This window comes from Burkholderia torrens (assembly GCF_984668525.1).
Genome location: NZ_OZ480213.1, coordinates 570,109 through 685,451 on the forward strand (window position 1 = coordinate 570,109; position 115,343 = coordinate 685,451).

Below are 115,343 nucleotides of genomic sequence, written 5' to 3' on the forward strand. Positions count from 1 at the left end.
AACGAGGTGATGTATATGACCGCAACCGAGTCCCAACCGGATCTGATCCTTCACAACGGAAGGTTCACGACCCTCGACCGCGCCAACCCGACCGCGACGGCGGTGGCGATCGCCGCCGGCCGCTTCGTCGCGGTCGGCGGCGAAGCGGACGTGATGCCACTCGCCGGCCGTGCGACGAAGGTCGTCGACCTCGGGGGCCGCGCCGTGCTGCCGGGCCTGATCGACAACCACTGCCACGTGATTCGCGGTGGCCTGAACTACAACATGGAGCTGCGCTGGGATGGCGTGCCGTCGCTCGCGGTGGCGATGGACATGCTCAGGCGCCAGGTCGCGATCACGCCCGCGCCACAATGGGTGCGCGTGGTCGGCGGCTTCACCGAACACCAGTTCGCCGAGAAGCGCCTGCCGACGATCGAGGAACTCAACGCGGCCGCGCCCGATACGCCGGTGTTCATCCTGCACCTGTACGACCGCGCGCTGCTGAACGCGGCGGCACTGCGGGTGGTCGGCTATACGAAGGACACACCGGAGCCGCCGGGCGGCACGATCCTGCGCGATGCCGCGGGCAACCCGACCGGGCTGCTGCTCGCGAACCCGAACGCGACGATCCTCTACGCGACGCTCGCGAAGGGGCCGAAGCTGCCGTTCGAATACCAGTACAACTCGACGCGCCACTTCATGCGCGAGCTGAACCGGCTCGGCGTGACGGGCGTGATCGATGCGGGTGGCGGTTCGCAGAACTACCCCGACGATTACGAAGTGATCCGCAAGCTGCACGACGCGGGCGAGATGACGATCCGGATCGCGTACAACCTGTTCACGCAGAAGCCGAACGCGGAGAAGGAAGACTTCGTGAACTGGACGAAGAGCGTCAAGTATCACGACGGCACCGACTATTTCCGCAACAACGGCGCGGGCGAGATGCTGGTGTTCTCGGCGGCCGACTTCGAGGACTTCCGCGTCGCCCGCCCGGACCTGCCGGCGCAGATGGAAGACGACCTCGAAGGCGTCGTGCGCGTGCTCGCGCAGAACCGCTGGCCGTGGCGCATGCATGCGACGTACGACGAAACGATCAGCCGCGCGCTCGACGTGTTCGAGAAAGTCAACAAGGACATTCCGCTCGACGGCCTGAACTGGTTCTTCGATCACGCGGAAACGATCACCGAGAAATCGATGGACCGGATCGCCGCGCTGGGCGGCGGCATCGCGGTGCAGCACCGGATGGCGTACCAGGGCGAATACTTCGTCGAGCGCTACGGCGCGCAGGCGGCCGAGGCGACGCCGCCCGTCGCGAAGATGCTCTCGAAGGGCATCAAGGTGTCGGCGGGTACCGACGCGACGCGTGTTGCCTCGTACAACCCGTGGGTGTCGCTCGCGTGGCTCGTGACGGGCAAGACGGTCGGCGGGCTGCGCCTGTATCCGCAACGCAACCTGCTCGATCGCGAGACCGCGCTGCGGATGTGGACCGAATACGTGACGTGGTTCTCGAACGAGGAAGGGAAGAAGGGGCGTATAGCGGTCGGGCAGCTCGCCGACCTGGTGGTCCCGGATCGCGATTTCTTCACCTGTGCGGCGGACGATATCGTCGACACGACCGCGCTGCTGACGGTGGTCGGCGGCAAGATCGTATGGGGCGCGGGGCCGTTCGCGTCGCACGATGCGCCGATTCCGCCCGCGATGCCGGACTGGTCGCCCGTGCGCGAATACGGCGGCTATGGCGGCTGGGGTGCGACGCAACGCAACGGAGCACCGCTGCAGCGCGCGGCGGCTGCCGCGATGTGCGGCTGCGCGAGTGCGTGCAACGTGCATGCGCACGCCCATGCGAGCGCGTGGGGTAGCGCGTTGCCGACGTCGGACGCGAAGGGCTTCTGGGGCGCGTTCGGTTGTTCGTGCTGGGCGATCTGACATGTCGACGACAACCGGCCGGTACAGCCCCGGGTGGATTCGTGTCGTGCTCGCGCAGCCGTGGGTTGGCGTGCTGGTACGGCTTGCGCTGGTTTCCGCCTTTTTGGTCGGAGGCATCAACAAGGCGATGCACTTCGGCGAGGCGATCGCGGAGCAGGCGCATTTCGGCCTGCACCCGGCCGCGCTCTGGGCTGCACTGGCGGTTGTGGTCGAGATCGGCGGTTCCCTGTGCGTGGTATTCCGCCGCTTCACGTGGCTCGGCGCCGGCAGCCTCGGCATGCTGACGTTCGTCGCGATGCTGGTGGCGAACGACTTCTGGAACCAGGCTGGCGTGGCGCGCTTCATGGCGCTCAACAGCTTTTTCGAGCACCTGGGCCTGATTGCCGCGCTCGTCCTCGTCACCATGCTTGGCGATGTTCGAATTGGTGACGGTGACGGTCGCGCCTGATTTTCTCTATACATCGAGGCAGGAAGAAAATTCGATCCTGGGGCACGGTCGCACGACCGCGCCCCGCATGCCCACCTCCGATTGCCGGGGCGCATCGTAGGCCGTCCCGGACTGACCACCATGAGCATGCGGTAGCTGGATCGTCTGAAGGTCGTAGAGATCTCGATCGAGCAGCACTGCCAACTTCTTCTTCAGCCCCGCATTCTCCCGCTCGAATTGCTCGAGCCGCTCGACGTCGGCCGCCGCGAGGCCGCCGGCATGCCGCCGCCAGTTCCGAAAATTCCACGGCAGTTCACCCACGCGCGATCAATCCGTTTGGCGTGCGTTGTCGCGATGCCTTAACGGCAGGGATCGCAACACGTCGACGAAGCGCGACGGATTTAGTGGCCGACGCATCCGTTGTCAATTGACTAGAGCGCCCTGTCTAACCGTCAGCGCAGTTCGATTGAACGTGCTTCACTTCGCCTGCTGGTGCGAAAACGTTCGTTTGTGTTCGTTTTTATTCGTTTTCGGGTGTCGGTGTTCGCCGTGCCAAGCGATCGAGGCAGGTACGGCCGACACCGCACGCGCGACGCTTCAACGTCGAAAACGTCGCCGCATCAGCGATTCTCGCGTCCTCATCCTCAAGCAATTGACACGTACGTAAAAAATGGAGAGCAAGATGAGCAGATCGATACGAGCGAAGACAGCGGCGGCCGTGGTCGCATTCGCGATGAACGCGGCGCCTGCCGCGATTGTTGGAACCTTTTTGTCGCTGGCCGGCGCGCCTGCCGCTTCCGCCGCGACGACCGCGGTCGACGATTATGCGGCGACCAAGTACCCGATCATTCTCGTGCACGGGCTGACCGGCACCGACAAGTATGGCGGCGTCGTCGAGTACTGGTATCACATTCCGGAGGATCTGCAGGCGCACGGCGCGAAGGTCTACGTCGCCAATCTGTCCGGCTACCAGAGCGACGATGGCCCGAACGGGCGCGGCGAGCAATTGCTTGCCTACGTGAAGCAGGTGCTTGCGGCGACGGGCGCACAGAAAGTGAATCTGATCGGCCATAGCCAGGGCGGCTTGTCGTCGCGCTACGTTGCATCCGTTGCGCCGGAGCTGGTCGCATCGGTGACGACGATCAGCACGCCGCACTGGGGCTCGCAATTCGCGGACTTCGTCCAGCAACTGCTGCAGACGGATCCGACCGGCCTGTCGTCGGCCGTCTTCAGCGCGTTCGCGAACGCGCTCGGCACCTTGACGAGCAGCAACTTCAACACGAACCAGGATGCGATTCAGGCGTTGTCGGTGCTGACGACGGCGAAGGCTGCCGCGTACAACCAGAAATTTCCGAGCGCAGGTCTCGGTGCGCCGGGTTCGTGCACGACGGGCGCGTCGACCGAGACGGTCGGCGGCAATACGCACCTGCTTTATTCGTGGGGCGGCACGGCGATCCAGCCGACCACGACGGTGGCCGGCGTGACGGGTGCCGTCGATACGAGCGTGAGCGGGGCTACCGATCCGGCGAACGTGCTCGATCCGTCGACGCTGGCACTGCTCGGCAGCGGTACGGTGATGGTCAATCGCGGCGCCGGTCCGAACGACGGCGTCGTGTCGCAATGCAGCGCACTGTTTGGCCAGGTGCTGGGCACGTATCACTGGAATCACACCGATGCGATCAACCAGATCCTCGGCGTGCTCGGCGCGAATGTGGAGGATCCGGTTGCGGCGATCCGCACGCACGCGAACCGGCTGAAAACCCAGGGCGTGTGATCGATGACAGGTAGCAAGCGCGGTATCGCGCGACGCATCGCGCTTTACGGGGTTGCGGTCGCGGTCGCGGCTGGCACAGCCTGGTATGCGATCGGCGTTCGGAAGACGCGCGACGACGGCATGTCCGGCGTCGCGCGTGCCGAGGCCGTATCGTTCGCGTCGGTGGGCGCGGCGGCCAGCCCCGGGCCCGGTTTCGGCGCAAGCGCGCTGCCTCCGGCACTCGCCGGCTCGACCGCGCCGCGCCTGCCGCTCGACGCGCACGGCCATCTCGAGAAGGTCGTGGCGGTGCGCGGCTTCTTCGATTATTTCCTGACCGCGCAAAACCAGCTGCGCCCCGTGGAACTGGATACACTCGTCGCACGCGCGATTGCCGCGCAGCTCGACGGTACGGTTGCACAACGCGAGGCACTCGACGTCTGGAAGCGCTACCGTGCGTATTTCGCCGAACTTGCGAAGCTGCCGGGCGGCGGCGCCGTGGACAACACGCTCGACCTGCAGGCATTGCAGCTCGTGCTCGCCCAGCGCGCGACGATCGCGAGCCGCACGCTGGGCGACTGGGGCGAGCCGTTCTTCAGCGCCGAGCAGGCGCTGCAGCGTGACGATCTCGCGCGCTTGACGATCATCCGCGATCCGTCGTTGACCGACGACCAGAAGGCGGCACGTCTTGCCGCGCTCGAACAGCAACTGCCGGCCGATCGGCGTGCGGGGCTGGCGCGCCAGAAGGAGCAGAACAACGCGATCGCGCAGATCGACAAGGCACAGAAATCGAACGCGACGCCTGATGAAATGCGCGCGCAGCTCGCGCAAACGCTCGGGCCGGAGGCTGCCGAGCGAGTCGTGAAGATGCAGCAGGCGGACAACGCGTGGCATGCGAAGTACAACGAATATGCGGCGCAGCGCGCGCAGATCGATGCACAGAACGTGTCGGCACAGGATCGCGATGCGCAGATCGCGCAGTTGCGACTGCGCTACTTTCCGGAGCCGGGCGAGGCGCTGCGCGCGGCGTCGCTCGATCGCGGCAGCGCGTCGACGCGCACGCAATAGATCCTGGCGCGATCGAGCGGATCGTCGTGCATCGAGCGATGTCCGCAACGCGTCGTCGATAACGATCGACGGGGCCTGGTTTGCCAGGCTTCAGCGCCGTCGAGATGAGCCTCATCGCAGAACCGTCATGCCGGTCTAGAGCCATCGCTCTGAATCTCCATTGCACCGCCGCATAAAACAGTCGCCAGCCGATGGTGACACGCGGCGCAAATCATATCTCACGCACTCGACACGATTCGACGCGTTCCCCGGATACGCCCGTCCGGCAAGGGACACGGTTGATTTGCCGAGGCCGTTCCACGGCTTGCCGGGAGCGCTTTCGAGCATCCGGTTCGCGATCTGCATTCAAGCGACGAATGTGTGCATCGCAACAATCCATTTCATTCGCGGCAATCGCGGCGGTAAGGTGAACGTACGTTCGAATTTGATCGAGCGAAGCGAATCCACCACTCGGCGATGCCATGAAAACGACTTCCGATCGACCTGCGCAAGCGGCACCCTCGACCTCCGGCGGCACGCCGGAACGCGGCGGCAATGCGCATGCGACGGGCCTGCGCCTGCCGGCCAGGCTGGTGGGCCCGATCGTGCTCGGCACGCTGCTCAATGCGCTGAACTCGTCGATGATCGCGGTCGCGCTCGTCAGCATCCAGCAAGCGTTCAACCCGCAGGGTGTCGCGCACGAACGCATCGACACGATGTGGCTCGTGTCGGGTCTTTATCTCGCGACGGCCGTCGGCCAGCCGACGATGGGACGGCTCGCCGATCGGTTCGGCGCGAAGCGGATCTTCTGCATCGGCCTCGCGATCGTCTTGATCGCGTCCGCGCTCGCGCCGTTCGCGCCGTCGCTCGGGTGGCTGATCGCGTCGCGTGTCGCGCTCGGCATCGGCACGTCCGCCGCGTATCCGGCCGGCATGGCGATGATCCGCACCTGGTCGCAGCGGCACGCGAACGGCGCGACGCCGACGGGCGGCCTCGGCGCGATCTCGGTCGCGGCGCAGGTGGCCGTCGCGTTCGGTCCGCCGCTCGGCGGCGCGCTCGTGCAATTCGCCGGCTGGCGCGCGATCTTCTGGATCAACGTGCCGATCGTGCTGCTGGCCTTCGTGCTGGCGTGGCTGTGGATTCCGGCCGACGTCGTCCGGCGCGCCGCGCAGGACCGCCGCACGCTGCGCGGCACGCTGAACGAACTGGACCTGCCGGGCGTCGCGCTGTTCATCCTGACGCTCGCGAGCCTGCTGCTGTTCCTGCAGTCGGTGACGCGCGAGCCCGACTGGCTGCTGCTCGTCGCGACGCTGGTCCTGTGTCCGGTGCTGGTGCGGCGCGAGCGGCTGGCCGCGTCGCCGCTGATCGACATCCGCATGCTGAGCGACAACCGTGCGCTCACGGGCACCTACCTGCGCTGCGTCGGCACCTACGCGGTGTTCTACGCGATCTTCTATGCGCTGCCGATGTGGTTGCAGGAGGCCAAGCGCCTGTCCGCCGCCGACGCCGGCCTCGCGATGCTGCCGATTGCCGCGGTCGGCACGGTGGCGACGATGTTCGCGACGCGCCTCGCGCACCGTCACGGCTCGCGGCCGGTGCTGATCATCGGCTCCGCGATGCTGTGCGTCGGCAGCGTCGTGATGAGTCTGCTCACCAGTGCGATGCCGGTCTGGTCGATCGTGCTGCTGTCGATCGTGTTCGGCGTGCCGAACGGCTTCAACAATCTCGGCAACCAGGCGGCGCTCTACCAGAGCGCGCCGCACGACCGGATCGGCACGGCCTCGGGGCTGTACCGCACCGCGCAGTATGTCGGCGGCAGCCTGTCGTTTGCGCTCGTCGGGCTGGCGCTCGGCCATCCGGCGAGCGATCGCGGCCTGCGCGAGCTGGCCATCGTCCTGGCGGTCATCAGCGTGCTGCTGCTGCTCAACGCGGCATCGAGCCGGCACCTGGATCCCGCCGCTTCTTCCATCTCCCAACAGAAGTGAGGTTTCCACATGTCCATTCCGACGCTCAATCGCACGGTCGCCCTGGTCGCCATCGATCTGCAGAACGGCATCGTGTCGCTGCCGGTCGTGCCTTACACCGGCGCGCAGGTCGTGGCGAAGACGGTCGAGCTCGCGACCGCGTTCCGCGCGCTGCAGCTTCCCGTCATCTACGTGCACACGAGCTACCAGCCGGACGGCGGCGTTGCGCTGAAGGTCAGGACGGATGCGCCGTCGGCGCCGCCGAATCTCGATCCCGCATGGAGCGCGTTCGCGCCGGCGCTCGGCGTGGGGCCGTCCGACATCGTCGTGACGAAGCACCAGTGGGGCGCGTTCACCGGCACCGATCTCGACGTGCAACTGCGCCGGCGCGGCATCACCGACATCGTGCTGACGGGAATCGCGACCAACATCGGCGTCGAATCGACGGCGCGCCAGGCATACGAGAACAACTACAACGTCGTCGTCGTCAGCGACGCGGTCAGCACGTCGTCCACCGACGCGCAGACCTTCGCGCTGACGCAGATCTTCCCGAAGCTCGGGCAGGTCGCCGCGACGGCCGACGTGGAGGCGGCACTGGAGCAGGCCTATTCGCGCTGAACGAAGCGGTGTGTTCGGCGTGCACCATTCATACAGAGCCATTTAACGAGGCATGACGATGATCAAGACCGATGCATGGGTTCTCTACGCAGGACCGGAACCGAGCAGGAAGCAGGCGCCCGTGGCGGGCGAGCTGCGTCGCGAGACCTTCGAATTCTCCGACCCGGAAGCCGACGAGGTGCTGGTCGAGCCGCTGTACGGATCGTGGGAAGCGAACCTCGACCACGCGCTGTCGCGCAATCCGGTCGACATCTGCCGGCAGCGCCGCGAGGACAAGATCGTGCTCGGCAACGGCGCGCTGGTGCGCATCGTGGAGCGCGGCAGCGGCGTGAAGACGCTGAAGGAGGGCGATATCTGCATGGTGATGCCGTTCGGCAAGCGCGACGAGTACGGGTTCGCCGAACTCGTCTATGCGTACGACGCGCCGGGCACGATCGGCGTGATGGCGCAGCGGACCAAGATGCGCGCCGACAACCTCGTGGCCGTGCCGACGGACAGCCGGCATTCGCTGCTGCAATGGGCGACGTACGGCCGCTACTTCACCGCGTGGGACAACTGGAAGGTGGCGTCGGCGTGCTGGCGCTCGCAACTGCCGGACGTCGATCCGGCCGACTACCTGGTGTTCGGCTGGGGCGGCGGCACGACGCTCGCCGAGCTGCAGCTCGCGAAGCGCGAGGGCTTTCGCGTCGCGATGACGGCGAGCAACGACCGGCGCCTCGAGGAGCTCGCGAAGCTCGGCATCACGCCGGTCGATCGCCGCAAGTTCCAGAATCTCGCGTATGACGACGAGCGCTACAAGACCGATCCCGAGTACCAGGCGAGCTATCGCGAGTCGGAGCGCGTGTTCGCGGAGACGATCGCGGAACTGAGCGGCGGCCGCGGCGTCGCGATCTTCCTCGACAATCTCGGCGGCGCGCTGTACCGCGCGACGATGCGCGTGGTCGGCCGCACCGGCATCGTCACCACGGTCGGCTGGAAGACCGGGATGCGCCTGTGGAACCTGCGCGCGACGGAATGCATCAACCGCCGCCTGCACATCCACACGCATGCGTGGCGCTACGACGACAGCATCACGATCCGCGACTTCCAGGAAACGAGCGGCTGGATCGGCCAGGAGCCGACCGAGATCTTCGATTTCGACGAGGTGCCGAAGCTCGCGTCCGACTACCTGAACGGGAAGATCCAGACGTATTTCCCGATCTACCGGATCAACGCGGTCTGACCGGCAGGTCGCGCGCCGCGCCCGCATCGCAGCATGACGATTAGTCATGCAGACGATATCGGCGCGGCGCGCCGTGCAATTCATCTGACTGGAGAACGGCATGGCCACTGTGGAACTCGGAGACGTCGACGCCGGCGCGGCGTCGGACGCCTCCAAACCGGCGCCGCTCGACGGCATTCGCGTGATCGACGCCGCGACGTTGTTCGCGGGCCCGCTCGCGGCGACGATGCTCGCGGACTACGGCGCCGACGTGATCAAGGTCGAGCATCCGGACGGCGATCCGGCGCGCAAGTATGGCGCGCGCCGCGACGACGTGCCGTTGTGGTGGAAGGTGCTCGCGCGCAACAAGCGGGCGGTCACGCTGAATCTCGGCACGGCCGACGGCCAGCGGATCTTCCGCGAACTGGCGGCGCAGGCCGATGTCGTCGTCGAGAACTTCCGCCCCGGCACGCTCGAGCGCTGGGGGCTCGGCTACGACGTGCTGTCCGCGCTCAATCCGCGGCTCGTGCTCGTGCGGGTGACGGGCTTCGGCCAGTTCGGCCCGTATGCGAGCCGCCCGGGCTTCGGCACGCTGGCCGAGGCGATGAGCGGGCTCGCATCGATCACCGGCGAGGCGGATGGCCCGCCGCTGCTGCCGTCGTTTCCGCTCGCCGACACGATCGCTGGGCTGACCGCCGCGTTCGCGATCATGACGGCGCTGAAAGCGCGCGAGCGCACCGGGCGCGGCCAGGTCGTCGATCTCGCGATCATCGAGACGATGCTCGCCGCGATGGGCGCGCAGGTGGCGAGCTACGACCAGACGGGCCGGGTGCCCGAGCGCACCGGCAATCGTTCGCCGAACAATTCGCCGCGCGGCGTCTACCGCACGTCGGACGGCAAATGGGTCGCGCTGTCGACGTCGGCGCACAGCATCGCGGAGCGCGTGATGCACCTCGTCGGCCGCGCGGACCTGATCGACGAACCCTGGTTCGCGAACGGTGCCGAGCGCGCGGAGCATGCGGACGAGCTGGATGCGGCGGTCGGCGGCTGGATCGGGCAGCGCACGCGCGACGAGGTAATCGCCGAATTCGAGCGCGCGCAGGCGGCGGTCGCGCCGATCTACGACGTCGCCGACGTGCTGCGCGATCCGCAGTACGCGGCGCTCGGCTCGGTCGTGTCGGTGCCCGACGCGGAGCTCGGCGCGTTCCGCACGCACAACGTGCCGTTCCGGCTGTCCGACACACCCGGCGCGATCCGCTGGGGCGGGCCTGCACGCGGCACGCACAACGACGAAGTATTCGGCGCATTGGGACTGGAGCGACGCGAGATCGCCGATTTGACCGAACGAGGCGTTTTATGAAAACCAGCGCAACTTACCGCAGTTATCTATACGTGCCCGCGCACAAGGCGCAGGTGGTCGAGAAGGCGTACGCGAGCGAAGCCGACGCTGTCGTGCTCGACCTCGAGGATGCCGTGCCGGCCAGCCACAAGGCCGAGGCGCGCGAGGCGGCGGCCGCGATTCTCGCGGAAGGCCCGCCGAAGCCGACGTACGTGCGGATCAACCCGATCGGCAGCCCGTGGTGTCGCGACGACGTCGACGCGATCGCGCAACCGGCGCTGCAGGCGCTGCGCCTGCCGAAATGCGACCTGCCGCAGCAGATCCAGGAAGTGGCGGGCTGGCTCGATGCGCTCGGCTGCGATGCGGGCATCCAGATCCTGATCGAGTCGGCGTACGGCGTCGAGACGGCTTACCAGCTCGCGAGCGCATCGCCGCGGCTCGAACGGATCGGGCTCGGCGAGAGCGACCTGCGCGCGGACCTGCAGATCGGCGTCGACAATTTCACGCTCGAGGTGTGCCGTGCGCGCTGCGTGGTCGCGTCGCGCGCGGCAGGGCTGGCCGGGCCGATCCAGACCGTCTATCACACGCTGCCCGATCTCGACGGGCTGAAGGAATCGACGCTGCGCGCGAAATCGATGGGGTTCCTCGGCCGCTTCGCGATCCATCCGTCGCAGCTCCCGGTGATCAACGCGGTGTTCACGCCGTCGGAGGACGAGATCCGCGCGGCCGAGCGCGTGCTCGAGGCGGTCGATGCGGCGGCGGGCAAGGCCTCGGCGTCGTCGGTGTTCGTGCTGCCGGACGGCCGCGTGGTCGCACCGCCGCTGATCGCCAACGCGCGCGTGACGCTCGCGCTCGCGAACAATCTTCGACTCAGTGGGGCACTGGCATGAGCACACCCGAGATGCTTTCTGTTCCGGCCGCGACGCACCGGCCCGCGCCGCCCGACGGGATCGTCGGCGCGCTGGGCCGCTTCGCGGCGGAGGTGCGCGCCGAAGGGCTGGATCGCCGGCTGCGTGTCGAGGCCGCCGCGCGCGTGCTCGACGTGGTCGGCAACAGCCTGATCGCGCATGACGAACCGGTTGCGCAGTCGGTGCTGCAGGTCGCACGGCGCTGGGCCGGCGTCGGGCCGGCGGGCGTGATCGGCGCGCCCGACCGGCTCCCGGCCGCGAGCGCCGCGCTCGTCAACGGCACGCTCGCGCACGCGATGGACTTCGACGATTCGCACATGCTGTCGGTGCTGCATCCGAGCGCGTCGGTGATCCCGGCCGCGCTCGCCGCCGCGCAGGCGAGTGGCGCGTCGGGCGCCGCGCTGCTCGATGCGATCACGGTCGGCACCGAGGTGTGCATCCGGCTCGGCGTCGCCGCTTATAACGAGCGGCTCGGCAATTCGGTGTTCTTCGAGCGCGGCCAACACGCGACGTCGATCTGCGGCACGGTCGGCGCAGCGGCGGCCGCGGCGATGCTGTTCGGGCTCGACGCCGCGCAGATCGCGGCGGCGCTCGGGATCGCCGCGAGCATGGGCGCGGGCCTGCTCGAGGCGAACCGCACCGGCGGCTCGGTGAAGCGCATCCACTGCGGCTGGGCGGCGCACGCGGGCGTGAGCGCGGCGGAACTCGCAGGCGCGGGCGTGACCGCGCCGCCGACCGCGCTGGAAGGCCGCTTCGGCTTCTTCCACGCATGGTGCGGCGAGCTGGCCGACGTCGACGCGGTGCTGCGCAACCTCGGCAACGAGTGGGAGACCAGCCGGATCATCTTCAAGCCGTACCCGTGCAATCACTTCACGCATCCGGGCATCGACGCGGCGTTGCGGTTGAAGGCGGAGGGCGTGACGGCCGACGACGTGGTGTCTGCCGAGCTGCGGGTCGCGGCGTCGACGCTGCGCACGATCGGCGAGCCGGCGGAGCTGAAGGCGAATCCGCCGAACGGGTATGCGGCGGCGTTCTCGGGGCCGTACACGGTCGCGGCGGCGCTGCTCGGCGGCGGCGGGCTCGGCGTCTGGTTCGACGATTTCGACGATGCGCTTGCGCAGGACCCCGCACGGCGCGCGCTTGCCGCGAAGGTGCGTTGCGTCGCCGATCCGTGGTGCGACGAGCGATTCCCGCACTTCCTGCCGGCCGTGCTGCGCGTGGTGCTGCGCGACGGGCAGGTGCGCGAGGCGCGGATCGATTCGAGCAAGGGCACCAATGCGCGGCCGCTGACCGAGGAGGAACTCGTCGCGAAGTTCGTGCTGGCGGCGAGTTCGGTCATCGGCATGCCGCGCGCGCTCGAACTGCGCGACGCGGTGCAGGCGCTCGTCGACGACGCGCCGCTCGACGCGCTCGCGGTGCTGACGTCAGGCGCTGAAGGAGGACACCGATCTTGAATGCACCGCGCTGGAAAAAGCGGCCGCCCGGCTCGAACTGGGGCGATTTCGGTCCCGACGATCAGAAGGGGCGGCTGAACTGGCTGACACCGGACAAGGTCAGGCAGGGCGCAGCCGAGGTTCGGGAAGGGCTGTCGTTCTCGTTGAGCCTGCCGCTCGACGTGCCGCGCGGCGGCGGGCTTAACGCGCGGCGCCGGCCACCCGCGATTATGCCGGCGCTGCTCGGCGACAAGCCGTATTTCGGCTATCGCGCGGACGAGCAGGTTGCGAACGCAACCGACGTGGTTTGCGACGATTCGTTCTGCATGCACTCGCAGTTCTCGACGCAATGGGACGGCCTGTCGCACGTGGGCGGCCTGTTCGACGCGGACGACGACGGCGTGCCTGAAATCGTGTTCTACAACGGGTTCCGGATGGGCGAGCATCTGCGGGTGCCGCAGGAAGGCGACGCGACGGGCGGCGCGCGTGCGCTCGGCATCGAGGTGATGGCGCAGACGGGCGTGCAGGGGCGCGGCGTGCTGATCGACCTGCGGCGCCATTTCGGCGACGCACGCACCAAGGTCGGCTTCGCGCAACTGATGCAGGTGATGGACGCGGACCGCGTGCAGGTCGAACGCGGCGACATCGTCTGCGTTCACACCGGTTTTGCGGATCTGCTGCTGAACGACGACGGCGGATCGCCGGCGACGGTCGCGAGCGCGTGCGTGCTGGACAGCAGCGACGCGCGGCTGCTGCAATGGATCGACGAATCGGGGCTGGCCGCGCTCGTGGCCGACAACCATGCGATCGAGGAACGCCCGCAGCATGCGCAACCGCTCGCGCAGCCGGGCGCACTGATGCCGCTGCACGAGCTGTGCCTGTTCAAGCTCGGCATTCACCTCGGCGAGCTGTGGCACCTGACGCCGCTCGCGAACTGGCTGCATGCGCACCGCCGGAACCGGTTTCTGCTGACCGCGCCGCCGTTGCATATCCGCGGCCTGGTCGGCGCGCCGGTGAATCCTGTCGCGACCGTTTGAGCCTGCGGGCGGCTGCTGTGGGGGCGGCCGCCCGCACTTTTTTTGCAACGCGATCGGGTTGTGGCAATCGGGAATTCAGCCGTCGATTGGCACGGTATCCGGAAGAATCGGCGCCAAACGTTTCAATTAAGTTAAAAACTTAACCAATGTCGTCCGACACCTAAAAATATTGGCAAGTCAAGATTGGACTATTCTTGTGCATTGCACTAAATATCAGGGGATTGCTCCCGTTGCGGAATATCGCAACAGGAGGCGGTGATTAACCTGTTTAGTGGATGGTCGCAAACATGAATTTACGTTCGATCGATCTGAACCTGCTGGTCATACTCGATGCGCTATTGACGGAGAAACAGGTCACACGGGCCGGCCAGAAGGTCGGTCTCACGCAGCCGGCCGTCAGCAACGCGCTGGCGCGGCTGCGGTTCCTGTTCAAGGACGAGATCCTGGCGCGCACCGCGGTCGGCATGGAATTGACGCCGCGCGCGCAGGCGCTGGCCATGCCGATTCGACAAATCATGCAACAAATCGAGGAATTATTTGAATCGGATTATCAATTCAATCCTTTTACGTCCGAGCGCCATTTTACGGTGCGCATGTCGGATCTCACCGAATTGCTTTTACTGCCGGCCCTGTTGCGCTGCATGCGATTGACCAGCCCGAATATCGGTATGGACGTCGTGCACATGAGTGCCGCCAAGACCGCCGACGCGCTCGAATCGGGGCTGCTCGACCTGGCGGTCAGCGCGGGCCTCGAACATTCGGGCACGCTGTCGTCGCAAATCGTGTTTCATGACCGGATGGTCTGCGTGATGAGCCGCAGCCATCCGGATGCCGGCAGGCCGCTGACGCTCGAACGGTTCCTCGCGCTCGACTTCCTCAACGTGACGATCAACCCGGTCGACCACAGCCTGGTCGACAACCTGCTCGCGAACATGAACTGCACGCGGCACATCGCGCTCAACGTGCCGCACTGGCTCGTCGTGCCGAACATGCTGGATGCGCTGCCGTACGCGGTGATCATGTCGGAGCGGCATGCGGTGAGCCTCGACGATGCGCGGCTGGTGATCCGCGAGCTGCCGCTCGCGATGGAGCCCGTCGCGTGGTCGCTGTACTGGCACCGCCGCTACGACGGCAGCAACGCGCACGCGTGGCTGCGCGGGCGCATCGTCGAGGTCGCGGACGCGCTCGAGCGGCCGGGCGTCGCGGCGGAGGCTTAGGGCCTGCTCACGCGGGTCGGCCGACGACGAGCAACGGCGGCAGCGTCGCGACGTCGGGCTGCTCGTCGAGCCGCCACAGGTAATCGAGCGCCGCGCGGATCTGCGTCGGGCTCCAGTGCCGCCGGCAGTTCTTCGCGAACTTCGTGTCGTAGTCGTCGCGCCGCATCGGCCGCGTCGGCGAGCCGGGCAGGTCGTCCACCTGCTTCGCGCAGGTCGTGCCGTCTTCGCACACGGCCGTCACGCGGTTCGGCGCCTGTGCCGGATAGCGGGCAGTCAGCGCCGGGTCCTCGTGTACGGTGATCCGCTCGATCAGCGCGCGCAGCGCCGGATCGTGCAGCGCATCGTGCCGGTAGCTCTCGGTCGTGATGTCGCCGTCGAGCATGGCACGCGCGACGATGTACGGCAGGCTGTGATCGGCGGTTTCGTGGGTCGACGGCGCCCATTTTTCGCGGTCGCGGCCGGCCGTCACGTAGCCGACCGCGGTCGTGTGGATCTCGATGCGCCGGATGCGGCGCAGGTCGCCGACCTGCGCGGCGACGTCGAGCGCTGCCGGGATCGCGGTTTGCGTGAGCCCTTGCGCGGGATAGATCTTCACGAAGCACTTGCCGATCCGGAACGCGCCGCCGCGCCCGCCGAATTCGCGCGTGTCGACGGCGAACGGCCCGGACACCTGCGGAAAGAACCCCGCCATGCCTTCGAAGATCGGCGCGGGGCCGGTCAGCCCGGCTCGGGCGAGCTGCGTCGAGAACACCGCGTTGCGCGCCGCGTCCGCATCGGCGAGCGCCTTCCAGTTCGACAACTGCTGGACGCGCGTCTGGTTCAGCGCGAGATGGCCGTTGATCGACAGGTTCACCGCCTGGACCAATTGCGGCGCCGGCATGCGCATCAGCTTGCCGGCGGCGAGCGCGACGGCGGGCAGGCTATAGCACGTGTGGTCCCAGCCGCGCGGGCTGATCGCGGCGGCATCCATCAGCCGGCACGCGATTTCGTACGCGATCGCGATCGACAGGATCAGGTCGCGGCCGTTCGCATGCTGCGCTTCGGCGACGGCGAGGCACGCGGACATGTTGTCGCTCGGATGACCGGTCTCCTTGCCGGCGTACGCGTCGTTGAAATCGTAGTAGCGCAGCGCGGCGCCGGTCGCGAACGCGGCGAGATCGGCGCTCGTGCGCTGGTTCGTGCCGACGATCGTCGACACGCCGCCCGGCGACGCGAGCGCCGCGTCGCGCGCGATCCGCACCGGGTGTTCGTCGTGCGCGGCGATCGCGCAGCCGAGCGCGTCGATCAGGTGTGCCTTGATCGTTTCGACCGTCGCGGCGTCGAGGTCGCGATACTGCAGCCCGGCCGCGTAGTCGGCGAGCTGTTGCGCGAGATCGGGGCGGTCGGCGGCTGCCGGCAGTGCGCCGGCGCGGACACGGGCGAGCGGCAGCGCGAGTACGGCGCCCGTCAGCGTGGAAAGGAAGTGGCGGCGGTTCATGGTTTGAGGACTCCGAAGGTTCCTGAAAGTGCGGGAGAGGCTGGCTCAGAACAGCTTGCGCAGGCCGAGTGCCGCGCCCGCGCTGCCGGCGCGGTCGGCAGCCAGCGTGTAGTGGAGGAAGTTGTAGTTGTAGTTGTCGAAGTCGAGCGCGGCGCGGCGCGCGTAGCCGCCCGCCAGGTACAGCGTGACGGCTTTCGACAGGAAGTAGTTCAGCTGCAGCGTGACCTGCTGCGGGTTGGCCGGGTGCGGCGCGGGCGTCCGCGCGTTCGGCGGATTCTGCGTGCGGATGTCTTCGTAGTAGAACGCGCCGATCGCCTGCAGGTAAGGGGTGACCGCGTAGCGCACGCCGGCCCACCAGAACGTGTAGCGGGTCACGACCGATGGCGCGTCGACGCCGCTGCGGCCATGCGTGACGCCGGCCAGCAGCTGCGCGCGGTCGACGGACACGATCGCGGCGGCGGCGTAGCGCCGGAAATGCGCGAAGCCGCCCGGCTGCGGCGTGTTGACGTTGTCGAACGCGGCGGCGAACGAGAGGGCACCGCCGGCATAGTCGAAGCCGGCGCCGTAGGCGGCGTTCGACTGGAACGCGCCGGGCGTGCCGCCGAACGAATAGTGCGTTTCGAGTGTCAGCGAGCCGATCTTCGCCAGGTACTTGGCGACGTTGTTCTCGCGGAAGTTGACGCCGACGATCGCGCCGGCCGGCTCGTACAGCGTCGAGTACGCGCCCGTCGGCGAATAGCGCTCCATGACGTCGAACAGCGTCGAATACTGGTGGCCGAGCCGCAGCGTGCCCCAGCGCTCGTGCTGCAGCCCGACCCACGCGGAGCGGTCGAAGCCGCCCGCGCCGGTACCGGAACCGTTGTTCAGGTTGATGCCGCTTTCGAGCCGGAACGCGGCCTGCCAGCCGCCGCCGAGATCCTCGACGCCCTTCAGGCCCCAGCGCGAGCCGCTCTTGCCGCCCGACGCCATCTGCACGAGCGATGCCGACGACTTGTCGCCGGGCGCGGCCTGGTGGGTGAGGAATTCCGTATAGATGTCGGCCACGCCATACAGCGTGATCGTGCTCTGCGCGCAGGCGCCGGCCGATACGAGGCCCAGTCCGCACAATGCGGACATTCGCTTGCCCATGGCTTGTCTCCTTCCAGGGTTTGTATTTATTTGATTGCGGCGTCGCGCCGGTCGAGCGGCGCGGCGGGTGCTGCGGGGCGACGCTATCCGGGCCGGGCGGCGAACCGGCTGCGTCGCGGCGGGACGCACGCGCGTACTGGGCGACGTGCGCCTGCGCAGCGATGAAGCACGGCGATGCAGGGCGCGCGCATCACCGGGGCGTGCCTTCGGCACGCGCCTGCACGGCCGCGTGACGCGCGAGCACGCGCTTCGCGCGGGCGACGCCCGGCGCGTCGACCATCCTGCCGTCGACGCGCAGCGCGCCGCGCCCGTTCGCGCACGCGTCGTCGTAGGCGGCCAGGACCGCGTTCGCGTCGCGCACCGCGGCGTCGTCGGGCCGGAACGCGCGGTTGAGCGCGCCGACCTGCAGCGGATGGATGCAGGTCGCGCCCGCATAGCCGAGCTCCGCGGACGCGCGCGCGATGCGCTCGAACGCGTCGAGATCGTGCAGCTCGTCGAGGCCGCCGATGAGGCCGAGCGGCAGAATGCCGGCCGCGCGCGCGGCGATGATCAGCAGTTGCTTCGGCACGCGCAGCACGTCGGCGCTCGCGCCGCTTTCGCAATTCAGCGCGAAGTCGCCGCCGCCCAGCATCATCGCGACGACGCGCGGCGACGCCCGCGCGATCCGGTCCATCGCCTGGAAAGCGCGCGGTGTTTCGACGATCGCGACGATCCGCGTGCGGCCCGGCGGCGCGCCGCTTTCCGCTTCGAGCGAGGCCAGCAGTTCGTCGATCGCCTCGACGTGCGAGCCGCCGCGCACCTTCGGCAGCACGACGCCGTCCACGCCGGCCCGGACGGCCGCGCGCAGGTCGTGCACCAGCAGGTCGAGCGGACCGTTGGCGCGCACCAGCACGTCGCGACCCGGCGCGCGCAGCGCCGGCACGGCATCGGCCAGCCCGTCGCGGGCGGCTTCCTTGCACGCAGGCGGGACGCTGTCCTCGAGATCGAGGATCAGCGCATCGGCGTCGCTCGCCGCGGCCGAAGCGACGAAACGGGGGACGTGGGCGGGGACGTACAGCAACGAGCGCCAGACGGGTTGAGGCGACGAATTCATCAGTGATCTCTAAAAATAAAAGTCACTTTCATTTTTGTGATGGATGATGGCATTCGTCAAGATTATCGTTAACGCCTAGTTTCCATGGAGATCGCAGGAAGATGAGCGAGCGAAGCTGCGATGATTCATGTTGATGTCATCGATGATCTGCGTATAATGAAAGTGACTTTCATTTTTTTGGGGTGTCGGTCGCCGTAACGCGGCACGACTCCGGCGGCATCGCACGAGGTGGACATGAACAAGGTGGAGACAAGCAATCCCGCAGAGGGCGGCGTGGCCGCGGTCAACCGAGCACTGACCGCGCTGCTGGCGTTCGGCAACGCACCCGGCGGACTGATGCTCGCGCAGGTCAGCGAGGAGACGGGGCTCAACATGAGCACGCTGTTGCGGATGTTCGAGTCGCTCGAGCAGTTCCGCTTCATCAAGCGCCTGCCGGACGGGCGCTACGTGCTGGGGCCCGCCGTGTTCCAGCTCGGGATGATGTATCGCGAGTCGTTCCAGCTGCGCGAGTACGTGATGCCGATCCTGTCGACGTTGTCGGTGCAAACCGGCGAGACGGCCGCGTTCTACGTGCGCGAAGGGGATCAGCGCGTGTGCCTGTTCCGCATCCAGGCGCAGCGCTCGGTGCGCACGCATCTGCGCGAGGGCGACCGCTTTCCGCTCGACGTCGGCGCGGCCGGGCGCGTGCTGCTCGCGTTCAGCGGCACGCGCGGCGGCGACTACGAGAAGACGGCCGAGCAGGGCTACGCGGTGTCGATCGCCGAGCGCGACCCGGAAAGCGCGGCGATCGCGTGCCCGGCGTTCGGCGTCGGCCGCGTGCTGAGCGGCGCGATCTCGCTCGGCGTGCCGCGCTATCGCTTCAACAAGAAGGTGCTGGCCGACTACCTGCCGCGCGTGCAGGCGGCCGCCGCCGAGCTGACGCATGCGCTGGGCGGCGATCTGCCCGCCGCGAGCGCGGCGTTCCGCGCGGCCGATCAGCTCGGCGTGCTGCTCGAGTAGTACCGGCGCGCGGCCGAGCGCGCGCACTTCGAAGTCCGCATCGAACGACACACACCAACCAGGAGACAAGCATGTTCGTTCCCGACCCGCAGGCCGCTCACGCGGCCGGCGCGCGCCGTCGCGCGTCCACCGGCCCGATCCATCCGAAATCGTTCGACGCCGGCGCGCAGGGGCCGCTCGCGGGCGTGCGCGTCGTCGATCTGTCGCGCCTGATGGCGGGCAACATGCTCAGCGTGCAGCTCGCCGATTTCGGCGCGGACGTCGTGAAGGTCGAGAGCGAGCGCGGCGATACGCTGCGCGCGGTCGGCGCGGGCGGGATCAGCACGAACTGGAAGGTGTACGGACGCAACAAGCGCAGCGTGTGCGTCGACCTGCGCGCGCCCGAGGGGATCGACATCGTCCGCCGGCTGGTGCGCGACGCGGACGTGTTCGTCGAGAGCTTCAAGCCCGGCGTCGCCGAGAAGATGGGGCTCGGCCCGGACGACCTGCTCGCGATCCGTCCCGAGCTGGTGATCGCACGGATCTCCGGCTGGGGGCAGACAGGGCCGTACCGTCACAAGCCGGGCTTCGGCACGCTCGCGGAAGGGTACGCGGGGTTCGCGGCGATCAACGGCTTCGCCGATCGCGAGCCGGTGCTGCCGCCGATGTTCCTCGGCGACATGACGGCCGGGCTGTCCGGTGCGATCGCCGTGCTGGTCGCGCTGCATGCGCGCGACGCACACGGTGCGGCGGGGCAAGTGATCGACGTGTCGCTGTTCGAGCCGCTGCTGTCGATCCTCGGGCCGGCCGCCGCGAACTACGTGATGACCGGCGAGATCAAGGCACGCACCGGTAGCCGCTCGTCGAATACCGCGCCGCGCAACGCGTATCGCACACGCGACGGCAAGTGGCTGTGCCTGTCGAGCTCGACGCAGGCGATGGCCGAGCGGCTGTTCCGCGCGATTGGCCGAGCGGACCTGATCGACGATCCGCGCTACGCGACCAACGTGCAGCGCGTGCGGCACGCGGAGGCGCTCGATGCGATCGTCGGCGAATTCATCGCCGCGCGCGATCTCGATGCCAATCTCGCCTTTTTCGAGGAAGCGGGCGTGACGGTGGGGCCGATCCAGGACATCGCGCAGATCGTCGAAGATCACTACGTGATCGAGCGCGAGGCGCTCGTCGAGTTGCCGGACGACGATGTCGGCAGCCTGCCGATGCACAACATCACACCGCGCCTGTCGGCCACGCCCGGTGCATTCCGCCGGCCGGCCCCCGCGCTCGGCGAGAACAATCGCGAGATCCTGCTGCCGCTGCTCGGCGAACGCGAATACGAGCGGCTCGCCGGGCTGGGCGTGATCCGCACGCGCTAGGCGCGCCGTGCGAAGCGGCCGCGAACGACGGCCGCCGCACCCTGGACATTGCATGGAGGAGACACCATGAAGCCACGCTGGACCCATCGCCCGCCCGGCTCGAACTGGGGGGACTTCGGCCCCGACGATCAGAAAGGGCGCTTGAACTGGCTGACGACCGACGCGGTGCTGCGCGGCGTCGCGGAGGTGCGCGAAGGCCGCGTGTTCTCGCTGAGCCTGCCGCTCGACGTGCCGCGCGGCGGCGGGCTGAACGCGCGGCGCCGGCCGCCGGCGATCATGCCGGCGCTGCTCGGCGACAAGCCGTATTTCGGCTATCGCGCGGACGAGCAGGTTGCGAACGCAACCGACGTGGTTTGCGACGATTCGTTCTGCATGCACTCGCAGTTCTCGACGCAGTGGGATGCTCTGTCACACGTCGGCTCGCTGTTCGATCCGGCGGGCGACGGCGAGCGCGCCCGCGTGTTCTACAACGGCTACCGGATGGACGAGCACATCCAGGTGCCCGAAGCGGGGGCGCCGCGCGGCGGTGCGCGCGCGCTCGGCATTGAGGTGATGGCGCAATCCGGCGTGCAGGGGCGCGGCGTGCTGGTCGACCTGCGCCGCCACTTCGGCGACGAGCGGCGCAAGATCGGCTACGCGGAATGGATGGCGGTACTGCGCGAGGACGACGTGGTCGTCGAGCGCGGCGACATCGTATGCGTGCATACCGGCTTCGCCGATCGCCTGCTCGACGCCGACGCGCGCGGCGAGCCCGGCGCGCCGGACGTGTGCTGCGTGCTCGACGGCAACGATCCGCGCCTGCTCGAATGGATCGACGCGTCGGGGCTCGCCGCGCTCGCGGCGGACAACCACGCGATCGAGGAGCGTCCGCGCCATGCGCCGGCGCGCGAGCGGCCCGGTGCGCTGATGCCGCTGCACGAGCTGTGCCTGTTCAAGCTGGGCATTCATCTCGGCGAGCTGTGGCACCTGACGCCGCTCGCCGACTGGCTGCGCGCGCATCGCCGCAACCGCTTCCTGCTGACTGCGCCGCCGCTGCACCTGCGCGGGCTCGTCGGGTCGCCCGTCAATCCGGTCGCCACCGTATGAACGCCGGCGCCGCGCGCACGCGCGCCGGCGCCTGTCCACCGCTTCGCGCGGACCGCGCCGGCGGATCATCGAGGAATCGCCATGTCCCATTCCCATGCGGCGTCGATCGCCGCGCGCATCGACCGCCTGCCCGCGACGGCCAGCATCTGGACGCTCGTGCTGTTCCTGAGCGTCGGCGGTTTTTTCGAGGTCTACGACCTGTTCCAGATGACCTACCTGCCGCCGGGGCTGATCCGCGACGGCATCTTTCACGCTGGCTCGCACGGCGTGCTCGGCATGTCCGACCAGGGCGCGCTCGGCGCGGCGACGTTCGCCGGGCTGTTTGTCGGCGAGATGTTCGTGTCGCGCCTCGCGGATCGCTTCGGACGGCGTGCACTGTTCACCGCCGCGCTGCTGCTCTACACGGCGGCGAGCCTTGCGATGTGTGTGCAGACCCATGCGCTCGGCATTCTCGTGTGCCGCTTCATCGCGGGCTGCGGTATCGGCGCGGAGCTGATCACGATCGGCGCGTTCCTGACCGAGCTGGTGCCGAAAGCAGTGCGCGGCCGTGCGTTCGCGCTGTGCTTCGCGATCGGCTATCTCGCGATGCCGGTGCTTGCGCTGGTGTCGTGGCTATGGGTGCCGCGCGACCCGCTCGGGATGTCCGGGTGGCGCTGGGTCGTGCTGCTCGGCAGCAGCGGCGCAGTCGTCGTCTGGTGGCTGCAGTCGCGGCTGCCGGAGTCGCCGCGCTGGCTAGCCAGCATGGGCCGCGAGGCCGATGCCGAAGCCGTGTTGCGGCGGCTCGAGCAGGCGGTCGAGCGGGAATCCGGCCGGCCGCTGCCCGCGATCCGGATGCCGGCCGTCGCCATGCCGGCCGCGCGGCGCGCGCCGTCGATGTGGGATGCGCGGCACCGCGGCCGCACGGCGATGCTGATCGTGTTCAATGCATTCCTGAGCATCGGCTTCTTCGGCTTCAGCCAGTGGCTGCCGACGCTGCTCGCAGCTCAAGGCGCGACCGTCACGAAGAGCCTCTGGTATGCGTTCGTGATCGCGTTCGCGTATCCGGTGTCGCCGTTCGTCACCGGCCTGCTCGCCGACCGGATCGAGCGCAAGTGGCTGATCGTCGCATCGGCGTTCGGCGTCGCGCTGTTCGGCACCGCGTTCGCGATGTCGGCGCAGGCTCCGTTCGTGATCGCGTTCGGCCTGCTCGTCACGCTGTCCAACACGGTACTCGCGAGCAACGGCACGGCGTACCAGTCGGAAGTGTTTCCGACCGAGATCCGCGGGCGCGCGCTCGGCTTCGTGCATTCGATCGGCCGACTGACGGGAATCGCGAGCAGTTTCATCGTCGCACTGCTGCTCGATCGCGCCGGGGTGTCAGCGGTGTTCGTGCTGATCGGCGGCAGCATGCTGATCGTGATGGTGTCGATAGGTGTGTTCGGGCCGTACACCAACAATCGGGCGCTGGACGAGATCACCGGCCCAAGCGACGATGGTGCAGAGAACGCGGTGGCGCTGAGTAACCCTGACCCAAGAAATTGGCCGGTTCAAAAGTAGGGAGGTTCGGCGTGATGTGTCTGGGCGGACACGCAATCTGAACGTAGAGGGTGGAATGTCATTGGCGTAACCGCAACCATCAATCGTTAGGCAAGGCGCGATGATATCGGGCGACGTACTTCGCCTGAGCGATGACTTTCCCGTGCATCTGATAGGCGACGAGTGCAGGACTCGCCGCTGGCGCCACGTCAATTCTTGCCACGTCCAGGGCCGATGCCGTCACGACATATCGATGCGACGCCCCCTGAGGCGGGCAGGGCCCACCGTATCTGGATTCGCCAAAGTCCGTCAACGTCTCGACAGCGCCTGCCGGCAAGAACTTCGGATTGCCGGAAGCGCCTTTTTCGATCGACGACGCCGAAGGTGGAATATTGACGATCTCCCAGTGGGTCCAGCCGAGCCCGCCGGTCGGCGCATCGCGATCGAAAATCGTCACGACGATGCTCTTCGTGCCGCGCGGAACGTGAGTCCACGAAATGCGCGGCGAAACGTTCTGACCGTGACAGCCAAAGCCTCCGTACACGTGTTCGTTCGTAAAGTGTCCGTGACTGAGGTCATCGACCCTGATTGTGAACGGCGCCGCGCCGGCTGCCGCCGGGATGACCGCCAGTGCCGCTGAAGTGCATAGAAGCGCGGGAAATAAAATCCTCGATCGCATGAGGTGCTCCGTTGAAGGGTAAGCGTTCAGTACAACGGTATCGACCGTATCTTGCAGCGATTCGCCCCGGAAGGCAGATGCGCGAACCACGGTGTTGCCTTCGCTGCAACGTCGTTGGCAGGATGCGCGTGCAAGTGCCTTTGAACGAGCGGCCACAGCGCGGACCAGCGATTACTTATGAAGAAACCGCCGCGAGTCATGTGAATTCGCGGCGGTTCTCCGGCAATCGTCAAGGCTACCTGTACGACGCTGGTCGATAGCCGAGCGTCGATCAGTAGTCCCACTGCACCGGCACGAAACGGAAGCCTTCACCGCTTTTTGCAATGTGACCGATGGAGGGGAACGCGACATGCGCCGCGGCCAGCAGTGAGCCGGTTTCAGCCGCTTCGTCGAGCAGCGCGATGCGCACGTTGATAGCGCCTTCAGGATCATGCTCGAAGCCGTTTTGCCAATCGGGATTGTCGAAGTTGACTTCGAAAATCGCGTCGCCCACGAACGTCAGCTTCTCGCCGTTGGACGCGATGTCGACGACGCAGTGTCCCGGCGTATGACCACCCGTCACGCGGGCCGACACGCCCGCGGCGACTTCCACGGTCTGGTCGAACTGCACGATGTTTTCGCGGTAGAGTTCCACGAACTTTGCAGCAGCCTTGCGCAGCGCGGGAGGTACCGTTTCCGGCATCACCGTCTTGCTGAAGTCGGGGTTTTTCCAGAACTCGATTTCCGTGGCCGACACGTGAATGCGCACGTCGTGGCGCAGCTTGGCCTTGACGCCATTGACGTTCAGTCCGCCGACGTGATCCATGTGCATATGCGTAATCACGATATCGGTGATCGCTGCCAGGTCGATACCGGCCGCTTCCAGGCGCATCACCGATCGACCGGCGCGCGAGAAGTATTCGAATCCGTCACCCACGCCCGAGTCGATCAGGATCAGGCGTTCGCCGCTACGCACAAGCGCGATATTCAGCGCCCAGTCGAACATGTCGCGCTGGAGGAAACGACCATCGAACCATTCGTTGCGGTCAGCTTCGCTCACGTTGGTTGACATGGTGGACGTCGGCAGCGGCAAAACGCCATCGCTGATCAACACGACGTCGACGTCACCCACGCGCACGGCATAGCGGGAAGGCACGAGTTCGCCTGCTCCGTCTTTTCCAAGGTTGGCGGTGACCGGCTTCACATTTCGGATTGTTTCGCTCATCTTCAATAGTCCTATTGATTAAGTGGGGTAAGCCGAACGGCACGGCATGGTCAAAAAGTACGACCTGGGTAGCGCGCGATCGCGACGCATTGCCTCGACCGAAACCGGGGAAGCGGCCCGGCGTTGCCGGGCCTCGACGACGATTGCGTTAATTCACGGGCGTGAGGACCGGCGCCCCCTTGTCCTTGATCAGGAACACGACGAATCTTGCCGGCTTCGTGCTGCTGGCATTTCGGCCGACCGTGTGCAGGTCCTTCGGGCCTTCATGGAACGTATCGCCGGCATGGAGCGTGACTTCCTTACCGCCATTCAGGCCCATCACGATGCTGCCGTCCAGCACATAGACGAATGCGTGCGCGTCGTGACGATGAACGGGATCGACGCTGCCGGGCGGATAATCCACGACGATCATCTCGACCTCCTTGCCCGGATACTCGGGCAATGGCTCCGTGGTCAGCGTTGTAACCGTCGCTTGCGGCGCGGCGGCGGCCGGCTGAACGGGCATCAGCAGCGACAGCGCGAGCGGTGCAAGTGCGAGCATGATGCGTTTCATGTCGTTACTCCAGGTTGGCCTTGTCGAGTCCGAAACTCTTGTCGAACGATCCGGGCACGATGCGGAACGCGACATTCAGGCGGTTCCAGCAGTTGATCGCACCGACGAGGAAGGTCAGATCCGACAGCTCCTTTTCCGAATAGTGGGTGCGCACGCGCTCGTAGAGATCATCCGCCAAGCCATCCGACGGAAGATGCGTCAGGGCTTCGGTCCATGCGAGCGCGGCGCGTTCGCGCGGCGAAAAGAGCGTCGACTCGCGCCAGATCGCGACGTGATGCATGCGCAGTTCGCGCTCGCCGTGGATCCGGGCCATCTTGACGTGCATGTCGACACAGAACGCGCAGCCGTTCAGTTGTGATGCGCGAATCTCGACGAGCTCGCGGACCGGCGCTTCGATCGTCGTCTTCTGAAACAACCCGTCGAGCTCGACGAGTTTCTTGGTGAATTCCGGCGATTGCTGAAAGTAGTTGATGCGTTGCGACATGATCCGTTCTCCTGATTTGTGGAAGTGGGTACTGCCGGCCCTGCGTATCGCGATTGATCGCATGACCCGCTTGGAAGCCATCGTAATCGCGGGTCCCGTGGGCCAGTAGTACCGGGCGCGTGCGCACTCTGTTGTCGCTTCGGCACCAATCGTTCGCCACGCATGCCAGCGAGAAACTGCCCAGTTCCCTATAGTGCGATGATCGTGTGGTCGCACGGATGGTCGGCACGATCTCCGAGCATCGCTTTCAGATCGCGCTCGATCGTGCCGCACAGCGTCGAAATGGGAACGTCGTTCGCACCGCCTTCGAACGGATTCTCGGTGCTTTCGCCGACCTGGTCGAGCGACGTATACATCCACGACACCGCGACGCTGCATGGCACGACCAGCCATACCATGTTGCCGTGCATGAAGCCGTCCACGCCATCGTTCAGACGGTTGAATTCGTTCAGAAGACCGAACGGAAGGGAAAGGCAGAAGAACCGGACGAACAGAGAGCTGACGGTCGCGTACTGTCGTGGATACGGGAAGTTCTTGAAACGCTCCGATCTCGACTGGAGCGCGATGAATTCCCCGATCGTCTTGTGAAGCTCCATATAGAAGCTCGTATTCAGTTGACCGGCCGCGTGAAGCGTCCTGAGCGCACTGCATTGCAAGTTCAGCACGAATGTCGCGATGGACGCAGAAGAGAGCGCCTGTGCCGTCTCGGACGGCGACAGGTATTTCAGCAACACTTCCCCGATGTCCTGTTCCCACTCCGGAACGCGATAGAACCGGCGGTACTCAGCGTTGTAGCGTTTGCTCGTGCTTTCCCAGACCCGAGGGCGACGCAGTTCATATCGCAGCGCGGTCAGCCATCCAAGGTGTCGATCGATCAACGTGCGGGAAATCGCTTCGTCGCCGGCAAAATCGCGCGCGAGCTGGCCCCAGCGTCGGCTCTTCCCCACGATGTCGGTCCAGATTTCCAGCGCGTCCGTTGCGCGGTTGTACGTCTGGACATTCTTGAAGCCGACGATGAACGACGTCGCGGTTCCGAGGAGAACCACGATCGTCAGCGGGATCGACAACCATGTGACGCACAGAAACTTGTACAGAATGACCGGCACAGTCCCGAAGACGAAGAGCGCGTAGATGTTCCAGCGTGTCCATATCAGGAACTCCGACAACTTGTACGATTTTCCGAGATGCATTTCATTTGCCTCATCGAGGACTCGGCGCGTCCCCGAATGCGCGGCGCAGCGGCGCCGCGCGACGGCGCAGCAACGAAGGTCTTCAGCGGACCCGTGCCGCTACCGCCCGATGGGCGTCGCGTCAATCAACGACAGTCACGACATTGACGGTGGCTTGTCTGGCCATCTTTGCGTACGGGCACAGGCGCTCCGCGGCTCGAACCCGTTCTTCCGCGATGTCTTGATCGACGCCGGGCATCCGGACGCGGACGTCGACGAGCAATGCATGGCCGCCGTCCATCGGATCGCGGCCGAACGAAACCCGCACCTCCACGACCGTATCGGCGCATTCCACGCCGGCGCGTTGCTCGAGCAGGTTCAGCGCACCGTGAAAGCACGCGGCGAAGCCCGCCGCGAACAATTGCTCGGGGTTGGTCCCATTGCCGGGGCCGCCCCACTCGGTGGGCAGGCGCAGATCGACGGCGAGGTTCCCGTCGTCCGAGCGCACGACGCCGGATGCGCGGCCGTGTCCCGTCTCGCCACCGGACACGATGACGCTCGTCGTATAGAGCGGCTGGAAATCCCGCCCCCGATACCTGTCGAGGAGGGAGAACGGAGGGGCCTGCAGCTTGTTGTCATTCATCAGTTGCTCCGAGAAACCCCGTCCTTCAGGACGGGGAGGAAAGGCAATCTGTTGACAGGCTGCTTCTTCCACGGGTTAGGATCACCGGCATGATTCTTGTCTATCGCTACCAGGTGAAATCGCTCAACGGACTGCTCAACAAGCAGAGCCGCGCGGTGAACTACGTCTGGAACTTCTGCAACGACACGCAGAAGCACGTGCTCAAGTGGGGCAAGAAGTGGCCGACGGGATTCGACCTGAACGTGCTGACGACGGGGAGCAGCAAGGAACTCGGTATTCACTCCGGCACGGTCAACGCCACGTGCGAGCAATACGCGAAGTCGCGCAGTCAGCGCCGTCGGCCCTACCTGCGCTATCGCGGCAGGAAATCGCTGGGCTGGGTGCCGCTGAAGGGGCGTGACCTGAAGCGCGAGGGTGACGCGTTTCGTTTTGCCGGCAACACCTTCCGCGTGTTTAACGGCCGGCTGTTTCCCGAAGGCAAGATCAAGGACGGGACCAACTTTGCGCAGGATGCACGCGGCAACTGGTTTCTCAACATCGTGATTGAGATGCCCGATGCTCAGGCCCGCCCGATCCGTTCCGGTGTGGGCATCGATCTCGGCCTGAAAAACTTCGCCACACTTTCGACGGGCGAGAAGCTGCCGAACGACCGGTTCGGCCAGCGAGCGGCCGATAAGCTGGCAAAGGCCCAGCGAGCGCGAAAGCACAAGCGACATATCGCGAAGCTGCACGCAAAGATCGCCAATGCCCGAGCCGACTTCCAGCACAAGCTCGCGCTCGATCTGGTGCAGCGTTTCGATTACATCGCGGTTGGCAAAGTGTCGGCCGCAAGACTCGCCAGAACCAGGATGGCGAAGAGCGTCTACGACGCGTCTTGGTCGTCCTTCCGAAACAAGCTCCGCTACAAAGCGATCGCGCACGGAGCCACGTTCGAGGAAGTCGACGAAAGCGGTTCGACCCAGTCCTGTTCGGCGTGCGGGTCGCAAGACAGCACGACGCGGCCGAAAGGTATCGCGGGACTGAGAATAAGAGAGTGGGCCTGCGGTGACTGTGGTGTCGAGCATGATCGAGATACCAACGCTGCGTTGAACATTCTCCGATGCGGACGTGCATCGCCAGGTGTGGGAATCCTCTCCCTTTAGGGAGAGGAGGACGTCAAGATGCGTGCTCGAGTTCAGCGATGCTTCGATTCCCGGCCGTTCATTTGTCGAAGCGTGTTGCAAAGGGGGCTGCACGGCCCGGGCAGATGGCGTCGTCACGAACAGGCGGAGCGAACGATCGTATGCGGAGCGCGACGATCTTCCGGTGCAGCCCGAATCCAGGTTCGTCCATGGAAAAGGGCGTCCCCATGCTAGCGGAGCGCACCGTGCGACGATATGGCCGTCGCGGGTGATTCAATGTTTCCCGTCGGACACCAATCGGAGCCGTGACGCAGGACTGCGGCCCGCGCGTCAGCGGCCGACGCAGGCGCGCAGCGTTGTCGCGTGACGCTGCGCTTCGTCCGCGTCGACGATGTTCGCGAACCCGATGACGAGGCCGCGCGGCGTGAGCTGCGTGTGGCTGTTCGCATACCAGATCGACAGCGGCACGACCGCAAGCCCGGCGTCGCGCGCGCGTGCGGCGACGGCGACGTCGTTGACCGGCCCATCGGGCCCGTCGGTGAATCGCACTGCGAACTGGATGCCGCCCACCGGAAATTCGACGATCAGCCGCTCGCGGAACGCCTGGCGCAACGCATGCACGATCAGCATGCGGCGCTCGCCGTACAGCGCGCGCATGCGCTTCAGATGGCGGGCAAAGTGCCCCTGTTCGATGAAATCGGCCAGCGCCGCCTGCAGGAGCGGCGGCGACCCGGCATTCATGCTGCACGCCACGCGTTCGACGCGCTCCACGGCGCGCTCCGGCACGACCGCGTAGGCGAGCCGCAAACCGGGGTACATCGCCTTGCTGAAGGTACTGCAATAGATCACGCGATCGCGCCGGTCGAGACTCTTCAACGCGGGCAGCGGGCGGCCGAGATAGCGAAACTCGCTGTCGTAGTCGTCCTCGACGATCCACCCCGACATTTTTTCGGCCCAGTCGAGCAGCGCGATGCGGCGGGACAGCGACAGCGTATGCCCGAGCGGGCTCTGATGCGACGGCGTCACCACCGCGAAGCGTGCCTGCGCGTCCAGCTGCATGCCGCGTTCGACGTCGATCCCGTCGGCGTCCACCGGTACGGGGACGAGTTGTACGCCGGTCTCGGACAGGAACCCGCGTGCGAGCAGATAGCCGGGATCCTCGAACCACACGCGCTCGTCCGCCCGTGCGAGGCTGCGCAGTATGAGTTCCAGCGTGGCGCGATAGCCGCCGGTGACGAACACCTGTTCCGGCACGCAGGTGACGCCGCGCGACAGCGTCAGATAAGTGGCGATGTGTTCGCGCAGCGGCCGGTAACCGGCCGGATTCGGGTAGCCGAGCAGTGCGCGTTCGCTGCTGCGCGCGCGCTGCGACACGAGCCGGTGCCAGACCTTGCGCGGAAATGCGTCGAGCGCCGGGAGCCCCGGTTGCAGCGGGCGCGGCTCGCCGCTCAGCGCGACGGCGATCGGCTGCGCCCGGCGTGGCGGCGGCGTGTCGTTCGATCCGGCTGACGCACGTTGCGGGTCGGCGTGTTCGGCGGGGGCGGGCGGCGGCTGCCTCAGCGAGACCGGCAGGGACGGCGAGACGAACGTGCCTGCCGCGCCGCGCATTTGCAGATAGCCCTCGTCGACCAGGACCGTGTAGGCCTGCTCAACCGTGCCGCGCGCCGTATTCAGTTGCGTCGCCAGGCCGCGCAGCGCGGGCACGCGATCGCCGGGGCGCAGATGACCGGCGGCGATCGCGGCCTTGAACCGCTCGCAAATCTGCAGATAGACGGGCAACTGGTGTTGCCGGTCGATTTCGATGGACAGCGGGGGCGTCTGCGCAGACATCACGGCCTCTCGGGTGGCGCGAACAGGACAGGGACAGATGCGGTATGGACCAGTCCGATCGACGATTCTTGGCACTTATGGATAGGACATGATTCTTTCACAATTGCGGCACGCCATGCGACGGTCATGACCGCCTTTCAACGGATCCGGCGCCGTCGCGTACCCCTCGCAGTCCAATGCAATTCATTCGTCGGGAGATTTTGTGATGAAGATCGTTGTCATCGGTGGTTCGGGCCTGATCGGCTCGCGTGTCGTCGCGCTGCTCGGCGAAGCCGGCCACCATGCGCTGGCTGCCTCGCCGCGCACCGGCGTCAATATCATCACCGGCGAAGGCCTGGCCGACGCATTGGCGGGCGCGGATGTCGTCGTGGACGTGGCGAATGCGCCGTCATGGGAGCCCCAGGCGGTGCTGGACTTCTTCCGCACGTCGGCACGCAATCTCGGCAAGGCGGAAGTGGCCGCCGGCGTGCGCCACCATGTCGCGTTGTCGATCGTCGGCTGCGACCGCATGCCGGAGAACGGCTATTTCGCGGCGAAGGTCGCGCAGGAACAGGCGATCGAAGCGGCGGGCGTTCCGTACACCATCGTTCGCGCGACGCAATTCATGGAATTCATCGGCGGCATCGCGGATGCCGGCACGGTAGACGGCACGGTCCGCATCGGAGACGGCCTGTTTCAGCCGATCGCTGCGGAAGACGTGTCGGCGCTCGTCGCGCAGGTCGCGCTCGCCGGGCCGCGGAACGGCACGGTCGAGATTGCGGGCCCGGATCGCGCGCCGTTCGCGGAGATCGTCGCGCGGTATCTGAAATCGGTCGGCGATACGCGTGCGGTGGTGACGGATCGCGACGCCCGTTACTACGGCGGCCGCGTCGAGGAGAAATCGCTGGTGCCGCTCGGGAGCGCGCAACTCGGCCGCATCGGTCTCGACCAGTGGCTCGCAAGAAGCTGATTCGCGTATGTGCAGCGGTTCGCCGGCGCACGCCGGCAACGGGCAATCGGAGTGAGCGACATGTCTGAGGAAGCGGAAATGAATCATTCGGAACCTTCGGAGCACGGCGTTTGTCGCGACCTGACCGGTCGCGCCGATGCGCTGTCCGCGAGCTTCGGTGCGAGCTATGCAGGCATCCTTGCCTTCGTTGCAGTGGCGAGCGAGGGAAGCTTCACCAAGGCTGCCGAACGGCTCGGCGTCGGACGGCCGGCCGTGAGCCGGAATGTCCAGAAGCTCGAAGCGCAGTTAAGTACGCGGCTGTTTCAGCGGACCACGCGCATGACCGAACTGACGAGCGAAGGCCAGCGATTCTTCGAGAACTGCCACCAGGGTGTCGCTCATATCGTCGAGGCCATGAACGACATGCTGGAACTGCGGCAGGGGCCGCCGCGCGGCCTGATCCGTATCAGCTCGGCGGTGGGGTTTGGCCGGAAAATCGTTGCGCCGTTGCTGGAAACGTTTGCGCGGGCGTACCCCGACATCGTCTTCGACCTGCTGCTCGACGACCGGCCGATCGACCTGGTGTCGGAACGGATCGACGTGGCGTTTCGCAATGGCCGCATCGAGGACTCCAGCATCATTGCGCGGCAACTGATTCCGATGCAGATGGCGCTTTGCGCAGCACCATCGTACGTGGCGAGGCACGGGCTCCCGAAGAGTCTGGCGGATCTCGACCGGCACGAGTGCATCAACTTCCGATTTGCGAGCGGCCGCATCTTCGAATGGGAATTCAACGTCGACGGCCGAATGCAAAAGTACTTGCCGACGTCCCGCCTCACGTTCAATGACGCGGATCTGGTGTTGCAGGCGGTTCTACGCGGAGCGGGTATCGCGCAGATGGCGGGCTATCAGATTCGCGACCACCTTGCATCGAACGAACTCGTAGTCGCGCTGGCGAAGTATTTGCCGGAAGATCGCGGCCACTATATCTGCTATCTCAGTCGGCAACATCTGCCGACACGCATTCGTATCTTCGTCGACTTCATGATCGAGCAGATACGCGCACTTGACCTGAACTGCATGACCCGTTTCAATCCGAACCTGGATGTCGCGGATGAATCATCGCCGGCATTGGCTGCTTGAAGGATCCAGGAAGGAAGACGTCGAGGGCGCGCGATTGATCTGTCGAGCATCGGGTACGGGTGAGCCTCGGGCTGACGACATAAACCAGTCCAAGAATTCCGCTGCACCCCCAAAGCGGACATTTCAATCTAGCCACTACAATCAAAAAAATTGATCATCAGCATTATGTCAAATATAAGGCGCCTGGTAGAAATCGACTACCGGGTTTCCTTCCGCCTGAGTCGGGCAACCAGGAAGTAAACGGAAGCAAGCATTCCGCAAGCAGCGTCGGGCAACTCATTGCCATCACCGACAATCAACAGTCAGTTCGCATCGATCATTCCGCCGAAGGAAATTCGCGAACGTCGATCGCATTCAGCGAACGATCGTCCGGCACCAGCAGGTCGATCCGTCGCATGCGCGGATGCGCGAACATGCACGCGCACAGCAGCACGCTCGTCGCGCCCACCGCGACAAACAACAGCGAGACGCCGCCACCCTTGCCGATCCCGAGCCATGCGTTCGCCGCCTGCGCGAACGTCCCGCCCGCCGACAGCGCGGGCTCCAGCACCCGGTCGACGACGAACCCGCCCACCGCGACGACGACCGTCATCGTCGCTATCATCAGCGTGCTGACGAACGACAGCACACTGGCCTTGTTGCGCGCCGGGATCTTGCGCAGCCACAGCGCGCTGGCGCACCCTTCGGCGACGCTGCCCGCCGCCAGCGCGACGAACGCGATCGCGCAGTACGACGACGTGGCCGACACGAGGCCGATCGACAGCATGCAGACCGACAGCACCGCATCCGCGCACACGACGACCAGCATCAGGCGCCGCGGATTCGTCGTCGCGACGAGGAGCGACATGCCGGCGAGCCCGCCTATTGCAGCCGACGTGTAGACGAGCCCGAGCTGCGCGCTCGAATGCGTCGCGAGCACGAGCGGTGCGATCATCATCGTCGCAAGCGAGATCAGCGCGCTCTGGATCATTACATAGCCGAGCAGTCCGAGCATCAGCGGCTCCGCTTCGAAGAAGCGCAACGCGCTCGCGATACCCGCCAATACATCGCGCCGCAGCGGCTGGCCCGCGCGCACCGGCTCGACGGACGCCGTGCCGGGACGCCCCAGCGCCTTGAGCACGCACAGCATCGCCGCGACGCTCGCGACGAAATGGATCGTGAAGACCGCATTCAGGCCGGCGCCGCCCATGATGATCCCGCCTAGCAGCGGCGCGACGAGCGTCGACACGTTCTTGCCGATACCCATCAGGCCGTTCGCGCGCGTCAGCGCGTCGTTCGAGACGATCGAATTGATCGACGCCTGATTGGCAGGTGTCCGAAATGCGCCGACCGCCGACGCGCATGCGTTGAACGCATACAGGTGCACCGGCTGCAGCCGGTCCGCGAACAACAGCGCGAGCAGCAGCAGCGTGAGCAGCGCGAGCGCCGCGTTGGCCGACACGATGATGAGCTTGCGGTCGATCCGATCGGCCAGGCCGCCCGCGAACGGCAGGATCAGCACCGACGGCAGCGTCGCGGCGATCACCGTGTTCGAGAAAGCCGTCACCGAACCGGAATGCTGATAGACCCACACGCCGAGTGCGAACGACATCAGCGCGGCGGCGCATTGCATCGACGATTCGCCCAGCCAGAAAAAAAAGAAACGACGACCCGTCGACATGCATTCCTTCCCGGTTTGAGCGCGATCAAGCCCGCGCGACGCGAACGCGTCGGATTCGGCGTTCGCGCATCTGGCGCGCGAACCGGCCTGCCGGATTAGAACACCGGCGGCGCCCGATGTCTGTCATGGGAATGCATGACGGGCACCGCACGCATTGTCCGGCGTTGGGGGGACAGACGCTCGGGCGGCGCGGTGTTTTAATGCCCGTCACTTGCGAATGGCCGCATCCGCTGCGCGGGTTTCCGGCGCAATCGAACGTCGCAATGTATCGGCATCCGAATAATTTTCGAAAGCGAATCCATCTACGGCGGGCAGCGAGATGAAATACCCCCTCCGGGCGGCACAGCGCAATATTCTGTCGGCGCAACACACCCACGAAGACCATCGGCTCGCGCATATCGGCGCGTCGTCGCGTATCGTCGGGGCACTCGACGCCGATCTCTTCTGGCGCGCGGCCGACTTCGTCGCCCAGCACAGCGCGGCGGTGCGCTCGTCGCTACACGACTGCGACGATGGCCCGCTCCAGATCGTGCACGACGACTCCCGTTTCGCGCGCGAGATGCTCGACTTGCGCGCGCATGCCGATCCGCTGGCCGCCGCGCAGCGCTTCATCGACGACGATTTCGCGAATCGCCCGTTCGCCTCCGACGGACGCGAGATCGCCTGCCGGATGGTGCTGATGCAGGTTGGCGACAACGACCACGTCGCCTATACGAAATTCCATCACGCGTTGTTCGACGGATGGGGCACGTCACTCTTTTACGCCCGCATTTGCGACGCGTACAACCGGATGCGTGCGGGCCAAGCGCCGCAGCCGTGGGACGAGACGAGCGTCGACGCGATGCTCGCCGACGAGCGCGCGTATCTCGCTTCCGACAAGTGCGACGCGTCGCGGCGCTACTGGGCCGAGCGCCTTGCGTCATACGACAGCGAGTATTTTCCGCGCGCGACGTCGCAGTCGAACCGCCGCACGGTGCTCGAGTTGAGCGCGGCCGACACCGCCGCGCTGCACGCATCGTCGGACGCGCAGCGCGCGAGCCCGTTTCATTTCTTCGCGGCGGTTCTGCAGGCGACGCTGTTTCGCGTCGTCGGCGCCCGCGATCTCGCGATCGGCCTGCCGATCCTGAACCGTCGCACCGCGATGGACAAGCAGACGATCGGGCTCTTTCTCGGCTTTTGCGTATTGCGCACGTCGGCGGCGCCCGCCGATACGTTCGCGGCGCTCGTCGCGAGAATCGGCACGCAACTGAAAGCCGATTTCCGCCATCAGCGCTATCCGCTCGACGCGGTGTCGGGCGACCAGGGCCGGCTGCCGTTCGAAGTGAGCCTGTCGTATGAGCGGCACGACTACGATGCGACGTTCGACGGCACGCAGACGACGGTGACGCCGCTGCGCACGCCCGCGCAAAGCTATCCGTTGCGCGTCTATGTGCGCGACTTCAGCGCGCGACGGCCGATCTACGTCGACTTCGACACGAACGATTCATGCTTCGGCGAGCTTGCGCCGCAGACGCTCGTCGATGCGTTCCGGGACGTACTTCGTGAAGCGCTCGACGACGCGAATGCGCGGCTCGTTCCGGCGAAGCCGGCGGGTCGCGATGCGCGGGCGACGTGTGCGACCGCCCTGCCCGTACCGTCGCACGCGAACCTGTGCGATGCGTTCGAACAGATCGCCGCGCAGTATCCGGATGCGATTGCCGTATCGGGCGATGCCGGTTCGCTGACCTATGCCCAGCTCGACGCACGCGCCAATGCGCTCGCATGGACGCTGCGCGATCTCGGCGCAGGCCCCGAGCTGCGCATCGGTCTCGCGTCCGGTCGCGACATTCATTTCGCGATCGGCATGCTTGCCATTCTCAAGACCGGCGCCGCTTACGTGCCGCTCGATTCCGCCTATCCCGACGAGCGCCTTCGTTTCCTCATCGACGACAGCGCGATGATCGCCATCGTCGGCACCCGCGATGAGCTTGAACGCCTGCCGCGTGGCAATCATCTGCCGCGTTGCGTGATCGGCTTTGACGATGACGGCGGTAATCGCACCGCCCCGCCTCGTGCCATCTGCGCTGCGCAAGCGGCCTATGTGATCTATACGTCCGGCTCCACGGGCACGCCCAAGGGCTGCATCGTCACTCACGCGAACGTGCTGCGCCTGTTCGACGTCACGCGCGAACCGTTCTCGTTTGCGGAACACGACGTGTGGAGCGTCTTTCATTCCACCGCCTTCGACTTCTCGGTGTGGGAACTCTGGGGCGCGCTGCTGCACGGCGCGCAAGCCGTCTTCGTGCCCTTCGAGACGAGCCGCGACCCGCTCGCGTTTGCCGATTTCCTGCGCGCGCGTCGCGTATCCGTGCTCAGCCAGACGCCTTCGGCCTTCCGCCTGCTCGACCGGCAGCCCGGCACACTGCCCGCGCTGCGTCTGGTCGTGTTCGGCGGCGAAGCGCTCGAGCCGGCCGCGCTGCGCGACTGGTTCGAGCGCTACGGCGACACACGCCCACGTCTGGTCAACATGTACGGCATCACCGAGACCACCGTTCACGTGACCGCGCGCACGCTGCGGCGCGCCGACGCCGATGCGCCGCTCAGCCCGATCGGCGAGCCGCTGGCCGATCTGTCGCTGCAGCTGCTCGATCGTCACGGCGAGCCGGTGCTCGACGGCGTCGCCGGCGAGATCCACGTCGGCGGCGCCGGCGTTGCGCGCGGCTATCTGAACCGGCCCGGGCTCACCGCCGCGCGCTTCGTCCCCGATCCGGACGGCGCGCCAGGCGCGCGGCGCTATCGTGCGGGCGACCTCGCGCGACGCCGCGCCGACGGCGAGATCGTCTATCTCGGCCGCGCCGACCAGCAGATCAAGATTCGCGGCTTCCGTATCGAGCCCGGCGAAATCGAGGCTGCGCTGCGCGATTACCCGGGCGTACGCGATGCCGCCGTGGTGGCCGACGACGATGCGCACGGCCATGCACGGCTCGTCGCTTATGCGACTCCGGCGAGCGGCGCGCTCGACCCGGTCGCGCTGCGCGCCCACCTCGCCGCGCGCCTGCCGGCTCACATGATTCCCGCGCACGTGGTCGTCCTCGAAGCGCTGCCGCTGACCGTCAACGGCAAGCTCGACCGCCGCGCGCTGCCGCGGCCCGAAGCCGTCGTCGACGACACCCATCGCGAGCCGCCCGCGACACCCACCGAACGCCTGCTCGCCGACATCTGGGCTAGCGTGCTCGGCCGCGAGCCGGCCCGTCACGACAGCTTCTTCGCGCTCGGCGGCGACAGCATCAATTCGCTCGAAGTCGTCACCGAGGCCCGCGCGCGCGGCGTGTACGTGTCGCCCCTTCAGTTGCGCGAATGCCCGACGCTCGCCGCGCTCGCCGAAGCGGTCGATCGCGACCCGCTGCCGCCGGTGGCGGCGTCCGCCGCGCCCGCGCCGTTCGGGCTGCTGTCGGACGCCGACCGCGCGCTGCTGCCCGACGGCCTCGAAGACGCGCTGCCGATGTCCCGCCTGCAGCTCGGTATGCTGTTTCATCGCGAGCGTGACGGTGGCGCGGTGTTTCACGACGTGTTCCGCTATCGCCTGCGGATTCCCGCGTGGGACGAGGCTGCCTGGCGCCGCGCGCTCGCGGCCGTGACACGCGCTCACGCGACGCTGCGCACCGGGTTCGCGCTCGACGGCTTTTCGACGCCGCTGCAGTTGATCCGCCGCGAAGCCGCTCCCGCGCTGCAGGTGTTCGACTGCCGCACGCTGGACGACGCAGCGCAGCGAGTCGAGCTCGACGCGTTCGTCGACGCCGAGCAGCGGCGCGATTTCGACATCGCGCATGGCCCGATGCTGCGGCTGTTCGTCCATCGCGTCGCCGACGACGCGATCCACGTCACACTGAGCTTTCATCACGCGATCGTCGACGGGTGGAGCGTCGCGACGCTGATGACGGAACTCATCGGCCACGCGTGCGGCGGCCCGCGCGCCGAGGCCGCCAGCGATGCACCGGTACTGGCGCTGCACGCGGCCGCCGAGCGCGACGCGCTCGCGGACGATGCGCTGCGCCGCGCGTGGCGCGAACGGCTGGCACGGCAGCCCGCGACGCTGCTCGCCGGCGATGGCGACGCGGGCGGCGACCCGCACGACCCGCGCGATCGGAGCCGGACCGCCGGCCGCCGCACGGTCGAGCGCGTCGTCCGGCGCGTGTCGCAGCCCTTGTCGACGTCGCTCGCCGCGCAGGCCCGCGTGCTCGGCGTCGAACTGCGCCCGTTGCTGCTCGCCGCGCATCTGCGCGCGCTGTCGATGCTGACGGGATCGGACTGCCCCGTGACGGGCTACGTCGTCCACAACCGGCCCGATCACGCGCTCAGCGCGCGGGCGACCGGCCTGTTTCTCAACAGCGTGCCGCTCGGTGCGCGCCTCGCGCCCGGCTCGTGGGCCGGGCTGATCCAGCGGGTCGCCGCTGCCGAGCGCGAGATCGACGCGCTCAAGCGCCTGCCGCTCGCCGCAATCGCCGACGAAGCCGGCGCGGGCCGCCTGTTCGACGTCGCGTTCAACTACATCCACTTCCACGTCTACCGCGACGCGCTCGACCTGCCCGGCGTCGCGGTCGTCGACTTCGACGCGCACGAGGAAACCGACTTCCCGCTGCTCGTGCAGTTCGCGCGCGACCCGGCCGGCGACGGCTTCGACGTGTCGTTGCATTACGACGTCGCGCGGTTCGGTGCGGCGCAGATCGAACGGCACGTCGCGGTGCTCGACGCGGCGCTGCGCGACATCGCGGCCGACGTCGATGCGCCGTGGCTCGCGATGCCGGTCGCCGGCGTGCGCGACTTGCCGGTGACATCGCGTACGCCGGTCGCATCGACGCTCCGGCATGCGAACCTGTGCGATGCGTTCGAGCAGATCGCCGCGCAGTATCCGGATGCGATTGCCGTATCGGGCGACGCCGGTTCGCTGACCTATGCCCAACTCGACGCACGCGCCAATGCGCTCGCATGGACGCTGCGCGATCTCGGCGCAGGCCCCGAGCTGCGCATCGGTCTCGCGTCCGGGCGCGACGTTCATTTCGCGATCGGCATGCTCGCGATTCTCAAGACCGGCGCCGCTTATGTGCCGCTCGACTCCGCCTATCCCGACGAGCGCCTGCGTTTCCTCATCGACGACAGCGCGATGATCGCCATCGTCGGTACTCCCGGTGAACTCGAAAGCCTGCCGCGTGACACTCGTCGGCCGCGTTGCGTGATCGGCTTTGACGATGACGGCGGTAATCGCACCGCCCCGCCCCGCTCTGTCTGCGCCGCGCAAGCCGCCTATGTGATCTATACGTCCGGCTCCACCGGCACGCCCAAGGGCTGCATCGTCACTCACGCGAACGTGCTGCGCCTGTTCGACGTCACGCGCGAGCCGTTCTCGTTTGCGGAACACGACGTGTGGAGCGTCTTTCATTCCACCGCCTTCGACTTCTCGGTGTGGGAACTCTGGGGAGCGCTGCTGCACGGCGCGCAAGCCGTCTTCGTCCCGTTCGAGACGAGCCGCGATCCGCTCGCGTTTGCCGATTTCCTGCGCGCGCGTCGCGTGTCCGTGCTCAGCCAGACGCCTTCGGCCTTCCGCCTGCTCGACCGGCAGCCCGGCACACTGCCCGCGCTGCGTCTGGTCGTGTTCGGCGGCGAAGCGCTCGAGCCCGCCGCGCTGCGCGACTGGTTCGAGCGCTACGGCGACACACGCCCACGTCTCGTCAACATGTACGGCATCACCGAGACGACCGTCCACGTGACCGCGCGCACGCTGCGCCGGGCCGATGCCGATGCACCGCTCAGCCCGATCGGCGCGCCGCTGGCCGATCTGTCGCTGCAGCTGCTCGATCGTCACGGTGAGCCCGTACTCGCCGGCGTTGCCGGCGAGATTCACGTCGGCGGCGCCGGCGTCGCGCGCGGCTATCTGAACCGGCCCGGGCTCACCGCCGCGCGCTTCGTCCCCGATCCGGACGGCGCGCCAGGCGCGCGGCGCTATCGTGCGGGCGACCTCGCGCGACGCCGCGCCGACGGCGAAGTCGTCTATCTCGGCCGCGCCGACCAGCAGATCAAGATTCGCGGCTTCCGTATCGAGCCCGGCGAAATCGAGGCCGCGCTGCGCGATTACGAGGGCGTACGCGATGCCGCCGTGGTGGCCGACGACGATGCGCACGGCCATGCACGGCTCGTCGCTTATGCGACTCCGGCGAGCGGCGCGCTCGACCCGGTCGCGCTGCGCGCTCATCTGGCCGCGCGCCTGCCGGCTCACATGATTCCCGCGCACGTGGTCGTCCTCGAAGCGCTGCCGCTCACCGTCAACGGCAAGCTCGACCGCCGCGCGCTGCCGCGGCCCGAAGCCGTCGCCGACGACACCCATCGCGAGCCGCCCGCGACACCCACCGAACGCCTGCTCGCCGACATCTGGGCTAGCGTGCTCGGCCGCAAACCTGCCCGTCACGACAGCTTCTTCGCGCTCGGTGGCGACAGCATCGCGTCGCTCAAGGCGCTGAACGCGGCGCGTCTCGCGACGGGCCTCGATCTGCCGCTGCAAGGGATGTTCATGCAGCCGACGCTGCACGCGCTCGCCGCGTGGATCGATGCGCTCGCGGCCGACGCGCGCGAAGCGGGCGCTCCGACGCCCACGCCGGTGCGCCGCGCAGCGCGCGTACGGGCGCGCATTTCCGCCGGGCCGGACGGCTCGCACCTCACGACCCTCGACAAAGCCCTTTGAGATGACGCAAACGAACCGCGATCCGCTCGACGTCTTCGTCTTTCCGCAATCGCGCGCGCAACGGCGCCTGTGGATGCTGGCGCAGCTCGACCCGGACTCGACCGCCTACGCGATCCCGCTCGCGCTGCGCATCGTCGGTGCGCTCGACGCCGACGCGCTCGCGCGCAGCCTCGACGCGCTCGTGCGCCGCCACGAAATCCTGCGCACGAGCTACGGCGCGGTCGACGGCCAGCCGATGCAGTTCGTGCATCCGCACGCCCCCCTCGAGCTGGCCCGTGAACCGCTCGCGCGCGACGCGCTGCACGCGCGCCTCGCCGCCGAAGCGGCGACGCCGTTCGACCTGCACCGCCCGCAGATGCTGCGCGCGACGCTGTTCGCGCTCGCACCGGACGAGCACGTGCTGTCGCTGGTGATCCATCACATCGCGTGCGACGGCTGGTCGCTCGACCGGATCGTCGGCGAGCTGGATGCGCAATATGCGTTCGAAACCGGCGTCGCGGCGAGCGCGCCCGACGAGCCCGAGCTTCAGTACGGCGACTACGCGACCTGGGAAGAAGAAGCCGGCGACGCGTTGACCGCCGACGTCGATTTCTGGGCGAGCCGGCTCGCACCGCTCGCGCCGTTGCCGTTCCCGCGCGCGGCCGCACCGGCCGTACCGACCGCTCGGCGCACGGTGCCCGGACGGACGACGCAGCGCCCGCTTGCCACGCTGCACGCCGGGCGTGTCGAGCAATGTGCGCGCGAAGCGGACACGACGCCGTTCGTGGTGCTGCTCGCCGCGTTCGCCGCGCTGCTGCATCGCGCGAGCGGCGCGCCGCGGCTCGCGATCGGCACGCCGGTCGCGAACCGGCTGCGCCCGGAATTCGAGCCGATGATCGGCTTCTTCGCGAATACGCTCGTGCTCGACGTCGACCTGTCGGGCGAGCCCGATTTCGTGACGCTGGTCGCGCGCTGCCGCGGCGTCGTGCTGGAAGCGTTCGCGCATTCGCGCGCGCCGTTCGACGAGGTTGCGCGACGACAGGCGCGCGACGCGGTCGACACCCCGCTGTTCCACGCGCTGTTCGCGCTGCAGAGCGCACCGCTGCGCGCGCCGGCGCTCGGCACGCTGTCGCTCGAGGTCGTGCCCGTGTATCCGGCCGCCGCGAAATTCGACCTGACGATGATGCTGGAGCCGCGTGCGAATGTGCTGCATGCGGCGCTCGAGCATCGCTGCGACGTGCTCGATGCGCCGACCGCCGACGCCTGGCTCGCCAGCTTCGCCGACCTGCTCGACGCGGTGTTGCGCGACCCGCTCGCGCCGATCGCGCGGCTGCCGCTGCCGGGGCTCGCGGCGCCGCAGCCGGCCACAGACGCGCCGACGCCCGACAGCGCGACGGACAGCCGCGCCGACGCGCCGCCCACGCCACCCGCCACCCCGACCGAGCAGACGCTCGCCGAGGTCTGGGCCCGCATCCTGGGCCGCGAGCCAGGCCGCGACGACAGCTTCTTCTCGCTCGGCGGCGACAGCCTGAGCGCGCTGCGCGCGATCGTCGAGGCGCGCGGCAAGGGGCTGCACCTGACGCCGGGCCAGATGCTCGGCGGCGCCAGCCTCCGCGCGCTCGCGGCGGAACTGGATCGCGCACCGCACGCCCACGCGCCGCTGGCCGCACCGCACGCGGCCGGCGAGCCGCCCGCGGATGCCCCGCTGCCGCCGACGCCGATCGTCGCGTGGTTCGCGCAGCTCGGCCTGGCCGAGCCGAATCACTGGGCGCAGACGATCGTCGTCGAGACGACCCGCGCGATCGCGCCGGCGCCGCTGCGCGACGCGTTGCGGCAACTGGCCGCGCGGCACGCGGCGCTGCGCCAGCGCGTGACGCTCGACGCAGGCCGCGCGAGCGTCACCTTCGCGGCGGACGATGGCGACGGCGGCAGGCAGGCCGGAACCGAACACTTTCCGCTGGACGTCTGCACGGCCGCGAACGACGACGACGTGCGCGCGACCGTCGCGTCGCTCGCCGCGCGGCTCGACCTGTGCAACGGCCCGCTCGCGCGCGCCGCGCTGATCCATCGCGACGGCGCGCCGGCGCTGCTCGCGCTCGCCGTGCATCACGTCGCAGTCGACGCGTTCTCGTGGTCGGTGCTGCTGCATCAACTCGCCGCCTCGCTCGTGGGCGACGCGCCGCCGCCGGCTCCGGCCGCGTCGCTCGCGGACTGGCATCGCGCGGCGAGCGCCGCCGCGCTGGCGGCCGACCCTGCGCCGTGGCTCGCGCTCGCCGCAGGCGGTTTCGCGGCGCTGCCTACGCGCGCGCCGGCCCCGGGCCTCGAAGCCGATACGCGGGTCGACACGTGGCGGCTGTCGCCGCGGCAAACCGCGCGCCTGCTCGACGCCGGCCCCGGCGGCCAGCGTTCGCGCACCCAGGCGATCCTGATCGCGTCGCTGTGCGCGGCGCTCGCGCCCGCGCTCGACAGCGAGCGCGTCGCGCTCACGCTCGAACATCACGGCCGGGACGGCGAATACGGCGTCGACGCATCGTCGCTCGTCGGCTGGTTCACTGCGCTCAGCCCGCTCGTGCTCGACGGCTGCCTGCGGGACGACGCGCCGCTCGATCTGCTCGCGCGCGCGGCCCACGCACTCGCCGCGCTCGCGCCGCGCCGCCACGAATACGGTCTCGCGCGCTGGCTCGGCGCCTCGACCGACGCACGGCAACGGCTCGACGCCGCCGGCCTGCCCGAGATCAGCTTCAACTTCCTCGGCGTGATCGGCCGCCCGGCGAACGGCGAATTCGCGTTGCGCCCGGACCTGATCGCCGGCGAGCGCGGCGCGATGAATCGCCGCAGCTTCACGCTCGACGTGGTCGCGAGCGTGATCGACGGCGAGCTGCGGATGGACTGGCGCTATGCGCCGCAGGTGCTCGATCCGCAGCGCGTGCACGACGCGGCGCAGCGCTGGATCGCGCGGCTCGACGCGCTGCTCGATGCGATCGCCGCCGCGCCACGGCTCGCGGCCGACCATCCGCTCGCACGCGTCGAGCAGCGCGAGATGAACGAACTTGCGCCCGAGGTCGCGAACGCGGCGATGCTGGCCAGCCTCACGCCGCTGCAGGAAGGCATGCTGTTCGAGACGAGCGTTCATCGCGACTCGAGCGCCTTCCACGAGCAGATCACGGCGGTCGTCGACGGCCCGCTCGACCTGCCGCGCTTCGCGGCCGCCTGGCAGGCGATGCTCGCGCGGCACGACGCGTTGCGCGCGGGCTTCGTCGCGCGCGCGGGCGGCCGTCCGATCCAGTTCGTCGACGCACGGCCGACGCTGCCCGTCGCATGGCTCGACTGGTCCGACGCCGCCACGCCCGCTGCGCAGGACGCACGGCTCGCGCAATGGCTGCGCGACGACGCCGCGCGGCCGTTCGACCTCGCGCGCCCGCCGCTGATGCGGCTGACGATCGCGACGCTCGGCCCGCAGCGGCATCGCTGGCTGTGGAGCTTCCATCACATCCTGCTCGACGGCTGGTCGATCCCGGTGTTCTTCCGCGAACTGATCGCGATCTATACGGGCCGCGACGCGGCGCTGCCCGCACCCCGCCGGTTCGCCGACCATCTCGCGTGGCTGGCGCTGCGCGCGCCGGGTGCGACGCACGAAGCGTGGCGCGCCCGCCTCGCGGGGCTCGCGCCCGCACGCCTCGCCGCGCCCGCGCGCGGGCCGGCACGCCAGGCGCGCCACGACGTCGCGCTGACGCACGCAGCGAGCGACGCGATCGAGCGACTCGCGCGTGATGCGGGCGTGACGCCGAGCACCGTGTTCGACGCCGCGTGGGCGCTGCTGCTCGCGCGCAGCGGCCTCGGCGCCGACGTCGCGTTCGGCGTCACGTTGTCGGGCCGCTCGAGCGGTGCGCCGGGCGCCGACGCGATGATCGGCCTGTTCATCAACACGCTGCCGCTGCGCGTGACGCTCGCGCCGGCACAGACCGTGCGCGCGCTGCTCGCTCGCGTGCAGCAGGCGCTCGCCGAGCTGCACGCGAGCGAGCACGAGCGCCTGTCCGACATCCTGCGCGCGGCCGGCGCGGACACGAACGAGTTGTTCGATACGCTCGTCGTGTTCGAGAACTATCCGGTCGAAGGCGACTTCGCCGCGCCCGGCGGCCTCGTGTTCGCGCGGCCCGACTATCACGAGCACACGAATTACCCGGTCACGCTCGCGATCATTCCCGGCGAGCGCTTCGCGCTGCGGCTCGAATACGACGCGAACCGCTACCCGGACGCGCAGGCGGCGGCACTCGTCGAACGGCTCGAGCGGCTCGTCGAGCGGTTCGCCGCGATGCCCGACGCGACGCTGGCCGAAGTCGGCGACGAGCCGGCCGCGCGGCCCGACGCCGCGCCCGCCCGGCACGATGGCGCGACGCCCGACGCGCCGCTCGCGCACGCGCTGTTCGAGCGCACCGCCGCGCGCCAGCCGGACGCGCCCGCGCTGATCACGCCGACGGCCACACTGACCTACGCGGCGCTCGCGCAGCGCGCCAGCACCGTCGCCGCGCACCTGCGCCGGCTCGGTGCCGGGCCGGAGACGGTCGTCGGCATGATGCTGCCGCGCGGCGCGAACGCGATCGCCGCGCTGCTCGGCATCCTGAAGGCGGGCGCCGCTTATCTGCCGCTCGATCCGCACTATCCGCCGGCGCGCCTGAGCTACATGCTGCGCGATGCCGGCGCGCGCTTCGTGATCGTCCCGGACGACGCCACGCCGCCCGACGCGGACGGTGTCGTCGCGCTGCGCGTCGCGGGCCTGTTCGAAGCCTCCGGCGACCTGTCGGAAGGAGAAGCTGACGCACCGCCGCCGCCGTCGTCGAGCCTCGCGTACGTGATCTACACGTCCGGCTCGACCGGCGAGCCGAAAGGCGTCGGCGTCACGCACGCGGGTATCGCGAACATGTGCCGCGCGATGCACGCGGGGTTCGCGGTCGACGCCGGGAGCCGCATCTTCCTGTTCCCGCCGCTCACGTTCGACGCGTCGGTCGCGGAGATCTTCACCGCACTGTCGAGCGGCGCCGCACTCATGCTGCCGCCCGAAGGCGCGAAGCAGAGCGGCACGTCGGACGCGCTGCTCGACGCCGCCCGCACGGGCAGCGTCACGCACGTGACCTTGCCGCCGTCGCTCCTCGCGGCGCTCGACGACGCCGCGCTCGCCGGCGTCGAAACGATCGTCGCCGCCGGCGAGGCCGCACCCGCCGGGCTGCTCGCGCGCTGGGCGCGCGGCCGGCGCGTCGTCAATGCGTACGGGCCGAGCGAGGCGACCGTCTGCGCGAGCCTGCACGTCTGCGACGCGTACGAGCCGCTGCCGCCGATCGGTGCTGGCATCGAAGGCGTGCGGACCGTCGTGCTCGACGAATGGCTCGGGGTGGCGCCGATCGGCGTTGCCGGCGAGATCTGCGTCGGCGGCCCCGCGCTTGCGCGCGGCTATCTCGGCCGCGCCGGGCTCACCGCCGCGAGCTTCGTGCCGGACCCGGTGTCGGGCGAGCCCGGCGCTCGCCTGTACCGGACCGGCGATCGCGGCGTCACGCTCGCCGACGGTTCGATCCGCTATCTCGGCCGCGCGGGCGGCCACGTGAAGCTGCGCGGCTACCGGATCGATCCGGATGGCATCGCCGGCGTGCTGCTGCGCGATCCGGCGGTGCGCGAGGCGCTGGTCGACGTGACGGAAACCGGGCGTCGCCCGGAACTGACCGCGTTCGTGATTCCGCGCGACACCGCCGGGTTCGACGCCGACGCGCTGCGCACGCGGGCCGCGCATTCGCTCGCGCCGCACGAAGTGCCGGCGCGCTTCGTCGCCGTGACGGCATGGCCGCTCACGGCGTCGGGCAAGATCGATCGCGCGGTGCTGCGCGATGCGCACGCGCCCGCGCCGCGCACGGCCGATGACGCGGCGGCCGACGCGCCGCGCGACGACGTCGAGCGCTGGGTGCGCGACGCGTTCCGCCAGGTGCTCGGCGTACCCGATGCGCGCGTCGACGACGACTACTTCGTGCTCGGCGGCGACTCGATCCTCGCGTTGCAGGTCGGCGCGACGCTGCTGCGGCACGGTATCCGGGTCGGCGCAGGCGAAGTGCTGGAGCTGCGCACGCCGCGCGCGATCGCCGACCTCTGTCGCGCGCGCGACGCGGCGCAGGCGCCGGTGCGCGCGGCCGAGCCGGAACCCGACGCGGCCGACGTGCCGCTCGCGCCGATCCAGCGCTGGTTCCTCGAACGCGGCGTGGCCGGCATCGACGCGCCGCGACGCTTCACGATCGACGTGCGGCTCGCGCTCGCGGCGCCGCTCGATCCCCACACGCTCGCCCGCGCGCTGGCCGCGCTCGCGCTGCGTCACGACGCGCTGCGGCTGCGCGTCGAACGGGATGCTCACGGCTGGCGGCAGCGCTATGCGCCGCGCGACGGCGCCGCGCTGCTGCCGCTTTCGATCGCGCCCGCCGCGCTCGCCGACGGTGCGGCGCTCGGCGCGTACGCGGCCGCGTTGCAGGCGACGCTCGATCCGGTGCGCGGCCCCGTCGCGCATGCCGCGTACGTGCCACAGGGCCCGAGCGGCGCGCCGGAGTTGATCGTCGTCGCCCACCATCTGGTGATGGACGTCGCGTCGTGGCGCATCCTGCTCGCCGATCTCGACGCATGCCATGGCGCCGTCCGGCGCGGCGAACCGATGCCGCCCGCGCCGCACGCGACGAGCTACCGCCGCTGGAACGACGCGCTCGCCGCGACCGCCGCCGCCCGCGAGACCGAGCGCGGCTTCTGGGAAGCGATGCTGGCCGCGACGTCACGCGACGCCGCCGACACGCTCGGCGCACCGGGCCGCGTCGACGCGCTCGACATCGTGCGGCTCGGGTTCGACGCCGAATTCACCGCCCGGCTGAACGGCCCGCTCAACCGAGTGCGCGACACCCGCACGCACGAGCTGCTGCTGGCCGCGCTCGCACGCGCATGGCACCGCTGGACCGACGGCGCCGCGTTGCAGGTCGACGTCGAAGGCCACGGCCGGCAGGCGCCGGCGGGCATCGACGCCGACGTGTCGCAGACGGTCGGCTGGTTCACCTGCGTCTACCCGCTGCGCGTCGAAGCCGACGACGACTGGGATGCCGCGATCGCTCGCACGAAGGCGCTGCTGCGCGCGGTGCCCGACGGCGGCGTCGGCTTCGGCGTGCTGACGCAGCACGGCGCGCTCGCCGATGCACATCCGCGCGCGGTCAGCTGGAACTATCTCGGCACCGCCGCAGACGGCGGCGCCGGCGCGCTGCCCGAACTCGGCGCACGCATCGTGGCGGATGGCCTGCCGGACGGCCGCGCGCCCGACGACCCGGTGCTGCATCCGCTCGCGATCGACGCGGCGATCGCGGCCGGCGCGCTGTCGATCCGCTTCGCGTACAGCGGTGTGCCGACCGGGGCTGCGGTCACTGCCACGCCGCCCGACATCGAACGCCTCGCCGCGCTGACCGACGACGCGCTGCGCGCACTGTGCGCGCATCTCGCGGCGCAAGCCGCGACGGACCCCGACGCATCGCCTGCTGCGTCGCCGCTTCCGGGCGGCGAGCAGTTGCAGCCTGCCGAACTTGATGCCCTGCTTCTCGACCTCACGGATACAGAATGAGCCAAGCTCAGAACCGCCCCGCCGTTTCCGACCCGCGATCCGTTCCCGCCGTGGAACGCATCATCGGGCTGTCGCCGCTGCAGCGCGGCATGCTGTTTCACGCGCTCGCGGCGCCCGACAGCCCCGCGTATCTCGAGCAGATCGTCTGCCGGCTCGATGGCGATGTCGATCCCGAGCGCTTCCGTGCCGCACTCGCGGCGCTCGTGCGCCGTCACGAGACGCTGCGCAGCGCGTTCGTCACGCGCGGCCAGTCGGAGCCGCGGCAAGTCGTGTTCACCGATGCGACGGTGCCGCTGACCGTCGAGGACTGGCGCGAGCGCCCCGCCGCCGCCCGCGCCGACGCGCTCGCCCGCTTCGCCGACGAACAGCGCCGGCAGGGCTTCCGGCTTAACCGCCCGCCGCTGATGCGGGTCGCGCTGATCCGCGACGACGACGCGCGCTGGACTCTCGTCTGGACCCATCATCACGTGATCATCGACGGCTGGTCGCTGCCGCTCGTGCTGAAGGATTTCTTCGCGCTCTACGCGCATCCGGCGCACGCGGCGCTGCCCGTCACCGCGCGCTTCGCCGATTACGTCGACTGGCTCGGCGCGCAGGATCGCGCACGGGACGTCGACGCGTGGCGCACGCTGCTCGACGGCGCGAGCCTGCCGATGCCGCTCGGCGTCGATCGCGCGGCGCGGCCCGGCGAGGACGGCCGGCGCATGCGCGCGCTGCGCGCCGCGCTGCCCGCGGCCGACGTCGCGCGGCTCGCGGCAGCGGCGCGGGTGACGGCCGGCACCGTGCTGATCGGCGCGTGCGCGTTCGTGCTGAGCCGCCTCGCGCGCGCCGGCGAAGCCGTGTTCGGGCTCGTGCTGTCCGGCCGCACCGCGCCGGTCGACGGCATCCAGCAGATGGTGGGGCTGCTCGCGAACACCGTGCCGTTCCGGGTCGCGGTGCCGGACGCACTGAGCGTCGCCGAGTGGCTCGGCGACGTGCAGCGCGGCCAGCACGGCCTGCTGCGGCTCGCGCATTGCGCGCTGCCCGACGTGCGCGACGCGGCCGGCGTCGCGCCGGACCGGCCGCTGTTCGAATGCCTGGTCGCGGTCGACAACTTCCCGCTGCAGGACGCGCTCGAATCGGCCGACGTCGGCTTCCGGATCTCGGAGGTTCGGCAGGAAGAGCACACGCACCTGCCGCTGACACTGAGCTTCGCGCCTGGGCCGGACAGCATCGGCGTGAAGCTCGGCTTCGACGAGGCGCGCGTCGACGCGCACGCGGCGCAAGGCGTGCTCGACGCGGTGCTGCATGTCGTGCATGCGTTCGTCGAGCACGCGGCGGCGCCGCTGCGCGACGTCGGCCTGCGGCCGCAACGGCCGGCAGCGCCGGCGGTGCCCGTGGCCGCCGAGCGCCAGGCGCCCGCCCTCGGCCGCGGCCTCGCGCAACAGTTTCTCGCGATCGCCGCCGACGCGGGCGAGCGCATCGCCGTCACGCATCCGGGTGGTCACGCTTCCTACGCGCAGCTCGCCGTGCACGCCCGCGCGATCGCCGCGCGGCTGCGCGCGGCCGGTCTCGCGCGCGGCGATCGCGTGGCGCTGCTGCTCGAGCGCGACGCATCGGCCGTCTCGGCGATGCTCGGCGTGCTGCTCGCGGGCGGCTGCTACGTGCCGCTCGACGGCACGCATCCGGACGAACGGCTCGCGTACCTCGTCGCCGACAGCGGCGCGCGCCAGCTGCTCGCCGTGCGTTCGACCGCCGCGCGCGCGCCGCAAGGCTGCGAGCTGCTGCTGATCGACGACGTCGACAGTTGGCCGGCGCCGGCCGCCGACACCGCGTTCGAGCCGGTCGAGCGCGACCAGCCGGCCTACGTGATCTACACGTCCGGCTCGACCGGCCAGCCGAAAGGCGTGCTCGTCAGCCACGACAACGTGAGCCGCCTGTTCGCCGTGACGCGCGCGCACTTCGGCTTCGGTCCGCACGATGCGTGGAGCTGCACGCATTCGTTCGCGTTCGACTTCTCCGTCTGGGAGCTGTGGGGTGCGCTGCTGCACGGCGGACGCGTCGTGATCGCATCGCGGGAGACCGCTCGCGATCCGCGCGCGCTGCTCGCGCTGCTCGACGCCGAGCGCGTGACGATGCTGAGCCAGACGCCGTCGTCGTTCCGGATGCTCGACGCGGCCGATGCCGAGTTGCGGCCCGCGCTCGCGCTGCGCCACGTCGTGTTCGGCGGCGAGGCGCTGCATCCGCGCGACCTCGCCGGCTGGATCGCGCGGCGCGGCGACGCGACGCCGCACCTGAACAACCTGTACGGGATCACCGAGATCACCGTGCATGCGACGCTGCGCACGATGCGCGCGCAGGACGTGGACGCCGATGCGTCGCCGATCGGCGAGCCGCTCGCGGACCTGACGATCCGCGTCGTCGACGCGTGCGGCCACGACGTGCCCGACGGCGCGACGGGCGAGATCCTGGTCGGCGGCGCGGGCGTCGCGCTCGGCTACCTGAACCGGCCGGAACTCACCGCGCAGCGCTTCACGGGCGTCGGCGCGGCGCGCGTCTACCATTCCGGCGATCTCGCGCGGCGCGACGCGCACGGCGAGCTCGTCTACATCGGCCGCGGCGACGATGCGCTCAAGATCCGCGGCCACCGGATCGAGCCGAACGAAGTCCGCGCGGCGCTGCTCGCGCATCCGGGCGTCGCCGACGCGTTCGTCGCGGCCGAGCGCAGCGAAGCGGCGGCCCGGGACGCGCGCCTGTGCGCGTGGTTCGTCGCGCGCCCCGACGTCACGGTCGACGTCGACGCGCTGCGCCGCCATCTCGACGCGCGGCTGCCCGCGCACGAAGTGCCGTCGTTCCTGATCGCGACGCCCGCGTTCGCGCTGACGTCGAACGGCAAGCTCGACCGGCGCGCGCTGCCCGCGCCGGCCCGCGCGGCGGATGCGCACGTCGCGCCGCGCAACGCCGACGAGGAAGCGCTCGCGGCCGTCTGGCGCGAAGCGCTCGGCGTCGACACGGTCGGCGTGCGCGACGACTATTTCGCGCTCGGCGGCGATTCGATCCGCAGTATCCGCGTCGCCGGCCTCGCGCGCGAGCGCGGCTTCGACATCGACATCGCGGACCTGTTCCGGCACCGGACGATCGAGGCGCTGCTGGCCGCGAAGCCGCGCGACGGGCAACACGCGCCCGAGCCGCGCGAAAGCGCGCCGCAGGCCGCGCCGTTCTCGCTGATCGGTGACGACGAGCGCCGCCGCCTGCCGGCGGATATCGAGGATGCGTACCCGCTCGCCCGCCTGCAGGCCGGCATGCTGCACCACGCCGAATCGGGCGACGAACGGGATCTGTACTACGACGCGATGTGCTTCCACGTGCGGGCCCGCATCGACGTCGAGCGCGTTCCCGCGGCGCTCGACACGCTCGTCGCCGCGCATCCGGTGCTGCGCACGCGCTTCCTGCTCGACGATGTCGAGCGGCCGCTGCAGCTCGTCCATGCGCGCGCGACGCCGCGCTGGGATCTCGAGGACCTGAGCGCGCTCGACCCGCTCGAACGCGAACGCCGCTTCACCGGCCTGCTCGAACGGCTGCGCGCCGAGCGCTGCGACCCGCGGCAGCCGTCGGCGCTGCGCATCGTGCTGCAGGCGCTCGGCGGCGACGATTGGCAGATCGGCATCGCGTTCCATCACGCGATCCTCGACGGCTGGAGCGTCGCGCGGCTGCTCGCCGATTTCGCGACGCTGGTCGGCGGTGGCGAGCTCGTCGCGCCGGCCACGCCGTATCGCGAATTCGTGCGGCTGGAGCAAGCCGCGCTCGACGACGCCGAGACGCGCCGCTTCTGGACCGAACGGCTGGCCGGCGCGCCGTCCGCCACGCTGCCGCGCTGGCCGCGTCCGGCGCGCGATCCGCATTCGCCGCGCGCCGGCCGGCACGATCGCGCGCTGCCTGACGCGACCGTCGCCGCGCTGCGCGCGCATGCGGCGCGCCACGGGCTACCGCTCAAGGCGCTGCTGCTGGCGATCCACCTGCAGGTACTGTCGCTCGCGAGCGGTGCGCGCGACGTCGTGACCGGCCTCGTGTCGAACGGCCGCCCGGAGCAGGCCGACGGCGCGGCGATGGTCGGCCTGTTCCTCAACACGCTGCCGTTCCGGCTCGCTGTCGACGCGCGGGACTGGACGGCGCTTGCGCGCGCGGTCGCAGCCGCCGAAGCCGACGTGTTCGCGCATCGCCGCTATCCGATGGCCGCGATCGCGGGCGTACGCGCGCCGCTGCGCACGCCGCTGTTCGACACGTCGTTCAATTTCGTCGATTTCCATGCGTACGACGCGTTGCGAAGCAACGGCGCGCTGACCGTCCTCGAGGCGCGCAGCCACGAGGCGGTCGAGATTCCGTGCGCGACGACGTTTGCGGTCACGCGCACGAACGACGGCGCGCGCGGGATGACGGTGTCGCTGTCCTACGACCGCGATGCGGTCTCCGACGCGCAGGCGGCATGGCTTGCGGATGGCTACGTGCAGGCCGCCGCGCATTTCGCGGCGCGGCCGGACGATGCCGGCATGCGCTTCGCCGCGGCCGACGACGCCGTGCTGCGCGCGTCGCGCAGCGAGCCGGCCGACGTGCCGGCGGGCGACCTGCTCGCACGCGTGCGCGCCGCCGCACACGCGCATCCGCGGCGCTGCGCGGTGCGCGGCGTCGACGATGAACTCGACTTCGCCGCGCTCGACGCCGCGTCGGACGCGCTCGCCGCGCGCCTGATCGGGCGCGGCATCGGCGCGGACACGGTCGTCGCGATCGCGCTCGCGCCGGGCGACGTGCGGCTCGCGGTCGCGCTCGTCGGCGTACTGAAGGCGGGCGGCGCATATTGCCTGCTCGACGTCGGACGCCTGCCGGCCGCGCGGTTGCAGATGACGCTCGACGATGCGCGGCCCGTGCTCGTCGTCGCGACCGAAGCGACGGCCGCGCAGTTGCCGGCGTCGCGCGCCGACCTGCTGCTGCTCGACGACTTCCGCGCCGATGCCGCGCTGGCCGGCGCCGCGCCGATCGTGTGCGACGTGCCCGACACCGCGCTCGCGTACCTCGTCTTCACGTCGGGCTCGACCGGACGGCCGAAGCCGATCGCCGTGTCGCGCGGCGCGCTCGCGAACCACATGCACTGGATGGCGCACCGCTTCCCGCTCGACGCCACGGACGTCGTGCTGCAGAAAACGCCGGTGAGCTTCGACGCGTCGGTGTGGGAATTCTGGGCGCCGCTCGCGAGCGGCGCGACGCTCGCGCTCGCGCCCGCCGACGCGTCGCGCGACGTGAACGCGCTGGCCGACGCGGCCGAGCGCAGCGGCGCGACGGTCGTGCAGCTCGTGCCGAGCCTGCTCGACGTGATCCTCGACGATCCGGCCGCGCTCGCCCGGCTGCGGCGCGTGACGCGCGTGTTCGTCGGCGGCGAGGCGCTGCGCGGCGCGACGGCCGAACGCTTCCGGCATGCATGGCGCGCGCAGTTGGTCAACCTGTACGGCCCGGCCGAGACGACCATCGACGCGACGAGCTGTGTCGTCGTCGAGCGGGACGGCGCAACGGACGCGGCCGAGCTCGCGTCGCCGTCGCTCGGCACGCCGATCGACAACGTCGACGTGTTCCTCCTCGACGCGCGGATGGAGCCCGTGCCGGTGGGCGTCGCGGGCGAGATCTGGATCGGCGGCGCGGGGCTCGCGCGCGGCTATCACGGCCGCCCCGGCGAAACCGCACGGCGGTTCCGGCCCGACCCGCTGCCAGGCTCGACCGGCGGCCGCCTCTACCGTACCGGCGACCTCGCACGCCGCCTGCCCGATGGCCGGCTCGACTATCTCGGCCGCGGCGATCACCAGCTGAAGCTGCGCGGCTGGCGTGTCGAGCCGGGCGAGATCGAAAGCCTGCTCGCGACGCACCCGGCCGTGCGGCGCTGCGCGGTGCTGCCGCGCGCGATGCCGGACGGCAGCGTGCGGCTCGTCGCGTGGATCGAACCGCACGCCGGTGCCGCCGGTAGCGCCGGTGATATCGCGCCGGTCGACTACCGGCGCTTCCTCGGCGAGCGGCTGCCCGCGTCGCTCGTGCCGGGCGCGTTCGTCGAGACGGCCGACTGGCCGCTGCTGCCGAACGGCAAGACCGACCGCAACGGTTTTCCGTCCGTCGATGCGGCGGGCGATCCCGCCGGCCTCGCCGCGCCGTCGCGCGCGCCTGCCACGCCGGTCGAGCGGATGCTCGCGGACATCTGGCGCGAGCTGCTGCCCGGCGGCGGCGCGATCGGCGTCGACGACGACTTCCTCGCGCTCGGCGGCGACTCGATCGTCAGCCTGCAGGTGAGCGCGCGCGCCCGCCAGCGCGGCTGGCAGGTCTCGCCGCGCGACGTGTTCGAGCACCCGACGATCGCCGCGCTCGCGCGCATCGCGGTGCGGGCCGGCGCCGAGACCGAGGCCGCCACGCAACCGGGCCCGGTGCCGCTCACGCCCGCGCAGGCGCGCTTCTTCGCGCTGCGCCAGCCGGCACCCGCGCACTGGAACCAGGCGCTGATGCTCGACGTGCCGGGCGAACTCGCCGACGACGCCGTGCGCGATGCGCTCGCCGCCGTCGTCGCCGCGCACGACGTGTTCCGCGTGCGCTTCACGATCGGCGACGCGGGTGTCACGCAGGAACTGCTGGCCGACACGGCGGCGCCCGATGCATGGTTCCGCACCGCGCGCGTGCCGGCCGACGGCGCGACCGACGCGCTCGCCGCGCTGGCCCGCGACGCCCAGCGCAGCCTCGACCTCGCCGCGCCGCCGCTGTTCCGTGCGCTCCACGTGCGCGGCTTCGCCGACGGCTCCGCGCGCCTCCTGCTCGTGATGCACCACCTGATCGTCGACGGCGTGTCGTGGCGCGTGCTGACGAGCGACCTGCACGACGCGCTGCACGCGCGACCGGTCGCCGCGCCGCCGTCCGGCTTCGTCGCCTGGGCGCGCGCGCAGGCGTCGATCGCGCTCGACGACGCCGAGCGGCGCTACTGGCGCGACGCCGCGTCGCGCGTCGCGCGTGCGGGACGGCTCGCGCCGGCCGGCGCGGCGCGCTACGCGGACCTGCGCACCGTCGAACACGCGCTCGACGCCGACGCGACGACGCGCCTGCTGCAGCACGCCGCGACGCGGCTGCACGCCAGCGCGCAGGAACTCCTGCTCGCCGCGCTCGCGACGGCGCTCGCCGGCGCGGCCCGTGCGGACAGCATCGGCGTGACGGTCGAGCACCACGGCCGCGGCGACGGCTCGGACGCGGCGCTCGTGCGCGCGCTCGGCTGGTTCACGACGCTCTACCCGCTCGCGATCGAGCGGCTCGACGCGCCGTCGCCGCTCGCGCGCCTGCGCGCGGCGAAGGACGCGCTGCGCGCGGTGCCCGCGCATGGCCGCGGCTACGGACGGCTGCGCGACGCGGCCGGGCCGGACGATCCGCTCGCGACGTGCGCGTTGCCCGACGTCTGCTTCAACTATCTCGGCCAGACCGACGGCGCGCTGCCGAGCGCGTCGCGCATCCGGCTCGCCGACGAAGACGGCGGCCCGATCGCCGCCGACGACAACGATCGCGGCTTCGCGCTCGACGTGGTGTCGTTCGTCGCGAGCGGCCGGCTCGTCGTGCGCTGGAACTACGACGCGCGGCGCTTCGACGACGACACGGCGCGCGCCATGGCCGATCGTGCGCAGGCCGAACTGCACGCGCTGCTCGCCGCAAGCGACGCGCGCCCGGCTGCGGCGCCGAGCGATTTCCCGCTCGCGAGCGTGCCGGCGGATGCGCTGCCGGCGCTGCTCGACGCCGAGCCGCCCGTCGTCGACATCTGGAGCCTGACGTCGACCCAGCAGGGGATGCTGTATCACGCGCGCGCCGCCGACGCGGCGGCGGGCGTCTACCTGGAGCAGATCGTCGCGGCGGTCGACGGCGAGTGCGACCCGGCGCGCCTCGCACGCGCGTGGTCGCACGTCTATGCGCGGCACGACGCGCTGCGCGTGAGCTTCGCGTGGCGCGATCTCGACGAGCCGGTGCAGCGCGTGCACGCGCCGCAGCCGCTCGCGCTCGACATCCGCGAGATCGGCGCGCATGACGATCCCGAGCAGGCGCTCGCCGCGTTCCTCGCCGAGGATCGCGCCCGCGGCGTCGATCTCGCGCGGCCACCGCTGATGCGCGTCACGCTGCTGCGCCGCGACGGCGCGCCGTGGCGTCTCGTGTGGACCCATCATCACGCGCTGCTCGACGGCTGGTCGATGGCGATCCTGCTCGGCGAAGTCGCGCACTGCTATGCGGCGGCCGCGGCCGGCCGCGCGCCGTTGCTGCCCGCCGCGCCGTCGTACGGACGTTTCGTCGCCGCGCGGCGGCGCGCGCAGCAGGACCTGCGCGACGCCGAGGCATTCTGGCACGCGACGCTCGGCCCGCGCCACACCCCGCTCGATCTCGGCCTCGCGCCCGCCGCCACCGGCGCGGCCGCGCACGCCACGCCGCCGGGCGCGGTGCGCCGCCGGCTGTCGCCCGCGCTGACGGCCGCGCTGAACGCCGTCGCCGCGCGCGAGCGCGTGACGCTCAACACCGTGATCGAGGGCGCGTATGCGCTGCTGCTGTCGCGCCTTGCGCGCACCCGCGACGTGACGTTCGGCGTCACGTTCGCCGGGCGCGGCGCCGACGTGCCCGACGTCGAGCGCATGGTCGGCGCGCTGATCTCGACGCTGCCCGTGCGCGTCGACTGCCGTCCCGCGCTGCCCGTCGGCACGTTCCTGCGCCGGCTGTTCGCCGCTCAGTCGGCGGTGGCGCGGCACGAGCACTGCAGCCTCGTCGACGTCCAGCGATGGAGTGGCGCGAGCGCGCAGCAGCCGTTGTTCGACAGCGTGTTCGTCTACGAGAACTATCCGCTCGACCGCGATGCAGGCGCACACGCACACGCGGGCGGCCTGCGCATCGGCGCGATCGAAGCGAACGAGGCGTCGAACTATCCGCTGATGCTGTACGTGAAGCCGAACGCGGACGGTCTCGTCATCGACGCCGTGCACGACACGGCGCGGCTGCCCGCCGCGCGCGCGAACGCACTGGTCGACGCGCTCGTCGAGCTGGCCGCCGGCATCGCGGATGGGCGCGGCGATACGATCGGCGCGCTCGCCGCTCACGTATCCGAAGTCGCGCCGGTCGCGGCTGCAACGCACGCCGACGCCCACGCCAATGCCAACGCAGACGCGCTGATCGACCTGTTCGCCGACGCACTCGACGCCGCGCCGGCCAGCGAGGTTCGCGGCCCGGACCGCATGGTTAGTCGCGCCGCACTGTTCGCCGAGGCGGGTGCGCTTGCCGAACGGCTTGCGGCGGCCGGCGCCGGTCCCGGCGCGACGGTCGCCGTGTGCCTGCCGCGCGGGGTCGATCTGCTCGCCGCACTGGTCGGCACGCTGCTCGCCGGCGCCGCCTACGTGCCGATCGATCCGCTGCTGCCCGCCGAGCGGCACGCGATGATGCTCGCCGATGCGAAACCGGTCGCGATCGTCGCGCGTCCGGACGCCGGCTTCGATCAAGCAGGCGTGCCGGTCATCGCGCCGTCGGGCGCCGGCGCGCCGGTGACGCACGGCGTCGCGACGGCCGCCCACGCCGCACTCACCCGCGCGCCGCGCCTGCATCCGGACGCGCTCGCGTACACGATCTTCACGTCGGGCAGCACGGGCCGCCCGAAAGGCGTCGACGTGCGCCGCGGCGGCCTCGCCAACCTGCTGCGCAGCTTCGCCGCGCGCTTCCCGCTCGGCGCGGACGATGTGCTGACGAGCGTGACGACCGTGTCGTTCGACATCGCGGCGCTGGAACTCTTCCTGCCGCTCGTGACCCGCGCGCACCTCGCGATCGCGTCCGCCGAGACGGCCGCGAACGGCGTGGCGCTCGCGCGCGCGCTCGCCGAGCAGCGGACCACCGTGCTGCAGGCGACGCCGCTGACGTGGCGCCTGCTGCTGTCCGCCGACTGGCGTCCGCAGCCGGGCTTCCACGCATGGTGCGGCGGCGAGGCGCTGCCGGCCGATCTGGCCGGCGCATTGCTCGCGCGCGGCGTCGCGCTCTTGAACGTGTACGGGCCGACCGAGACGACGATCTGGTCGGCGGCGCAACCGGTCGCCGACGCGGCCACGGCCGCCCGCATCGGCGGCGCGCTCGACGCGACGCGGTTGCGCGTCGTCGATGCGGACGGCCACGAAACGCCGCCCGGCGTGGTCGGAGAGCTGACGATCGCGGGCGCGGGCCTCGCGCAGGGCTATACACGCGCGCCGGGCCGCACCGCGCGCAGCTTCCGCCCCGATCCGCTGTCGCCCGAACCCGGTGCCCGCCTGTACGCGACGGGCGACCTCGCGGTGCGCGGCGAGGACGGCACGCTGCTGCTGCTCGGCCGCGCGGACGACCAGGTGAAGATCAACGGCTACCGGATCGAGCTCGGCGACGTCGAAGCCCACCTGCGCGCGCTCGACAACGTCGCCGATGCGGCCGCGACGGTGCGGCGCGGGCTCGACGGCCGCGCGTGGGGGCTCGAGGCGCATCTGGTGCTGCGCGACCGGGCGCTGCCGTTCGACGACGCGCCGCTGCGCGACGCGCTGGCCCGCCGGCTGCCCGCGTACATGGTCCCGCAGGTGTTCGCACTGCACGACGCGCTGCCGCGTACCGCGAACGGCAAGCTCGACCGCCGCGCGCTCGCGGCCGCCGCCGCCCCCGCGCGGCCGCCAGCCGCCGCGCCGGCGCGCCAGGCCGTCAACGCGCTCGAGGACATGGTGTGCGCGCTGTGGCGGCGGGTGTTCGACGACGCATCGATCGCGCCCGACAGCGACTTCTTCGAGCTCGGCGGCAATTCGCTGCTGCTCACCCGCATCCACGCGCGCGTGATCCAGCTGTTCGGTGTCGAGCCGCCGCTCGGCGACATGCTCGCGAGCCGCACGCCGGCCGACATGGCCGCGCTGATCGAGCGCCACGAGACGTCGCCGGGCGCGGCGGCGAAAGTCGCGGCGGCGTGGCTGCGGCTGCGCGACATGACGCCCGCCGAACGCGACGCGCTGCGCCGCCGGCAGGCGCAGCAAGCGGCGGCACAACCCGCAACCGACGTCATCAACGAGGAAATCAGCGATGCGAATTGAAGGAACCACGGCGCTCGTCACGGGCGCGGCCAGCGGCATCGGCAAGCGCTTCTGCGAGGCGCTGCTCGCGGCGGGCGCGGCGCGCGTGATCGCACTCGACCACCAGGCGCCCGGCCTGCGCGCGCTCGCCGACGCGCTCGCCGCGCCCGCGCGGCTGCGCACGATGGCGGTCGACGTCAGCCAGGAACGCGCGGTCGCGGCCGCGATGGCCGAACTCGTCGACGCCGACGCGGTGCCCGACGTGCTCGTCAACAACGCGGGCGTGCTGCGCGACGGCCGGCTCGCGACGCTCGACGCGCAGCGCTACGCGCGCAAGCTGCCGACCGCGCAGTGGGGCAGCGTGCTCGGCATCAACCTGACCGGGCCGTTCCTGCTCGCGCGGGAGTTCGTCGCGGCGCGGCTCGAAGCCGGCGCGACGACCGACGGCCTGATCGTCAACATCTCGTCGGTCAGCAGCGCCGGCAACGCGGGGCAGTCGAACTACGCGGCCGCGAAGGCGGGCCTCGACGCGCTGACCCGCACCTGGGCGCTCGAGCTTGCCGAGCACCGCGTGCGCGTCGCGGGCCTCGCGCCCGGCCTCACCGACACGCCGATGGCGGCCACGCTCGACGCCGCGACCCGCGCGCGGCTGATCGACGAGATGCCGCTCAAGCGGATGGTGTCGACCGACGAAATCTGGCTCGGGCTGCGCTTCATCATCGAATGCGACGCGTACGTCGGCCGCACGCTCGCGATCGACGGCGGCGCCGCGTTCGGCTGAGCGCAGGCTCGTCTTTCGTTTCGGATAACGGATTTTTGGATTCAACCAGGAGAACGCAAATGGCAGACCTCGACAATCACGACACCGTCTACACGGTCGTCATCAACGACGAAGAACAGTATTCGATCTGGCCGACCTACCGGCCCGTGCCCGCCGGCTGGCGCGAAGCCGGCAAGACCGGCACCGAGGACGAATGCATCGCCTACGTCGACGAAGTGTGGACCGACATGCGCCCGCTGAGCCTGCGGCGCTTCCTCGAACAAGCGCAGTCGCAGTCGTAAGCGCCGCCCTGCCGATACCCAGCCAAACTGACAGAGCGACGGAGCCGTCCATGAACCACGAAACCGATCTTGATCTCGACTTCGATCTCGATCTTGCGCTGCTGAAATCCCTCGCGGGCGACGACGTCGCCGCGCTCGCCCCCGGCCGCGCGATCCCGCGCAGGCCGCCCGGCGCGGCCGCGCCGCTGTCGTTCGCGCAGCAGCGCCTGTGGTTCCTGCACGCGCTGAACGAAAGCGGCGGCGGTTACACGATCGGCAGCGCGTTCCGGCTGCGCGGCACGCTCGACGAGGCGCTGTTCGTCGAATGCGTGAACGAACTGGTGTGCCGCCACGACGCGTTGCGCACCGCGATCCGCGTGCGCGACGGCGTGCCCGAGCAGCACGTGTGCGCGCCCGGCAGCGCCGACGTCGCGGTCGAGGACTGGACCGGCCGCGCCGACGCCGCGCGGCACGCGACGCTCGTCGACGCGGCGCGCGCGCTGTTCGCGACGCCGTTCGATCTCGCGGCCGGACGCCCGTTCCGGCTGCGTATCGTGCGGCTGTCGGCGCACGAGCATGCGGTGCTGATGCATCTCGATCACCTGTTCGGCGACGCGACGTCGATGAGCATCCTGCTGCGCGAGCTGATCGCGCTGTACGATGCGCGGCGCGCGGGCCGCCCGCACGCGCTGCCGCCGCTCGGCATCACCTATGGCGACTTCGCCGCGTGGCAGCGCGCGGGCGGCGAAGACTGGGCGCGCGAGCGCGCGTACTGGCGCACCCAGCTCGCGGGCGCAACCCCGCTGGAGCTGCCGCTCGACGGCGCGCGCGGCGTCCGCCCCACCAAACGGCGCCACGCGGCGCCGGCCGAGCGGCTGCTGTCGGCCGCGATTCCCGCCGCCACCGTGGCGGCGCTCGAACGCATCGCGCGCGACGAGCGCACGACGCTGTTTGCCGTGCTCGTCGCGGGCCTGATGGCGCTGCTCGCGCGCCATGCGAGACAGGACGACGTCGTGATCGGCACGTCGGTGTCCGGGCGCGATCGCATCGAGACGCAGGCGCTGGTCGGTTTCTTCGCGAACATGGTCGTGCTGCGCGGCGACCTGTCCGGCGATCCGGGCCTGCGCGAGCTGACGCGCCGGCAGACGGCCGTGATCCGCGACGCGCTGAGCCACGCGGCGCTGCCGTACGACAAGCTCGTCGACGAGCTGCGCGTGCCGCGCGAAGCGGGCCGCAATCCGCTGTTCCAGGTCGCCGTCACGATGCTCGACCAGGCGCCCGACGCGACCTTCGCGCTCGGCGGCCTGACGGTCGAGCCGATCGTCGCGCAGGAAGCGTCGCGCTTCGATCTCGAACTGTTCTTCGCGCGCGACGGCGACGGGCTCGCGCTCGCGTTGTCGTTCGACGCGGACCTGTTCGAGCGCGCGTCGGTCGAGCGGCTGGCCGCGCAGTTCGGCACGCTGCTCGAACACGCGGCGCGCATGCCCGATCTGCCGCTGTCGAGGCTCGCGCTGTCGAGCGAGCCGGCAGCGGACGACGCGCCGCGCGCCGCGTGCGCCGACGCACGCTTCGAACCCGTCTGCGAGCGCGTGCGCGCCCACGCGCTCGCCCGGCCCGACGCGGTTGCGCTGCGGTTCGGCGACGCGACGCTCGATTACGGCACGCTCGACGCACGTGCCGACGCGCTTGCTCACCGACTCGTCGACGCCGGCTTCGGCCCCGGCACGCGCGTCGGCCTGTGGTTCCGGCCCGGCTTCGACACGATCGTCGCGATGCTCGCCGTGCTGCGCGCGGGCGCCGCGTACGTGCCGCTCGATCCCGGCTATCCGGAAGCGCGCGTGCTGACGCTGCTGGAAGACGCGCGGCTCGCCGTCGTGCTCACCGAACGCGCGCTCGCGGCGACGCTGCCCGCCACCGCGCACGCGAACGCGGCGGTGTGGTCGATCGACGACGTCGTCGCGAGCGCGCCGCCCGTCGCGCCGGGACCGCTTCCCGCGCCCGACCCCGACGCGCTCGCGTACGTGATCTTCACGTCGGGCTCGACGGGCCGCCCGAAGGGCGTGTGCGTGACGGCCGGCAACCTCGCGCGGCTCTTCACGTCCACGGCGCCGCTGTTCGGTTTCGACGAGACCGACGTGTGGACGCTGTTCCATTCGAGCGCGTTCGACTTCTCGGTGTGGGAGATCTGGGGCGCGCTCGTGCACGGCGGCGAGCTCGTGATCGTGTCCGAGGCGGTGCGCCGCACGGCCGACGCGTTCTACGACCTGCTGTGCGACATGCGCGTGACCGTGCTGAACCAGACGCCGTCGGCGTTCCGTCAGCTGATCGCCGAGGAGGAGCGCAACGGCCGCGAGGCCGAGCTCGCGCTGCGCCATGTGATCTTCGGCGGGGAGGCGCTGGAGCTGTCGAGCCTGCGCGGCTGGATCGACCGCCACGGCGACGACGCGCCGGTGCTCGTCAACATGTACGGCATCACCGAGACGACCGTGCACGTCACCTACCGGCGCATCACGCTCGCCGACGTGCGCGGCCGCAACGGCAGCCTGATCGGCGAGCCGCTGCCGGACATGACGATCCGGCTGGTCGACCCGCACCTGCAGCCGGTGCCGCCCGGCATGGTCGGCGAGATCCTGGTCGGCGGCGCGGGCGTCGCGCGCGGCTATCTCGGCCGCGACGCGCTGACGGCCGAGCGCTTCATCGTCGACGCCGCCGGCAACCGGCTCTACCGCAGCGGCGACCTCGGCCGCCTCGACGCGCACGGCCGGCTCGAATACCGCGGCCGCGCGGACCAGCAGGTGAAGCTGCGCGGCTTCCGGATCGAACTCGGCGACATCGACGCGGCGCTGCGCGAACATCCGGCCGTGGCCGATTGCGCGATCGTCGTGACGGGCGCGGGCGACGCCGCCCAGCTCGCCGCCTACGCGGTGCCGCGCGACAGCGGTGGCGGCACGGCGGACGCGGCGCCCGACACCGCGCCCGGCTGGCGCGACAGCTTCGACATGATCTACAGCGCCGACACGGCTGATGACGAGCTGCTCGACATCGTCGGCTGGACCGACAGCTACGACGGCGAACCGATCCCGCGCGACGAGATGCGGATGTGGCGCGACGAAATGCTCGCGCGCATTCGCGAGCGGCCGCCGCGCCGCGTGCTCGAGATCGGCAGCGGCAGCGGCATGCTGTTGTTGCCGCTCGCCGCGTCGTGCGAGCGCTTCGTCGGGCTCGACTTCTCCGCGCAGGCGATCGCGCGGCTCGGCCGCGTCGTCGAGCGGCGCGGGCTGCGCACGGTGACGCTCATCGAGCGGGAAGCCGCCGCGCTCGACGGTCTCGACACCGATTTCGACACGATCGTCATCAACTCGGTCGCGCAGTACTTTCCCGACGCCGCGTATGCGCTGCGCATGATCGAACGCGCGCTCGACCATCTTGCGCCGGGCGGCCGGCTGATCGTCGGCGACCTGCGCAGCCTGCCGTTGCTGCGGCAGTTCCATGCGACGAAGCTTCTGCGCCGGACAGACGGCGCCCGCGACCGTGCCACGCTGCGCGTGCAATTGAACCGGCTCGTCGCGCAGGAGCCCGAGCTGCTGTTCGACCCGGCGCTGTTCGATGCGCTCGCCAGCCGGCGCGACGATGTGGCCGACGTCGACGTGCGGCTGAAGCATTTCGCGAGCGGTAACGAACTCGCGTCGTACCGCTACGACGCGATCATCACGAAGACGGGCGGCGAGACGGGTGGCGAAACGGGTAGTGAAGCGCGCGCCGGCGCCACGCCGCGCGACGTCGGGGCGGCGGCTGCCGCCGATCTCCGCGCGCTGTGCGACGACGCGCGGCGCACCGAAGCGGGCGTCGTCGCCCGGCGCATTCCGAATGCCCGCGTCGCGCAGGCGAATGCGTTCGTCGCGTGGCTCGACGCCGATGACGATGGCGCACCGCTGCCCGAGCACATCGCGGAGAGCGCGCGCGACGAAGCGGTCGATCCGGCGGCCGTCGACACGGCGGCTGAGGCCACAGGTGTGGCGTGCCGGCTGCGCTGGTCGGCGAACGACGCGCACGGCGCATTCGACGCGTTCGTCGGATCGCTCGCTGCCGCACCCGGTGCATCGGCGGCGCCCGGCGCGCACGCCGCGTCGCTGTCCGACGACGACGATCTGCTGCGCTTCTTCAACGTGCCGTTCCGCCAAACCAGCGACCTGCCGCGCACGTTGCGCGCGCATCTGCAAAAGCGCCTGCCTGCGCACATGGTGCCGTCCGCCGTGGTGCTGCTCGAGCGCCTGCCGCTCACGACGAACGGCAAGCTCGACCGCGCCGCGCTGCCGTCAGTGCAGCAGGCGGCGGCCGTCGCGGCCCCGAGCGCCGACGACACGCGCGACCCGGCGACCGCCACCGAGCGGGTGGTCGCATCGGTCTATGCGGACGTGCTCGGCATCGCGCGCGTGGGCCGCGCCGGCCACTTCTTCGAACTCGGCGGCCATTCGCTGCTCGCCACGCAGGTGGCCGCGCGGCTGCGCGACGAACACGGCATCGACCTGCGGCTGCGGACGATCTTCGACCATCCGACCGTGCAGGGCCTCGCGGCGGCCATCGATGCGGCCACGGATGCGGTCGAGCCGGATGCCGCGCAACGGCTGGCCGCCCCGGACGCCGAGCCGCCGGCCGAACGGCCGGGCACGCCGCCGGCAAGCGAACGCGACGACGTGCTCGCCGCCTCGCCCTCGCCCTCGCCTGCGCATGCTCATTCGCCTGCGCAGGCGGCAACGCCCGGCGCCGGTCCCGCCGCGCCGCTGTCGTTCGCGCAGCAACGCTTCTGGTTCCTCGACCGCCTCGCGGGCGGCGACAGCGCGCTTTATCACATCGCGTCCGCGCTGCGCCTGCGCGGGCCGCTCGACGTCGCCGCCGCGCGGCGCGCGATCGACGCGATCGTCGCACGGCACGACAGCCTGCGCACGACGTTCGCGCTCGAAGGCGACGCACCGCGCCAGCGTGTGCATGCCGACTGGCGCCCCGAATTGCGCATCGTCGATCTCGCCGGCGCGGACGACGCGGCGGTGCGCGACGCCGCCCGCCGCTTCGCCCGCGAGCGCTTCGATCTCGCCGCCGCGCCGCCGCTGCGCGTCGGCCTGCTGACGCTCGGCGCGCACGACGCGCTGCTCGTCGTCGCGATGCATCACATCGTCTGCGACGGCTGGTCGCTCGGACTGTTCGCGCGCGAGTTCGCTCACGGCTATGCGCACGACGCGCCGCTCGACCCGCTGCCGTTCGGCTATGCCGACTACGCGTCGCGCCAGCGCGCGGCGGCGTCCGGCGCGCGCCTCGACGAGGCGCTCGCGCGCTGGCGGCAGCGGCTCGCGGGTGCGCCCGAAGCGCTCGCGATCGCGACCGACCGGCCGCGGCGCGCGCAGCGCAGCCACGCGGGCGGCAAGGTGTCGTTCACGCTGGACGCCGCGGAAACGGCCGCGCTGCGCGCGCTCGCGCGGCAGGCCGACACGACGCTGTTCGTCGTGCTGCTCGCGGGCTACGCGTGGCTCCTCGCGCGCGACGCGGGCCAGGACGAAGTCGTGATCGGCAGCCCGATCGCGCAGCGGCCGTCGCGCGACGCCGAGCGCATGATCGGCTGCTTCCTGAACACGCTGCCGCTGCGCTGCGACTTCCACGGCGAGCCGAGCGCGCGCGACGCGCTGGCCCGCCTGCGCGACGTCGTGCTCGACGCGTTCGAATGGCAGGACGTGCCGTTCGAGACGATCGTCGCCGCGTCGGGCCAGGCGCGCACGCTCGACCGCACGCCGCTGTTCCAGGCGATGCTGGTGCTGCAGAGCGCGCCGCAGCATGCGATGCGGCTGCCGGGGCTCGCGATCGACGCGTTCGACGACGACGAGACGGCCGCTCAGTTCGAGCTGACGCTGTTCGCGCACGAGGACACGGCGTCCGGGCAACTACGGCTCGACTGGCAATACGACGCGGACCTGTTCGATCGCGACACGATCGACGCGCTGGGCGCGCGGCTGCGCCGGCTGTACGCCGATATCGCACGCGTGCCGGACGCGCCGCTCGCGCAGCTCGACGGCCTCGACGACGCGGCGCGCACGCAACTGCTCGCGCTCGGCGACCGGCGCGCGGCGCGGCTCGACGCGCCGCTCGTGCATGACGCGATCGCGCGCTACGCGTGCGCCACGCCCGGCCATCCGGCGCTCGTCGCCGCCGATCGCACGCTCGGCTATGCCGAACTCGACGCCGCCGCGAACCGGCTCGCGCGCGCGTTGCGCACACGGGGCGTCGGCGCGGAAACCGTCGTCGCCGTCGCGCTCGAACGCTCGATCGACGCCATCGTCGCGCTCGTCGCGATCCTGCGCGCGGGCGGCGTGTACGTGCCGGTCGATCCGGAGCAGCCGCCCGCGCGCGCGGCGACGATCCTCGGCGAGGCGCGGCCTGCGCTCGTGATCACGCGCGCCGCGCTCGCGTCGCGCTTTGCCGATGCGGCCCGCGCGGTGCTGCTCGTCGATCGCGACGCAGCCGACATCGCCGCGCGCGACGCGTCGCCGCTCGATTCGCCCGTGCATCCGGACGCGCTCGCCTACGCCCTCTTCACCTCCGGCTCGACCGGCGTGCCGAAGGGCGTCGCGATCAGCCATCGTAGCCTCGCCGCGTCGACGGCCGCGCGGCTCGCCGCGTACCCGCGCGTGGCGAGCATGCTGCTCGTGCCGTCGCTCGCATTCGACAGCTCGATCGCCACGCTGTTCTGGATGCTCGCGAGCGGTGGCACGCTGCACCTTCCCGATGCCGACGGCGCGCGCGACCCGCGTGCGCTCGCGGCCACGGTCGAGCGCGGCCGCGTCGCGGGCTGGCTCGGCGTGCCGTCGCTGTACGAGCTCGCGGTGGACCTGTGCCCGGCGGCGCTCGCGCCGCTCGAAGTCGTCGTGCTCGCGGGCGAGACGCTGACCGCGAACGTGGTCGACGCACACTACCGGCACGGCCCCGCGTGCCTGCTCGCGAACGAATACGGCCCGACCGAGGCGACCGTCTGGGCCAGCGTGCAGTTCGTGCACAGCGTGCCGGCCGGCGCCGCGCCGATCGGCGCGCCGATCGCGGGCAGCCGGCTCGTCGTGCTCGATGCGCGCGGCGAACTCGCGCCCGTCGGCGTCGAAGGCGAGCTCTACATCGGCGGCGCCGGCGTCGCGCGCGGCTACCTCGGCCGCCCCGGGCTCACTGCGGCGCGCTTCGTGCCGGACCCGTTCGCGCACGGCGAACGGCTGTACCGCACCGGCGACCGGGTCCGCTGGCGCCGCGACGGCACGCTCGACTTCATCGGCCGGCGCGATGCGCAGGTCAAGCTGCGCGGCATCCGGATCGATCTGACCGAGATCGACGCATGCCTCGCGTCGCATCCGTGGGTCCGGCAGGCGGCCGCGCGCGTCGTCACGCACGACGACGACCGCCAGGAACTGATCGCCTACGTGGTGCTGACGGACAACGCCGGCACGCACGACGCAACCGAAACGCTGCGCGCGCATCTCGCCGCGCACCTGCCTGCCGCCGTCGTGCCGGCGCGGGTGCTCGCGATCGACGCACTGCCCGTCAACGCGAACGGCAAGCTCGACCGCGACCGGCTGCCCGCGCCCGCGCCTGCCCGCGCTGCCGCCCGGGACGAAGCCGGCAGTCCGACCGAGGCCGCGCTGCGCGCGCTGTGGGAAGACACGCTCGGCCACCCGGTCGACTCGCTGCACGCGGATTTCTTCACGCTCGGCGGCGATTCGCTGCTCGCCGTCAAGCTGGTCGCGCAGATCGAGCGCCGCTTCGGCGTCGCGCTGCCGCTCGCCACCCTGTTTTCGCACGCGGGCGTCGCGGCGCTCGCCGCAGCCGTCGATCGTGCCTCGAATGCGTCGAACGTGACGCCCGTGCGCGCGGACGTCGCGTCCGGCGCCGCGGTGATCCCGCTCGGCGGCGACGCGCATGCGCACCGCGCGACGATCGCGCTGCTGCCCGACATTTCCGGGCTCGTCGTGTCGCTCGTGCCGCTCGCCACCGCGCTCGGCGCGCGCTATCGCGTGCTCGGACTGCAGGCGGCCGGACTCGACGAACACGCGACGCCGCTCGCCGACGTCGAAGCCATTGCCGCCGCGCATGCGCGCACGCTCGCCGACGCAGGCGCGGCGGGTGTGACGGGTGCCGCAAATGCGCCGCTCGTGCTCGTCGGGTATTCGTGGGGGGCGAGCGTCGCCGCGTGGGTCGCGCGTGCGCTCGAACGCGACGGCGCGGCCCCGTGCCTCGTCGTCGCGCTCGACGCACCGCCCGTGAGCGACGCCGCCTTCGCCGCGCAGTTGCCCGCCGACGAGCCGGGCCTGCTCGAATACATGACGACCGCGCTCGCCGAATCGCTCGGCCGCGACCTGCGGATCGACGCGACTGAGCTCGCGCCGCTCACGCACGCCGAGCGGATCGACGCATTCGCCGCACGGCTCAAGGCGAGCGGCGTCGTGCCGCCCGACGTGCCCGCGAGCCGGATCGCGCGGATGGTCGACGTGTACCGCGCGAACCTCGCCGCCGACAAGGCCCTGGCGAGCCGGCCGGCGCCCGCGCCGCTCGGCGTGCCGGTCGCCGTCTGGGTCAGCGACGGCGGCACGCCCCCGGCCGGCGCCGGCGCGGATCTCGGCTGGGCGGTGCATACGACGGCGGGCGTCTCGCTCCATCGCGCGGCGGGCGACCACCTGAGCATGGTGCGCGGCGCGCATCTGGCCCCGCTCGCTGCCGCACTCGCCGCGCGCATCGACGCGGCGCTCGACGCCACCCGCGTGCGCCCCGCGCCGCGCAACGCAACACGCTGATCCTTTCACGCATCTTTTCAACGCCGAGGAGCAACATCCATGTTCTTTCCGCCCGAGCAGTTCCCTGCGCTTCAAGCTGTCGCGCAGGGCTGGGAAACCATCCTGCACGAGCTCGACGGGCTCGCGCAGGCCGCCTTCATGAAGTGGCCCGAGACGAACATCTACGATGGCAACTGGACGGTCTTTCCGCTGTTCAAGCTCGAGCAGCGCGTCGAGCAGAACTGCCTGCTGTGCCCGGAGACGGCGCGCCTGCTCGAAACCGTGCCCGGCCTGGTGAACGCCGGCTTCTCGTCGCTCGCGCCGGGCACCTACATCGGCCCGCACTACGGCTACACGAACGAGGTGCTGCGCTGCCATATCGGCCTGAAGCCGTCCGAGAACTGCGCGATCCGCGTCGGCCCGGACGTGCGCGGCTGGAGCGCCGGATCGTGTCTCGTGTTCGACGACACCACCGAGCACGAGGCATGGAATCGCGGCACCAAGACGCGGGTCGTGCTGCTGTTCGATTTCAAGCGCGACCCGTCGCGCACCGTCACGTTCCCGGCCGAGGTCCACGCCTACTGAGCGAACCGGCGGCGGCGTGCCGCCGGCCGCGTTCGCGCGGTCAGCGTCGCGCGCCGCGCACCCTGGCCTGCGCGGTGAACAGCGCGCGCGTCAGCCGTGACAGCAGTCGCACGTGCGGCGGCTGCCAGTTCAGGTCCATGTCGTGACGGGTGTACGCGCCCGCGTCGGCCGCCGCCTGCGCGGACGGGGCATCCGGCTCGAACACGTCGCCGGGGCAGCACAGCGTCGTCGGCCAGGCCGCCACGCCGCTGCGCTCGATGCACATCGTGAAGAAGCGCGGCCCCGTCGTCGCCGCGATCTGCACCGCCGCGCTCTCGCGCATGCGCGCCGGCAGGTCGTCGAGCGGCGCGCTCGCGCCGTCGCGCAGCGCGTCGTGTACGGTGCGCCACAGCGGATGGCCGGGCGCGCTGCCGATCAGCGCGTTGTTGTAGCCGCGTGTGGCCGACAGCACGAGTTCCCGGCCGTCGAGCAGCGCGTCGACGGGCCGCAGGCTTTCGATATCCATGTCGGCATACACGCCGCCGAGCGTGTCGAGCACGCAATAGCGCGCGCTGTCGATGCGCTGGATGTCGTGCGCGAACGCATCGTAGCGCGGCAGGAACCAGCGCTGGTGCGTGGCGACGTGTTCGCGCAGCGTGTGCGCATCCCACACGCGCAGCGTCCAGTCGGGATGATGGCGTTGCCACGATTCGCGGTAGCGCCGGTACTTGTCCGGCAGCAGATGCTCGCCCTGATACCAGATCTGATGAAGTGTTTTCGGGATGGGCCGGTTCACGATGTCCTCAAGGTTCGAGCCGCGTCGGTGCGCCGGCCGGCACGCGCCGGCCGACGCACCCATCGTAGAGCGCGGGTCGGCGTGCGTCTGCCACCGAATGACGGGACATCGGCGGCACCGGCCGCGACCGGGCCTAGCGGTTCATCCCGACATCGGCCACGTAATTGGCAATGCTGAAGAAGCGATAGTCGCTCAGCAGGTCCGGCCCCGGGAACCCTTCCGGATGAATCCGCCCATGGATCGGGCTGTCGGGGCGCAGGCCGGCCAGCGTCAGCGCAAGCATGAATTCGTTGAACGGCGCCATGAACTGGCGCGACACGAAGTGCATGCCCCAGTTGAACACCGACGGCAGCTGCTCGGTGCGCAACCACGCGTCCGGTCCGCCCGGCGCGTTCACGCAGAGGTTTTCCGCCCACGGGCTATGGCCTTCGACGATGAGGAAGCCGTGCTTCGCGTGGGGCTTCCAGCGGGTCAGGAAATCGATCAGGTCCGCCGCCGCCACGTAGCCGGGCACGAGCCCTTGCGCATCGCTGTACGCGACCTTGAACGCTCGCTTGATCTCGTCGAGCGCAATCGGGTATTCGGCCTGGTCCGACACCGTCAGGCGGCCCGGATAGTACTGGTCGGCGACCGCGCGCAGGCGGGCTCGGTCGACGGTGCGCAGATGGCGCTCGAGTATCGCGTCGGCCGCGTCCTCGCGCCGGATGCTCAGCCGGCGGTTGTGGACCAGGAACATGAAGGTATGCAACAGGTCGCTCAGCCGCACCGGGCGCACGCTGCCGTCCGGCTGCCGCACGGTTAGCCCGCTTTCGGCCACTGCTTCGTCGTAGCGGTCGGGCTGGGAGATGTCGGCGGCGATCACGCGCACCTGCACGCCGGGGATGTCCTTCAGCGCGGACAGGGTGGCGGCGGCCCGGCCTCGCGCGGATTCGTTGTAGTCCGCGCCGATCACGAGCAGCGGATAGTCGACGAGGTGCCGGCCGCGCCGCGTCGAGTGGATGACGTATTCGGCCAGGCGCCTGACCGCGCTGCCGTCGCCGCAGCCCATGTCGGCGATGCCGGCCGGCTGGCGATCCAGCGGCGTGTCGTCGAACAGCTTGCGCAGGATCTTCGTCGTGATTTCCTGCGACGCCGGCCCCGACCCCGCGCCGCTCGACGCATACACGTTCATCACGCGATCGATGTGGCCGTCGCTGTCGATGTCGAGCGGGTCGGGATTGCCGAACAGGAGCTCGTCGAGCAGCGCGTACGAACGGAGGTAGGACGCGGGCAACCCCGCGTAAGGCGCGGCGATCGGCCGGTGAATCCGGCCCGACTCGGTGAGGCGCACCTGTTCCCGATCGATTTCCGCCATGCCGAACTTGCACATCAGCGACCATGCCGCGTGCAGGACGACCGGATCCGCATGCGACCACGCGCCGACCGCGACCCCGCCGGGCTGCTCGTCGAGTTTCTCGAAGATGCCGGGCGCCGTCTGCGAATACTGGCCATCCGCCTGCTTGTCGAACACCGGCATGTCGAGCGCGACCCAGGTCGGACCGAGCAGCAGGCCGTCCATCGCCGTGCGCAGTTGCCCGTTCACCTGGCGCTCCAGATCGCTCGCCGGCGCCGGCAGCGCCGGCCAACCCGCCACGCAGATTCGCACGAGCTGCGCATACAGCTCGCTGTCGTCGGCCGCCGCGCGTTTTCGATGACACAGCGCGTGCAGATGCTGCAGCACCGATGTGGCGTTCGCCAGTTGCTCGAACAGCGGCCGGCTGCGCTCGACGCACGCGACGACATATTCGCCGGCCGGGGTGAGCGCATATTCGGCGTCTTCGTCGCCGCGATCGAGGGTCAGCCAGCCGGCCAGGCTCAACAGGTTGAGGGCGCCCCACAACACCCCCAGGTTGCGGGCCGGGTCGGACCGGCGGGCCATCGCGAACGCGCGCATCGCACGCGGCGTCCCGGCGCGCAGGCCGTGGAATGCGCCGGCGAACACCAGGCGCGCCAGCGTCGGCACCAGCACGATGCCGTTCGCCCAGTTGCAGCTGCGCGTATAGGCCATCACGCGCTGCGCGTCGCGGCGGCCGATGCGCAGCGTGGCCGCGTGCGTGTGCTGCTGCAGCATGACCGGCAGCGCCTCGTCGAGCACCTCGACGCCGATCGCGGTGCCGGCCGGCAGGCCGAGCAACGTGCGCGTTTCGTCGGGATACGCGTCGAGATAATGTTCGAGCTGGCGGGCCAGCGCGGTGGGCGATTCACCCAAGTCGAAGCGGGTATGCATGTTGGACGGTCTCACAAGGTCACAGGTTGAGCTGCAATGGGCGAAGGGGCATCCGAAGCGGCGTGCGCAACGGCCGCCGCCGGCGCGGCGCCGCGAATCCGGGGCGCGAGATGGGCGGCCAACGTGCGGATGGACGGGTAATCCCAGACCGCCGCCGGATCGACGGTCACGCTGAAGGTTTCACTGACGACCAGCGTCATTTCGACGGCGAGGATCGAGTCGAGGCCGATCTCGGCGAACGTCGTCTCGCGCGTCAACCGCAGCTTGCGCTGCTTGAGGCGCTCGCCCAGCCACGCGATGAGCCATTGTTCGACGGACTCGACCCGCTCGCGATCGGCCCGGCTCGCCGGCTCGGTCACGAGCGGGTCCGCCGCTGAACTGGCGTGCGCGCCGGCGGGCGCGTCAGGCGCGTCGAGGTCCGAAGACGCGCCTTGCTCGGCGCCCAGCAGCGGATCGACGGGTTGGCTGGCGCCCGGGACCGTCTGGTCGATCGAGCCGATCTCGAACCCGTTGCGCTCCGCCCAGTCGTTCAATTCCGCCGACGTGGACAGCGCGGAGCGCAACCCGACCTGCCGCTGGGCCGCCTCGATCGCGCGTTCGTACTGGTTCTGCACCCAGCGCAGCGCCCCGTCGTCGATGCGCTGCTGCGCGGCCGCGCGTTCGATCACCGCCAGCAGCAAGCCCCATTGCGCGACCGAGCCGAGCCAGTAATTGACCCAGACGGCGGCGTGTGCGGCGCCGTCGAGTTTCGCCGCGTTGGCGAGCCCGTCTTGCGACAGCTGCTCGCCCAGCTCGCGCAGCTCCCTGGCCAGCACGCCGGCGCCCAGCGTGCTCTCCAGGTAGCGCAGCAAGTCGTCGCTGCCGTTGAGCAGACGGCTGCCCAGGTGAACCAGCAGCGTTTCGGTCGGCCCCTCGAAGATGCGGGTCAGGCGCGCGTCCCGGAAGATCTGCGGCGCCAGATTGGTTTCGATATAGCCCCGGCCGCCGAGGAACTGCATCATCTCGTCGGCCGATTGCGACAGCAGCTCGGAGCCGAGGATCTTCGAGATCAGCAGGCAGTCCTCGGGCACCGCGACCCCGAGGTCCAGCTCGGCGGCCAGGTGCTCGACCAGCGCATCGAGCCCGTCGATACGGTGCCGCAGCTCGCCCAGGCGCAGGCGGCTCAGCGGATTGTCCAGCAGCAGGCTGGTGCCGATCCGGCGCCGCGCGCCGTAGCGATGCATCAGCTGCGCACAGCGCTTCATGCCACCCAGGCAGACGGCCGCGATGCCCAGGCGCGCAATGTTCATCGCCTGCTGCGCGACGGACATCCCCTGCCCGATACCGCCGAGCCGGCAAGCATCGCTGATCCGCGCCCGGTCCAGGTGCAGCGAATTCTGGATCATGCCGCGCACGCCCATCGTCAGTTCCTCGGCGCCGATCCGCACGCCCGGCGTGCCGGGACGCACCGCCAGGCCGACCATCCCGGTGCCGTCGGCCTGCCTGGCGAACACGTTGACGATCCCCGCCCACGCGGACGAGCCGCTCCAGCGCTTGTTTCCGGAGACCAGCCAGTCGCCGGTGTCGATGCGCCGCGCGCGGGAGGTGATCGCGCGCGGATGGGAGCCCGCGGCCGATTCGCTCATCGCGAACGCGGCGAGCATCCGGCCGCTCGCGAGGCTCGGCAACAATTCGTCGCGCAATGGCGTCTGCGCATGCTGCATGATCGGCAGGATCCCGAGCGTGTTGTTCAGGCCGACGAAGAAAGCCAGGGTCGAATCGATCGCGCCCAGTTGAGCGATCACGCGCAACGTATCGCGATGCGTGAGGCCCAGGCCGCCATACGAGCGGTCGATCGGCATGCCGAGCAGGCCCTGGTTCCCGAAATCGAGTACGACGTGCGGCGGAATGGTGCGACGTTCGTCGATGGTGCGCGAATCGATCCGCGTGCGTGCGTAGTGCCGGAGCCAGTCGTTCAGTGCGTCGACGGTGGCGTCGTCATGCCGCCGGTGAGCGCCGGCCGGCGGCACGTCGGCGGCGGCGGCCGGGCGCGCGGGTGGCGGGCCATCCGGCCGCCCGCGCGCCGGCTCCGGCGTGTGCGCGCCGGCATCGACGTCCCACTGCGCGAGGATCGTCAGCTCGCCGTCGTGCAACTGCGTGCGGCACGTGCTGCGGCGCACCTTGCCGCTCGACGTTTTCGGCACGCTGCCGGGCGACACCAGCACGATCGCGCTCGGGCCGATGTCGAGGCGATTCCAGATCGCCTGGCGAATCGCGTCGATGAAGCCGTCGAGATTGCCCTTGCGCTGCGTGCGCTCGACCTCCGCCACGACGATCAGGCGCTCCGTGTCGACCTGGTCGTCCATGAAGGCCGCGCAGCCGTTCGGCACCAGTTCCGGCACGCCGACGATCAGCGCGTACTCGATGTCTTCCGAGTAGTAGTTGCGGCCGGCGAGGATGACCATGTCCTTGAGCCGGCCGGTGACGTAGAGCTCGCCGCCCAGCATGAAGCCGAGATCACCGGTCCGCATGAACGCCTGATCCGGATTGCCCGCCAGCGTGTGCCGGAAGGTCGATTGCGTCTGCTCGTCCAATTGCCAGTATCCGGCGGCGACGCTCGGCCCGGCCACGCAGATTTCGCCGATGGCCCCGTCGACACAACCCTGGTTCGTCTGCAGGTCGCGCACGATCACGCGCTGGTTGCCGGCAGGACGGCCCACGCCGACCAGCACCCGTTCGCCCGGGCGATCGAGCGAAGCCGGCGAGACACCCGAGAACTCGCCGCGGATCACCACGGATTGCCGCTGGAGCGCGGCCTGGTCGACGCACACCGTCCGGATCGGCTGCTGCGCCGTGCGGCCGGCGACGAACAACGTCCCCTCCGCCAGCCCGTAGCACGGCCGAAAGCTCCCGGCGGCAAAGCCCGCGGTGGCGAAGTGCTTGGCAAAGTCCGACAACGTGCTGGCGCGCACGGATTCGGCGCCGTTATAGGCGGTCCGGAGACACGACAGGTCGAGCGTCGCCAGTTGTTCGTCGGAGACTCGCCGGCAGGCCATCCGGTAGGCAAAGTCCGGCGCCCCCGTCAGATCCGCGCGATATTGGCTGATGGCGCGCAACCACAGGTAGGGATGCTGGATGAAGCGTTCCGGGGCCATCAGGACGCACCGGAAGCCGCCGTAGAGCGACGTCAGGATCACGCCGATCAGGCCCATGTCGTGATACGGCGGCAGCCAGCTGACCATCGTGCTCCGCTCGTCGTAGCCGAACCATTCGCGCAGCATCCCGAGGTTGTGCATCAGGTTGCCGTGCGACACCATCACGCCCTTGGGCGTGCCGGTGGTCCCCGACGTGTATTGCAGAAAGGCGGTGTGCGACGGCGGCACGCTGGCCGGCGCGGGCAGGAACGCGACCGCTTCGGCGGCCCCGACGTCGAGCAGCGTGCTGCCGGATGCTTCGGTATCGGCGATCCAGGTCGTGCAACGCTCGAGGTCGTCGGGCGAGCACAGAATCGTGTTCGCGCCTGCATTCCTGACGATGCCGGCGATCCGCACCATATGCTGCCTGTTGCGCGGCGGGTACGCGGGCACCGCGACGGCGCCCGCGTACAGGCAGCCCATGAAGGCGCTGACATAGTCGAGCCCCGGCCGGCACAGCAGCAGGACCCGGTCGCCGATGTCGACCGCATGCTGTTGCAGCAGCGCGGCGACCCGGCGGGCGCGTTGGTCGAGTTCCGCGAAGGTCATCGACAAGGCCTGTTCCTGTTCGGGCGGGCCGCTCAGGAACACGTAGGCGGTTTGGTCGCCAAGCGTGGCGGCCCGGTTCTGGAGCAATTCACTCAGCGTGGTCGGCAAGGTCGCAGTGGTCATGATGTCGTCGGAAGAAGAATGAAAACAGCGAGCAGCGGCCCGGCGCCGGCCGGCGCCCATGCCTTGCTGCGGCAGGAATCACGATGCGGCTATTCGGCGCGATGGAACAGATCGATCATGCGCACCATGCTTTTGAGATGCAGCGCGCGCGGCACCACTCTTTCGCTCCGTGCCGCGTAACGCGCAGTCCATGCGTGGGCCAGCTCATGCGCGGCGGCGGCATTGCCGCGCACGGCATGCGCATCGCCCTGGCGCGCGTCGAGGCAGGCGCGCGCATGCCGCACGGCCGATCGGGCGAGCTCGCCCGTGAGGATGCCGTGGTGCCCCAGCGCGAGCCGCGGTGCCTCCAGCTGCTCGATGACGTCCAGCGAGTGCCGGTACGCGAACAGGTCCTGAAAGACCAGCGGCAACCAGGTGGTGGCGCCGTGAAACTCGCCGAGGGCATCCGACACGAAACCGATGTCCAGTTGCGGGCAGTAGTAGCCGAACTGGCAGCGGCTGTGGCCCGGGAGCGCGATCGCCCGGATCTCCATGCCGCCGCCGATGTCGAGCCGCGCGCCCGGATTGACGGGATAGAACGGCAGCTCGGGCAACTCGGTGAAATCGCTGTCGTCGGGGGGATCCCAGGACTGCGATGCGTGTGCGTCGAGCTGCCGGATGGTTCGGCAGGCCGACGGACTCTGGAACGCATCGAAGGTGTCGGGCGAACCCGATACGTGGATCCACGGCATCCGCGACTTGAGCGTCGTGAGCAGGCTGCAATGGTCATAGTGCGAGTGGGTGACGAACCAGTAGCGCAGATGCCGGATGCCGCCGAAGTCCCGCAGCAAATCGTGAAGCTGCCGCCACACGAGCGCCGTCATGCCGCTCAGGCCGCCCTCGATCAGCGTCGCGGCCTCGTCGTTGACGATCACGTACAGCGGCACGTCCGCCGTGCCGACGAGCGCCAGCCGCGAATCGATCCACCCCGGGGAATCGTTCAGCATGTCGTTCAGCTCCGATAGAGGGCGCAGGCCCAGGTCGCGCCCGCGCCGTAGGTCACCAGCAGGTTGAGCTGCCCGGCCGGCATGCGGCCTTGCTCGCGCGCGAGCGACAGCGCGACCGGAAACGCCGCGCTCGCCATGTTGCCCAGCTGGTCGACGGAAATCATGCAGCGCTCGCGGGGCAGCCCGAGTTGCCCGATGACCGCGTCGAGGATGCGCAGGTTCGGCTGGTGCGGCACGACCAGGCCGATATCCCCGATCGTCAGCCGGTGCTTGTCGAGCATCTGCCGGCATGCGTCGACGATCCGCCGCGTCGCGTCTTCGAACATCGGCCCGCCCTTCATCCGGAAATGGTGCCGGCCGGCCGCGATGTCGTTGCCGTCGATGAAGCGCGGGCGGCGCGCACCGGGGGCCTCGGTGATCAGCAGGTCGAACTGGGTGCCGTCGGCGCCGAGCGACAGGTCGACCAGCCCGCGCGCCGGGTCGTCCGTCGCCTGCAGCAGCAGCGCGGCGGCGCCGTCGCTCAGCAGGATCGACAGATTGCGGCCGGCGTTGCTGGTGTCGATCCGCCGCGACAGGGCCTCGGCACAAATCAGCAGCACGTTGCGATACAGGCCGCTCGCGAGGAAATGACGCGCGATCTCGATCCCGTAGAGCCCGCCGCTGCATTGTGCGCGGATGTCGAAGCACGGCACCTCCCGCAAGCCGAGCCGGGGCTGGATGTAGCACGCTTGCGACGGATCGTGATGATCCGGCGACAGCGTGTTGACGATCAGCAGGTCGACGTCGTGCGGCGTCACGCCGGCATCGGCCATCGCCCGTTCCGCGGCCGGGCACGCGAGATCCGCCAGGTGCTGACCGGGGGCGAGATAGCGTCGCGCCACGACGCCGGTGCGCTCGCGAATGAACGCGTCGCTGGTGTCGATCATGCCGGCGACTTCGTCGTTGCCGACGATCCGGTCCGGCAGCGCGTGGCCCATGCCGGCGATGACGAGTCGGGTGCTCATGCCCGTACCTCCTGTTCGGTCAGGGCGGCGACGACGTCTTGCGCGTCGGTCACGACGGTTTCGCCCCAGCGCCACAATTGCGCGCCGAAGCCCCAGCCGGCGCCCGCGCCGGCCAGCACCACCATCGATCCCGGCCGAATCACGCCCTGCCGGATCGACTCGTAGAGCGCGAACGGCACGGCGGCCGACACGAGGCACGCGCAATCGGCCACGCGTATCACGTACTGGTCCGGCTTGAGCCCGAGCCGCTGCGCCCATGAGCGCACCAGCAGCGCCGACGGCTGGTGGAACACCATCGCGTCTACGTCGACGACGCCGATCCCGCTCCGGTGCAACAGCCGCTCGACGATATCGGGAATGGCGACGGGCATGAAACGCGAGATCGCCTCCTGCGCCTCGGGCGTGAGCGTGAAATACGCACCGAACGGGTTGTCGGCGTCGCGCGCCGCGTCGTCGTCCGCCGTGGCCCGGGCGTTGCGCCACCGTATCGTCGCGAGGTCGTAGCGCGTTCCATCGCTGTGATACGCGGCATCCAGCCAATCGGCGCCGTCGGGATCGGCCGGCTCGGCGACGAGCACGGCCGCGGCCGCGCCGTCGCCGAAGTTCGTCGACGACTTGGTGGTGTAGTCGACCACCGCCGACATGCGCTCCGACGAGCACACCAGCGCGCGCTTCACCCGCCCCTGCTTGATGAGGTTGGCGGCGAGCTGCAGTTGCAGCACGAAGCTCGCGCATTCCATCTCGACGTCGGCGTCGAGCGCGCGCGTGGCGCCGAGCCGGTCGCGCAGTGCACGCGCCAGCCGTGGCGCGAAACGGCGCCGGCCGTCGGCGTGCGTGACGAACGGCGACGTCATGTTGAACAGCACCAGGTCGAGTTCGGCGGGCGCCACGCCGGCGCGGGCCAGCGCGTCGCGTGCCGTGCGCTCGGCCAGCGCCAGCTCGGATTCGCCGGCATCGGCATCGATCATGTAGCGCGATTCGATGCCCCAGAATTGCCACCATTCCGCCGGAATGGGCTCGACGCCCGCGAACACGGGATCGTCGTTGGGGACCTGGCGTGCCGGCAGGCGGCAGGCGAGACTTGCGATTCGGACGTTGTGTGCCATCAGACCTCCATCGTGCTGCAGGCGATGCGCGGCCTGAACGGATCCAGCGTCAGGGCGACCACCGTCCGTTCATCGTCACGCAAGGACATCGAATCTGCGACGCGCGACGCGAGCCACGCGGGCAGCTGGAACGCGTTCGGGATGTCCGCGGTGTCCGCCTTGTCCGTCGACCCGGCGCCGACCTCGATGCGCAGATCGCCCGCCGCGCCGGCGGCGATCGACGGCCATCCGCTCATCCACGATTCGCAAAACAGCCTGGCGGCGGGCCGGTCGATGCGGCTTTGCACCGCGTCGACCATCGCGCGCACCGCGGCAGCCGCATTGACCGGTTCGACGTCGAATCGACCGGTGGCGGGATCGAACCGGCTCTCGAACCGGGCCAGCGACAGGGCACCGTTCACGCGCCGCGCGGGAAGCGCGTCGAGCGTCGCGAACGGGGGCGAGTCGAGGTCCGCGTAGCGGCTGGAATAGCCGCGGTCGTGGCCGGAAGGCGTCAGGACGATCGCCCCCGCGCCGTCGGCGAAGCCGCTCGCGGCGACTTGCTCGACATCCGCGAGCGCTTCCGCGCGAACGACGAGCGCGCGTCGATAGCCGAGCTGCCGGCAATGGCTCTGCGCAAGATCGAGGGCGAGCGTCCAGTCCGCGTCGAGCAGGTCGAACACGGCCGCATGGCGCGCGCGCAGGTCGCGTTGCACCGGGTGCGCCAGCCGCGGCCCGGCGATCTCCGGCGCGTCCGCCATCCGGCTGGGCGAAATCGACAGGCTGACGATCAGATCCAGCTCCGACGGCAGGCAACCTGCTTGCAGCAGCGCCTGCCGGGCTGCCTTGACGGCGTAATCGTTGGCAAAGGGTTGTGCTGCGGTCGCTGCGCCCGGCAGCGCCACCGCGGCTCCAAGAATTTTCATAGGGTGATGAGCTCGTTTCGGTCGGTGTGATTCGGAGTACGCAGCGCGCCATTGGCCGCCTGCCTGAGTGCGGCGCGCTGCAACTTGCCCGATCCGTTGCGCGGCAGGCCGCCGGTGTGGTACGTGACGCGATGCGGGCATTTGTACGACGCGATCACGCCCTTGACGTGCTGCTGCAACTGCGTCGTCAACGCGTCCGAGCCCTCGATGCCCGGTTGCGGCACGACGTGCGCGCAGATGAGCGTGCCGCCCCATTCGTCGATCTGCCCGACGACCGCGCATTCGGCGACATCGGGATGGCGCAGCAGCGCTTGCTCCACTTCGCCGGGCGACACCGTGTAGCCGGAGGTGATGATCATGTCGTCCGCGCGGGCCTGATAGAACAGATAGCCCTCCTCGTCCAGGTAGGCGGCGTCCCCCGTCAGGTTCCAGCCGTGCTTGACGTAGTCGCGTTGCCGCGCGTCGTTCAGGTAGCGGCACCCGGTCGGCCCCTGCACGGCCAGCAAGCCGATCTGATTGGGCGGCAGGCATCGGCCCTGCTCGTCCAGGATCGCCAGGCGGTAGCCGGGCACGGCCTGGCCGAGCGTGCCGGCCTTCGACGCGGTGTCGCCGGTCGACGCAAAGATATGCAGCATCTCGGTCGCCCCGATCCCGTCGATCAGGTGCATGCCGGTCCGCGCGTGCCATGCGTCGCGCGTCCAGGGCGGCAGCGCTTCACCGGCCGCCACGCATTTGCGCAGCGACGACACGTCGTGATCGTCGAGATGGTCGAGCATGACCCGATAGGCCGCCGGCGCCGTAAACAGGATGCTGACCCGGTGCCGGGCGACGGCCGCCAGCAGGCGTTCCGGGTTCGCCTTCGGCAACAGCACGACGCTCGCGCCGACGCTGACCGGGAACAGCAGCAGCGCGCCGAGGCCGAACGTGAACGCGAGCGGCGGCGACCCGCAGAAGACGTCGTCGGCGGTGGGCTTGAGCACGTGCTGCGGAAAGCAGTGGCAGGCCGCCATCACGTCGCGATGGAAATGGACGGTTGCCTTCGGCTCCCCGGTCGTTCCCGACGTGAACGCGATGAGGCACGGATCGTCCGCACGCGTCTCGGCGGCCGTGAACGCGGCGGGATAGGCGTGGAGCCAGCGGTCACCCGGATAGGCGTCCTGCGTGTCGTAGCGCCGCACATCCCCACGCCATTGCATGCGCGCCATCGCGGCGTCGAGCTCGGCCGCCAGCGCGGCTTCGCAGATCGCGTGCGTGACCTTGGCCCGGTCGATGACGGTCGACAGTTCGCCCGCGCGCAGCTTCGGCATCGTCGTGACGACCACGCCGCCTGCCTTGACCACGCCGAACCACGCCGCGGCGAGGAACGGGTGGTTGGTGCCGTGCAGCAGCACCCGGTTGCCGGCCACCAGGCCGGCATCGTGGACCAGCATGTTGGCGATCCGGTTGCTCGTATCGCGCAATTCGCGATACGACCACGTCAGGCCCGATTCGGTCCTGATCGCGACGCGATCCGCCCAGCCCCGTTCCTCGACTGCGGCATCCAGCAGCGCGGCGGCGCAATTGAGAAATTGCGGAAACTGCAGCCCCGGCAAATCAAGGAGGAATGTCGGCCAATCCTCGATCGGGGGCAAGTTCGCGCGGCAAAAGTCGTCCATTGTCAGCGCTCGCAAAAGTGTGAGTTCAAAGTCCGCGATCACGGCATGGCACCGGCCGGGCACGATGCCCGTACCCGTCCCGTGCAGCCTCAATCGCGATGGCAAAAGGGTGTTGTCGAAGCGGCAGGCGTGTGTCATCGACGCGCGACGCAGCGCACGCCCGGTCGATCACATGACGTCCCGTTGATTCAACTGCAGGTATTCCGGCGCACTTTTCTCGAAAGGCAAACAGGCACGAGGAAAGCCATTCAATCAATTCACCCACGCGCAACAAATTAAGGATTTCGAATTATTTATGAAACAATTTAGAAATCGAAGTAATCGTCTCGAAAGCTTGGCGGCATTCTAAATGCACGCCGCGCGTGAAGCCAGATGGATCGTTAAAATATTTGCGTGAAACCAATACCATTTAAATCAAAGAATTTACGAATCGCACCACTGAATTAAATTATTTACCAAGGCTGGAACAAAGATCGATCGCTCGGCCGTTTCACAAGATTCTTCTCATCTACTGCACATGGTCTCGTGACACGGCAAGGCCGGGCACGCGCTCGCCGTGAGCGTCGCGCTCGTCCGAATGGTCCGCGCCCTCACGCCCCCCTCCATGCGCCGTGCCGCCCGTGCGCGACGCGAGCCGCCGCGCGAGCCGCGCCTGCAGCGCATCGAGCAGCACGAACGCGACGGGCACGAGCAGCAAGCTCAGCGCGGTCGACGTGACGAGGCCGCCGATCACGGTGATCGCCATCGCCGAGCGGAACACGTCGCCCTGTGCGTCGAACGCGAGCGGCAACAGCCCGCCCATCATCGCGAACGTCGTCATCACGATCGGCCGCGCGCGCTTGCGGCAGGCGTCGACGATCGCGTCGGTGCGCGACAGCCGCTGCCGCTCGCGTGCGACGAGCACGTACTGCACGAGCAGGATCGAGTTCTTCGTGCAGAGGCCCATCAGCATCAGCAGGCCGACGAGCGACGCCAGCGACAGGCTGAGCCCGCTCAGCGCGAGCGTCGCGGCCGCGCCGCCGAGCGACAGCGGCAGCGCGACGAGCACCGTCGCCGGCAGCACGAAGCCGCCGAACAGCAGCACGAGGATGCCGTACACGCACGCGAGGCCGAACAGCATCGCGTAATAGAAGCCGCCGAACAGCTCGTCGAGCGATTCCGCGTCGCCGCTCGCGCTGCGGCGCACGCCGACCGGCAGGTCGCGCAGCGCCGGCAGCCGGTCGACCTGCGCGATCACGTCGCCGAGCGGACGGTCGGCGAGCCCGACGTCGAGCGTCACGTAGCGCTCGCCGTCGCGACGGTCGATCTGCGCGGGCTCGCTGTCCTCGACCAGGCGCGCGACGCTCGCCAGCGGCACGCTGCCGTCGCGCGCCGGCACCGGCAGCCGGGACAGCCAGTCGCCCGCGCCGTCCGCCGCATGCACGCGCACCGGCACCTGCCTGCCGCCGACGTCGAGCCGCGGCAGGCGCTCGGGCGTGTCGCCCGCGGTCGCCACCCGCAGTGCGTCGGCCGCCGCGTCGCGCGTGACGCCGAGCGCGGCGGCGCGCGGCCCGTCGAGCACGACGGCGAGCGCCGGCCGGCGCGAAGCCGCCGTCGAGGCAACCGCGCCGAGCCCGGGCGCCGCGCGCAGCGCCCGCTCGACACGGCGCGCGGTGTCGTCGAGCAGGCCGCCGTCGCGGCTCGACAGCACGATCGACACCACCTTGTCCGTCTGCTTGTCGCCAACCGTGAAGCGCACGCCCGGCACCGCGGCGAAGCGGCGCGCCAGCTCGGCCTCGACCTGCGCCTGCGAGCGTGCACGCGACGCGGGCGGCGTCAGCGCGAACGTCAGCACGGCTGCATCGGTTGCGTCGCCCGCCGCGCCGCGCTCGCCGAGCGTCGTGTACACCGATGCGATCTCGGCCACGCCCACGGCTGCGCGCCGCGCGGCCTCGACGGCGGCGCGCGTCGCGTCGAGATCGCTGCCGGGCGGCGCCTGCACGCCAACCACGATCTCCGCGCGATCCTGCGCCGGCAGGAACGCCTTCGGCAGCGCCGCGAGCGCCGCCAACGACGCGCAGACGAACGCCGCGCCGACCAGCAGGCAGCGCCACGGCCGCGCGATGCACCACCGCACGCACGCGAGATAGCCGCGCATCGCGCGGCCGTCGTCGTGCGGCGGAGGCGCGCGGCGCAGCCCGTACGCGGCCATCATCGGCGTGAGCATCCGCGCGACCGCCAGCGACGCGAGCACGGCCGCCGCCGCGGTCCAGCCGAACTGCTTGAAGTAGCGGCCGATCGCGCCGCTCATGAACGCAGTCGGCAGGAACACCGCGACGAGCGTGAGCGACGTCGCGATCACCGCGACGCCGATTTCGCGTGCGCCGTCGAGCGCGGCGACGCGCGGCGGCTTGCCGTCGCCGAGGTGGCGCGCGATGTTCTCGACTTCGACGATCGCGTCGTCGACGAGCACGCCGATCACGAGAATCAGCGCGAGCATCGTGAGCTGGTTGAGCGAGAAACCGAGCCATGCCATCGCGAGAAACGCGGGCAGAATCGACAGCGGCAGCGCCGACGCCGACACGAGCGTCGCGCGCCAGTCGCGCAGGAACAGCCACACGATCACGACGGCCAGCACGCAGCCCTCGTACAGCGCGGACATCGCGCCATCGAACACGCGCTGGATCGGCTCGACGTAGTCCGCCACGGCGCGCACCTCGACGCCCGGGTGCGCGCGCCGCAGCCGCTCGATCGCGTCGCGCACGCCCTGCGCGACGCGCACTTCGTCCGCGCCCGGCGCCTGCATCACCTGCACGCCGACCACCGGACGGCCGTCGAGCAATGCGTCCTGCGTCGGGCTCGCGGTCGCGTCGCGGATCGTCGCGAGATCGGCGAGCGTCGCGCGCCGGCCGTCGCTCAGCGCCAGGTCGAACGCACCGAGCGCCGCGACGCCCGAGGCCGCCTGCGCCATCCGCACCGACTGCGCGCGGCCGTCGATATCGACGCGCGCGGCGGGCGCATCCGCGAGCCGCGCGCGCACCTGCTTCGCGACGTCGCTCGCATCGATGCGCAACCCCTGCAGCGCGACGGGATTCAACGCGACGTCGATCTGCCGGTCCACGCCGCCTTGCCGCACGACCCGCGCGACGCCCGGCACCGCGCGCAGCGCCTTGCCGAGCGTCGAATCGACGAACCACGACAGATCCACCGGATCGAGCCGCGCCGACGACACCGCATAGACGAGCAGCACGCGCTCCATGCGCTCTTGCGCGACGACCGGTTCCGGCAGGTCCGGCGGCAGCTGGCCGCGCACGCGGCCGACGGCGGCGCGCACGCGCTCGAGCGCGTCGCGCGGATCGGCCTCGAGCGCGAACTGGACCGTCGTGTGCGAGCGGCCGTCCGTCACGCGCGACAGCACGCGCTTGACCGCGCCGAGCCCGGCCACGCCCTGCTCGATCGGCCGCGTCACGTCGCGCTCGAGCTGCGACGGCGTCGCGCCGGGCAGGCTCGCGTCGATCGTGATGACGGGCGCATCGACGCTCGGCAACTCGGCGACCGGCAACGCGCGAAAGCCCAGCGCGCCGCCGACGCACAGCAGCGCGAACAGCAGGATCGTCGGCAGCGGCCGGCGCACCGACCATTCGAGAAAGTTCATCGCGCGCCCTCGTTTCCTGCCACGCGCACGGGGGTGGGTGTGGGTGCGAGCCGCTTTGCCGCTGCGGGCTGGCCGGCGTCGCCGCCCGCGACGATCGTCACCGCATCGCCTTCGTCGAGCAATCCCGCGCCCGACGCGACGACGCGCGTGTCCGGCCGCAAGCCCGCGAGCACCTCGACGCGGCCATCCAGCGCGCGGCCGCGCACGAGCTTGACCGGATGGACACGCTGGCGCGCGTCGACCGTCCACGCGTAATGAAAGCCGTCGCGCGCGACCACCGCCGCGTCGGGCAGCGTGAGCGCGCGCGTGCGCCCCGTCACGATCGCGCCGGACGCGAAGCCGCCCGCCTGCAAGCCGGCGTCCGCCGGCAGGTCGACGTAGACGATGCCCGCGAGCGTCGCCTTGTCGAGCACGGGCGCCACCTGGCGCACGACGCCGCGCGCGGTGCCGCCGTCCGCGCGCGCGAGTTCGACGGGCTGCCCCGTGCGAACCGCGGCGAGCGCGCTCGCGCCCAGTTGCGCACGCCACTCGAGCCGGCCGCCGCGGATCAGCGTAAACAGCGTCGCGCCGGCGGCGGGCACCGCGCCCTCGATCGCCTTGCTGGCCGCGATCACGCCGTCGTCGGGCGCGCGCACGATCGCGCGGCGCAGCTGCAACTCGACGCCCGCGAGACGCGCACGCGCGCCGGCCAGCTGGGCGACGCTCACCTTCTGCTGCGTTTGGGCCTTGATCAGCTCCTGCCGGCTGATCGAGCCGGTTTCGTCGAGCGTCCTCGCGCCGTCGAGCTGCGCGCTCGCCTGCGCGAGCCGCGCATTCGCCTCGGCGACGGCCGCATTGGCGTCGGCACGCTTCACCGCGAGGCCGGCCGTATCGAACCGCGCCAGCACCTGCCCCTTGCGGACCCGGTCGCCGACGCGCGCGTCGACGGCCGCGAGCGGCAGCTCGCCGGGCGCCGTCAGCTCGATCTCGTCATAGGCGGCAATGGCGCCGCTCGCCTCTTCGCGCGTCTCCCAGTCCCGCACGTCGGGCGCGACGAGGCGCACGCCGAGCGCGGCGTGACCGGCGGTGGCGGCATCGGACGAATCGCCGGTTCGAGGCGCGGCCGCGTTCGTGCCCGGGTTAGCGGCCGAATCGGCCGACGGCGCGCTCGGCTGCGACGGTCCGCACCCGCCCGCGAGCATCGCGGCAACGATCGCCAGCGCCGCCGCGCGCGTGGTGTGCCGGCCGTTCATCGCGCCGCCTCGCTCACGATCGGCGTGCGCGCGTCGCTCGCAGCGGGCGCCTTGCCCGTCGCCTGCCCCTCCGTCGCCGCCGGCGCACCGTGCGCCGCATCCGTCCTGGCCTGCCCGTCGTCCGCTGCGCCACTCGCCTGCCAACCGCCGCCGACCGCGCGGTACAGCGCCACCCACGCCTGCGCGCGCTCGAGCCGCGCGGACGCGACCGACTGCCGGCTCGTCACGTACTGCCGGCGCGCGGTCTCGACTTCGAGCACGTCGCTCGAGCCCACGCGAAACCGCCGCTCGACGGTCTGCGCGTAGCGCTTGTAGTTCTCCTGCGCGACGAGCGCGGCCCGTTCACGCCCGACCGAGGCCTCGACCCGCACCAACGCGTTTTCGACTTCCATCACCGCCTGCCTGACTTTTCGTTTGTAGTTTGCGAGCGCCTCGTCGTAGCGCCCGCGCGCACCTTCGACGCGCGCCGCGCCGGTGCCGCCGTCGAACAGCGGCAGCGTGAGCGTCGGGCCGAACATCCACGGCCGCAGCGTCAACGACTGGCCGCCGCCCGCCTGATAGCGGTCGATCTCGATCGAGCCGGACAGCGACACCGACGGCAGACGCGCCGCGATCGCCGCGCCGATCTCCGCATTGGCCGCCGCCAGCGTGCGCTCCGACGCACGCACGTCGGGCCGCTGCTCGATCGTGCGCGCCGGCAGCGCGTCGAGCGCACCGCCGCGCGGCTCGGGCACCTTCGCGTAGCCCGCCGCGAGCCGCGTGTCGAGCGCATCGCGCGACAGGCCGGTCAACGCGACGAGCTCGTTGCGGTCCGCCTCGCACTCGGCGCGCTGGCGCGCCAGTACGTCTTCGCCCTCCGCGAGCGACGCCTGCGGCAGCGTCGCATCCGACGGCGACAGGAAGCCGGCCGTGACGCGCTGCCGCGTCACCGAGTCCGTCGCGGTCCGCGAGCGCTGCTCGTCCTCCTGCGCGGTGACGAGCGATTCGCACGCGCGCGTGCGGAAATACGCGTCGGCCACGTCGGCCGCGACGCTCACGCGCGCGTCATGCCATTCGCCGACGCGCGATGCGACGCGCGCATCGTCGGCCTGCAGCGCGCGCCGCGCCTTGCCGAACAGATCGAGTTCCCACGACGCCTGCAGGCCCGCGCGCGACGTGTCGAGCTCGCCGCTCTGAACCGACGTCGACTGGCTGACATCGTTCGACGTCACCGCCTGCGTGTTCGCGTTCGACCGGTTGAACGACGCGATGCCGTCGAGTTTCGGCAGCAGGCCCGCCACGCTGGTCGCGCGGCTCGCCCGCGCCTGCCGCATCCGCGCGAGCGCCGCGTCGATCGTCGGGCTGTCCGCCTGCGCCGCGTCGATCAACCCCGTCAGCGCCGGATCGTCGAACTGCCGCCACCAGCGCGCGAGCGCGACGACGCTGCCGTCGTGCGGCAGCGTCGCGTGCCACGCGGCAGGGATCTTCAGCGACGCCGCGTCGGGCGGCCGGTACGCCGGCCCGAGCATGCAGCCGGGCAGTACGACGAGCAGCGCAACGAGTGACGCACACGACGTTACGCGCATCAGGAAGCCTGAACCGGCGCATCGGCGCGACGCGACCGGATGAAGCCCGCGAGCGCCGCCGCCGTCGCGCCGCGCCTGAGCGCGCCGAGCTCGAACTCGACGCCATAACGCGATTTCAGTTCGACGAACGAGCGAATCAGCGCGAGCGACGTACCGCCGAACCCGAAGAAATCGTCGTCCGGCCCGATGCCCTTGAGCCCGATCCGCTCGCGCCACACCTGCAGCACGGCGGCCAGCTCGTCGGTGCGCGGCGCATCTGCGTCCGGTTCCGCGGCCGGCGCCCAAGCCGCCGTTTCGGGGGCGGGCAGCGCGCGCTTGTCGATCTTGCCGTGCGCGGTCAGCGGCAGCGCGGCCAGCACGACGTAGGCCGATGGCCGCATGTGATCCGGCAGATGCGCGGCCGCGCGCGCCTTCAGGCCGGCTATCGTCGCGTCGGTCGTGCGCTGCGCATCGTGCGCCGGCACGACGTACGCGACGAGTCGACAATCGCCTTCGCCGTAGTCGTGGCCGCACACGTGGCACGCGTCCAGCCACCCGCCCTGCATCAGCGTCGCCTCGATCTCGCCGGGCTCGATCCGGAAGCCGCGAATCTTCAGTTGCTCGTCGGCGCGGCCGACGTACACGTATTCGCCGTCCTCGCCGCGCCGTGCGAGGTCGCCCGTCCGGTACGCACGCACCGGCTCGCCCGTCTGCGGGCAGCGCAGTTGCACGAAGCGCGCCGCGGTCAGTTCGGGCCGGTTCAGGTAGCCGCGCGCGACGCCCTCGCCCTCGACGTAGATCTCGCCCGTCGCGCCGCCGGCGACGGGCCGCCCGTGCGCGTCGAGCAGGTGCAGCCGCAGGTGCGGCAGCGGCAGGCCGATCGGGCTCGCGGCCGCCTGCGTGTCGCGTGGCGTGATCCGCTTGAACGACACGTGCACGGTCGTCTCGGTGATGCCGTACATGTTGATGAGCTGCGCACGCGCGTCGCCGTGGCGCGCGAGCCACGGCGCGACCAGCGACGGCGGCAGCACTTCGCCGCCGAAGATCACGTAGCGCAGCGCGAGCGGGACGGACGCGCCGCGATCGACCGCATCGAGTTGCCGGAACGCCGACGGGGTCTGGTTGAGGATCGTCACGCGGTGCTGCGCGAGCCAGCGGTGGAATGCGGCCGGCTCCCGCGACACCGCGTACGGCACGACGGCGACCTGCGCGCTGGTCAGCCACGCGCCCCACACTTCCCACACCGAGAAGTCGAAGCCGATCGAGTGGAACAGCGACCACACGTCGGACGCGTCGAACTCGAACCACGCGCGGGCCTGCTCGATCAGGTGCAGCACGTTGCGATGCTCGACCATCACGCCCTTCGGCTTGCCGGTCGAGCCCGACGTGTAGATCACGTAGGCGAGATCGTCCGGGCTCGACTCCGGATCGACGTAGCCGTCCTCGGGCGCGCTCGCCGCGAGCGCGGGCAGCATCGCGTCGAGCGCGAGCGCGCGCACGTTCGCCAGGTTGTCGCCGGGCAGCCGCTCGAGCGTATCGGACGTGCAGACGACGACTTCGACGCCGCTGTCCGCGACGACATGCGCAATGCGTTCGCGCGGATAGGCCGGATCGATCGGCAGATAGGCGCCGCCCGCCTTCAGGATGCCGAGCAGCGCGACGAGCATGTCGACGCCGCGCGTCATGCAGAGGCCGACGAGCGCGCCGCGCGCGACGCCCCGTTCGCGCAGCTCGCGCGCGAGCGCCGACGCCAGGTGATCGAGCTCCGCATAGGTCAGCCGCCGCGTCTCGTCGGACGCCGCGATGCGCGCCGGGAATTCGCGCGCACGCTGGCCGAATGCGTGATGCAGCGAGCGGCCGTCCGGACGACGGCGCTCCGTCACGCGAGGGTCGCCTCGGGTCGATTCGGAAACGTGCACTGCAATCCCCCTTTTCAACGAACGGCGGATCGCCCGGACGGGCGACCGCATCAGGCACCGGATACACCGATTGAAACATCGGCGCATCGCGCTGTCTGTCGCAGAAAAGTGGGACAGTCGCCCGCGCGACGGAGCCGTCGTCGCAGCGCCGGCGGTACGGCGGCCATGCGCTTGTCCCGGCTATCCGTTACAGACGCCGCTGCGGCCGGGTGTTTAAATCACGTCGGCATCCGAGGGCCCGTTCACGCTTGTCACGCACGTTCACCCATCCATCGCGGGGCAAGCCGCCGCCAGGGCCGCGTGCCGTGCGATGCTCGTTGCGAACAGGCCTCGGCGTGCAAGCGCCGGTTCAACGTCACCAGGAATTTTTCATGGAGTTCAGCAGACTGTTCACCCACATCGGCGAAGCGATCTCGAGCAGCGGCAGCCGACGCTTTCCCCGGATGATGTACAGCCTGATCTTCGCGGCGGTCCCCGTCGACGGGATCCGCCTGTCGGCGCTCGCGGTCGACGGCGATCTCAAGGTGCGCAGCATCGGCGCCGTCGGCGAGACGCGCGCGCAAACCGGTCCGTCGAGCACCGGCGCAGGCAGGCCGGCGACGGCGCGGACGGCTTCGGGCGGCAGCCATCTGCATGTCGACGACACGCTCGCCTGCCCCGTCCAGACCCAGGCGCTGCTCGAGCGCTTCTTCGATGCGCACGACGCGATCGCGCCGACGCCCGGACCGCAATTCCATCTCGCAACCGGCCAGCAGGGCCACTGCTACCTGATCTCGTTGTATCGCGCGAATGCGTTCGACGATTTCTCGCCGCAGGAGCGGACCTTCCTCAAGGACTTCTCGCACGTGCTGTTCCCGATCGTCACGAGCCACGTCGCGGCGCTGGATTCCGACTTACCGGCCGCCCGTTCCACCGTCGACGCGCCCGCGGCGACGCAAACCGGCCGGGAGCGCCTCGCGCGACGATTCGCCGAGCGCCTGCGGCAAGCCGGCGTCAAGTTGTCGACGCGGGAGATCGAGGCATGCACCGCGCTGCTCTCCGGCGACACGGTGTCCGCCATCGCCAGGCGCTTCGCACTGCGCGAAAGCACCGTCGAGACCTACCTGAAGCGCGCGGCGGTCAAGCTCGGCTTCGGCGGGCGTCACGGGCTCACCCGCTGGATGCTCGACGAGGCTGGCGACGGGCCGCCCCGGCTCGAACGCACGTCGCCGTTGATCGGCGCCTGAAGGGCCGCTTCAACAGGCGCCATGGTGCTGTTGGCCCGGCGTCGCGCCTGTCGACGTCGACCGGTTTCACTTGCGCGACGGGTTCGTCAAGCTCGCCGGCGGTCAGATGTGCCGGCTGACCCTTCCACGTTCGGATTTCGACGTTCGCGCCGAACCACCGGAACGCGCGCGCCGCGGCGCTTCGCGCATCACGCGTGGCCCGCAAGAAACTGCAGCGCGCGCGACGCCGACGGCGCCGCCGCGCGGAACAGCTTCGGATGGCTGCCGCCGACCTCGACCTCGAGTCGCGCGCCCGGAATCCTGCCGGCGACGAACACCGATCCGCCGCAATGCGCGACCTCGTCGTCGTCGCCCGCGACGACGAAGGTCGGCACGCCGACGCACGGCAGCAGCGCAAGCGTGTCGACCTTGTTGAGCGCATCGCTCAGCTTCGCATACCGGTACATCAGTTCCGCATTCGCATACGGATAGAGCGCCGCGTGCGCGATCTCGGCCGGCACGGTCACGAGCGTCGACGGATCGGCGAACATGCGCTGCAGATCCTGTGCGACGTCGCGCCCTTGCGCGGCGGCTTCCATCAGCCACGCGTAGTTGCGCTGATGTTTCGTGCGCAGCGCGTCGTCCGACAGGTTGTAGTCGCCGTACCACAGGCTCAGCGACGCCGTCCGCGCCGGCTGCGCGAGCGCCGCCTGCAACGCGACGACGGCGCCGCCGCAGATGCCCATCAGGTGCGCCCGCCCGACGCCGAAACGATCCATCACCGCGAACAGGTCGTCGACCTGCGCATCGACGTCGGTGCGCGCCGCGTCGAACGCGTCGCATGCGCCGAACAGCGTGCGCGTCTCCCAGGTCAGCACGAAGTGGTGCTCGGCGAGCGCATCGAACCAGCGCTGGCACAGGTCGAGCGGCATCCCGCACGGCAACGCGAGCACGACCGCGGACCGGTCGCGCCGTGCGCCCGCATACGCGGACAGCGCGACGCCCGGTTCGCGTGCGATCCGCACGCGCTCGACACCGGCGCCCAGCGCATCGAAATCGAAGTCGTCCACGGCGCGCAGCGCGCCGGCCAGCCGTTCCGGCGTGTCGAAGTGGTCGTACCGGTAGTCGAACGCCGCGCTGATGCGCCGGCTCATCAGCAGTTCGAACGACGAAAGACGCGTGGCGCCGTCGGGATCGAACCGTACGTCGCGCGCGCCGATGCGCGCGAACGCGTGCGCGACGATACGCTGCGCGTCGTGTGCGCCCGACGCCGGGCGATCCGACGGATCGTCGAACAGACACAGGCGAACGGGCCCCGGCAGGCTCGCGGCGAGATGCCGGAACGCGTGGATCGTGCCGGGCACGCGCACGTCGAGAGTCGAGTCGTCCAGTACGGCGGCGGTCGATTGTTGCATGAAGGAATTCCAGGCGATCGATGACGGAAGAGACGTGCCGGCGCTCAGCCCGGCACGTCGATTGAAGCACCGCTGCGCCGCGATGTCTGCAACGGAAAGCCGGGACAACCGCGCGCGTCCCGAGCGGCGGCTGCCGCGTCGGCGCTCCCGGCCGGCGCGCGTGCGCCGCCGTCGGTCAGGCGGCCGACGCGTACGGCGCCCAATCGTCGATCATCCATTTCGTGAGCCCATGCCGTCCGCTGATGCCGAGCTTGACCGCCGCGCGCTTGATGTAGGTTTCAATCGTGCTTTCCTTCACGCCGAGCGCGTCCGCCATCTCGCGCAGCATCTTGCCTGCCAGCAGCCCGAGGCACACTTCGCTTTCACGCGCCGACAGCACGACCGACGCGCGCGCGAGCCGCGCTTCGAACTCGCGGCGCAGCGTCTCGCCCCCCCGTGCACCGGTCGCCGGATCACACGGCGCCCCGCACGCCGGCGCGCCATGCCGCCGCGTCGACGCATGCCACTCGACGAGCGGCAGCAGCGTATCGGCGAAGTTTTTCAGGAACGACATCTCCTGCAGCGAAAAGTCGCGATGCGACAACGTGCGATGCAGCGAGATCACGTAGCGACGATTGTCCTTGCGCGACACGAGATGGCACTGGAATCCCGCGCCCGTCCCGCGCGGCGGCATCGCGTCGCCGCGCCGCGCGAGCGGGTCGATGTGAATCAACTGCCGATCGCTGGCGGACACGATCCAGCTCACGAGCGGATGCCCGGCCGGGTCCCGCTCGACCTGCTCCGCGGGCGGCACCATCCGCAGGTCGTCGCGGGGCGCGCCGGACGCGCCGAGCGATTGCACGTCGACGACCTTGCCCGCCGGCTCGTTGAGCGTCCATTCGGTGATCCCGGTGATCGCGAGCGGAACCGACTCGGCCAGCAGCGCGTGCATGTCGGATGCGAACCGCTCACTGCCCGCGCTCGAAATCACCTTGCCGAGCTTCGCGAAGACTTCGACCATCTGACTCTCCTTGTAATGCGTGCTTGAAGGCGGCGACGCGACGCCGGCGCGGCTCACGCCGCGCCCGTTGCATCGCCACGCCTGGGGTTCCCGTCAGTTCGACGCCAGGTCGTGCGCGGGCCCGGCGGCGGCCTCGGCCACTTGGCCGCGCACCGCCTGTTGCCACCACTGCGCGAAGCGCTCGACATACGGCGGCCGGATCATCGTGTAGTGATTGCCGGGACAGCGCCACAGGGCCATCCGCGGCGCGAAGCGCCGCCAGCCGGACAGCACGTCGTCGGGCGCGAGACTGCGCGCCGGTTCATCGCAGTCGGCGGCGAGCACCAGCGTCGCGTGCCCGGCATAGACGTCGGCCGGACGGTACGCGGTGCGCAGCGCCGTCCCGTAGGTGCGCACGATGCCTTGCACGTCGCGCGGCCCGGAGCCGCCGCGGATGATGCGAGCGTCGACCATTCCGCGATGGAGCATCGCCCACTGCCCGCGCCGGTCCGCGCGAAACAACGCGTCGCGCTCGATGCCGAGCGGGCGGCCGGTGGCCTGTTGGAGCGCATGCACGAGATTCCACACGACGCTCGCGAACGTGTACTGGCGACCCAGCCGGCCGGCCGACGCCGGCGCCTCGGTGTCGACGATCGTCAGCGACGCGGGCGGGCGGCCGACCGCCTGCAGCCGGCACGCGATTTCCAGCGCGACCCAGCCGCCGAACGAGTGGCCGATCAGGTGCAGCGGCTCGCGCGCGTCGGCCGCCAGTCGTTCGACGACCGGAAGGTAAGCCGCCGCCGCCGCGGCGACGCTCACGTGCGGCGCAAGCACGCCGTCGAGGCCGCGCGGCTGAAGGCCGTGCATCGGCCAGCCCCGCTCCACCGCGATCGTGAATGGCAGGAACGTCGCGACGTTGTCGCCCGCACCCGGAATCAGCACGACGGGCGCGTAACCGGGTGTCCCGCGCTGGATCGGCAGGTGCGGAAGATAGCTCGTCTGCGGCGGGTGTGCGGTGCGCTCGCCTTCGCCGTCGGCTGCCGCGGCACGCGCGTCCTTCAACGCATGCGCGATCGCACGGCCGAGCGCCGGCGCGACGCCGCCAGCCGCCGGGACCCGCGCCGGCACGTCGACGACGCGGCACACGCCGGGATCGAGCCGTGCCGCCCAGCCGTCCGCGCGATCCGGCAACGTCGCGGCGTCCGCGCCGGCGCCGCGCAGCTCGAACCAGTGAACGGGCAGCGGCAGCGAAAACGGCTCGTAATGCGCGAATGCGTGATCGAGCGCTGCCCAGCGGTCGAGCCAGCGCTGCAACTGCACGTCGTTCAGGCCACGCAACCCGGACGGCAGCAGCCCCGCGTCGCGGCACCGGGACGCGATCCCGGCGAAATCCGGCGCCGCCGCGCCGTCGAACAGATCGCGCGGATCGATCGCGCGCGCGCCGCCGCCCGCCTCACCGTCGAACAGCCGCAGCCATTCGGCCCGGCGCAAGTCGCGCGCCTCCGTGACCGCCCCGACGCTTGCGACCAGTTCGACGAGACGCATGCCAGGCGGCGCATCGGCGGCCTGCCCGGGCCGGGCTGCGTGCGCCGCCAGCGACGCATCGGCGATGCCGAGAAACTCGACGGTCTCGTCCCGCCCGGCCAGCTGGGTCGCCACTTCGTAGGCGAGCAGGCCGCCCGACGCCCATCCCGCGAGCCGGTACGGCCCGCGCGGCTGCAGCGCGACGATGCGTTCGAGCAGGCGCGTGGCGAGCCATTCGACCGTCGGCGCCGTCTCGTCCGCAGGATCGGCATCGAGCTCGCATACGCGCCAGCCCGCGCCGAGATGCTCGGAGACGTGCCGCGCGCCATCGCTCGAGCGTGCATATCCGGCGATCCAGAAGACGCCGTGCGCGGACGTTCTATCCTCGGGCGCGGCGGCCGCGGCCCCGTCATCTGTGATCGAAGCGCCCGATGACAAGCATGAAGCAGACACGATGTTTTCTCCGTGTTCGGCGACGCCATGGAGATGGCGTCGCATTGATCGACGATCGTTATTGGCAAATGCCGCGAAAACCCAGCGAGATGGCTTCCGTCACGGGGTCTTGCAAATCGGCCGCCTGCCTGGAAAGCCAGGGAAAATCGTCCCCGTAAAATGAAACAATTCTCATTGAGTTTTTATTAAACACACTTCAGTTGATCACGGTAACAAAAATTTTGATTTTTGTATTTGACGAAACGTCCTACTTATATAACCAAACTACCAGGCAGGCGAATCCCCGGAATTTCGAACCCGTGTGCGCACCCTGACCTCAGCCGAGTCAGAGAATTTTCAGTTTTTTTCAGCTTAATTAAGCAAAAACCGTCAGTGCAGATGAGCGATCGCCTGTGCGGCAATGAATGGTCAGACGAGGCAATCACCGACCGCCGTCATTACCGGATATGGGCCGAAAACCTTGGAAAATCACGAATTTTTGGTCGATTGCTTCACGTCATTCAACGATTGCTTCAATCCGCCGTGCCGCCGGACGTGGGCGCCAGACGGCCGCCAGCCGTGGATTCACTCATTCGCGCCAGCACGAATGGACGACACGGACAGCATTTCCGATGAATATGACATCGTCATTGCATGGAGCACACCGGAAACAGTCTCCTTGAATATTATCTCAAATGAAATAATCCAAATCAGGTGGTTGAGTTTACCACCAACCCAAAACTTTATTCCAGCACCAAATCAATTGCCGCAGCCAAGACAAATTGCTAACCTTTGCTCGCCGCAATCACGGAACCATTTACATATTTGAAATCATTTCAAAATTTATTCAACCATCCAAAAACGTGAAAACGACACCCTGAAAATACGTCATTATCCGGTGCGCGCCTGAAATAGCGTCAGCACACCCGCGCCGGCCGAGTTTCTCCGCAGCCATCCCGTCATGAATGAATCACCACGGTGACACGCCGCGGGATATTCGCGATGCATCGCTTCAAATTCCGGTCAATCAACGCGCGATTCGTCATGTGCATCCATTCCGCTGAAACGGCGCCATCCGCAATCGCCACGCGTTGCCTTCGATCCTCAAAACAATTCCAAGCATTGGAGCAGAGCATGAATCACGATTTCCGAGACGAACCCACGCCGCGTCGCGCGTTCCTCGCCGACATGGCCAAGCTCGCGGCGGCCGGCGTCGTTGCCGGCTGGACGCCGATCTACCAGGTCGCCGCGCACGCGGCGTCGGCCAGCGCGACGCCGCCCGGCTTCCCGGCCGACATCCCGCTCTACAAGCAGGCCTTCCAGAACTGGAGCGGCGAGATCGTCGTGCAGGACGTGTGGACCGCCGCGCCGCGCTCCGCCAACGACGTCGTCGCGACGGTCAACTGGGCGCGCGCCAACGGCTACCGGGTGCGCGCGCGAGGCCACATGCACAACTGGTCGCCGCTGACGCTCGATCCGGGCGCCGCCCCCGCCAACGTCGTGCTGCTCGACACGACGCAATCGCTGACCGCGGTGTCCGTCGATACGTCGGCGCGCCCGGCGCGCGTCACCGCGCAAACGGGCATCTCGCTGGAAACGCTGCTCGCGAAGCTCGAGGATTACGGGCTCGGCTTCGTCGCCGTGCCCGCGCCGGGCGACATCACGCTCGGCGGCGCGCTCGCGATCGACGCACACGGCACCGCCGCGCCCGCGGTCGGCGAAACCCTGCAGCCCGGCCACACCTACGGTTCGCTCAGCAACCTGGTGCTCGCGCTGACCGCGGTCGTGTTCGATCCCGCCAGCCGGCAATACGTGTTGCGCACGTTCCAGCGCAGCGATCCCGACATGGGCGCGTTCCTCACGCACATCGGCCGGGCATTCGTCGTCGAGGTCACGCTGATGGTCGGCCCGAACCAGCGGCTGCGCTGCCAGAGCCGCATCGACATTCCGGCATCCGAACTGTTTTCGGCCAACGCCGGACAGGGCCGCACCGTCGCGTCGTTCCTCGATCGGGCGGGCCGGCTCGAGGCGATCTGGTTCCCGTTCACAACGTGCCCGTGGCTCAAGGTCTGGACCCCGACGCCCAGCAAGCCGCTGCTGTCACGCCCCGTCACGCAGCCGTACAACTACCCGTTCTCCGATTCGATTCCGCAATCGCTGTCGGATCTCGTCAAGCGGATCATCATCGGCGGCGAAGGCGCGCTGACACCGCTGTTCGGCCAGACGCAATATGCGATCACGACCGCCGGCCTCGCCCTCACGCTCAGCGCGGACATCTGGGGCTGGTCGCGCACCGTGCTGCAGTACATTCGTCCGACGACGCTGCGCGTCACCGCGAACGGTTATGCGGTGCTCGCGCGGCGCGCCGACGTGCAGCGCGTGGTCAGCGAGTTCGTCCAGTTCTATCAGAACCGGATCGACGCGTACAAGGCGCGCGGCGAATATCCGATAAACGGTCCCGTCGAGATCCGCATCACGGGGCTCGACAAGCCCGCCGATGCAGGCGCCGGCGCGGCGGTCGCCACGCTGTCCGCGCTCAAGCCGCGGCCCGACCACCCGGAATGGGACATCGCGGTCTGGTTCGACATCCTGACGCTGCCGGGCACGCCGGCCGCCGACCACTTCTATCGCGAAATCGAGCAGTGGATGCTGTCGAACTACAGCGGCGCGTATGCGACGGTGCGTCCCGAATGGTCGAAGGGCTGGGCCTACACCGACACCGCCGCATGGCAGGACGACACGATGCTCGCCACCACGATCCCGAATCTGCAAAGCGCGGGGCAGCCTGCCGCGAGCAACTGGGATGCGGCGCGCGAGACGCTCGCGCGCTACGACCCGCAGCGGGTCTTCAGTTCGCCACTGCTGGATCGGTTGATGCCGTAGCGGGAACGGTAGACGGAGGCGCTGCGCGACCCGGTTCGGTTCGGCAGGGTCGCAGCGCCTGCGGTGTACCGCCGGTCGCCGGCACAATTGATTCGACCGCCGCCCACATCGACGGATGTTCGCTACGCTGCTCGCGTACCAGGCGCACTGCGCGCTCCCGGACCGCCGGGGAAAATCTGGTTGCCTTCTTGTTCATGGCTGGATTTTCTCGAGAATCCGAGCCTCCACAAGATCCGGGGCGGTTCAGTCTTATGCCTGCCCGCTAGTTTGAGTGGGTGACCGTGTCCGGCGATTGACGAGGCTGCTCCAGTCGCACCGTTCGGCACCCAAGCGCCTCGCCTCCATCAGAACACATCGATGAGCCCCGCCGAGACACCCTTGACGACCGCCTGCACCTTGTTGGTCGCGCCAAGTTTCATGAGGACGTTGTTGACGTGAAAAGTCACCGTTCGCTCCGAGATGCCAAGGATCTGACCGATCTCGCATGCCGTCTTGCCTTCGGCGGTCCAGCACAGCACTTCGCGTTCGCGCGCCGTCAGCGCGACGCTTGCCGCTGGCGCGAGCTTCGGCACCATGAAGCCGCTCATCAGCGAATGTGACAGGTTCGCGAGCCAGTGGATCTGCAGCGTGAGCATGTTGATTTCGGCAGGCGTGAGGCGATCCGCATGGCGCGCGATGCTCAGCAGGCCGAACACGCCGCGCGCGGCCCAACTCGACTGCGCGACGCCGACCGACAACCCGGCCTCGTGCGCATCTTCCCACAGCGGGCCTGGCGCGATCTTGTCGACGTCCGGCCAGACGATCATGTTGGTGGTAAGCGCGCCATCGCGGACCGTCGAATCGATCTTGATGTAGTTTTGCGCCTGATAGTGCGCCATCCAGCCGTCCGGATAGGTGTCGAAGATCGCGACGGTCGATTTCGACACGGGTAGCGGCACCCGGATTCCGTAACAGCAGTACTCGAAGCCCAGGCACTTCGAATACGCGGCGATCCGCTGGAAGAGCTGCTGCTCATTTTCCGCAGCATTGAATTGATGGTAGGCGTCCTGCCAGCGCAGTTCCATTGGTTCTCCGACTCACTCGCCTATCGAGGCGAACTTCCATCCACAGCGGCAACAAGGTGCTCATGCATGCCTTGCGCCTCTTCACGGCGTTAATGGAATGGACGCCCCTCTCCACCAACCAGCCTTGCGAGCGCACATCTCACGGGCTTATTACGCGCGCAAGATCCACCAAGGGCGACGCCACGACCAAGTGCTCATCGCGCTGGCACGGCCGCGCAGCGACGCCTTGTTCGCCACGCCGCGCGACGGTACCACATATCAACCCAAGTCGGCCCCCTACGACTTGACGAACAACATGGGCCCCTCGGCAATTGTCGACGAATCCGGCACGGCGATCGCCAAGCCTGACTGCGTCACATAAATATTCCAGATACTCGTCGAACAATATTTTTCAGTCCATCACTTTCTTATACGAAGGATGAGTAGTTTTTTTAATGGCATGAATTTTACGATTCAGAAAGGATAGAGGGCACCACCTAGTCAAGAGTATCGTAAATTTTATATGAAAAGCAGGTGGCTCATTATGCAGCGCTGCACAACCGTGCAGTTGACCATAAGGAGCTTAAAGTGTACGAACATTACGAAGGGAAATCCAAGTCGAACGTCGGTGGAGTATCGCTTCCGGCATTCGTGGCCGAGCGTGTCACACGCTATTATCGCGAACGCGTCCAAGGGAACTGGAACGGTGGCCATATCATGCGAGGACGTATGCCTGGCCCAGACGCATTGCATTTGTCGAGCAACGATTATTTGTCGATTGCCCGTCACCCCGATATCCTCGAATCGATGTGCGCAAGCATAAAGGCGGAGGGCAATGGAATGTTGATGTCTGGCATATTTCTGCACGGCGCATGTCCCTTGCTTGAGCTCGAAGACAGGTTCGCCCGTTTCATGCGCTCGGAATCAGCCATTCTTTGTCAATCCGGCTATGCAGCGAATACCGGCTTGCTTCAGTCAATCGCTTCCACTGAAACGCCCGTATACCTCGACATGATGGCCCATATGTCGCTATGGGAAGGCGTGCAAAGCTCAGGCGCGAAAGCGGTCGCCTTTTCCCATAACGATGTCGACCATCTCGTGCGGCAAATCCGTCGACACGGACCTGGCATCGTAGTCGTCGACTCGATTTACAGCACGAACGGCAGCGTTTGTCCGTTGGCCGACGTCGTCGACGTGGCAACCACGGCCGGCTGCGTGATTGTCGTCGACGAATCACATTCGCTTGGCACGCATGGGCCGGATGGCGCAGGGCTCGTCGTCGAGTTGGGGCTGACGGATCATGTGCACTTCCGCACGGCGAGTCTCGCAAAAGCGTTCGCTGGCCGCGCGGGTGTGATCAGTTGCTCGAGCCGATTTCAGGAATACTTCAAATTCGAATCGCGTCCGGCGATCTTTAGTTCGACATTGCTTCCGCATGAGGCCGCCGCCCTGGAGGCCACGATCCTCGTGATCGAAAAGGAAACGTGGCGGCGCACGCAGGTCGCGGAAAATGCACGGTACCTGCGCGAGCAACTCACGCGACTCGGTTATAACCTTAACGGAAGTCAAACTCAAATCATCGCACTCGAGTCCGGCACGGAGCAACGAACGATCAAACTACGCGACGCGCTCGAATCGCATGGCATTTTCGGGTCGGTCTTCTGTGCGCCTGCCACGGCGAAAAACCGCGCGCTAATTCGTCTGTCCATCCATGCCGGACTGACGCACGACGAGTTGCGGCGGATCGCCCAAGCCTGCGAAGCGATTCGCGATGAGGTTGAGCTCGATGACTGGCCGTCAACACGGCGGATGTACGCCAGCACAGCCACGATCGACCGGATAGAGGTCATGCGGCAAGCAGTGTAAGCAACGCGTCATCGCATAGCCCCGGGGATTCACGCCCGTGAATCCCCTTTCACATCTATATGTTGATCAAGGCGCTCGAGATAGTCGTCGTAGGAAACGACGGAACCCAGCTCGAGGCCAGGCGGATTCTTGATGACGCTGCACGTGTAGACTTGCTGGCCTCGCACGACCGTCGCGGAATGCATGTACGGCTGCCACGACGTGCACTCGACCGGATAGTACCCCTCCGAATCGGGAAAGTAAGGCGCATGACGACCATTGTCGAGCTCGGCGAGAAACGCGGCGGGCGCGCCACGCTCGACGGCGATTTCGCGGGTCGCGCGCAGCGCCTCCTCGGTATGCACGAGTAGCAGATAAGGCGTACCTGCACTATCGAGCATCACGAGCCCCGTCGGGCGCGTTGACAGGTAATGCTCGACAACGCCGAGCTCGCGGAAGATTTCCGACGCTTTTGCAGCGAATGCTGGATCAACCAGAAACCGGTACTCGGACAAGCCGAGCGCTTCGATGACCGTGCGTTGCGTCTGGTGCAGATACGCGCGCTTCAGCTCGTCGATTGCTTCATTGAGGACGGAAACGGCGTGAACGTCCTGTTTGCGAATGAACCGGTCAATGAGGCCTTCGTTGAAGCTCTTGACGGCCAACTGTTCATTGGCCTTCCCAGTAAGAATGATCTTCTTGATGGCCGGATTGGCGATGCGCCGGCAGATTTCCAGGCCGTTCATGCCTGGCATGTCATAGTCGACGACGACAACCGACGTCCGCTCGAATCGCCGCGCGTTGTGCATTTGGCGTCGGATCGCGTCGATCCGAATTGCGATCACCTCGTGGGCGTCACTCTGTTCCGTCCGATCGTGATAGCGGCAGAGGAAGTCTTCGGCGGCGAGCGGCTGGATCGCTTCGTCGTTGATAACGCTGATCGCGCGCTCTGCCGAATGGAAGAAGCGAAATGCCAATTGTGTGTCGAGCTGCAAGCTCAGATTGGCGAGAAAGGATGCACTGTCGTCAATGAAGCCGACCGTGGTCGGGAATGCGAAGGGTTCGATCATGATCATTAGGCCAACGGAAAGGTCAGTACAAACTGTGTATACGCGTTCTTCGTCGACGTGCACTCGATCGTTCCACCCATTGCCCGCATAACATCACGACAGAAGGCCAATCCGATCCCGGCGCCGAGCGAGACGTCATCGTTGATCACCGAAGAGGTGTAAAAGCGCGTAAAGATGTGAGGCAGCGCGTCGGGCTCGATACCCGACCCGTTATCACGAAACACGAGACGGTTCGTCTGCTCCGAGGTGGTGAGCCGAATCGAAATGTTGCCATTGTCGATGCCGCTCAACGAGCGCAGCGCGTTTTTGATGAGATTGAACAGCACGTGTACTATCAGAGTCTCCGAGCCTTGAAACTCGAAGTCGTCACCGAGATCACAGCGGATTTGGTCGCGCTCGACTCCGCGGAGCGGGTAGCGATGCAGGGTCGTTTCAACGCAGCGCGCGATTGAGCAGCGCTCGGGCCTTTGATTGAAGCCGCCGGTAAAACGCGCATTGACGAGTAACATGTCGATGACCGAATTCGACAGCAAAGCCTCTTGTTCGATCCGTTCAAGTACGCCTTGCATCGACGATAGATGCGCAACGCGGATTTTCGGAATGTGAAGGCCGCTGCGCTGCGCGAGGTCGTAGCTGGCGAGAAGCTGAGGCAGAAAGCGGCTTAGTCCCGCTGCGCCGGCACGGATCGCCAGGAGCGGCGTGCGAAGCTCATGCGCGACGCTGCCCGCGGTGGCGACCATCGCGCGCTCTTGCTCGAATCGAATGCGTGCAGTGTCGTAGTTGGCCACGGCACCGATGAGGATTGCGAACGCAAGGATAGCGAGATGCGCTAAATGAGGCGTGCCGAGATGAACTGGAGCCGTAGTCAGGCAATACGCGACGACGGCCAAGCTGACGCCCGCGACGAAGCTGAGTAGCAGCATGAGCCAATCAAGCAGCAGCACCGCCACGAACGCGGCGATCAAGGTGCTCTCGACCCAAACCTGCGAGCCGTCATTTTTCAACAACATGAACGTGAAGAAAAATGGTAGGGCATAGAGAATAACGGCGTACCAATAGTAGGGCAGAAACCCGCGCGCGGCAGCCGGCCATCGGTGATGAAACAAGACGGGCAGAAAGAGTATCGATCCGATGAGCCGCAGCGATAGATTCTCGTAGCGTTGCGGAAAGACTTCGTGCCAGATGTAGTAATAGAGCGGAAAGCCGATAATGGCGACGATCGCGAACGGACGCAGGCGTCCCTCGACATATTGCATATTGCGCAATGCTGGTTCAAACGCATTGTTGATGCTGCGTTGCAGCAAATTGCTTCGGCGTTGAACGTGCATGCTGCTTCTCTCTCCAAAATTGTGTTTTTGATTTGCCTTCAGCCCCATTCGATCCTCGTCGAAATTTGAATTCAGGCATTGGCAAATATACCCGCCTCCCGCAGTTCCCTCGCCAGCATGCTATCAAAAAAGCATCGCCACAAACGCCCCTCGCGGCTGATTAGTCGGAACCGGCAGAGCTTCTGCTTCGTCCGACGAGTGTTGTTGCCGATTGATTTTAGACACCAGCGGCGCTTTTACCCTTCGATCCATTTTAGCGCGGGTATCTCGACGGCCTACAGGTTACGCCACGGTCCCGGCGAATGCCAAGCTGTGTGATGATTAACACGCTCGGATGGACTCGAACCGGCAGCTTCCCGGTGCGGATTCAACCCGTCGATGCGACGAATTGATGAAAGCGCTCAGGCGGTGTATCGAAGTCTAGCGTCCTTCGAGGACGCTCATTGAGCCACCTGCCTGAGCTTGCTTGCCACGACCTGGGCGAGTTCCCGGTTCCTGACGAGCTTGCAGACTTGGGGGCGACGGGCTCGCTCCCACGCAAGTTCGTCAGCATTGTTCGCCCGATAGCCCTGCATACCGCCGTTCCGCTTGAGCTCGCGGCTAATGGTGGACGGAGCACGTGCGAGCCGAATCGCCAGCAACCACTGAGCGCGAGATCTCCTCCCGCTAGGCAGTGGGCAGTGCCAAGCTCGAACGGCACCGTTGCTTTGGCTGTATGCCGCCCATTTCGGCCGGAATCCCTTGTATCGAGGAATGGTTCCGATCAAATAGCTGGGCGATCTGCTGCAGCGATTCGCCCTTGCGCCAGCACTCCCGCACTAACGCCTTCTGGCTGTCTGTATCGTAGATCCGCCGCCTCTGTTTCATTGCAACACTCCTTGCTGCTATGCAGCCTCAGGCGTGTTGCATCGATGGGTTGAATCCGCACTCGATCCCGGCCAGTACCAAGCCGCGATCGATCCTCTGCGACTGTCTCGAAAGACGTTTACCGCGAGCCTGACGCCCCGCCATCACAAAGCAAAAATATCGTCGGCATTATTGATTTTTACGAAACACACCAAATCAAAGCAATTCAAATCAGTATTCAATGAATGAAATTCCAATCCTCCCTTTAACTCTGCCTCGCGTCGCCATCTCGCTCTCGCCCGTTCTTCGCTGGGTTTCATGAAGTGCATCAATCCCTCTGAATCGACACGATTTCATCAATATCTTCGGCGAAGCCGACGCAATTATTTCAAATTTCTCACCAAATCATGACTTGATTGGTGCCGAAGACATGGGAAATTAATATCTTTATAAATATCTTGTAATTATACAAACCACCCTCTAGCATGCCTCTGCTGTTCGCGACATGTCTTATATCGAAGTCTTCACTTGATTCATTCCTCGAACAAACCCATTCATAATCTGGGGAATTACATGAAGAAACTGTCTCGACTGCTGCCCATCACCGCGATTACCGTCGCGAGTCTCAGTGCTTTTGCCCAGGCCGGCGACCAGTCGGCCGCGGTCGACAAGGCGCTGCAACTGATCCAGCAGAACCCGTCCGCCTTCAGCCTCGCCTTCGGCGGCACTGCACGGACGTTGAAGTTCGCAGGGCCGCAAGCGAACGCACCGGCGGATGGCGATCAGTTCCAGGTACGCGACGTGATCGTCGATCCCGACGGCACCGAGCACGTGCGCTTCGATCGCTTCTACGCGGGCCTGCCCGTGATCGGTGGCGACGTCGTCGTCCATTCGAGCAAGGGGCAGTTGAAGCAAGCCAGCCTGACCCAGCTCGCACCGATCAATCTCGCCGCCACGATCGGCAAGGTCGGGAACCGCTCGGTGGTACGCAACGCACCCGACGTCGGCGCGGTCAAGGCCAGACGCATCGCGGCCGCGCGTTTCGACTCGGACGTACGCCGCGTCGATGACGCGGAGCTCGTCGTGTTCGCACGCGATGCCGCACCGGTTCTGGCCTACGCGGTGCGCGTCTATGGCAAGGCAACCGATGCGCACGGCGATGCGGTGCTGTACTACGTCGACGCGCGCACCGGCACCGTGCTCGACGCGCAGGACCTGATCAAGACTGCCGCTGCGACCGGCACCGGCCGCTCGCTGTACTACGGCAACCTGTCGCTCACTACGGACCAGACCGGCACGAACGCGTACCGCATGCTCGATCCGAGCCGCGGCAGCGGTTCGGTCTACGATGGTCGCGGCCTGAGCTCGGACGATGTCGAGCAGGCGACCGACCTGCCGATCTTCACGAGCAGCACGAACGTGTGGGGCAACAACACGACGACCGACCGGCAGACCGTCGCCGCGGATATCGACTATGGCCTGGCATTGACTTGGGACTACTACAAGACGACGCACAACCGCAACGGCATCTTCAACGACGGCCGCGGCGTGAAGAGCTACGCTCACGTGGTATTCAACACCGGCAGCGGCACGACCGGCGCGAATGCGGCATGGCTGTCGTCGCATGTGATGGTGTATGGCGACGGCGATCCGGGCACCCGCCTGCCGAAACCGGTCGTTTCGGTCGATGTCGCCGGGCACGAGATGAGCCACGGCGTGACCGAGGCCACCGCCAACCTGAACTATTCGGGTGACGCGGGCGGCCTGAACGAATCGACGTCCGACATTTTCGGCACGCTCGTGAAGTACTACGCGAACAACCCGAACGATCCCGGCAACTACGTGATCGGCGCACGTGTGGTGAGCGGCGGCCTGCGCAAGATGTACAAGCAGGATCTCGACGGCCGGTCGTTCAGCTGTTACCCGTCCGGCGGCTTCTCATGGTCGAATCCGCGCCACGATCCGCACTTCACGTCGGGCGTCGGCAATCGCTTCTTCTACCTGTTGTCGGAAGGCCCGGCGGTACCGTCGACCGACACCGGCCTGTCGCGGACGCAACTGGTCTGCAACGGCGATACGACCTTCAGCGGCCTGGGACGCGAAAAGGCCGGCAAGATCTGGTACCGGACGCTGACCGTATACCTGAACGCCAACTCGAGCTACCCGAACGCGCGACGTGCGTCGATCCAGGCGGCGAACGACCTGTATGGCGCGAACTCGGCGGAAAGCGCGACGGTCGCGCGTGCCTGGAGTGCGGTCGGGGTGAACTGACGGCGCGTGTGTGAGCCCGTCCAACGCCTGGTGATCGCGTAGCAGTACTTCGCTCCGGAGGAAGGTAATCCGAACGAGGTCACGCGACGCTCGGGCGAATGACGGACCGGTGTCGATCAACCGCCTGCGATTTTCAGGCGGTTGATCGGCAGACATTGCTCCTTGGGCGGATTGACATCCACAGGGTCGTGCTCGGTCGCGCCGGCTGCAATGCCGCCCTTCCCTCATTTGCCGCCATGTCTCACCGCGTCGCCGCATTCATTGGGCCGGCACCGAGACGGCGACTGAATGCATCGGCTACTTCGAGGGCGCGCTGGAGTATGGGATCCGGGCGGCCGATGAGGTAATCCAGGCATTGCGCTGCCTCCTCCGCACGCATCCCGGCATCTTCTGGTTCACGCCGTGCTGGCAGCGTGCCGACAACGCGTTATATTCTCGTCCGAGGCAGGACGACGCGCTCGCATCCGCGGAAGGCGTCCCGCCGTCGCCGCATTCTCCGACGCGTTTGCTCACCCAGCGAGAACAAATAGATGGACCACGCGCAATACTTCAACCAGAGCTCGATCCAGGCCGCGAATCTTCGTCTGCACTATCTGTCGCAGTTGCTGCGTGAACAAACGGGTTCGATCGTCCAGTACGGCATTCTTCGCGGCTATCCGATCGGCTTCAGTCACTGGGCGGAGGTCGCGGTCGGCGGCTACCTGCTCGGCACCTATGAAATCGCGGTGTGCGCGATTCTGGAAGCGCTCGGCTCGCCCGACAAGGTGCTGGTCGACCTCGGGGCTGCCGACGGGATCTTCGGCATCGGCCTGGTGCGGAACAACGTCTTTGCCCGCAGCCTGTGCTTCGAGATGGACGACCAGCGTCGCCTGGCCATCCAGCACCGCGCCGCGGAGATGGGGCTGGCGGATCGCGTCGCCGTCTACGGCAAGGCCGATCGCAACCTGCCGGCGATACTCTCGGAGCATGGTGGCGCCCCGGCTGACCGGGTCGTCCTGTGCGATATCGAGGGCGCGGAGTTCGACCTGTTCGACGATACGCTGCTGGAACAGCTCTCCGGCAGCCACGTGATCATCGAAATTCACGACTTTCTGCTGTCCGACCCGGAGCAAGCCGCACGCGCATTCGACGAACTGAGCCAGCGAGCGAGCCGGCACTTCCACGTGTACGAGATCCGCGACGGATTGCGGGACATTCGCAATATCCCGTTGCTGCGCCACTGGTCGGACTGGGATGCCTGGCTGATGTGCGTCGAGGCGCGTTACCGGATGATGCGGTGGCTCTGGCTCGAGCCGAAAAGCGGGCCGCGACGCGCCGACCAGGATATCGATCACCTGATCCTCGACTACCAACGCCGGATCTTCGCCGCCTGACGCATGCGTGCGGTGCAATAACGCGTAGTCCGGGTTTTGCATCAGTCCGGCTGCATTATTTGCGCGCGCAATCAATTATCACGAGGTAATGAAGGTCGCTTCATCGCCATGCGACAGCAGGACGAATCAATTTATCGACCTTCGCACGCATCGCTCGCGACGAATGCGACGCGCCGTGTTGCCCGTCAATCGGCTCCACGCAGGACACCGCGTTGCGATTCCAGCGCGTCGCGCACAGCCTCGGTGACACTCCGCCAGTTGCCGGGGGTCGCCTGACGAAAGACACGAATGTGCGGATACCAGGGCCCCGTGTCGCCGCGCGCGCCCCAGCGCCACTCCGGCGCGCCGAGCATGACCCACGCCGGTAGCCCCAGCGCGCCGGCCAGGTGCACGGGCGCAGAGCAGATCGAGATGGTCAGGTCCAGCGATGCCGCAAATACAGCCGTGTCGTAAAGATCGTTCCATTCATCCGATCGATTCAGAATCGACAGTCCGCTGCGAGACACGAAATCCGGCTCGAGCGGATGCTTCTGAAGCACGAACCAGTCGACGTTTTCAATCTCGGCCAACGGCCGGAGATCTTCCGGCGCAAGACTGCGAGCGCGCCCCGCAAAGTAATTCGGCGACGTGTCCCAGCACAAACCGATCCGCAGCCGATCGGATGCCCGGCGGCGGTCGGCCCGCGCCTTGTCGACATCCGGGGCCTTCAGCTTGATATAGCCGTCCCGATAGGTCGGCACCTCGCCTTCGATCGCACCCAGTCTCGCAGGCAACAAGTTCTCGAATATCCAGTAATCGTAGTCGCCCCAGGTCTCGATGGGCCAGGCGCTCAAGAGCTCGTCGACACCGTCGAGGTCGTGCAGAAGCTGCATCAGCTCCGGTTTGACGCAGAGCGTGACATGGGCGCCCGCTGCCCTCAGGGTTCGAGCGTAGCGTGCGTACATCAGGCAATCGCCGAGGCCGAGATGGCTGATCACCAGCAGGCGCTTGCCCGCGAGAGGCTGTCCGCGCCACAAACGATCGTGATGGATGGTCAATACGCCGGGGCCGCTGCCGAGCGGCACAAGATCCGCGAGCATTTCGTAGCGACGCCAGCCTGCTTTCGTGTCACCCAGCAACAAGAGCAGATTCGCCAGCGGAAAAAGAACATCGCCTCGGTAGGGATCCTGTTCGGCGGCCCGATACAGATAGCCCAGGCTTTCCTCCAGGCGGCCCAGCAGGTAGAGAGAGATGCCGCACTGCACCAGCGTACCGAGATCCGCCGGGTACTGTTCCAGGATGGCGCGGGCGATCTGGACGGCACCTTCGTGATCGTCGAGGAATCGATGGCGCGCCCTCAATACGATCCCCGGATCGCCGGATTCGGCCGCCTTCGCGCCATGCAGGCGCGCAGCATCGAAGTCGAGCACCTGAAAACTCGCGTCGGCCAGCATCAGATGCAACTCGGCATTCGATGGAAACGCGTCCACGCCCGCTTTCAGGCTGGCGATGGCAGCGGCGCGATCGTTCAGGTGATTGAAACAGATCAGCGCCTTGTCTTGCCATGGCATGGTCGATACAGGCGTCGCAGCGATGGCGCGATCGCAGGCTTCGAGTGCTTTTCCGGTGTGCCCCAAGCGCAGCAGTGCATCCACGTAGGGGCGAAAAACGGTATCGCTATCGGGATATTTTTCGAAGAGAACCCGGAAAAGATCCGCTGCCCGGTCGAACTGCCCGACCGCCTCTGCGTCGCGAGCCTGCGAGGCAACGCTATTGAATTCCTCATCAAACGACATCCGTGCCCCGGTCATCAATCACAAAAAAAAAGAGACAGTCTTGATATGGCGGCCATTTTGCTTGGACAACGAACAGTTGCCAACGTCGACGAGTCCGCTATGGTCGAAAGCGGCCGCGCCTACCAGATTGCATCGTCGCCGGACAACGCATCTGCCATCTCCGATATCGGCTTGCTCCAGTCGCCCAATGTGGCTTGTCGATACAACTGCATGGACCTGTACCACGGTGTATCGCGATGGCTGTTGTACCAGCGCTCATCGCAGGCAGCCGACAACAACACCCATACCGGCCGTCCGAGTGCGCCAGCGAGGTGGGCCGGTCCGGTGTCCACCGTAATCAATAGATCCAGCGCATTGAAGACGACGGCGGTGTCGCCGAGATCGCTCAATTCGTCACTAATGACACCAATGCCGTGCTTATTGAGCACTGCATGTTCATTGTCGGTAAGCGGGCCGAACTGCAGCGCGTGGAAGCGGCTCTCCGGCGCGCTGAACAATGACGAAAGTTGCTCCAGGGAGATGGATCGGTAGGGTTCGTGGCGCACCGCGGTGTTGCTGCGCCAGATCAGGCCGATCTCGCGAACCCCCTGGCGTCGATTCCTGAAAATGTCGGCAACACGGGGCGGCAATGCTCGGCCGGCCGGCGCCTGCACGTACGAACCGCTGTAGCCCGGAAAGTATGGCGTCGTCTGATATCGGGCAAAGAGGTCGAAGGTACAGATGATGCAATCGCTCTGGTCGATTGCACTGCGGGCGTCCGCAACGATCGTGATCCAGTCCACGGCGGAAAATACCGGCGCCAGCGTGTCCGGTGCCTGCAAGACGACAGCCAGCGCACCTTCATCCCGCAAGAGATGCAAGTACCGGGAAAACATGATCACGTCACCCAGCCCCCCTTCCTGAATGATGAGGACGCGCTTGCCCGCGACCGATTCGTCGAATCGCAGCAACTTGCCGACGACCTTCTCGTACTCGATGGTATTGCCCGGATAGATATTCGAAACGATAGCGGCCCGCCCCCATGCATCGCGTAGCCGTCGGCTCAGGGCGTGGGCTTCACGAAAGCGACCTTGAGCATATTGCGAAATCGCGAGCTCAACCCTCAGGACCTTGAGGTCGGGTTCGTGGTGAAGCTCGCCGAGGGCCTGGGTCAGCAGCGTTTCGGCCTGCGCGAAAAGGCCGAGATAGTTCATGTCGATGCCGATCTGCGCGCGCAAGAATGGTTCTTCGACTCGATCCGCGAGCTCTTTCACCACGCGAATTGCTTCCTCCGCGTGACCCGAGAGTCTGAGCGCGCGACTCAGCGCGAGTCCGGCGCTTGCGGACTTTTCCCGGAGGTAGGCGTTGTATGCACTGTCGAGCCCGATTTGGTCGCCGATCAATTTAACCCCGCATGATTTACTGTTTGCCCGGTTTCCGTTCTGATTCGGGCATCGTTGGCACTGCAACGGGTGCGTCAATGCGGTGTCGATTTCAGCGACATATCTTGCTCGTCGGTCGCACCGGCGCTGCCCACGGCAACACGATGCCCGATTATTACCACGGCGCGGTATCCCGATGTGGGATAAAAGCACGCCACTCCGCCGAACATTTGTTAAATAGCTTGAATGACCGACAACCGGCCGGCAATTTGCCTTACCATCCGGCCGTCATCCTCGCTGATGCCGAGCACGGTCGACCGGCCGCAGGCAACGGCCACGGTATTTTCTTTCGGGCGCCCGAGCCGGGCGCCGATTTTATTCGCACGCCAGGACCGATCATGTTCCAGTCCCCGGGAGATTCATTCGTCAGCGGCTCGTTGCTCGGCCTGTGCGTCGAGGTGCCGCTTGCCGCGCTGGTTTCGCTGGCGATGCACGGTGTCGACTGGAACGGGCAGCGCATCGCAATGCTCGTCGCCACGCCCGTGCTGATAGCGTGCATCGCGCTGCTCAGCCGCCCGGTGGCATTCAGCACGATCTGGAAGCACAAGCGCTCGCCTTTCGTGCTCGACGACAATGTTCGCGCATCGATTTACGGCCGGCTCAGCGGAATCGCGCTCGGGCTGGTATTCGGCATCATGGTCGCGACGACGTTCTCCTGATCCCGCCAGGCCGTATCGCTCGGCACTGTCCGCGTCGAGCCTGAAGCATCGCCCCGTTCACGGGGGCATCGTCCTGCGGCACCGACTTACCCTGCCGCAACCACCGAATTGAACGACGTATCCCACAACGGCGCGACGTTGGCCGGCCCGTCGAGCACGCCGATCCGGGTGAACACATCGGCGACCTGTTGATGCTGCGCGACCACGTCGGGCGTCACCGGCAGTAGCGCAAAGTCTTCGCTGCGCTGGTCGAACATCGTGACGAGATCGGCAGCCGGCACGCGCGTCTCGCGGTTCTGCGCGAGCGCGTAGTCGCGGAAATGCCCGTTCGCCCACGCATACGCATGCCGGAACCGCAGCAGCAGATCGCCGGTGGCCGCTCGACGGCGCGCGTCGTCGAGCGTGCGGGGATTCGCATACACGGGGAAATTGCCCGACAGATAGCCCTTCCCCGTCTTCAGCACGCGCGCGCCGTAGCGATTGCGCGCGAGCTGGCCGTTGTAGCCGTAGATCGCCCACGCGTCGATGTCGCCGCGATCGTATGCGGACAGCCCGTCGGTCGGCGACAGGTTGATCGGCTGGATATCGTCGAAACCGAGGCCAGCCTCCGTCAGCTGGCGATACAGGAAATAGTGCGACGTCGTCGCGCGCACGTAACCGACGCGCTTGCCCTTCAGGTCCGCGATGGTGCGGATCGGCGTGTCCTTGCGCGCGAGCGTGACCTGGTTGTTCAGGTCTTCGCGCACGCGCGAAATGAACCGCACGTCGGCTTTCTGGCGCGCGGCGAATACCGCGGGTATTTCGCTACCCGAACCGATATCGAGCGCGTCTGCATTGAGCGCCTCGATATGCAGCACGCCATTGTTCAGCTCGCGCCAGTCGATCCGGTACGGCGTATCGCCGAGCCCGGCCGCCTGCAGCAGCGCGCGCCAGCCGCCTTTGTAGGTCGCGACGCGCAACGTCGTGCCGGCGAGATCGGTGTTGACGGCCGGCGCCGCGAACGCGGACCTCCCGGCCAGGGGCGCCGCCACGGCCGCGGCGCCGGCGAGCAGCAGGCGGCGGCGTGCCACCGAGATTGACGACATCGGATGCTCCTGTCGATCGAATGAGTCGTTGGAATCGTCGCGTCAATGCAGCGCCGGAAACCCGTGGCGTTCGGCCAGCAGTTCGAGGATCCGGCGCGCGTCGGTGACGAAGCGCACGTCGCCGAGCGTCTGCGCGTCGTCCGGCGCCGGCTGGTCGCGACCGAGTACGAGGACCGGCAGGCCCTGGTGCGCATCGTCGAGCGCGTCGATCACCGCGGGCCGCGGCCGGTCGAAGCCGACGCGTTTCACGTCGAGGCGGCCGGTACGATCGGGCGCGCTCGCCAGCAGCCCTTCGATCGACAGTCCGTGCGGACAGACGAAGCGTTGGCCCGGATGCTTCGGATCGGCAAAGCCCGGTTCCAGCAGAAACAGCACATCGCGACTCATGTCAAACGGCTCCTGTATTCGTTGATCCATCCAACCGGGATGAACGCGCACATGCGTGCGCTGCATGCGTGCGCTGCGGTTCCCGGCGCATGCCGGCCCGCGACCGGATGCCAGACTCTACCGTCACGCGCCGGGCGGCCCTACCAACGTTTTGCGGAATCGATATGCGCGCACGCTTAGCGCATCGGTGGTTCGCCGCACAGTGCGGCGTTG

67 protein-coding genes and 3 pseudogenes are annotated in these 115,343 nt (G+C 68.7%); 34 read left to right on the plus strand and 36 right to left on the minus strand.

What is annotated here, in order from left to right; translation table 11 throughout:
- The first annotated feature begins 15 nt into the window (after window positions 1–15).
- Both AC5LXX_RS33015 and AC5LXX_RS33020 read left to right on the plus strand, forming a co-directional pair.
- Window positions 16–1,905, plus strand: coding sequence for an amidohydrolase (locus tag AC5LXX_RS33015; RefSeq protein WP_493414281.1), 1,890 nt, complete (start codon window positions 16–18; stop codon window positions 1,903–1,905).
- A gap of 1 nt (window position 1,906) precedes the next feature.
- Window positions 1,907–2,353, plus strand: coding sequence for a DoxX family protein (locus AC5LXX_RS33020; RefSeq protein ID WP_493414282.1), 447 nt, complete (start codon window positions 1,907–1,909; stop codon window positions 2,351–2,353).
- Window positions 2,354–2,359: 6 nt separating this feature from the next.
- On the opposite strand, the gene AC5LXX_RS33025 is transcribed toward AC5LXX_RS33020, so the two are convergent.
- Window positions 2,360–2,653, minus strand: a complete 294-nt coding sequence (locus AC5LXX_RS33025) for a hypothetical protein (protein ID WP_493414283.1) — start codon at window positions 2,651–2,653, stop codon at window positions 2,360–2,362.
- A gap of 361 nt (window positions 2,654–3,014) precedes the next feature.
- Between AC5LXX_RS33025 and AC5LXX_RS33030 the strand changes: the two genes are divergently transcribed.
- The 10 genes from AC5LXX_RS33030 (at window position 3,015) to AC5LXX_RS33075 (ending at window position 14,846) form a co-directional block, all read left to right on the plus strand.
- Complete coding sequence (locus AC5LXX_RS33030) at window positions 3,015–4,106, plus strand: triacylglycerol lipase (protein WP_493414284.1); 1,092 nt, start codon at window positions 3,015–3,017, stop codon at window positions 4,104–4,106.
- A 3-nt stretch (window positions 4,107–4,109) separates the two neighbouring features.
- Window positions 4,110–5,150: a lipase secretion chaperone gene (locus AC5LXX_RS33035; RefSeq protein WP_493414285.1), complete on the plus strand. Its 1,041-nt coding sequence runs from the start codon at window positions 4,110–4,112 to the stop codon at window positions 5,148–5,150.
- 461 nt (window positions 5,151–5,611) lie between these two features.
- Window positions 5,612–7,114 (plus strand): MFS transporter, encoded by a 1,503-nt coding sequence (locus AC5LXX_RS33040; protein ID WP_493414286.1) that lies wholly within the window; start codon window positions 5,612–5,614, stop codon window positions 7,112–7,114.
- 9 nt (window positions 7,115–7,123) lie between these two features.
- Window positions 7,124–7,711, plus strand: a complete 588-nt coding sequence (locus AC5LXX_RS33045; RefSeq protein WP_493414287.1) for a hydrolase — start codon at window positions 7,124–7,126, stop codon at window positions 7,709–7,711.
- 58 nt (window positions 7,712–7,769) lie between these two features.
- A complete protein-coding gene (locus AC5LXX_RS33050; protein WP_493414288.1) occupies window positions 7,770–8,933 on the plus strand; it encodes a zinc-binding dehydrogenase in 1,164 nt (387 codons plus the stop codon).
- Window positions 8,934–9,033: 100 nt separating this feature from the next.
- Window positions 9,034–10,272, plus strand: a complete 1,239-nt coding sequence (locus AC5LXX_RS33055; RefSeq protein WP_322080944.1) for a CaiB/BaiF CoA transferase family protein — start codon at window positions 9,034–9,036, stop codon at window positions 10,270–10,272.
- Entirely contained in the window at window positions 10,269–11,141 is an 873-nt protein-coding gene (locus AC5LXX_RS33060) for an HpcH/HpaI aldolase/citrate lyase family protein (RefSeq protein ID WP_493414289.1), read from the plus strand. The genes AC5LXX_RS33055 and AC5LXX_RS33060 overlap by 4 nt, the downstream gene beginning before the upstream one ends.
- 11 nt (window positions 11,142–11,152) lie before the next feature.
- Window positions 11,153–12,613, plus strand: a complete 1,461-nt coding sequence (locus tag AC5LXX_RS33065; RefSeq protein WP_493414290.1) for an MmgE/PrpD family protein — start codon at window positions 11,153–11,155, stop codon at window positions 12,611–12,613.
- Window positions 12,610–13,629, plus strand: a complete 1,020-nt coding sequence (locus AC5LXX_RS33070; protein ID WP_493414291.1) for a cyclase family protein — start codon at window positions 12,610–12,612, stop codon at window positions 13,627–13,629. The genes AC5LXX_RS33065 and AC5LXX_RS33070 overlap by 4 nt, the downstream gene beginning before the upstream one ends.
- Window positions 13,630–13,916: 287 nt before the next feature.
- Complete coding sequence (locus tag AC5LXX_RS33075) at window positions 13,917–14,846, plus strand: LysR family transcriptional regulator (RefSeq protein WP_493414292.1); 930 nt, start codon at window positions 13,917–13,919, stop codon at window positions 14,844–14,846.
- A 7-nt stretch (window positions 14,847–14,853) separates the two neighbouring features.
- On the opposite strand, the gene AC5LXX_RS33080 is transcribed toward AC5LXX_RS33075, so the two are convergent.
- From AC5LXX_RS33080 to AC5LXX_RS33090, 3 genes are all read right to left on the minus strand, one after another.
- Window positions 14,854–16,323, minus strand: a complete 1,470-nt coding sequence (locus tag AC5LXX_RS33080; protein ID WP_493414293.1) for an MmgE/PrpD family protein — start codon at window positions 16,321–16,323, stop codon at window positions 14,854–14,856.
- Between the two features lie 45 nt (window positions 16,324–16,368).
- On the minus strand, window positions 16,369–17,451 hold the full coding sequence (locus AC5LXX_RS33085) for a porin (RefSeq protein ID WP_493414294.1): 1,083 nt from the start codon (window positions 17,449–17,451) through the stop codon (window positions 16,369–16,371).
- A gap of 190 nt (window positions 17,452–17,641) precedes the next feature.
- Entirely contained in the window at window positions 17,642–18,544 is a 903-nt protein-coding gene (locus AC5LXX_RS33090; RefSeq protein WP_493414295.1) for an HpcH/HpaI aldolase/citrate lyase family protein, read from the minus strand.
- Window positions 18,545–18,778: 234 nt separating this feature from the next.
- Between AC5LXX_RS33090 and AC5LXX_RS33095 the strand changes: the two genes are divergently transcribed.
- The 4 genes from AC5LXX_RS33095 (at window position 18,779) to AC5LXX_RS33110 (ending at window position 23,517) form a co-directional block, all read left to right on the plus strand.
- Complete coding sequence (locus AC5LXX_RS33095; RefSeq protein WP_493414296.1) at window positions 18,779–19,543, plus strand: IclR family transcriptional regulator; 765 nt, start codon at window positions 18,779–18,781, stop codon at window positions 19,541–19,543.
- Between the two features lie 71 nt (window positions 19,544–19,614).
- A complete protein-coding gene (locus AC5LXX_RS33100) occupies window positions 19,615–20,895 on the plus strand; it encodes a CaiB/BaiF CoA transferase family protein (RefSeq protein WP_322080937.1) in 1,281 nt (426 codons plus the stop codon).
- Between the two features lie 66 nt (window positions 20,896–20,961).
- On the plus strand, window positions 20,962–21,981 hold the full coding sequence (locus tag AC5LXX_RS33105) for a cyclase family protein (protein WP_493414297.1): 1,020 nt from the start codon (window positions 20,962–20,964) through the stop codon (window positions 21,979–21,981).
- Window positions 21,982–22,062: 81 nt separating this feature from the next.
- Window positions 22,063–23,517 (plus strand): MFS transporter, encoded by a 1,455-nt coding sequence (locus tag AC5LXX_RS33110; protein ID WP_493414298.1) that lies wholly within the window; start codon window positions 22,063–22,065, stop codon window positions 23,515–23,517.
- 79 nt (window positions 23,518–23,596) lie between these two features.
- Here the strand turns inward: AC5LXX_RS33110 and AC5LXX_RS33115 are convergent, their stop codons facing one another.
- From AC5LXX_RS33115 to AC5LXX_RS33140, 6 genes are all read right to left on the minus strand, one after another.
- Window positions 23,597–24,175, minus strand: coding sequence for a YbhB/YbcL family Raf kinase inhibitor-like protein (locus AC5LXX_RS33115; protein WP_493414299.1), 579 nt, complete (start codon window positions 24,173–24,175; stop codon window positions 23,597–23,599).
- A 271-nt stretch (window positions 24,176–24,446) separates the two neighbouring features.
- A complete protein-coding gene (locus AC5LXX_RS33120; RefSeq protein ID WP_493414300.1) occupies window positions 24,447–25,379 on the minus strand; it encodes an MBL fold metallo-hydrolase in 933 nt (310 codons plus the stop codon).
- Between the two features lie 148 nt (window positions 25,380–25,527).
- Window positions 25,528–25,932 carry a cupin domain-containing protein gene (locus AC5LXX_RS33125; RefSeq protein WP_493414301.1) on the minus strand — a complete coding sequence of 135 codons (405 nt, stop codon included), beginning with the start codon at window positions 25,930–25,932 and terminating at the stop codon, window positions 25,528–25,530.
- Between the two features lie 4 nt (window positions 25,933–25,936).
- Window positions 25,937–26,416: a carboxymuconolactone decarboxylase family protein gene (locus tag AC5LXX_RS33130; protein ID WP_493414302.1), complete on the minus strand. Its 480-nt coding sequence runs from the start codon at window positions 26,414–26,416 to the stop codon at window positions 25,937–25,939.
- A 188-nt stretch (window positions 26,417–26,604) separates the two neighbouring features.
- Window positions 26,605–27,606, minus strand: a complete 1,002-nt coding sequence (locus AC5LXX_RS33135) for a bestrophin family protein (protein WP_493414303.1) — start codon at window positions 27,604–27,606, stop codon at window positions 26,605–26,607.
- Window positions 27,607–27,727: 121 nt separating this feature from the next.
- On the minus strand, window positions 27,728–28,228 hold the full coding sequence (locus AC5LXX_RS33140; RefSeq protein ID WP_493414304.1) for an Ohr family peroxiredoxin: 501 nt from the start codon (window positions 28,226–28,228) through the stop codon (window positions 27,728–27,730).
- Between the two features lie 89 nt (window positions 28,229–28,317).
- Here AC5LXX_RS33140 and AC5LXX_RS33145 point away from each other — a divergent pair, with 89 nt between their 5' ends.
- Window positions 28,318–29,370: an RNA-guided endonuclease InsQ/TnpB family protein gene (locus AC5LXX_RS33145; RefSeq protein ID WP_493414305.1), complete on the plus strand. Its 1,053-nt coding sequence runs from the start codon at window positions 28,318–28,320 to the stop codon at window positions 29,368–29,370.
- A 309-nt stretch (window positions 29,371–29,679) separates the two neighbouring features.
- On the opposite strand, the gene pdxR is transcribed toward AC5LXX_RS33145, so the two are convergent.
- On the minus strand, window positions 29,680–31,179 hold the full coding sequence (pdxR, locus tag AC5LXX_RS33150) for a MocR-like pyridoxine biosynthesis transcription factor PdxR (protein WP_493414306.1): 1,500 nt from the start codon (window positions 31,177–31,179) through the stop codon (window positions 29,680–29,682).
- A 205-nt stretch (window positions 31,180–31,384) separates the two neighbouring features.
- Here pdxR and AC5LXX_RS33155 point away from each other — a divergent pair, with 205 nt between their 5' ends.
- Window positions 31,385–32,128, plus strand: a complete 744-nt coding sequence (locus tag AC5LXX_RS33155; protein WP_493414307.1) for an SDR family oxidoreductase — start codon at window positions 31,385–31,387, stop codon at window positions 32,126–32,128.
- 78 nt (window positions 32,129–32,206) lie between these two features.
- The gene (locus tag AC5LXX_RS33160) at window positions 32,207–33,250 is read left to right on the plus strand and encodes a LysR family transcriptional regulator (protein WP_493414328.1); all 1,044 of its coding nucleotides are present in this window, start codon (window positions 32,207–32,209) and stop codon (window positions 33,248–33,250) included.
- Window positions 33,251–33,566: 316 nt separating this feature from the next.
- On the opposite strand, the gene AC5LXX_RS33165 is transcribed toward AC5LXX_RS33160, so the two are convergent.
- Window positions 33,567–34,862 carry an MFS transporter gene (locus AC5LXX_RS33165; RefSeq protein ID WP_493414308.1) on the minus strand — a complete coding sequence of 432 codons (1,296 nt, stop codon included), beginning with the start codon at window positions 34,860–34,862 and terminating at the stop codon, window positions 33,567–33,569.
- 367 nt (window positions 34,863–35,229) lie between these two features.
- Here AC5LXX_RS33165 and AC5LXX_RS33170 point away from each other — a divergent pair, with 367 nt between their 5' ends.
- Genes AC5LXX_RS33170 through AC5LXX_RS33200 form a run of 7 tightly spaced genes read left to right on the plus strand, consistent with a single transcriptional unit; the run spans window position 35,230 to window position 70,718 of the window.
- Entirely contained in the window at window positions 35,230–41,622 is a 6,393-nt protein-coding gene (locus AC5LXX_RS33170; protein WP_493414309.1) for an amino acid adenylation domain-containing protein, read from the plus strand.
- A gap of 1 nt (window position 41,623) precedes the next feature.
- A complete protein-coding gene (locus AC5LXX_RS33175) occupies window positions 41,624–49,222 on the plus strand; it encodes an amino acid adenylation domain-containing protein (protein ID WP_493414310.1) in 7,599 nt (2,532 codons plus the stop codon).
- A 50-nt stretch (window positions 49,223–49,272) separates the two neighbouring features.
- Window positions 49,273–60,318 carry an amino acid adenylation domain-containing protein gene (locus tag AC5LXX_RS33180; protein ID WP_493414311.1) on the plus strand — a complete coding sequence of 3,682 codons (11,046 nt, stop codon included), beginning with the start codon at window positions 49,273–49,275 and terminating at the stop codon, window positions 60,316–60,318.
- The gene (locus tag AC5LXX_RS33185) at window positions 60,308–61,078 is read left to right on the plus strand and encodes an SDR family NAD(P)-dependent oxidoreductase (RefSeq protein WP_493413463.1); all 771 of its coding nucleotides are present in this window, start codon (window positions 60,308–60,310) and stop codon (window positions 61,076–61,078) included. Before AC5LXX_RS33180 ends, AC5LXX_RS33185 begins: the two co-directional genes overlap by 11 nt.
- 59 nt (window positions 61,079–61,137) lie before the next feature.
- The gene (locus tag AC5LXX_RS33190; protein WP_152863421.1) at window positions 61,138–61,359 is read left to right on the plus strand and encodes an MbtH family protein; all 222 of its coding nucleotides are present in this window, start codon (window positions 61,138–61,140) and stop codon (window positions 61,357–61,359) included.
- 50 nt (window positions 61,360–61,409) lie between these two features.
- Window positions 61,410–70,154, plus strand: a complete 8,745-nt coding sequence (locus tag AC5LXX_RS33195) for an amino acid adenylation domain-containing protein (RefSeq protein ID WP_493413464.1) — start codon at window positions 61,410–61,412, stop codon at window positions 70,152–70,154.
- A gap of 39 nt (window positions 70,155–70,193) precedes the next feature.
- Window positions 70,194–70,718 carry an aspartyl/asparaginyl beta-hydroxylase domain-containing protein gene (locus AC5LXX_RS33200; protein ID WP_493413465.1) on the plus strand — a complete coding sequence of 175 codons (525 nt, stop codon included), beginning with the start codon at window positions 70,194–70,196 and terminating at the stop codon, window positions 70,716–70,718.
- 40 nt (window positions 70,719–70,758) lie between these two features.
- On the opposite strand, the gene AC5LXX_RS33205 is transcribed toward AC5LXX_RS33200, so the two are convergent.
- The 12 genes from AC5LXX_RS33205 to AC5LXX_RS33260 all read right to left on the minus strand — a co-directional run bounded on the left by AC5LXX_RS33205 (window position 70,759) and on the right by AC5LXX_RS33260 (window position 91,553).
- The gene (locus tag AC5LXX_RS33205) at window positions 70,759–71,493 is read right to left on the minus strand and encodes a glycosyltransferase family 32 protein (RefSeq protein WP_493413466.1); all 735 of its coding nucleotides are present in this window, start codon (window positions 71,491–71,493) and stop codon (window positions 70,759–70,761) included.
- A gap of 133 nt (window positions 71,494–71,626) precedes the next feature.
- Window positions 71,627–73,759 carry a class I SAM-dependent methyltransferase gene (locus tag AC5LXX_RS33210; RefSeq protein WP_493413467.1) on the minus strand — a complete coding sequence of 711 codons (2,133 nt, stop codon included), beginning with the start codon at window positions 73,757–73,759 and terminating at the stop codon, window positions 71,627–71,629.
- A gap of 11 nt (window positions 73,760–73,770) precedes the next feature.
- On the minus strand, window positions 73,771–77,604 hold the full coding sequence (locus tag AC5LXX_RS33215) for an AMP-binding protein (protein WP_493413468.1): 3,834 nt from the start codon (window positions 77,602–77,604) through the stop codon (window positions 73,771–73,773).
- A gap of 89 nt (window positions 77,605–77,693) precedes the next feature.
- The gene (locus tag AC5LXX_RS33220; RefSeq protein ID WP_493413469.1) at window positions 77,694–78,590 is read right to left on the minus strand and encodes an MBL fold metallo-hydrolase; all 897 of its coding nucleotides are present in this window, start codon (window positions 78,588–78,590) and stop codon (window positions 77,694–77,696) included.
- A 5-nt stretch (window positions 78,591–78,595) separates the two neighbouring features.
- Window positions 78,596–79,594 carry a ketoacyl-ACP synthase III gene (locus AC5LXX_RS33225; RefSeq protein ID WP_493413470.1) on the minus strand — a complete coding sequence of 333 codons (999 nt, stop codon included), beginning with the start codon at window positions 79,592–79,594 and terminating at the stop codon, window positions 78,596–78,598.
- The gene (locus AC5LXX_RS33230) at window positions 79,591–80,700 is read right to left on the minus strand and encodes a 3-oxoacyl-ACP synthase III family protein (protein WP_493413471.1); all 1,110 of its coding nucleotides are present in this window, start codon (window positions 80,698–80,700) and stop codon (window positions 79,591–79,593) included. Before AC5LXX_RS33230 ends, AC5LXX_RS33225 begins: the two co-directional genes overlap by 4 nt.
- Window positions 80,700–81,605 carry a beta-ketoacyl-[acyl-carrier-protein] synthase family protein gene (locus AC5LXX_RS33235; protein ID WP_493413472.1) on the minus strand — a complete coding sequence of 302 codons (906 nt, stop codon included), beginning with the start codon at window positions 81,603–81,605 and terminating at the stop codon, window positions 80,700–80,702. Before AC5LXX_RS33235 ends, AC5LXX_RS33230 begins: the two co-directional genes overlap by 1 nt.
- Complete coding sequence (locus AC5LXX_RS33240) at window positions 81,602–83,260, minus strand: AMP-binding protein (RefSeq protein WP_493413473.1); 1,659 nt, start codon at window positions 83,258–83,260, stop codon at window positions 81,602–81,604. Before AC5LXX_RS33240 ends, AC5LXX_RS33235 begins: the two co-directional genes overlap by 4 nt.
- Before the next feature lie 508 nt (window positions 83,261–83,768).
- Window positions 83,769–86,894: an efflux RND transporter permease subunit gene (locus AC5LXX_RS33245; protein ID WP_493413474.1), complete on the minus strand. Its 3,126-nt coding sequence runs from the start codon at window positions 86,892–86,894 to the stop codon at window positions 83,769–83,771.
- Window positions 86,891–88,126: an efflux RND transporter periplasmic adaptor subunit gene (locus AC5LXX_RS33250; protein WP_493413475.1), complete on the minus strand. Its 1,236-nt coding sequence runs from the start codon at window positions 88,124–88,126 to the stop codon at window positions 86,891–86,893. The genes AC5LXX_RS33245 and AC5LXX_RS33250 overlap by 4 nt, the downstream gene beginning before the upstream one ends.
- Window positions 88,123–89,691, minus strand: coding sequence for an efflux transporter outer membrane subunit (locus tag AC5LXX_RS33255; protein ID WP_493413476.1), 1,569 nt, complete (start codon window positions 89,689–89,691; stop codon window positions 88,123–88,125). The genes AC5LXX_RS33250 and AC5LXX_RS33255 overlap by 4 nt, the downstream gene beginning before the upstream one ends.
- Entirely contained in the window at window positions 89,691–91,553 is a 1,863-nt protein-coding gene (locus AC5LXX_RS33260; protein ID WP_493413477.1) for an amino acid adenylation domain-containing protein, read from the minus strand. The genes AC5LXX_RS33255 and AC5LXX_RS33260 overlap by 1 nt, the downstream gene beginning before the upstream one ends.
- 407 nt (window positions 91,554–91,960) lie before the next feature.
- Between AC5LXX_RS33260 and AC5LXX_RS33265 the strand changes: the two genes are divergently transcribed.
- On the plus strand, window positions 91,961–92,815 hold the full coding sequence (locus AC5LXX_RS33265; RefSeq protein ID WP_493413478.1) for a helix-turn-helix transcriptional regulator: 855 nt from the start codon (window positions 91,961–91,963) through the stop codon (window positions 92,813–92,815).
- 188 nt (window positions 92,816–93,003) lie between these two features.
- Here AC5LXX_RS33265 and AC5LXX_RS33270 read toward each other — a convergent pair whose 3' ends face one another.
- From AC5LXX_RS33270 to AC5LXX_RS33280, 3 genes are all read right to left on the minus strand, one after another.
- Window positions 93,004–94,209 carry an alpha/beta fold hydrolase gene (locus tag AC5LXX_RS33270; RefSeq protein ID WP_493413479.1) on the minus strand — a complete coding sequence of 402 codons (1,206 nt, stop codon included), beginning with the start codon at window positions 94,207–94,209 and terminating at the stop codon, window positions 93,004–93,006.
- Window positions 94,210–94,384: 175 nt separating this feature from the next.
- Entirely contained in the window at window positions 94,385–95,209 is an 825-nt protein-coding gene (locus AC5LXX_RS33275; RefSeq protein WP_493413480.1) for a helix-turn-helix transcriptional regulator, read from the minus strand.
- Window positions 95,210–95,302: 93 nt separating this feature from the next.
- Entirely contained in the window at window positions 95,303–97,165 is a 1,863-nt protein-coding gene (locus AC5LXX_RS33280; protein ID WP_493413481.1) for a thioesterase domain-containing protein, read from the minus strand.
- Between the two features lie 1,113 nt (window positions 97,166–98,278).
- On the opposite strand from AC5LXX_RS33280, the gene AC5LXX_RS33285 reads away from it, so the two are divergent.
- Complete coding sequence (locus AC5LXX_RS33285) at window positions 98,279–100,027, plus strand: cholesterol oxidase substrate-binding domain-containing protein (protein WP_493413482.1); 1,749 nt, start codon at window positions 98,279–98,281, stop codon at window positions 100,025–100,027.
- A 52-nt stretch (window positions 100,028–100,079) separates the two neighbouring features.
- On the opposite strand, the pseudogene AC5LXX_RS33290 reads toward AC5LXX_RS33285, so the two are convergent.
- A pseudogene (locus AC5LXX_RS33290) lies at window positions 100,080–100,223 on the minus strand (IS3 family transposase); the annotation flags it as partial.
- A 148-nt stretch (window positions 100,224–100,371) separates the two neighbouring features.
- Window positions 100,372–101,091 carry an autoinducer binding domain-containing protein gene (locus AC5LXX_RS33295; RefSeq protein WP_493413483.1) on the minus strand — a complete coding sequence of 240 codons (720 nt, stop codon included), beginning with the start codon at window positions 101,089–101,091 and terminating at the stop codon, window positions 100,372–100,374.
- A gap of 121 nt (window positions 101,092–101,212) precedes the next feature.
- On the opposite strand from AC5LXX_RS33295, the pseudogene AC5LXX_RS33300 reads away from it, so the two are divergent.
- Window positions 101,213–101,368, plus strand: a pseudogene (locus AC5LXX_RS33300) (IS110 family transposase); the annotation flags it as partial.
- A 236-nt stretch (window positions 101,369–101,604) separates the two neighbouring features.
- Window positions 101,605–102,936: an alpha-hydroxyketone-type quorum-sensing autoinducer synthase gene (gene cqsA, locus AC5LXX_RS33305; RefSeq protein WP_493413484.1), complete on the plus strand. Its 1,332-nt coding sequence runs from the start codon at window positions 101,605–101,607 to the stop codon at window positions 102,934–102,936.
- 29 nt (window positions 102,937–102,965) lie between these two features.
- On the opposite strand, the gene AC5LXX_RS33310 is transcribed toward cqsA, so the two are convergent.
- The 3 genes and pseudogenes from AC5LXX_RS33310 to AC5LXX_RS33320 form a co-directional block, all read right to left on the minus strand.
- Window positions 102,966–103,985 (minus strand): response regulator, encoded by a 1,020-nt coding sequence (locus AC5LXX_RS33310; protein WP_493413485.1) that lies wholly within the window; start codon window positions 103,983–103,985, stop codon window positions 102,966–102,968.
- A gap of 5 nt (window positions 103,986–103,990) precedes the next feature.
- The gene (locus AC5LXX_RS33315; RefSeq protein ID WP_493413486.1) at window positions 103,991–105,361 is read right to left on the minus strand and encodes a sensor histidine kinase; all 1,371 of its coding nucleotides are present in this window, start codon (window positions 105,359–105,361) and stop codon (window positions 103,991–103,993) included.
- Window positions 105,362–105,765: 404 nt separating this feature from the next.
- Window positions 105,766–106,180, minus strand: a pseudogene (locus AC5LXX_RS33320) (IS30 family transposase); the annotation flags it as partial.
- Between the two features lie 552 nt (window positions 106,181–106,732).
- On the opposite strand from AC5LXX_RS33320, the gene AC5LXX_RS33325 reads away from it, so the two are divergent.
- From AC5LXX_RS33325 to AC5LXX_RS33335, 3 genes are all read left to right on the plus strand, one after another.
- Window positions 106,733–108,430: a M4 family metallopeptidase gene (locus tag AC5LXX_RS33325; protein ID WP_493413487.1), complete on the plus strand. Its 1,698-nt coding sequence runs from the start codon at window positions 106,733–106,735 to the stop codon at window positions 108,428–108,430.
- A gap of 226 nt (window positions 108,431–108,656) precedes the next feature.
- Window positions 108,657–109,043 (plus strand): FAD-dependent oxidoreductase, encoded by a 387-nt coding sequence (locus AC5LXX_RS33330; RefSeq protein ID WP_493414329.1) that lies wholly within the window; start codon window positions 108,657–108,659, stop codon window positions 109,041–109,043.
- Window positions 108,961–109,803, plus strand: coding sequence for a hypothetical protein (locus AC5LXX_RS33335; RefSeq protein ID WP_493413488.1), 843 nt, complete (start codon window positions 108,961–108,963; stop codon window positions 109,801–109,803). Before AC5LXX_RS33330 ends, AC5LXX_RS33335 begins: the two co-directional genes overlap by 83 nt.
- A 185-nt stretch (window positions 109,804–109,988) precedes the next feature.
- Here the strand turns inward: AC5LXX_RS33335 and AC5LXX_RS33340 are convergent, their stop codons facing one another.
- Window positions 109,989–111,578, minus strand: coding sequence for a tetratricopeptide repeat protein (locus tag AC5LXX_RS33340; RefSeq protein ID WP_493413489.1), 1,590 nt, complete (start codon window positions 111,576–111,578; stop codon window positions 109,989–109,991).
- A 119-nt stretch (window positions 111,579–111,697) separates the two neighbouring features.
- Window positions 111,698–112,960: a glycosyltransferase family 9 protein gene (locus AC5LXX_RS33345; RefSeq protein ID WP_493413490.1), complete on the minus strand. Its 1,263-nt coding sequence runs from the start codon at window positions 112,958–112,960 to the stop codon at window positions 111,698–111,700.
- A gap of 143 nt (window positions 112,961–113,103) precedes the next feature.
- Here AC5LXX_RS33345 and AC5LXX_RS33350 point away from each other — a divergent pair, with 143 nt between their 5' ends.
- Window positions 113,104–113,658: a hypothetical protein gene (locus AC5LXX_RS33350; RefSeq protein WP_493413491.1), complete on the plus strand. Its 555-nt coding sequence runs from the start codon at window positions 113,104–113,106 to the stop codon at window positions 113,656–113,658.
- An 86-nt stretch (window positions 113,659–113,744) separates the two neighbouring features.
- Here AC5LXX_RS33350 and AC5LXX_RS33355 read toward each other — a convergent pair whose 3' ends face one another.
- Both AC5LXX_RS33355 and AC5LXX_RS33360 read right to left on the minus strand, forming a co-directional pair.
- On the minus strand, window positions 113,745–114,743 hold the full coding sequence (locus AC5LXX_RS33355) for an ABC transporter substrate-binding protein (protein ID WP_493413492.1): 999 nt from the start codon (window positions 114,741–114,743) through the stop codon (window positions 113,745–113,747).
- Window positions 114,744–114,785: 42 nt separating this feature from the next.
- Window positions 114,786–115,130, minus strand: coding sequence for a DUF3088 domain-containing protein (locus AC5LXX_RS33360; protein ID WP_493413493.1), 345 nt, complete (start codon window positions 115,128–115,130; stop codon window positions 114,786–114,788).
- Window positions 115,131–115,343: the final 213 nt, after the last annotated feature.

Bases quoted from the DNA above. Each gene is read 5' to 3' on its own strand.
- AC5LXX_RS33060 (WP_493414289.1), top strand. From the start codon at position 10,269: ATGAAAACCAGCGCAACTTACCGCAGTTATCTATACGTGCCCGCGCAC.
- AC5LXX_RS33275 (WP_493413480.1), bottom strand. From the start codon at position 95,209: ATGGTCGAAGTCTTCGCGAAGCTCGGCAAGGTGATTTCGAGCGCGGGC.
- AC5LXX_RS33165 (WP_493414308.1), bottom strand. From the start codon at position 34,862: ATGCAATGCGCCGCCGCGCTGATGTCGTTCGCACTCGGCGTGTGGGTC.
- AC5LXX_RS33125 (WP_493414301.1), bottom strand. From the start codon at position 25,932: ATGAAACGCATCATGCTCGCACTTGCACCGCTCGCGCTGTCGCTGCTG.
- AC5LXX_RS33285 (WP_493413482.1), top strand. From the start codon at position 98,279: ATGAATCACGATTTCCGAGACGAACCCACGCCGCGTCGCGCGTTCCTC.
- AC5LXX_RS33310 (WP_493413485.1), bottom strand. From the start codon at position 103,985: ATGATCGAACCCTTCGCATTCCCGACCACGGTCGGCTTCATTGACGAC.
- AC5LXX_RS33190 (WP_152863421.1), top strand. From the start codon at position 61,138: ATGGCAGACCTCGACAATCACGACACCGTCTACACGGTCGTCATCAAC.
- AC5LXX_RS33095 (WP_493414296.1), top strand. From the start codon at position 18,779: ATGAACAAGGTGGAGACAAGCAATCCCGCAGAGGGCGGCGTGGCCGCG.
- AC5LXX_RS33185 (WP_493413463.1), top strand. From the start codon at position 60,308: ATGCGAATTGAAGGAACCACGGCGCTCGTCACGGGCGCGGCCAGCGGC.
- AC5LXX_RS33140 (WP_493414304.1), bottom strand. From the start codon at position 28,228: ATGAATGACAACAAGCTGCAGGCCCCTCCGTTCTCCCTCCTCGACAGG.
- AC5LXX_RS33155 (WP_493414307.1), top strand. From the start codon at position 31,385: ATGAAGATCGTTGTCATCGGTGGTTCGGGCCTGATCGGCTCGCGTGTC.
- AC5LXX_RS33050 (WP_493414288.1), top strand. From the start codon at position 7,770: ATGATCAAGACCGATGCATGGGTTCTCTACGCAGGACCGGAACCGAGC.
- AC5LXX_RS33215 (WP_493413468.1), bottom strand. From the start codon at position 77,604: ATGACCACTGCGACCTTGCCGACCACGCTGAGTGAATTGCTCCAGAAC.
- AC5LXX_RS33090 (WP_493414295.1), bottom strand. From the start codon at position 18,544: ATGAATTCGTCGCCTCAACCCGTCTGGCGCTCGTTGCTGTACGTCCCC.
- AC5LXX_RS33100 (WP_322080937.1), top strand. From the start codon at position 19,615: ATGTTCGTTCCCGACCCGCAGGCCGCTCACGCGGCCGGCGCGCGCCGT.
- AC5LXX_RS33170 (WP_493414309.1), top strand. From the start codon at position 35,230: ATGAAATACCCCCTCCGGGCGGCACAGCGCAATATTCTGTCGGCGCAA.
- AC5LXX_RS33195 (WP_493413464.1), top strand. From the start codon at position 61,410: ATGAACCACGAAACCGATCTTGATCTCGACTTCGATCTCGATCTTGCG.
- AC5LXX_RS33135 (WP_493414303.1), bottom strand. From the start codon at position 27,606: ATGCATCTCGGAAAATCGTACAAGTTGTCGGAGTTCCTGATATGGACA.
- AC5LXX_RS33230 (WP_493413471.1), bottom strand. From the start codon at position 80,700: ATGGCACACAACGTCCGAATCGCAAGTCTCGCCTGCCGCCTGCCGGCA.
- AC5LXX_RS33225 (WP_493413470.1), bottom strand. From the start codon at position 79,594: ATGAGCACCCGACTCGTCATCGCCGGCATGGGCCACGCGCTGCCGGAC.
- AC5LXX_RS33105 (WP_493414297.1), top strand. From the start codon at position 20,962: ATGAAGCCACGCTGGACCCATCGCCCGCCCGGCTCGAACTGGGGGGAC.
- AC5LXX_RS33065 (WP_493414290.1), top strand. From the start codon at position 11,153: ATGCTTTCTGTTCCGGCCGCGACGCACCGGCCCGCGCCGCCCGACGGG.
- AC5LXX_RS33325 (WP_493413487.1), top strand. From the start codon at position 106,733: ATGAAGAAACTGTCTCGACTGCTGCCCATCACCGCGATTACCGTCGCG.
- AC5LXX_RS33040 (WP_493414286.1), top strand. From the start codon at position 5,612: ATGAAAACGACTTCCGATCGACCTGCGCAAGCGGCACCCTCGACCTCC.
- AC5LXX_RS33035 (WP_493414285.1), top strand. From the start codon at position 4,110: ATGACAGGTAGCAAGCGCGGTATCGCGCGACGCATCGCGCTTTACGGG.
- pdxR (WP_493414306.1), bottom strand. From the start codon at position 31,179: ATGTCTGCGCAGACGCCCCCGCTGTCCATCGAAATCGACCGGCAACAC.
- AC5LXX_RS33220 (WP_493413469.1), bottom strand. From the start codon at position 78,590: ATGCTGAACGATTCCCCGGGGTGGATCGATTCGCGGCTGGCGCTCGTC.
- AC5LXX_RS33360 (WP_493413493.1), bottom strand. From the start codon at position 115,130: ATGAGTCGCGATGTGCTGTTTCTGCTGGAACCGGGCTTTGCCGATCCG.
- AC5LXX_RS33055 (WP_322080944.1), top strand. From the start codon at position 9,034: ATGGCCACTGTGGAACTCGGAGACGTCGACGCCGGCGCGGCGTCGGAC.
- AC5LXX_RS33075 (WP_493414292.1), top strand. From the start codon at position 13,917: ATGAATTTACGTTCGATCGATCTGAACCTGCTGGTCATACTCGATGCG.
- AC5LXX_RS33335 (WP_493413488.1), top strand. From the start codon at position 108,961: ATGGACCACGCGCAATACTTCAACCAGAGCTCGATCCAGGCCGCGAAT.
- AC5LXX_RS33110 (WP_493414298.1), top strand. From the start codon at position 22,063: ATGTCCCATTCCCATGCGGCGTCGATCGCCGCGCGCATCGACCGCCTG.
- AC5LXX_RS33030 (WP_493414284.1), top strand. From the start codon at position 3,015: ATGAGCAGATCGATACGAGCGAAGACAGCGGCGGCCGTGGTCGCATTC.
- AC5LXX_RS33270 (WP_493413479.1), bottom strand. From the start codon at position 94,209: ATGCAACAATCGACCGCCGCCGTACTGGACGACTCGACTCTCGACGTG.
- AC5LXX_RS33130 (WP_493414302.1), bottom strand. From the start codon at position 26,416: ATGTCGCAACGCATCAACTACTTTCAGCAATCGCCGGAATTCACCAAG.
- AC5LXX_RS33145 (WP_493414305.1), top strand. From the start codon at position 28,318: ATGATTCTTGTCTATCGCTACCAGGTGAAATCGCTCAACGGACTGCTC.
- AC5LXX_RS33250 (WP_493413475.1), bottom strand. From the start codon at position 88,126: ATGAACGGCCGGCACACCACGCGCGCGGCGGCGCTGGCGATCGTTGCC.
- AC5LXX_RS33210 (WP_493413467.1), bottom strand. From the start codon at position 73,759: ATGCATACCCGCTTCGACTTGGGTGAATCGCCCACCGCGCTGGCCCGC.
- AC5LXX_RS33160 (WP_493414328.1), top strand. From the start codon at position 32,207: ATGAATCATTCGGAACCTTCGGAGCACGGCGTTTGTCGCGACCTGACC.
- AC5LXX_RS33265 (WP_493413478.1), top strand. From the start codon at position 91,961: ATGGAGTTCAGCAGACTGTTCACCCACATCGGCGAAGCGATCTCGAGC.
- AC5LXX_RS33240 (WP_493413473.1), bottom strand. From the start codon at position 83,260: ATGGACGACTTTTGCCGCGCGAACTTGCCCCCGATCGAGGATTGGCCG.
- AC5LXX_RS33340 (WP_493413489.1), bottom strand. From the start codon at position 111,578: ATGTCGTTTGATGAGGAATTCAATAGCGTTGCCTCGCAGGCTCGCGAC.
- AC5LXX_RS33315 (WP_493413486.1), bottom strand. From the start codon at position 105,361: ATGGGGCTGAAGGCAAATCAAAAACACAATTTTGGAGAGAGAAGCAGC.
- AC5LXX_RS33085 (WP_493414294.1), bottom strand. From the start codon at position 17,451: ATGGGCAAGCGAATGTCCGCATTGTGCGGACTGGGCCTCGTATCGGCC.
- AC5LXX_RS33120 (WP_493414300.1), bottom strand. From the start codon at position 25,379: ATGAGCGAAACAATCCGAAATGTGAAGCCGGTCACCGCCAACCTTGGA.
- AC5LXX_RS33350 (WP_493413491.1), top strand. From the start codon at position 113,104: ATGCCCGATTATTACCACGGCGCGGTATCCCGATGTGGGATAAAAGCA.
- AC5LXX_RS33245 (WP_493413474.1), bottom strand. From the start codon at position 86,894: ATGAACTTTCTCGAATGGTCGGTGCGCCGGCCGCTGCCGACGATCCTG.
- AC5LXX_RS33175 (WP_493414310.1), top strand. From the start codon at position 41,624: ATGACGCAAACGAACCGCGATCCGCTCGACGTCTTCGTCTTTCCGCAA.
- AC5LXX_RS33045 (WP_493414287.1), top strand. From the start codon at position 7,124: ATGTCCATTCCGACGCTCAATCGCACGGTCGCCCTGGTCGCCATCGAT.
- AC5LXX_RS33015 (WP_493414281.1), top strand. From the start codon at position 16: ATGACCGCAACCGAGTCCCAACCGGATCTGATCCTTCACAACGGAAGG.
- AC5LXX_RS33255 (WP_493413476.1), bottom strand. From the start codon at position 89,691: ATGCGCGTAACGTCGTGTGCGTCACTCGTTGCGCTGCTCGTCGTACTG.
- AC5LXX_RS33080 (WP_493414293.1), bottom strand. From the start codon at position 16,323: ATGAACCGCCGCCACTTCCTTTCCACGCTGACGGGCGCCGTACTCGCG.
- AC5LXX_RS33295 (WP_493413483.1), bottom strand. From the start codon at position 101,091: ATGGAACTGCGCTGGCAGGACGCCTACCATCAATTCAATGCTGCGGAA.
- AC5LXX_RS33235 (WP_493413472.1), bottom strand. From the start codon at position 81,605: ATGAAAATTCTTGGAGCCGCGGTGGCGCTGCCGGGCGCAGCGACCGCA.
- AC5LXX_RS33020 (WP_493414282.1), top strand. From the start codon at position 1,907: ATGTCGACGACAACCGGCCGGTACAGCCCCGGGTGGATTCGTGTCGTG.
- AC5LXX_RS33355 (WP_493413492.1), bottom strand. From the start codon at position 114,743: ATGTCGTCAATCTCGGTGGCACGCCGCCGCCTGCTGCTCGCCGGCGCC.
- AC5LXX_RS33115 (WP_493414299.1), bottom strand. From the start codon at position 24,175: ATGCGATCGAGGATTTTATTTCCCGCGCTTCTATGCACTTCAGCGGCA.
- AC5LXX_RS33200 (WP_493413465.1), top strand. From the start codon at position 70,194: ATGTTCTTTCCGCCCGAGCAGTTCCCTGCGCTTCAAGCTGTCGCGCAG.